Raw genomic sequence first — 115,343 nt, forward strand, 5'->3', positions numbered from 1 at the left:
AATCGTCTTTATTAAAATCTACTACGATAACGTCAACAATTACATTTCTCTCTAATCCTATAGCCCTTGTTATAAGATTTTTCTTTGGATGATTTTCTGCCTCAATTTCTGTAATTGTTCCATTTTTAACCAGTTGCTGAACAAAAGAATGATCCTCAGTAAGTTTTCTAATACCATCTTTGTTTATTAAATAAGCTCTGCTATCTCCAACATGGCCGATATAAGCTTTATCAAAAACCATCAAACAACATGTTAGTGTTGTTCCCATGCCACTTAACTGATTTGCATCTTTGGATTTCTCATAAACTCTTAAATTAGCCTCAAGCATAGCATCTCTTATCAATTCTGTTTTATCGTTATATTTATTGAAATTATTAAAGACAAAATCTCTAAGAGCTAATGAAGCTAATTTACTTGCTACCTCTCCTGCATTATGTCCTCCCATTCCATCTGCAACAGCAACAAGTGCATAGCTGTTGGATCTTAACATAATAACATAGTCTTCGTTTAGCTCCCTTGCCTTACCAATATCAGTTTTGCATTTGATATACACACAACCACCCCTTAAGTAAGAAACCTTCTTCTTAGTTGCCCACATGCAGCATCGATATCAGTTCCAAGCTCCCTTCTTATAGTTGTATTAATACGTGGGATTCTAAAATGTCCCTAAAATTTTCTATCCTTTTTCTATCAGGTCTTTCAAAATTTCTTTCGCTTACTGGATTAACTGGAATCAAATTCACATGACATAAAAGTCCTTCTAATCTTTTAGATAACTCTTTTGCATCCTCAATTGAATCGTTGATATCCTTAATCAACGCATATTCAAAGGTTATTCTTCTATTGGTTTTTTCAACATAATATCTGCAAGCTTCTAACAATTCGTTCATACTATACCTATTTGCAATCGGCATGATTTTTCTTTCTTTTGTCATCGTTTGGAGCATGTAAAGATATGGCTAATGTAAGTTGTAATCTCAAATCAGCTAAACGTTTTATTTCAGGAACTAAACCGCATGTCGATAACGTTATATGTCGCATTCCGATATTTAAACCTTCTTTGGAATTAATAAGTTCTAAAAATTTTAAAACATTATCAAAATTATCTAAAGGCTCTCCTGTTCCCATTAAGACAATATTTGAAATCCTGATATTTTGGTCCTTAGAAATTGCTAAAACTTCCCCAAGCATTTCACCAGGTGATAAATCTCTAATTTTCCCACCAATAGTAGATGCACAAAAGGAACATCCCATGTTGCAACCTGCTTGTGTTGAAATACATACCGAATTCCCATAGGAATATCTCATTAAAACAGCTTCAATAAGATTACCATCCTTCAATCTTAATAGGTATTTAACTGTGCCATCTGACGATTCTTGCTTAGCTTCTATAAAAATATTCTTAATTATAAAGTTCTCCTTTAACTTATCCCTAAGTTTTTTAGGAATATCTGTCATTTCATCAAAATCTTCTATCCCGATGTTTATCCATTTTAAAATCTGCTTAGCCCTAAATTTAGGTTCCCCTAAAGAAACAATAAATTCTTCGATTTCCTTTAATGATAAATCCCTGATATCATACATTGTAATCACCATAACCTTTTTAATTTGCAAATAAAAAATCCATCAGTATTATTTATATTGGGATATAATCTTAAATAAGTTCCATCGATTAGGCTGTTTTTAAATTCAATAGGAACTAATTCACTAATATTCACTAATTCAAAATTAGTGTTTTCATTTAGAAACTTTTCAATAATTTGCTCATTTTCATCCTTTGTAATTGTGCAAGTACTATATAGGATCTCTCCATTAATCTTAACATATTTAGATGCATTCTTTAACAATATAGATTGAATTTTAGTAAGATCCTTTATATTCTTCAAACTTACATTCCATCTAATTTCAGGCTTTTTTCTAATAAGCCCCAAGCCAGAACAAGGGGCATCTAAAAGGATCTTGTCAAAGTTATTTTCAAATTCTTTATAAAAACAGTTGCATCTTTTAACATCGGCTTTATAATGTCTATTCCTAATCTTTTTGAATTTTCATTAATTAGATTTATTTTATGCTCATGGACATCAAAGGCAATTATTTCTCCCGTGTTTTCCATAAGCTCTGCCATGTGGGTTGCTTTACCTCCAGGTGCAGCACACAAATCAATAACCTTTTCTCCTGGTTTTGGGTTTAAAATTATCGAAGCCATCATAGAGCTTTGATCTTGCACATAAAAGAGTCCATCTAAAAACTCCTGCATCTTTTCTATTTGGCCTACTTCCTCTATTATCAGTGATTCCTTTAGTTGTCCATCTTTTACTTTTATTCCTCTACTTATAAGTTTTGCCTTTAAGTTTTCTTTTGAAGATTTTAATGTGTTTACCCTAACTGTCAATTCAGGTGCTTGATTGTTTGCATCCATTAAATGGATTAAAAAATTTTCATCAAAATATTTAATGAAATAATCTATAAACCATTTAGGATGTGAATACTTAATGGACAAATATTTAGTTTTATCTTTTTCGTTTATAATGTCAAATTCCTGTTTATTTCTTATAATGTTTCTTAAAATACCATTAACAAAGCCGGATAATCTTGGTGCTTTTAATTTGCATAAAACAACAGATTGATTTACTGCTGCAAATTCAGGAACTTTATCCATTAAAAATATCTGATATACTCCAATCCTAATGCAATTTAATGCCCATACATTTAAATCCTTTAAGTCTTTTTTGGAAAATTTTTGAATTAAATAATCTATCTTAAGCTTCCATCTTAAAGTTCCATATACGATCTCTGTTGCAAAAGCTCTATCTAATGATGATAAATTGTATTTCTTAAAATATTGATTAAGCCTTATATTTGAAAAGACTTTCTTTTCATCTATTTCACTTAATATCTTTAGAGCTACATATCTAGCTTTGTCCTCCATATTTTCCTCCTAATCTCTGTCCCTTGTAATAAAAAGCAATCTGAGAAGTTGAGAAATTGCCATTAAGGTTGCAGCAACATAAGTAAGTGCAGCTGCATTTAGAACCTTTTTGCGCCTTTTAGTTCATTTTCAAAAGGAGTCCATTGCTGTCTAGTTCAATTAAAGCCCTTGAACTAGCATTGAATTCAACAGGTAAAGTAATAATTTGAAAGGCTACAACAGCTGTAAACAATAAAACACCTAACCTTGCAAGTCCCATAGCCCCCATGAATAAACCTAATAATATTAATATCCATGACAAATTAGAACCTATATTTGCTACAGGAACTAAGGAATTCCTTATCAATAATGGAACATACCCTTTATTATGCTGAATTGCATGCCCTGCCTCATGGGCTGCAACTCCAATAGATGCTATTGATGTGCTGTAGTAAACATCCTCTGACAGCCTTAAAACTCTTTGGGAAGGATCATAATGATCGGTTAACCTGCCTGGAATAACAACTATCGGAATATCATAAAGTCCATTTCTATCCAATATTATCCTGGCTGCCTCAGCTCCTGTTAATCCTCTTATTGAAGCAACTTTTAAATATTTAGAAAATGTCATTTGAATTTTACTTTGAGCATAAAAAGCTAAAAGCAAAGCCGGAACTAAAAATATAAACGTAGGATCATAAAAACCATAATACATACGTATCCCCCTTTACTCTACGATACTTCCAACTTCTATTTGATGTCCATTCAAATAAGAGTCTACAGACATGCGTTTGCCGCCCATCTCCTGCAGCTCAGTTATAATTATTGAGCCTTCTTTACAAGCGATTTCAATGCCGTCCCTTGTAACATTAAGTATCTTACCTGGAATATCGCTAATATTATTATTTCCAATTTTAGCTTTCCATATTTTTATCATATTGTTTTTATAATAGAAATAAGCCCCTGGCCAAGGTAATAATCCCCTAATAAGATTATAGATTTTATTGTTATCCCCATCCCATTTTACATGTCCCATTTCCTTAGTAAGCATTGGTGCATAACTTGATAGGGAATCCTCCTGTTTTTGAGGAACAATGCTTCCCTCTTCAATTTTTTCAAAGTTTCAATAAGCAAATCTGCACCAATGATCATCAATCTATCGTGCAATTCTCCTGCTGTTTCATCATCTTTTATCTCGATTTCCTTTTTAAAAGCATATCACCAGTATCTAAACCTACATCCATAAGCATCGTAGTAACTCCAGTTGTTTTAAATCCGTTTATTATAGCCCAATTGATAGGTGCAGCACCTCTTAACTTTGGGAGCAATGATGCATGGACATTAATACACCCATATTTAGGAATTTCAAGTATCGCTTTTGGTAAAATCTGTCCGTATGCAACTACAACGATAACATCTGGATTTAATTTTTTAATTAAATCAATTACTTCATCGTTATTTCTTAATTTTTGTGGTTGATATACTGGAATATTATTTTTAAGTGCAACCTCCTTTACAGGTGGAGGTTGCATTTTTGTCCCCTTCCTTTAGGTTTATCCGGTTGAGTAAACACTGCCAAAACTTCATGATTTTTAATCAAATTATTCAAAGTTGGCACAGCAAAGTCAGGAGTTCCCATGAAAATTGTCCTCATTAGATCACCTCATCACTCTCTATTCTATCTATATAAAGCACTCCGTTTAAATGGTCGATTTCGTGGCATATTGCTCTTGCAAAAAGATCTTCTGCATCTAAAATTACTTCCTCTCCTCTTTCGTTCAATGCTTTAACTTTAACTTTTTTAGGACGTTTTACAGTTCCACTTCTGTTTGGAATACTTAAGCATCCCTCTTCGTCCACTTGTTCTCCTTCCTCAAAAACAATTTCTGGGTTAATAAGTTTATAAAGTCCTTCACCAACATCAACAACTATTATTCGTTTTAAAATTCCAACTTGAGGTGCTGCAAGTCCCACTCCATTTGCTTCATACATGGTATCCACCATGTCATCTATTAAAGTCAAAATTTTATTGTCGATTTTTTCAACAGGTTTGCTTATCTTCCTTAGAACATCATCCCCAATTGTTCTTATCCTTCTAATTGCCATATAATTACCTCCTATCAAAGCATATTGTTTGGATTTATATCCATCGAAAAAGAAATCGGACTATTTCCTAATTCATTATACAATATTTTGTTTATTTTATAATAATATTCTACCACTTTACCTTTAAAAATCATATTCCATCTAAAAGTATTCTTTATTTTAGAAATATGACAGGGCGATGGTCCTAAGATTTTTACATCTTCGTGTTTTAGGGCTTCTTCAAAAATATATCGCAATTTATTTGAAGTCTTTATTAGCTCATTTTCATTTTGAGATGTTAGTAAAACATATATTATATCGGTAAAGGGAGGGTTATTCATAATTTGTCTCATTTTTATTTCATACTCATAAAAATTTTTAAAATCATGCTGACTTGCAAATTGAATTATAGGATTTTCTGGATCATACGTTTGAATAATAACTTTACCTAATTTATCTCCTCTACCTGCCCTTCCCGAAACCTGGGATATAAGTTGAAATGTCCTCTCTGCTGATTTATAATCTGGCAAATTAAGAATGGTATCTGCTGTGATAATGCCAACTAAAGTAACGTTTTTAAAATCCATTCCTTTAGCAATCATTTGGGTCCCAATTAATATATCCGCTTCACCATTTTTAAAGGCTTTATAAATTTTTTCATGGGCGCCTTTATTTTTGTTGTATCCATGTCCATTCTTAATACGCGTGCATCTGGAAAGTATTTTAATATTTCATTTTCTATCTTTTCTGTTCCGGCTCCAAAGTATTTAATATATTTGCTTCCGCATTTAGGACATACATTGGGAATATTATAATCCTTACCACAATAATGGCAATTTAAGGTATTATTATAATAGTGATATGTTAATGTTATATCACAATCGGAGCACTTAGCAACATATCCGCAGGATCTACAGGAAACGAAGGTCGAATAACCTCTCCTGTTTATAAATAGAATCGTTTGATTTCTTTCTTGTAAATTAATAGAGATTTCTTCTAAAAGTTTTTTACTAAAAACACTTCTATTACCATTTTTTAATTCTTTTTCATATCAACTATAGTGACTTCTGGGAGAATGTTGCTATTTGCCCTTTTAATATTTCAATTAGATGATATTTGCCATTTTTAGCATTATAGTAACTTTCTAACGATGGTGTTGCAGAACCTAATATTAATAAACCATTGGTTGCCTCAATTCTTAGTTTTGCTACATATCTTGCATCATATTTTGGAGTTATTTCAGATTTGTAAGTATGTTCGTGTTCTTCATCAATAATAATCAGTTTTAAATTTTTTACTGGAGCAAAAACTGCAGACCTTGCTCCAATAACCAAACTTACTTCTCCATTATAAATTCTTCTCCATTCATCAAAGCGTTCTCCTTCAGAAAGCCTACTATGTATAATTGCTACATTTGAACCGAACCTTCCTTTAAATCTTTCCACCGTTTGAGGAGTCAGAGAAATCTCTGGGACTAAAACTATTGCCCCATAACCATTTTTTAGAAATCTTTCTATCAAAGAAAGATAAATTTCTGTTTTTCCTGAACCAGTAACCCCATAAATTAGTGAGGTATTCTTTCCGTTATTATAAGCAGCTAAAATCTCATCTATTGCTTTTTTTGTTCTAAATTTAATTCGATTTTATTATATTTATACTCTTCATTATATGGGTTTCTAAAAACCTCAACGTATTCCTTTTTAATTAATCCTCTATTAATTAATGTATTTAATACTGAGGAAGAACAGTTATTACTACTTTTCAACACTCTTGATGATAAAGAACCATTATTATTTATTAATTGATTTAAAGTCCAGATATGTTTTTCATACCTTTTAGAATTTTTATTTACTTCTATAAAATTATAAGCATCATTTATATCAACTAAACTGTATATAAGTTCCTTTTTAGGTTTTACCATTAAATCTATAGTTTCTTTAATTTCAATTAAGCCTTTTTATAAAGATTTAAAAGCTGCGTCCTTTTAATGCTGTATCCAATTAATTTTTCTATTTTTTCTAAAGGAACAAATTCATTCTCAATATACCTTAAGAATTCATATCTTTGTTCATACTTTTCGTCAAATTTAAATCTTTTAACATAAATTTTTGTTTTAACATTATTGGGAGGCAAGAACAATTTAATAGCTTCAAACAAAGTGCAAAGATAACGTTCTTTAATTTTTATTGCTATTTCGATCGTTTTATCATCAATAATTATATTTTCATCTAATATATCGTATATTTTTTGAGTTCATTCTCAACACCTGAATATTCCTTTATATTTAATACTAAACCCTCTACTAATTTATTTCCTAATCCAAAGGGGACGATAACTCTTTTCCCTCTTTCAACTAAATCATCAAACTCTTCAGGCACTATGTAATCAAACTCTTTATCAAGTTCTTTAAGATTTGTATTTAATATAATAGAGGCTATTTTCATGCAAACCCTCCTAAAAGAAATAAAAGCGCCTTAGCGCTTAACTTTTAATTCCAAGATATAATTTAATATAATGTTTGCTAGTTCCTCCTTTAACATATTAGGAAGCTGAATAATTTGTCCATCATTCTTAATAATCTTAACAGTATTTGTATCATGATCAAAACCTGAATTTTCTTCTGTTACATCATTAGCAATTATCATATCTAAATTTTTTCCTTCTAATTTAAGCTTTGCATTTTTAATTAAATCGTTTGTCTCTGCTGCAAATCCAACAAGTATCTGCTTAGATTTTGCTTTTCCCATCTCCTGTAAAATATCTTTATTTTTTATTAACTTTAATTCAAAGGAATCTTCTGTTTTCTTTATCTTAACCTTGCTTGTCCCTTCAACTTTATAATCGGCAACTGCAGCTGCCTTTATAGCAATATCAACTTCTGGATAATATTTCATTACTTCTTTAAACATTTCCTCTGCTGTCTTTACTCTAATGACTTTTACACCCACCGGTGGTGCTATATTAGTAGGTCCTGTAATTAAGATTACCTCTGCACCTCTGTTTCTAGCTGCTCTTGCAATTGCATACCCCATTTTTCCTGATGACCTATTAGATATAAATCTTACAGGATCAATATATTCAACAGTTGGACCTGCAGTCACAAGAACCTTTTTGCCTAAATAGTCTTTTTTCTTTTCAAGAAGCATTTCAATATAATCAAATATCAAATCAATATCATTTAACTTGCCCTTTCCTACATATCCGCAGGCAAGCCTTCCTTCTATCGGTTCTATAATATGATAACCGTATTGTTTTAATATTTGGATATTCCTTTGAACTATAGGGTTTTCATACATATTAACATTCATTGCAGGTGCTATTAAAACAGGTGCCTTTGTTGCCATGGCTGTTGTAGTAAGCATATCATCGGCTATACCATTAGCAATTTTACCTATAACATTTGCAGTGGCAGGAACAATTGCTAAAACATCCGCCTTATCAGCCAATGAGATATGTTGTATTTCCCAGCTCTTTGGCTCTAAAAACATGTCAACTATAACCTGGTTTTGACTTAAAGACTGAAAACTTAACGGAGTTACAAACTTTGTAGCCGATTCTGTCATTATCACATCAACATTAATATCCTTTTTCCTAAGTTTACTTACTAAGTCAAGTGCTTTGTATGCGGCTATACCTCCCGTCACACCCAAAACAACATTTTTAGACATACTAACACCTCAACATTACTTAATTCCGGTTTTAACAGCGTGATATTTGATTTTCCCCTTATTGATTTCATGAATTGCAATTGTAACAGGTTGATTAGAATCAACCTTAACTAAAGGTTCTTCCCCTGCAACTAATTGTCTTGCTCTTTTTGCAGTAACAACAACCAAAGAGTATCTGTTATCTATTTTTTCTAAAAGCGATAATATAGGTGGATTAATCATTGAGCTTTCTTTACTAATATGCATACATTATCCCTCCTGCTCAAAATATCCTGCTCTTAACATTCTATTGCACTTGCATTTTTCTGCAACAATTATACATTCAATCTTTTTAACAGCCTCATCAACATAGTCATTAACAACGGCATAATCATATTTAGACATATATTTTATTTCTTCAAATGCCGCTGTAAATCTTGTATTTAAAGAATCTTCTGTTTCAGATCCACGTTTTATTATTCTGTTTTTTAGTTCCTCCATAGATGGTGGTAAAATAAATATAAACACTCCTTCTGGATATCTTTCTTTAACCATTAGAGCCCCTTGAATGTCAATTTCCAATATAACATCATTACCCTTTTTAAGTTCCTCTTCCACATATTTTCTGGGAGTTCCATAATAGTTACCATAGACAGTAGCATATTCTAAAAACTCATTTTTTTCTATCATATCTTGAAATTTTTCCTTTGATACAAAATAATAGTTAATACCTTCCCTTTCACCTTCTCTTGGTGATCTTGTGGTGCATGAAACAGATATCTTTAAATCCTTATTCTTTTGTAACAAAGCTTTACATATTGTTCCCTTCCCCGCACCTGATGGACCTGAAATTACTATTAATAATCCTTGCCTTTGCATCATATACTCCTTTCTTTATTATTCTTCATCATCTTCAGTATCTTCTATATCCTCCTCAACATCCTTTGATGTTAGTCTATGAGCCACCGTCTCAGGTTGAACAGCTGACAAAATAATGTGGTCACTATCTGTAATTATAACAGCCCTTGTTCTTCTACCGTAAGTTGCATCAATAAGCATACCTCTATCCCTTGCTTCTTGAATTATCCTTTTTATTGGTGCAGATTCTGGGCTTACAATGGCCACAAGCCTGTTGGCGGAAACTATATTTCCAAAGCCTATATTTATTAGTTTTATACCCATACTTTAACCTCCTAATTATTCTATATTTTGAACTTGTTCCCTAATTTTTTCTAATTCGCTTTTTATATCTATAACTAAATTTGCTATACTTAAGTCATTTGCCTTTGAGCCTATAGTATTTGTTTCTCTATTCATTTCTTGTATTAAAAATCCAGTTTTCTTCCGACAGCTTCATCGCTTTCTAAGGATAATCGTAATTGTTCAATATGGCTTTTTAATCTCGTTATTTCTTCATCAATATTAACTTTATCAGCAAAAATGCTACTTCATTTAACAACCTAGACTCATCTATTTCTACATCCTTTAAAAACTCAGAAACCCTTAATTTTATCTTTTCTCTATACTCATCAATTATACTAGGACTTCTTTTTTCTATCAAATTCACCTTTTCACTTATGATCATACATCTTTCTAAAATATCTTGTTTTAATTTTAAACCTTCTTTAGTTCTCATGTCAATAAATACAGATAAAGCTTCATCTAAAGCTTTTTCATAGTATCCCAAACTATTTCGACATCATCCTCATTTTTTCGATAATAATTACGTCAGGTGCCTTAGCAAGAAGTGAAAGAGTAATCTCCTCTTGAAGATTGAATTTCTTTTAAGCTCAGAATAAACATTATAATAATAACTTGCTACCTGTTCATCTAAAACAACTTTTATATCGTCATCACTAAATTTTTCTTGACTTACAAAGACATCTATTTTCCCTCTAGATACCCTTGAAGATATGTATTTTCTTATGTTATCCTCTAAAGATATTAAATGTTTTGGTAGCCTTATGTTAATATCTAAATATCTATTGTTTACTGATTTTAACTCAATTACAAATCGTCTATTATTTTCTTCACATTCTCCTCTTCCATAGCCAGTCATACTTTTTATCATATTTTTCACCTACCGTTAGTATATAAATATATTACATTCTTCCTAATTATACATAATAATATATCATTTTTTCAAGTTCAAATTAAAATTTAAATTGGACATGCAATGCATGCCCTAAATAATTTTTATAATTCTTTCTGCTGCTGATTTTAAAATATCTGTTTGAAAGGTCAATGAAATCCTACAAAATCCCTCTCCCATATCTCCAAAGGCATTACCAGGAGTAATCATAACTTGTGCCTTTTTTAAAATTATTTCACAAAATTCCTCTGAAGAATAACCATCAGGAACTTTAAACCATACATAAAATGTCCCTTTACTATCATAGATATCAAAATTCCCTTGTTTTAATATGCTATTAACAATTTTTCGCCTTTCCCCATAAACACTATTCATATAACTTATAAAATAATCACCATAATCAAGGGCTTTTGACGCAGCTAATTGAATAGGCAAAAACTGACCAGAATCAATATTTGATTTTATAATTGATAGTCTTTTTATTATCTCCTTATTACCTACAATATATCCAATTCTCCAACCAGGCATATTATAACTCTTTGATAAACTTCCAATTTCAACAGCTATTTTTTAGCCCCTTCAACTTGTAATATGCTTTTTTATATCTTTCATCCGTTACTAAATTTACATAAGCTGCGTCATTCACTATTGCTATATCATTTTTAATTCCAAAATTAATTAATTCAGAAAAAACTCTAAATTCCCACAAGCTCCTGTAGGATTATTAGGATAATTAACTATTAATATTTTAGCTTTTCTTACTACCTCATTATGGATCCCATATAAATTAGGCATATAGTCCCTTTCTCGTTGTAAATATATCTTATAAGGAATGCATCCTGCAATTAATGATGAATAAAAATAAACAGGATAACCCGGATCAGGGATTATACAGTAATCTCCTGGGTCTGTTAGTGCCATTATTAAATGTGCTATCCCTTCCTTTGCTCCAATTAGTATTCCAACTTCATTTTCATAGTCTAAATCAACATCAAAATGTCTTTTATAAAAGTTTGCAATTGATTTTTTAGCTCATTAGTTCCACTATAGGGCGGATATTTATAAAAATCTTTTCTATTAAGGGCATGAATTAATTCATCAACTATAAACTGAGGTGTTTTTATATCCGGATCCCCTATGCTTAAATCGATTATTTTAATATCATTTTTTCAAATTCCTTTTATATTCTTCTAATCTTGCAAAAACATAATGTGGAATTGCTGATATCCTATTTGATAATTTCAAAAAAATCCCTCCAGAAATTTACTAATATTATAATATTCCGGAGGTTTTCAGAGGTTACTCAAAAAATTCCCTTCACATATAAATTCAGCAGGACCTTCCATATAAACATCATCATTATACTCTATAAATAAGCTTCCAGCTTCAAGTTCTACCTCAACTAAATTGTTTGTTAAGCCATTTAAGTATGCTGCAACCACTGAAGCACAGGATCCTGTCCCACAAGCAAGTGTAAGTCCAGCTCCCCTTTCCCAAGTTTTTACCTTAATTTTTTTATTGCTTATCACTTTTACAAAATTAACATTTGTCTTATAAGGATAAAAATCCAATTTTTCAATTTGAGGTCCAAAAATTAAAATATCTTCATCTTTAATATCTTCAGTATATATTATCGTATGGGGAACTCCCATCAATAAAGTTGAAGCGATGAATTTTTTTCATTTAAATTTATTTCATAATTTAAATTATCTACCTTTAAATTGAAAATACTTTCGATATTATTAATTTGAGGTTTTCCCATATTAATTTTAACAAAATTAACTAAAGAATTATTAATTTTTAGTTCCGCAACCATAATTCCTGCTAAAGTTTCAATAATCATTTTTTCTTTTTTAGTATCTCTTTTTCAAACACATATTTTGCAAAACATCTTATTCCATTTCCACACATTTCAGCTTGACTACCATCGCTGTTAAATATGAGCATTTTTATATCTGCAATCTTTGACTTTTCTACTACTAAAAGGCCATCAGCACCAATACCAAAATGCCTATCGCATATTTTTCTTGCCAAATTTGAATAGTCAATATTTCTTCCGTCTAAATTATTTATTACAATAAAATCATTACCTAATCCATGCATTTTTGCAAAATACATATTAAAACCTCCTTTTACATTTATAAGTTAAATGCTATAATCAATTATGACTTTAAGAAAGGGGGAACATTCATGCCATTTGACGGCGCTTTCACTCGAGCCATAGTAAAGGAAATATCTAATTTAAAAGGTGCAAGAGTTGATAAAATTCATCAACCCACTAAAGATGATTTATTAATAAATCTTAAAAAGGATAAAATCAATTATAAATTACTTCTATCTTCTAATCCATCCTATCCGAGAATTCAAATAACTAATATTAACAAAGAAAATCCCCAGACTGCACCCAATTTTGTAATGGTATTAAGGAAATATTTACAAAACTCTCGCTTGGAGGATATAAAACAGATAAATTTTGACAGAATTGTTGAAATTAAATTTGAAGGTAAGGATGAACTAGGCTATTCTTCATATTATTATATTATTATAGAGATTATGGGAAAACATAGCAATATAATACTTCTCGATGAAAAATATAAAATTATCGATGCTATTAAACACCTTGGTAGTGATATGAATAGATATAGACTTGTTCTCCCGGGAGTGGATTATGTTTTTCCACCAAATCAAGGGAGAATAAATCCACTTGAAATAGATGCACAAACTTTCGAAAATTTAATAGTAAAAATCCTTCTAAAAAATTAATTAATTTTTTTCTGAAACATTTTTAGGCCTTAGCAAACAATTAAGTGCTGAAATATGCAAAAGTTTTGAGGATAAAAATATAAAAGATTTATCCGATAATGATAAGCTTATTATTAAAAATAATTTCTTCTACTTTTTAGCAAAGATAAAAAGCAATGATTTTCTATATATTTTATATTCTCAAGACAATAGACTAATAGACTATTACATTTTTGACCTTGAAAATTATAAAAATTATCAAAAAGAAATACTAAATTCTCCCTCAGAATTACTGGATAAATTTTATAATCAAAAGGATATCCAAGATACCCTTAAGCATAAATATAGCGATCTCATAAAATTAATAAAAACTTTATTAGAAAAAACATAAAAAAATCGAAGCTTACAATAACAAAATATCCGAATGCCAAGGATATGAAAATTTTAAAATTTATGCAGATATATTGATGGCAAATCAATATAGCATTAAGTCTAATCAAAAAGAAATTAGTTTACCAAATTTTTATGATAAAGATTTAACCCTTATTAACATACCTCTAAATGAAAACCTTAATGCAGTTGAAAATGCTCAAGAATACTATAAAAAATATGCCAAATACAAAGCAACAACCGAAATATTAGAAAAGCAATTAAAAGAAGCCCTTCAAGAAAAAGAATACTTAGAAGGCATCTTATATAGTATAGAAAACGCTAACGATATTGATACATTAGAAGAAATTAAACATGAACTAATGTCTTCTGGTTATTTAAAGCAAAGGAAAAATACAAAAAACAAATTAAATCAGCCCCACATCATTATATTTCAAGCGACGGCTTTGATATTTATGTAGGTAAAAACAATATCCAAAATGATTATTTAACTTTAAAATTTGCAAATAAAGATGACATTTGGTTACATACAAAAATATCCCAGGATCCCACGTAATAATTAAATCAAGATCGGGCTTTGTGAGCGAACAGGCTTTATTAGAAGCTGCCTACCTTGCAGCATATTATAGCAAAGGTAAAAATTCAACCAATGTTCCCGTCGACTGGACTTCTATAAAAATGTAAAAAACCCTCCGGCGCAAAGCCTGGAATGGTAATATATTATACCAATAGAACTATCTATGTTACTCCAGATGAACTAAAAATAAAAAATTTAAAAAAGATTGAATAATTAAAATGGGGCTACATGCTGTAGCCCTTTATTTATTTTTGCAATTTCAATATTTACCTTTTTACCCTTAATTGTATTATTCTTCATGATATCTAAGACTTCATTAGCATAATCTGTTGGGACTTCTACAAATGAAAATTTATCAAAAATATCTATTCTTCCAATCAAATCACCTGGTAACTTAACCTTATCAGCTATTGCCCCAACTATATCTCTTGGGCTTATTTTATGATTCTTTCCTACGTTAACAAACAACCTTACCATGCCTGGTTCTGCTCCAGTGCCTTCAAAGGCATCCTCAATTTCATCATACCTTTTATCTTCACTCATTACTATTTTAAGTAGAGCAGCAGCAACATCAAGGGATGTATATTCATCATCTATTATTCTTTCAATAATGTCGCTATATTTTTCCAGATTACCTTCGTTGATGGATTCTTTAATCCTATCAATAATTTTACTTGTTCTACTTTCCTCAACATCGTGTAAGGTAGGAATTTTTGAAGCTTTATTTTTGTTTTAGTATATCTTTGAATATCCCTAAGTTTATATATATCCTTTCCAGAAACAAATGTAAAGGCCTTTCCTTCCCTTCCTGCTCTTCCTGTTCTACCTATTCTGTGGACATAATATTCTTCATCCTGAGGAACGTCGTAATTAAAAACTATCTCTACATCTTCAACATCAATTCCTCTTGCAGCTACATCAGTTGCCACAAGAACATCAATAGTTCCTGAACGGAATTTAGCCATAACCCTATCCCTTTGATTTTGTTTCATGTCTCCATGTAGAGCATCCGCAAGATATCCCCTTGCCTGTAGGCTTGATACAACTTCATCTACTTTTTTCTTTGTATTACAAAATACTAAAGCTAATTTAGGATTATATATATCTAAAAGCCTTGATAAAATCTCAATCTTATGTGCTTCTTTAACCTCAAAATAAATCTGTTCAATGGTAGGAACCGTTAATTCCTTATGAACAACTTTAATATGTTCTGGATTTTTAAGATATTTTTTGTTAACTTTAGTATAGGATCTGGCATCGTAGCAGAAAATAACAAAGTCTGTTTATCCTTTGGTGTTTTATCTAGAATAAATTCTATGTCCTCAATAAATCCCATATTGAGCATTTCGTCCGCTTCATCTAATATAAAGAGTTTGATATCTTCAAGCTTCAATGTTCCCCTTTCGATATGGTCTATACATCTTCCTGGAGTTCCTATTATTATGTTTACCCCTTTTTCAAGGACTGTATTTGCCTTTCAATCGATTGTCCACCATATATTGGTAAAATACCTATGGCTTTTTTATATTTTGATAACTTTTTTAATTCCTCTGAAACTTGAATAGCTAATTCTCTTGTTGGACACAGTATCAAAGCTTGAATAGTTTTCTTAGATGGATCAATCTTTTCAAGCGTTGGGATCCCAAAGGCAGCTGTTTTTCCTGTCCCAGTTTGTGCCTGACCAATAATATCCTTACCTTGAAGTATTATTGGAATGGTTTTTGCTTGAATAGGCGTTGCTTCTTCATATCCTAATTCTTCAATTGCCTTTAATATTTCCTTGGATAAATTTAGTTCTTCAAATTTAATTTTTTCCATATTATCACCTCATTAATTATTATGCTAAAAATTATGCCGGATAAACCGGCATCTATCTTATAAAGTTAAATTATTTTTCTAAAATAATCACTTTATCTTCACCATCGGTTTCATATAGCTTGACTTCAACAACTTCATTTAATGATGTTGGAACATTCTTGCCAACATAATCAGGTCTTATAGGTAGTTCCCTATGTCCCCTATCTATTAAAACTGCAAGCTGAATTGCTTTAGGTCTTCCTAAATCTATTACAGCATCCAGTGCAGCTCTTACCGTTCTGCCAGTAAAAATAACATCATCTACTAGGACAACTCTTTTCCCATTAATGTCAAATTCTAATTTGTTTGTCTTTACCATAGGCTCTATATATTTTTCTGTCAAGTCATCCCTATAAAATGATATATCTATTTCTCCAACTAAAACCTTTTGCCCCTCAAAGGACTCAATGAATTTTGCAATTCTTTTAGCTAGAGGAACCCCCTCGTCTTAATGCCTAAAAGAACCACATCTTCAACACCTTTATTTTTTTCAATTATCTCATGGGATATTCTCTTTAATGCCCTAATTATACTATTTTCATCTAAGAGCATAGCCTTTTCCTTCATCTTCATACCTCCTCATGACATCCTTCGCAATTTTTCAATCAAATTCTGGAAATAATCAGGCAACGGTGATGAAAACTCCATATACTCACCGGTTCTTGGATGAATGAAGCCCAATACCATCGCATGTAAAGCCTGTCCTTTTAAATTAAATTTTTGTTTTTTAAACCCATAAACCGGATCACCTACCAATGGATACCCAATATATGCCATATGAACCCTAATTTGATGGGTTCTTCCCGTCTCTAGTCGTGCCTCGACTAATGTGTTTTCCTTATATCTTTCTAAAACCTTAAAGTGAGTTACTGCCCTTTTGCCATTTTCAATAACTGCCATCTTTTTCTATGTATAGGATGCCTTCCTATTGGTTTATCAATTGTTCCTTGATCTTGTTTTATAACCCCTTCGGTTAAAGCAATATATACTCTTTTTACCGTGTGCTCCTTTATCTGCTCAGCTAGATGTTGATGAGCATAATCGTTTTTAGCTACAACTAGCACCCCAGAGGTATCTTTATCAATTCTATGAACTATTCCAGGCCTTATCACACCATTAATGCTTGATAAAGTCTTACACTTTTTAAAAGAGCATTCACTAAAGTTCCTGTGTAGTTACCTGCCGCAGGATGAACGACCATTCCTTGAGGCTTGTTAACAACAACAATGTCATCATCTTCGTATAATATATCAATGTCAATATCCTCTGCTTGTATTTGTAACATTACAGGTTTCGGAACTTCAACAGTAATCTCATCACCATTTTTTATTTTATAATTGCTCTTAATTTCCTTTGCATTCACCTTAATTTTATTATCTTCAATTAACTTTTGTATTCTTGACCTTGACATATCTTCAATTTTTTCACTTAAAAAACATCAATTCGTTTTCCCACATCGTTACTTTCCACCAAAAATGTTCTTATTTCAGCCATAGCATCACTCCATCATTTTTTAAAAATAAAATCGAAAAAGCTAAAATTATAGCACCAATGACTACTAAAATATCGGCGATATTAAACACAGGCCAATCAAATATATCTTTTATGTAAAAATGGATAAAGTCAACTACATAACCTCTAAATATGCGGTCTATCAAATTGCCAATAGCACCAGATATTATAAAAATAAGGCTCATTCTTTCCCACTTATTCAGATTTGTGGTCCTAACTAAATAATAGATCATTCCTATAATAGCAATCGTAGTTATTCCTACAAGAAAAAATTTTTTATTTTTTAAGATTCCAAAGGCTGCCCCTCTATTTTCAACATATATAAGTTCTAAAAAGCCATCAATTAACGTGACGGACTTTCCGTAAGATAATTGAATTTTTGCTATGTATTTTGTTATATGGTCTATAATTACAAGAAGTAAAATATACAAGATCTGCATAACATCCCCCATTTCTTATTTAGCTATTAACATAATAAAATAAGACTTGCAATAATGCAAGCCCTTTAGGGTAACTGATTTTTATATTGTTGATTGCTAATATTATCAGTTTCCTCTACTGTTCCGCTTATATACTCATCTTCATAATTTCGTTTCATTTTGGGAATTTTATTAAATTCGTCAACATCCTGCCATGCATCTTCACCGTCATACTCAACCGATTCAGATATATCATTAAAGGTCCTTCCAAAGGGATAATTAAGAACCTCTTCCTCTGCTGGTCTATCATACCTAAAGGTATTATGATTAATCATTTCCTTTTCACAGTTAGAACACCTTAGGGCATAGGGTAACAAATTTAGCCTTTCCTCCTCAATCTCTCTTCCACAGACTTCACATTTTCCATATGTTCCTTTTTCTATATTTTCAAGGGCTCTATCTATTTGATATAACATATCCTTTTCATTGCTTAAAAGGGCATATCCCCTTTCTTTATCAAACATTTCTGTCCCCATATCCGCAGGATGATTGTCGTTTACAGAAAGCTCACCAACCTCCTCCCGCTGTGGACTTGCAAGACCATTTTCATACATAGAATCTATGGTTTGTAAAATTCTTTGTCTTTCTTTTTTAATTTTTCTTTATATTGTTTTAATTTGTTTGAATCCATAAAACCACTCCTTATGCTCCTGGCAATCTATATTTTACAAGGCGTATTATTTCAGAAATAATACCGCTTATTAAGGGTAAATTAAGCATAACAAGCCGCTGTAAAACATAAATTATAAAAGCGCTTAATATTGTAAATCCTATTCCTATGCCTACTCCCCTTGCTATCCCTGAAATAAAGTTTAATAAAATCAAACGAGTTGGATTTTGCATTAAATCTACATAATCACCTATTTTCGCTCTTTCAAGTTGTAGCGATAAATTCTTAATTAATTCTAAATCCTTTTTTTCCTTCATAAAAGGCCCTCCAAAATTATTTTGCCTTAAAAACTTATTAAATATGTATTTATAGTAATTTTATATTGATTAGATTTCATAAAAAATATAAAATTAAATTAAAATATGTCTGGACCTTTATGGCCGGAACATGGAGGTGTTTTTATGTTAACTAATCCAAATCAAGTCAAACCTTTTCCATTAAAAACTTTAACTCGTATTTCTATTTTAGGTGCAATTTCTATTTTTATGAGTTTTACTGCATTTGGTTACATCCAATTAGGAGCCATCAGGGTAACATTTATGCACATTCCAGTTATAATTGCATCTATTTTTGAAGGTTATTTTGGTGGAATAATTGTAGGGTTAATCTTTGGCCTCTCAAGTTTAATCAGTAATCTTTCTGGTCCTTTAGCCCCTGTTTTTATAAATCCAATGGTTTCTATATTTCCAAGAATTATGATAGGTATAGTCTCTGCTTTAGCTTACAAGAAAACAAAAATGCATCTTTAACAGCAATTTTAGGAACTTTAACAAATACCGTTTTAGTTTTATCAATGATTTACTTATTTGCTGCCCAATCCTTTGCCAACATAAGAAAAATTGCAATAGATACTTTAGGAAAATTCCTATTATTAGTAGGTCTTAAAAATGGAACTCTAGAAATTATAGTAGCAGTAATAATCGTTACTGCCGTAGTAAAGGCTCTTAAATCTTCTTTTAAAGAGTGAAAAATGGGGTTGATATCATTCAACCCCATATAAAGTTTTATACTATCTTAATTTTTCCGTTTATTCCCTCCATAACTTCTACAAAATCTGGGAAAGAGGTTTTAACATTGTCACAGCCATAAACTCTAACATTATCCAAAACAAAACCAACTAATGAAAAAGCCATAGCTATTCTATGATCTTTAAAGGAATAAAAATTATAACTGTCTTTCAAAATATATGTATTGCCTAAAATCTTTAATCCATCATCTCTGATTTCGTATTCTATTCCCATTTCCTTTAAATTATAAGCTATGCTTTCTATTCTATTGCTTTCTTTGTATTTCAATTCCTGTGCATCTTTTATTATAGTTTTACCTTCAGCAAAAGCTGCTAGAATTGATATCAAAGGAATTTCATCTATAAGCCTTGGAATTATCTCCCCTCAATAGTAATTCCCTTTAATTTACTTCTATAAACCTTTATACTGCCTACCAACTCATTGTTAACTTCTCTTAAATTCAATATTTCAAATTGACCTCCCATATTCTTAAATGCTTCTAGAAAACCTATCCGTGTTGGATTTAAAAGCACATCCTCAATTGTAACCTCCGAATTTTCAGTCAATGCAGCAGCTGCTATAATAAAGGCAGCTGATGAAAAATCAGATGGGACAAATAAATCCCTTGCTTGTAATTGTTGCCCTCCCTTTAATCTTATTTCATCCTTCTTAATTTCTAATTCTGCCCCTAAATATTTTAACATCCTTTCAGTATGGTCCCGTGATCTAACCTTTTCCTTTATTTTTGTTTCCCTATCTGCATTAAGTCCAGCCAAAATAATAGCAGATTTAACTTGAGCAGAAGGAACTTCTAAGCTGTATTCTATTCCCTTTAGTTTCCCTCCCTTTATTAATAAAGGTGCCCTATCGTTATTTAATATTGACTTAATATCAGCTCCCATCATGTTAAGGGGATCGATAATCCTTTTCATTGGTCTTCTGCAAAGGGATTCATCCCCATAAACAGCAAAATATCCATCTATGGATGACAATATGCCAGATATAAGCCTTATAGATGTCCCAGAATTTCCAAGATATATACTCTTAACTGGTGGTTTTAAACTTTGTAGTCCTCTGGCTTTAAAATGAACTTCATCATTAACTATTTTTATATCTGCACCAAGCATTCTCATTGCATTTAAAGAATTTATCGTATCCTCAGCAAACAAAAATTTTTAACCACTGCATCGCCATGACACAGTGGTAAAATTAATGCAGCCCTATGGGATATCGACTTATCCCCTTTTAATCTAACTCTTCCCTTTAGATTATTACATTTACTTGTAATAAAATTCATTTAATCACCTCGTATTTACACGTGATATGTGGCAATTACTTTGTTATATGTATCCTTAAATTCCTCAAAATTTAATGACTGGAAACCATCCGATAAAGCGTTATCCGGATCAGGATGAACTTCTATTAATAATCCGTCAGCTCCAGCTGCAATTGCTGCAAGACTTAATGGCTTTACCAATTCTCTTCTTCCAGTTCCATGGCTTGGATCTACTATTATTGCCAAATTAGTCCTTTGCTTAACCACAGGAACACAATTTAAATCAAGAGTATTTCTGGTGTAGTTTTCAAATGTTCTTATACCTCTTTCACACAGAATTATATCAGTATTTCCTTCCAAAGCTATGTATTCCGCTGCATTTAACCATTCATCAATTGTTGCCGAAATACCCCTTTTAAGAAGAATAGGTTTTTTATCCTCCCTAATTCCTTTAACAAGGGATAATTATACATATTCCTTGAACCAACTTGTATTATATCAATCGAATCTATCATTTCTTCAAGATCTCTAATGTCAAGTATCTCTGAAACTATTTTAACACCATATTTTTTCTTCATATCTTCTAGTATTTCTATTCCTTCCATTCCCAAACCTTGAAAACTATAGGGAGATGTTCTTGGTTTAAATGCGCCACCCCTAATGTATTCAATTCCTAACTCCTTTAAAAATTTAACTGTTTTATCCATAATATCATAATTTTCAACACTGCAGGGTCCAGCAATTATTAAAGGCTGATTTATATTAACCTTAGGACCTTGCTTTATTTTTTGACCATAGTATCACCTACAGCTTTTTTAACATATTTGTTAAAATTGAAATAGAATTCTCTATTGCTATATTAATATACTTTTCATAATCTGCAACATGGTTTTCATCTGCAAAATCTGAAATAGACCTTATTACTACAAAGGGAATATTATTTATATAGCTGGCATGGGCAATAGCTGCCCCTTCCATTTCAACAGCTAACGCATCAAAGGTTTCCTTGAGCCATATAAGCTTTTTAGAATCTGCAATTACTTGATCTCCTGTTGCAATCCTTCCTATATGAACATTAAAATGCTCTATGTCCTTGGTTGCTTCAAATGCCAAGCTTATCAATTTTTCATCTGCTTTAAAAATATAATCATCCATTCTTGGTATTTGTCCTGGCTTATAATCAATGCATGTTCCATCAACATCATGTTGAACTAAATCCTTTGATATCACAACATCACCTGGATTTAATTTTTCGTTAACTCTGCCTGCTACTCCAGTATTTATCACTATATCCACATTAAAATCGTCTATAAGTATTTGTGTGCAAATGGCAGCATTGACTTTTCCTATGCCGCTTCTTACCACTACAACATCTTTATTAAGTAAAATTCCTTTGTAAAACTCCATATTAGCCTTTTTTCTATTCTATCTACCTTCATCATTTTCTTTAGCTTTAATATTTCTTCTTCCATTGCTCCAATTATTCCGATCATCTATTTAACCTCCCAAACAATATTTTATAGCATTTTTTACAAAGTTTTCTTTTAAATCCCCTGTAATTATAGCATGGCCAATATTATATGGTAAAGCAAATTTTATATTTTCATTTATTTTTTCTTATCTTTTTTATGTATTCCATTAATTTTTCGATATCATCGACTTTTATTTTTACGGGTAATCCGATATTCTTTATCAACTCGATGATCCTTTGATAATCTGAAAAATTAATATATCCAAGCTGATAAGATAAATAAGATTCAACCACCATGCCAATGGATACTGCCTCTCCATGTAAAATTTCAAATTTAAAGTAGCTTTCAATTGCATGACCTATTGTATGTCCAAAATTAAGAACCTGTCTTCTATCATTATCATACACATCTTCTTCTACGATTTTAGCTTTAATTTTAGAGCATTTATGAACTATATGCATAAGTTTATCAGATTCCCTTTCAAGCAATCCCCTTTTATTTTGCATCAGGTAGTCCCAAAGGCCCTCATCGCAAACTATAGAATATTTGATAACTTCAGCAATTCCATTTAAAAATTGCCTTTTATCCAACGTTTTTAAAAAACTTACATCAGTAAAGACAAATTCCGGTTGATAAAAAGTTCCTATAATGTTTTTAATTCCGTTATAATCAAATCCTGTTTTTCCACCTATACTGCTATCACATTGTGCCATAAGAGTTGTAGGTATATGAACTACCCTAATCCCTCTCATAAAGGTTGAGGCTACAAAAGCTGCTAAATCGCCAACCACTCCTCCACCCATGGCTACTATTGCCGTCTTTTTATTAGCGTTACATTTAATTAGCGAATTGTATATCTCAAGAACTGTATTTATGTTTTTGCTTCCTTCCCTGGTTTAATTGATTTTAATCCAATTATATATGGAATTTGATTAAAATAATTTTTATATAGATTATAAACTGTATCATCGGTTACAATAAATAATGAATGACATTTATATTTCTCCAGCAATCCTTTAAACAAGTTAAAATCATGGGATATGTAAATATTATAAGGTTTTGAAACATTTACTTTAACTTCCTTCATAACTAACCCCTCTAATACACTTCTTTAAAAATATTATAACAATTAAACATTTTAATGAAAAGAAATATATAATATTAAAAAAGGAAGGTGTTTTAAAATGGTTTTAGGACGTTTTTTACAGTTATTGTTGCAGTTTCCTTGTTTTCTGCTATCCTTACATTTGTTTTGTTTAAATATTCGAAGGTTAAATTTTTAAAATACATAATAGGAATTTTATTTCTTATAGGCGGTCTCATAAACATATATCTTGGCAAAAAGCGACAGTAGGATTTGAAGACCTAGCAAGATTTATCCTAGCAACTATGTTTTTTATCGCAGCCCTTACAAATATATTATTTTCACTTTTCCTTGACATAAAATATAGTAAAAGTAAAAACCCCTTAAGGTCGTCCTTAAGGGGTTTTTATTATAGACTCTTAACTACCTCTAAACATCTTGCACATAAAGTCGGATGTTCTTTTGACCTTCCAACTGTTTCACTGTATACCCAGCATCTTTCGCATTTTTCTCCGTCAGCTTGAGAAACAAGGACAGCCAATTCTTTGATTTCCTCTCCTTTATAAGCATTTTCAGGTGCTTTATTAATTCCTTCAATCAACTCCACTTTAGAAACTATAAATACTGTTTCTAGATAGTTTCTAATTTCATTTAAGAAATTATAGGTTTCACCTTCAGCAAATATTTGAACTTTAGCATTTAATGAATGTCCAATTATTTTATTAACTCTTGCCATCTCTAATGCCTTTAAAACTTCTCCTCTTATTCTTTGAACATTATCCCATCTATTTTCTAATTCTTTATCAACATACTTTTCAACGACTTCCGGCCAATCTGCAAGATGAACGCTTTCAAAATTATTATTTTTTGATTTCGGCATATACTTCCATATTTCATCTGCTGTAAAGGATAAGACAGGAGCAATCATTTTTACTAAAGCATCTAATATCGTCCAAAGAACAGTTTGTGCAGCCCTTCTTTCCTTAGAATCAGGTCTTTCCGTATATAGCCTATCTTTAATTATGTCTAAGTAGAAATTGCTCATGTCAACGACGCAGAAATTATGGATATCGTGGTATAAAATATGGAACTCATAGTTTTCATAAGCATCTGTAACATCTTTTATTAAGTGTTGTAATTTCAAAAGAGCCCATTTATCAAGCTCATTCATTTCTTCATAATCAACCATATCGGTATCTGGATTAAAATCATACAGATTTCCAAGGAGGAATCTTGCAGTGTTTCTTATCTTTCTATATACTTCAGAAAGCTGCTTTAAAATATCCTTTGACATTCTAACATCGCTTTTATAATCTGCTGAAGAAACCCAAAGCCTTAAAACATCAGCGCCATATTCCTTTATAACATCAAGTGGATCAATTCCATTTCCTAAGGATTTTGACATCTTTCTGCCTTCACCATCAACAACCATACCATGAGTTATAACCATCTTATATGGTGCCTTTTCTCTTGTTGCAACCGATGTTAAAAGTGAAGATTGGAACCACCCTCTATATTGGTCGTTACCTTCTATATAAAGGTCAGCTGGCCAGCTTAGCTCATCCCTTGTCTCTAATACCCCTACATGGCTTGAACCTGAGTCAAACCAAACATCCATAATATCAGTTTCTTTTCTAAATTTATCCGAGCCACATCCGCACTTCGTTCCTTCTGGTAGAAGATCCTTTGCTTCTAATTCAAACCAAGCATTTGACCCTTTTTGTCTGAAAATCTCTGCTACATGGTAAATAATATTTTTATCAACCAATTCCTTACCGCACTCTTCACAATAGAAGATTGGAATTGGAACTCCCCATGTTCTTTGCCTTGAAATACACCAATCGCCACGTTCAGCAACCATGCTTTCAATTCTATCTTCTCCCCACTCTGGAATCCATTTTACTTCCTTTATGGCTTCTATTGCTGACTTTCTAAAGCCTTCTATTGAAGCAAACCACTGTTCTGTTGCTCTAAAAATAATTGGGTTTTTACATCTCCAGCAATGTGGATAGGAGTGGGTAATCTTTTCCTCTGCAAGAAGCATATTGCTTTCTCTTAAATCCTGTAGAATAGCCTTGTTCCCTTCCTTATATGTTAATCCAGCATATTTGCCTGCAAGCTCAGTAAATCTTCCTTTACCATCAACAGGATTTAATACTTCTAATCCATATTTTTGACCTATATAAAAGTCCTCTTCCCCATGTCCTGGTGCTGTATGAACACATCCTGTTCCTGATTCTAATGTAACGTGTTCGCCAACTATTATTAATGATTCTCTATCAAAGAAGGGATGATGGCATACCTGTCCTTCAAGTTCATATCCTTTAAAGGTTGCTAAAATTTCTTCTCCTTCAAGTTTTGCAGCTTTTTTAACATTTTCAAGAAGTTCCTTAGCAACTATATACACCTCTTCATTGAACTTAGCAAGCACATAATCAAAGTCAGGTCCTAGACATATAGCAAGGTTAGCAGGTAACGTCCAAGTTGTTGTCGTCCATATTACATAATAAATATTATTAAGGTTAACGCCAAGATCCTTAAATAAACCTTTATCATCCAATAATCTAAATTTAACATAAATTGAATTTGAAGTTTCATCATCATATTCTATTTCTGCTTCTGCAAGGGCAGTTTCACAGGATGGGCACCAATACACAGGTTTTAGCCCTTTATAAATATATCCCTTTTGAGCCATATCTCCAAAAATCTCTATCTGCTTAGCCTCAAATTCCGGTGATAACGTAAGATAAGGATTTTCCCAGTCTCCTATAACTCCTAAACGTTTAAACTGTTCCTTTTGTCTTTCCACCTGCTCAAGGGCGTAATCCCTACACATATTTCTAAACTCAATAGTTGACACATCATGGACCTTTATACCTAATTTCTTTAATGCCTGAAGTTCAATTGGAAGACCATGAGTATCCCATCCCGGAACATAAGGTGCATAAAAGCCTCTCATAGTCTTATATTTGTTTATCATATCTTTTAATATTTTGTTTAGAGTATGTCCTAGATGGATATCGCCATTAGCATAAGGTGGTCCATCATGAAGAATAAATGGAGTTTTCCCTTTATTCTTTTCAAGAGCTTTTTTATAAATATCAATATCTTCCCATTCCTTTAAAATATTAGGTTCCTTTTGTGGTAAATTGGCCCTCATAGCAAACTCTGTTTGTGGCAAATTGAGCGTTTTGCTATAATCCATGCTAAATCCTCCTCCTGTATATTTTTTCCAAAATAAAAAGCAGACCTCACCATGGGGCGAAGTCTGCTCGCGGTACCACCCAAATTTATATCTTAATTATAATAACGGCTATGCCGGCACAGCTTACTAAAATTCAGCCTGCTACTCAAGGGTGATTTTCAATAGCTGGTAGTTTATGGGCTTTCACCTTCCCCCACTCTCTGTAAAACCCCATGCTATCTACTCGTCCCTTTCATCGTATCATAATATTAAATTTATTCATAAATATACTACAATATGTAATTGATGTCAATATAATTAATCATTCAAACTTTTCAATGGTTTCAAGTTGTGCCTGTAATAGCCCTTTAAATCTTGATCTAAACATATTAAATTCTTGTCTAAGCATTTCATACTCTTTATTAATTTCGAGGACCCTTTGTTGTGCCTCTGAAATAATTTGATTAGCTCTATTTTGAGCATCCTTAATAAGCTCTTCAGACTTTTCCTTAGCATTGTTTAAAATCATTTCAGCTTCTTTTTTGAGTTTTCCTTTGCCTGTTCTGCAGCAGATTGAGCTAATACAAGCGTATTTTGTAATGTTGATTCTATATTTGCATAATGTTCGATTTTTTCATTCAATGTGCTTATTTTCTCCTTTAAATTCAAGTTTTCCTTGTAAATTTTTTCATACTCCTCAACTATTTGGTCAAGAAACTCATCTACTTCATCTGCATCATACCCTCTAAAAACCTTCTTAAATTCTTTATTAGCAATATCATTAGGTGTTATTGTCATATCAAACCCTCCTAAATAATTTTCTTTGCGTTAAACACAAATCTACCGTTGCGCGTTGTTCCAAGGCATTCGCCAAGTTGAAATCTCCCATAACCTTTTATAGATAACACAGAATTAGGGTCAACTTTTTTATCTACTTCTTTTATCAGTTTAAAGTTTAATTTAACCTTCTCATTGCGTATGAGCTCTGATGCTTTATTCCTTGAAACTCCAATTAATTCCGCAACAATAGCATCAAGTCTCAGTGAAGCAATATTTATATTAAATTCTTTAAATTTTACTTGTTTTTCACGAGCTTCTTGTAATGATATTTTCTTTATTTTTACACTTGTATGTTTTATTTGTGTTAAATTCAATAAAATATAATCGCTTAATTCTTTTAATACGTAAACCTCAGCTCCATCTTCATAAACGTTAATATCGCCTATTTTTTCCCTTTTTATGCCTAAAGATAAAATAGCACCTAAATAATCCCTATGCTCTAACTGTTCAAATTTAAAATTGCCTTCTATTTTAAGAACATCGATAGGATACTCTATATTATCATTCAAACCAAGCTTAGCTATTGTTCTTTCTAGCTTACCTTCATCAAAAAACAAACTTCTACACCTTCATCAGAACAGAGCTCCTTTAACGCAGCCTGCTCCTCTGGGTTTAAAAATCTGTAAAAGCTGTTTGCCATTTTTTAGATTGATCTATCTTGTTTAAAAAAGAAAGATATGTATTTTTATCAATAATAAAGCCTTTTATGTTAATCTGATTCATGCCATCACCCTGCCATTAGTCAAAGTTAATAAATGTTCCCTTATCGAAATGCTCCTTAAGTTCATTTGTTATTTCTACTGCCTCAGGGGCAACAAGGTAAACAGATTTTGCTATTTCTTCTATGTCCCCTCCTAAAGCATAAGAACCACCAACAATTATATCTAACATTCTTTGTGCAAGATCACGGTCTAAATTAACCATATTTAAAACAACTATCTTCTTCTCCTTTATAGCTTCTATGATGTCTATAGTATCTTCTAATTCTTGGGGCCTTTTTAATAACACTTTAGGGAACATAGTCTTAAAACTATTTATACTAACTACTTTGTTTATTCCTTCAATCTCTTTATCTTCTTCCTCTTTTATTTCCTCTTCCTCTTCTTCTCCTAAGCCTAATACCCCCATAACCTTATTAAAGGGCTTTAAAATCTTATTTGGCATAATATCCCTCCTTACATTCTCCTACCAAAAATACCGGTTCCTACTCGAACAATATTAGCTCCTTCTTCAATAGCAATATCAAAATCATCCGTCATGCCCATGGATAAGAACTTTATATTACTGTTAGGTAAATCAAATTGCTTTAATGTTTCAAATAAAAATCGCATTCTTTTAAAATAATCCCTTGTTTTATTTTTATCCTCAGTTACAGGTGGTATTGTCATTATTCCACTTAAAATTATATTTTCAAACTCCGAAACTTTTTGACAAATTCATCAAGTTCTTCTTCATAAATACCAGACTTACTAGGTTCTTTTCCTATATTAATTTCAATTAAAACTGGCATCTTTTTCCCTATTTTTTTAGCTCTTTTATCTATTTCTTGAGCAAGTTCTATACTGTCTAAAGACTGGATAAGATCTACTTTATCTATTATATATTTTACTTTATTTCGTTGTAGATGACCTATAAAATGCCATTTAACATCAGGAACCATTTCATACTTTTGAAGTAATTCCTGTGCTTTACTTTCTCCAAAAATAGACAATCCATATTTTTTAGCTTCCAAAATTTTTTCTACAGGATGCATTTTGCTTACAGCTACTAATGTGATATCATCTCTTTTCTTACCAATTTTGCATGCTGCTTCATCTATTTTTTTAATACTGCTTCAATATTTTCTGCGATTGCCATAAAATCACCCCTTATTACTGGTGAATATTGTCCAATGATATAATTCTACATATAAATAAAAAATCCTTCATTTTTCATTTATATTTAATTTTAATATTAATTTTTGAAAACTCAAGCATTTTACAATAAAGTATATAGGAAAACGGAGGAGATTGTAGAAGAATTGAGGAAAGCAGAACCTATTGTATTTAAAAGCTCATAGAAGCTATTAAATATTTTTATACAATTTAACAAGATTTGTATTATACAACAGCTAATGTTATTATATAAGTAGATAAATAAACATATATGATTGGGAGGTTTTATAATGTTTCTTATAAATGTGGAGACCTTTTAAAAAGGTTTACCACAAAGAGGATGAATCTTTTACCTAGAGCCGAACCAAGAACCAATAAAAAAGTAAAGGAGTTGATATAATGGAAATCGGCAATATAACAAAGGTAAAAGAGGACGTAATAATAAAAACTACAAATAAAAAGGAAAAAAGAATCCTACAAAAATCAAGGATGTATAAAAATGAACGATTATTTTGCATTTTAAATAAGTCCCCAAATGGGGACTTTAAATTTATATCTCTAGTTTTAAACTATTATTGGGACATTCTTTTATACATTCAAGGCACTTAGAACATTTAAAATCCAAAAAGGTTCTTTTTATTGTCTCTATATAAGCTATAATCGTTATTTAATGAAGCAATATAACAAACATTATCGCATTTTCCACATTTATTGCAACTATTTATATCTCGTTTTATCTTAAATAAACTATATCTATTTAAAATTCCATTAATCCAAGCAATAGGACATCCTCCCTTATAATACATATACAATTGTTTACTTTTATCATCTTTTTTACTAAATAAAATTTCCATAAAAAACCTATTGGGCAAATCCACCTGCAAAAGGCTTTTCCCATAAATATTCCAGTTATAATACCTGCAAGAACAATCCACTTAAGGCTAATATTAAAAACAAATAAATAAACATATATTGTTAAACCAATTATCCCTTGAATAATAATCCTATTTTTGATTATATTTTTGATTATATTTTTCATTATACCCCTCCTTTATACCACCTATGGGTATTATACCAATTCAGCCAAAAATAAAAGCCCTTTTTTAGGGCTTTTATAATATAATGCAAATTAAACCTCCATTACCTTCATTAATTATTTTTGTAGTGTTCTTTGAAGCTTTTCTTGAACATCTTCAGGCATCTTGTATAGTTTATTTTGTAATCCTTCTTTTACAAGTTCTTCTAAGGTTTTTCCAAACATGTTAGCCTGCCAAATCTTTTGAGGATTATTTTCAAATTCTTCTAGTAATGATCTTAATAGTTCTTCGCTTTGCTTTTCAGTCCCAACAATTGGAGAAACTTCAGTTTCAACATCTACTTTTATTATGTGTAATGAAGGTGCACTTGCGCGCAATTTAACTCCAAACTTATTGCCTTGTCTTACAATTTCTGGTTCCTCAAGTTTCAGTTCATCTATTTGTGGTGGCACCATACCATATCCAGTTTCCTTTACTTCCTTTAATGCCGATTCAATTCTGTCGTATTCTCTCTTTGCTATTGTAAGGTCCTTCATCAAATTAAGTAGATCAAATTCACCAGAGATATTAAACCCTGATATCTCACCAAGAATTCTATAGAAAAGTCCGTCCTTAACCTTCATAGTAATACTTGCACTGCCTTCACCAAGGTTCATTTCATCTAAATTAACGTCTCCAACAAATTCGTATTCCTTATATGAATTTATGATAGGTTTAATATCTCTTATCTTCGAGAGATCTTTTATGGAATTTTTACAGCAAGAATAAAATTCTTCTTTAACCAATGATCATTATCTAAATGCTCTACCCAATCAGGAAGTTTGATTCCAATTTCTTTTATTGGGAATTCATGTAGAACCTTTTCAAATATATTATTTACATCTTCAATCCTCAAATTAGCAGCATCAGCAATATATACAGGAACTTTATACTTTTCCTCAAGACTTTTCCTTAAGTTTATTGTTTCTGGATTATACGGATGTGTAGTATTTAATACAATTATAAATGGTTTATTAAGGCCTTGCAATTCCCTAATTACCCTTTCCTCTGCCTCAATATAATTTTCTCTTGGTATTTCTGTTATACTGCCATCGGTTGTAACAACTACTCCTATGGTGGAGTGTTCATTTATGACTTTCCTTGTTCCAATCTCAGCAGCTTCTGTAAAGGGTATTTCTTCTTCAAACCATGGAGTTTTAACCATCCTTATCTGATCATTTTCTAAGTGCCCTGTAGCTCCATGGACCATATAACCTACACAGTCTATCATCTTTACCCTCATCTTGGCATTATCATTTAATTCAATTTCAACTGCTTCATCGCTTGGAACAAATTTGGGTTCAACTGTAGTAATTATTTTACCTGAACCACTTTGTGGTAGTGCATCTTTAGCCCTTTCCTTTTTATGCATGTTACTTATGTTCGGTAAAACAAGCAGCTCCATAAACCTTCTAATAAAAGTGGATTTACCTGTTCTTACAGGCCCTACTACCCCAACATAGATATCGCCTTGTGTTCTTTCAGCAATATCTTTATATATATTGAATTCCTCCACAGTTCAACCTCCTAATACATTTTATCTAATTCATATATATTTAGCATCATTATTTTTTAGAACTAATTGTGGAGGAATTATTAAAAAATAATATATCCTAAAACCCCACCTAAAATAGTTAAAATTATTGGATCAACCTTGTATTTTAGAGATACAACGAAGGATAAAAGAAATACAATAAAAGTTTTAATATCAAAGACGGATTCATTAAATACCAATATGGCAGCTGCCAATATCAGTCCTATTACTGTAGGCCTTAAATTTGAAAAAATAGCTTCAAAAATTTTGCATTATTGAGTTTTAATACTAATTTAGTTAGAAATATCATAATAATAACCGACGGCATTGAAACTCCTAATGTGCTAGATATAGCTCCAAAAATTCCTGCTAACTTGTAGCCAACATAGGTTGCACAATTAATTGCTATAGGTCCTGGAGTAACTTGAGAAATAGCAACAATATCAATAAATTCTTTATGGGATAGCCAATTATTTTGATTTACTACATTTAATTGTATCAAAGGTAGCATTGCATAGCCCCCACCAAAGCTAAACATCCCTATTTTAAAAAACGTAAGAAATAACTTTAAAATCATATTTTATTTCCCCTTGTTAAATATCTTAATGAACCAACAATAATTGATAATAAAATAATATAAATTGGTGTGATTTTAAAAATCCATATTGATATTGCAACTAATAAAACAAATATAATGCTTATTCTATTTATTTTAGCACTCTTTCCCAATCTGAATACTGATGCAAAAACCATCCCTGCTACCACAGGCCTTATTCCTAAAAAAATTTTTTCTATTGTAGGGCTATTTTTTATTTCAGTAAAAACAGCTGCAATTAAAACTATTATTATAAAAGAAGGAAGAACCGAACCTAAGCAGCTAAAAATAACCCCTTTGTTCCCATTAATTTATAGCCTACAAATACAGCTGTATTTACAGCTATGGGTCCTGGTGAAGCTTGAGCAACAGCCACTAAATCAAGGAATTCTTCACGCCCTATCCATTCTCTTTTATCTACTACCTCCCTTTCAATAAGGGGGATCATAGCATATCCCCTCCAAGGGTAAAGGCACCAATTTTAAAAAAGTTATAAACAAATCTAATGCATTCATTATATCACCTTACAAAATATGAAGAATATTGTATTTCATCCTTTTTATCTCTTTGCATAAGCTCAGTAACAGCTTCTTTGGCATCTTTGCCATTAAAAAGAACGTTATAGAGCTTTTCTGTTATTGGCATTTCTATACCTATTTTCTTGGATAGTTCATATGTAGATTTAGTCGTATTTACCCCCTCAACAACCATCTTTATTTCGCTTAAAGCTTCCTCAACCTTTTTACCCTTACCTATCAAAATACCTGCCCTTCTATTCCTTGAATGCATACTTGTGCAGGTTACGATTAAATCACCTATACCGCTCAATCCTGCAAAAGTCATTGGATTAGCTCCAAGAGCTGTGCCAAGTCTTGCAATCTCAGCTATACCTCTTGTCATAAGCGCCGCCTTTGTATTATCCCCAAATCCTAAACCATCTGAAATGCCAGCAGCAAGTGCTATAATATTTTTAACTGCACCTCCTATTTCAACACCAACAACATCAGTATTGGTATACACTCTGAAATTAGGAGTCATAAAAATGTCTTGAACTTTTAATGCAGTATCTTCGTCCTTTGATGCAGCAACTATTGCTGTTGGGATATCCTTTGAAACTTCCTCGGCATGTGAAGGACCTGAAAGAACTGCAATCTTATTATTAGGGAAAAACTCCCCCAATATTTCTGACATTCTTTTAAATGTTTTATCTTCTATGCCCTTTGTCAGGCTTACAAAAATCTGATTTTCATTAACAAATTCTTTAATCTTTAAACAAAGCTCACGAACTGCATGGGATGGAACTGCAACTACTATAATATCAGAACTTTTAATCGTTTCTTCTAAATTAAACCTTACATCGACATTCTTTGGAATAATAACATCCGGTAAATACTTAGAGTTTTGTCTTTTATATTTTATTTCTTCTAATATTGAAGCGTTGCGATCCCAGATGTAAACGTCATTAGACTTTTTGATAATAAAACTGCAATAGCTGTTCCCCAGCTTCCCCACCTAATACTGCTATCTTCATTTTAATCCTCCTTTTTGGATTTATAAACAAGCCTTATCGGCGTCCCTTCAAATCCAAAATGTTGCCTAATTTGATTTTCAAGATATCTGTCGTAAGAAAAATGAACTATTTCTTCATCATTAACAAATATAGCAAATGTAGGTGGTTTCGTCGAAACTTGTGTAGCATAATAAATCTTTAGTGCTTTGCCTTTTTCAACTGGTGGTTGCCTTAACATAACTGCCTCACTTATCACTTCATTTAGAACACCGGTCTTAACCCTCATTGCATTTTGAACAGCAACATATTTTATAAGGTCTATTAATTTAGTTACTCTTTGACCAGTTTTGGCCGAAATATAAATAATCGGGGCATATGTCATAAAGGATAATGCTGTTCTGATTTTATTATTATATTCATTCATCGTTTTATCATCTTTTTCTATTAAATCCCATTTATTAACAACTATAACTATACCTTTCCCTGCTTCATGGGCTATGCCTGCAATTTTCTCATCCTGCTCCGTCACTCCTTCAGTAGCATCAATCATAATAAGGCAAACATCTGCTCTATCTATTGCAGCAAGTGAACGGATGACACTATATTTTTCTATCTCTTCTTTAATTCTGCTCTTTCTCCTTATACCCGCTGTATCAATAAACAAAAATTTCTCACCGTTAATTTCCACTAAACTATCTATTGCATCCCTTGTAGTTCCAGGAATATCACTAACTATAGCCCTTTCTTCTCCTGTTAATCTATTTAACAAAGAAGATTTACCAACATTTGGTTTCCCAACTATTGCAACCTTGATTAATGGTTCTTCTTCATCATCAGCTTCTTTATCTTTAAAATATTTAACGATTTCATCAAGCATATCCCCAAGACCTAAACTTAAAGCTGCAGAAATTGTAATTGGTTCTCCTAAACCTAATGAATAAAACTCAAACTTGTTATCCTCTAACTTTAAATTATCAATTTTATTTACAACAAGAACGACTGGCTTATTAACCCTTCTTAACATTTCTGCAACTTCAATATCTGTAGCAGTTAACCCTTCCTTGCCATCCACCATAAACAATATTACATCTGCAGTTTCAATTGCTATTTGAGCCTGTCTTTTCATTTGTTTAAGTATAATATCTTCACTTTCAGGTTCAATGCCGCCTGTATCTACGAGGGTAAACCTGTAATTTAACCATTCAACCTCAGCATAAATTCTATCCCTCGTTACTCCAGGAGTATCCTCAACTATAGATATTCTTTTTCCAACCAGCTTATTAAAAGAGTAGATTTCCCTACATTTGGTCTTCCAACTATTGCAACAATTGGTTTCGCCATTATATCACCTCACCTTTAATTTTTTCTATCAAATCTTCTCCAGTATATTTTACTTTAATCACCTTTGCCTTTAATTCATTTTCCAATTCCAGTAAACTGACATCATCCAAAAATATATCTTCGTCAGCTTTTAACATATTGTTTGGAACAAAAATATATTTTTCTGTAATTGAATTTTTTAACTGATTAATTATATCCCTACCTGTCAATAAACCTGCTACAGTTATCTTTTCTCCAAAGAATTCATTATAAACTTTATAAACTTCAATATTTAAATTAAGTTTTTTAGAGATAATTTTCGATATATCATTTAAATAACTAAAAAACGACTCTCCAGTTATAAAAGCAATTTTTTTACCCTTTCCGTCAAAATCATTTGTTTTTAAATCCTCAAGAATGTTTCTTTCAAAAATCTAATCATACCAATGCCATCCTCAAGTTGTTCAAAATCCCCGTAATGTTCATAATCAGGTAGCTCCACACCTGCCATAACATAAAATTCATCAGCAAGACGTGCAAATGGAGTTCCTAGTTCTTTCTTATACTTTTCTTGAAGAGGCTTTAAATATTCTATAAGTTCTAATGATTTTTGGGCATCATAACCTTCTATTTTATATAATTTATCTCTATATTTTGTAATTCCAACGGGAACTATTGCAACATTTTGAACATTAGGATAAAGTCCCTTTAAATCTTTAAGAGTCTTTACTAATTCTTCTTTATCATTAATTCCATAACATAAAACAATTTGGCAGTTAATAGTAATACCACCTTCAGCTAACTTTTTAAGCTGATTATTAATTTCAGCTGCCCTTTTATTATTAAGCATTTTTACCCTTAATTCAGGATTAGTAGTATGAACAGATACATTAATTGGACTTATTCTATATTTTATAATCCTATCTATTTCCTCATCCTTTAAATTTGTTAGTGTTATAAAATTTCCTTGAAGAAAGGATAACATGGAATCATCATCCTTAAAATACAGTGTCCCCCTTAAGTTAGGAGGTAATTGATCTATAAAGCAAAAATGCATTTATTATGACATCTTTTAGGATGCTCGATAGCTGGATCTATAAGCTCTAATCCTAAATCTTCATCATAATCCTTTTCTATCTCAATCTCCCACTCTTCTCCATAATTTTTTCTAACTACCAAGTTTAAATATTCATCCGTAGTTAAATACTTATACTCTAGAATATCCCTTACCTTAACTCCATTTATTTCAAGCAAAACATCTCCAGCTTCTATTCCTACTTCCTGTGCAATAGAATTAAAAGCTACACTTTTTATAACAAGTCCATCTCTTTTCAAATTCGACACCTCAACTTTAATTATCATAAATTTAATATTAACATTTAAAAAAATAATATCAAGAAAAATACTAACTTCGAATAACCGAAGTTAGTAAACTTACATAGGCAATGTTATCTTAAAAGTAGTTCCTTCTCCTACTTTACTTTCGACATCTATTTTCCCTTGCATGAGATTTACAACATGCTTAACTATCGCAAGTCCAAGTCCCGTTCCTCCTAAACTTCTTGATCTTGCTTTGTCAACCCTATAAAAACGCTCAAAAAGCCTTGGCAAGTGTTCTTTTGGAATACCAATTCCATTGTCAATGACAGAAATGATTACTTGATTCTTGCTTTTTCTAATATAATTTTTACTTTTCCTCCCTCATTGGTATATTTAATCGCATTATCTAATAAATTAATTAGCATTTGCTTAAATTTATCTCTATCTCCGTGAACATAAATATCTTCACATTTTTTTCTAAATATATTTCGATATTTTTACTTTCTGCCAATGGTTTCATAATATATTTAATTTCTTCTAATATTTCTATAACATTTAATTTTTCAAAATTAAGAGCATATTCTTTATTCTCTAGTTCTGATAAAGTTAAAATATCATTAATCAACCTCGTTAATCTTTCCGCCTCAATATTAATTATATCTAAAAATTTCTTACGAATATTTTCATCTTCTACATCCTTTAGTGTTTCAGCAAATCCCTTTATCGATGTTAAAGGTGTCTTTAATTCATGGGAAACATTAGCAACAAATTCTGAACGCATATTTTCAAGCATTTTCATTTTTGTTATATCCTGAATAACCATTAAAGTTCCAACATTTTCAGTATTTTTTCACTATTTATCTTAATTATCTTTATTTTAAAATACTTTACATCAGGATACGAAACTTTTATCTCGATTTCATCCTCTAAATTTTGTTTAATTAATTCTTCCAATTCAAGATTTCTTATAACTTCAATGAAATGTTTGCCAGTAACATCCTCCTTGATATCAAACATTTTCTTTGCAGCAGGATTAATTAAAATTATTTTTTCATTGTTGTCAAAAGCGATAACACCATCTTCCATACTTTTTAATATTGATATTAATTTATTTCTTTTATCCTCTAAATCCAGTATTGTTTCCTGTAATCTTGCAGCCATTATATTAAAAGCATGTCCAAGCTTTCCTATTTCATCCTTGGTTTTTATCTTTATTCTTTTATCATAGTCCCCCATTGATATTATAGTTGCTATTCTTGTAAGGTCTCTTATTGGTTCAATAAATTTACCTAAGAAAATCCAAGCAAGTAAACTAGACAAAATTAAAGCAATTAATATTGTTACTAACAGAAAGTATATAATATTATGCTGCATGTATTTAATCAAATCAAACCGCATTGCTAATCTCATAATACATATTTTGCCATTATAATCAAAACGCTTTGCATAATAAAAAGATTTTGATTTATAGTTGAGCTTTTTCTTAAACTTATTCCTTTACCATAATAAATAGCATCTAAAAATTCCTTCCTGTTCTTATGATTTTCCATTTTAAAACTTTCTACATCTGAATCCCCTAATACCACACCATCATTTCTTATTATAGTAACCCTTTTATTGGTAGCTCCTTTAATTTTTTTAGCTAATTCATCAAAATTATTAAACTTTGAATATTGCACAAAATCTATAGCTAAATTAGCTTGATAATCCAATTCATTTTCAACAGTATTTATTAACAAATTTTTTGTATAGTAATAAAACAAAAACTAATAAAAGATATAGTTGTTATTAAAATAGTAGTAATAAAAACTAATAACTTCTTTCTCATTCAATCACCTATTCTTTAAATTTATATCCTATTCCCCTCACAGTTTCAATATATCTAGGATTTTTATCATCGTCTTCAATCTTTTGCCTTAAATGTCTTACATGAACGTCAACGGTTCTTGTCTCACCATAGTATTCATATCCCCACACTTTATCCAGCAAAAAGTCCCTTGTTAAAACCTTACCTTTATTTAAAATCAAAAGTTTCAAAAGTTCAAATTCTTTTAAGGTCAGTTCTATTTTTTGCCATCTTTTAAAACCTCATGTTTATCAAAATCCAATTTTAAGTCATGAATTTGAACGACATTCTTTTTTCTTCTTTGCTATTTCTTCTTAATACTACCTTTACACGGGCCAATAATTCCCTCACCGAAAATGGTTTTGTTATATAATCATCAGCACCAAGCTCTAAACCTAAAATTTTATCAAACTCTTCGCTTTTTGCTGTAAGCATAATAATGGGTATATTGGATATACTTTCATTCTTCTTTAATTCCTTACAAACATCAAATCCATCCATCTCAGGAAGCATTATATCAAGCAAAATCAAGTCTGGCTTTTTCTCAATAGCTAACTTAAGTCCTTCCTTCCCATTTAATGCATAAAAACCTTGTAACCATTTGTTTCCAAGTTATACTTTAATAATTCAATTATATGCAGTTCATCATCAATTAAAAGTATTTTTTCTCCCGCCATAATATCACTCCTTTATTTGTATAATATTTAGCTGTCTACCAGTCATAGTTCCATCCCTTCTATAGGAATAGAAATCATTTCTGCACATAGTGCAAATTAAACTTTCATAAATATTTTCTTCTAAAATTCCTGATTCAATAAGTTGTTTTTTATTTTCCTCACTCAAGCTTATATAAAATTTTTCGCCTTTATTTATTAAATTGAAAAATACGCCTAAATCTTCCTTAACTTCATAGCAGCATAGTCCTATTGATGGTCCTATAGCAGCAATTATATCATTAGGGATACTACCAAAATACTCTGTCATCCCTTTAACAACCTTTGTTACGATTTTAAGGGCAGTCCCCTTCCATCCAGCATGCACAGCAGCTACAATCTTCTTTTTTTATCCACTAAAAAATTGGGACACAATCTGCTGTAAATATCACAATTGGAAGGTTTAATTCCTTTGTAATTATTGCATCTGCTTCTGTCCCAAGTATATTTTCTCTATTTTCATGAGTCACAATAATTACTTTATCTCCATGAACCTGTTTAGTAAAGACTAAATTATCTGCATTAAAATTTAACTTAAATATTTTTTCAATAACAGCATCAGGTATTCTTAAATCATTACGCATTAAACTATACTCGTTAAAATCAATACCAAAATATTTATTTGTAAAAATATGATTTATAAATCCTAATTCTATAAAGGCTTTGACTTCAACTCCTTTATCTGAATAAATAAACATAATAACACCACCATCAATTTCTTTATAAATATTTTATCATAAAAAATAAAAGGATTCAGCATAAAGCTAATCCTTATTTTCACTTAATAGTTTTTGTAATTCTTCTAAAAAGTATTAATATCTTTAAATTGCCTATATACCGAAGCAAATCTTACATAAGCTACATCATCCAACTCTTTTAATTTTTTCATAACAAGCTCACCGATCAAACTGCTTTCTACTTCTTGTCTCATTGTATTATAAACTTGTTTTTCGATTTCATTTGCAAGTTCCTCAATCTTTGAAATCGATATAGGTCTTTTTCGCACGATTTTAAAACACCAATTAATATTTTTCTTTTATCAAAGGGTTCCCTTCTACCATCCTTTTTACAACATAAACAGGTATATCCTCCACCTTTTCATAGGTAGTAAATCTTCTATTGCAATTTAAGCATTCCCTTCTTCTTCTAATTGATGTATTATCTTCAGTTGGTCGTGAATCTAAAACCTTAGTCTCAACATGATTACAAAATGGACATTTCATTTCCTTCATCTCCATCGTATAACTTTTTATTGATAAATTATAGCATCATTTTTGTTTATTGTCTATTATTCTTCACTGTTATCCTGTAAGAGATCTATTAAAATCACATCTACCCCTATAGTCTTTACCTTGTTCCAACTTATCAAGATTTCATCCCTTTTTTAAAAAGGACAAAAAGCATTTTCTGGGGAATAACAATATACTCAATTCTTTCTAAATTATCGTCAAAAATAAGATCACTTATAAAGCCTAATCTCTTACCCTTATTGATATCTATAACCTCCATCTGTCTTAATTCCGATAAAGTAACATGGACATTTTCTAAATTATCCCTCATAACTTCACCTCCTAAAAAATTATATGATATAAATAAAAAAATATGGGTGTAATTTATAAACACCCATACTTTAAACAAATTTTCTCAAATGGTTCAAAGCTGACTTTTCTAATCTTGAAACCTGTGCTTGGGAAATTCCAATCTCTTCAGCTACTTCCATTTGTGTCTTTCCTTCAAAAATCTCATCATTAAAATCGTCTTTTCTCTTTTATTTAATTTTTTAAGGGCTTGCCTAATTGCAATATTTTCTATCCAAGAATCATCATCATTTTTTGTGTCACTAATTTGATCCATTACATATATTGCATCTCCTGCATCATGATATATAGGTTCAAATAAAGAAACAGGATCCTGAATAGCATCTAGCGCAAAAACAACTTCTTCACGGGGAACATTTAGCTCTTTTGCTATTTCAGAAATTGTTGGTTCTTTATTGTTTTCCAAAACCAATTTATCCCTAACCTGTAAAGCTCTATAGGCAATATCCCTTAATGATCTGCTAACTCTAATAGAGTTGTTATCTCTTAAATATCTTCTTATCTCACCAACAACCATAGGAACAGCATAAGTTGAAAATTTTACATTCTGATCTATATCGAAATTATCAATTGCCTTAATAAGCCCAATGCATCCAACTTGGAACAAATCATCTACATTTTCTCCTCTATTATTAAATCTTTGAATAACACTTAGAACTAGCCTTAAATTTCCCTTTATAAACTTTTCCCTAGCTTCTTTATCTCCTTGTTTCATTCTCGTCAACAATTCTTTCATTTCTTCATTTGTAAGAACAGGCAGCTTTGAAGTGTTTACTCCACATATTTCAACTTTGGTGTTTGCCATAGCGATGCTTCAACTCCTTCGGTTAATTTTGTATTATAATTATTCCCGAAGGATATTTTTTTATTCTTTTCATAAATTTACAATAAATTTATAATTTAAACCATTTTAGTTATTTCCTTTTTTAATCTTTTAATTATTCTTTTTTCAAGCCTTGAAATATAGGATTGTGAAATTCCTAATATATCTGCGACCTCCTTTTGTGTTTTTTCTCCTTCACCTTTTAAGCCAAATCTTAGTTCCATTATTTGTCTTTCACGCTTACTTAGTCTATTTATTGCATTCATCAATAGTTGTTTTTCTACTTCGTCCTCTATATAATGATAGATTAAATCATTATCAGTTCCTAATATATCTGAAAGCAATAATTCATTACCATCCCAATCTACGTTTAATGGTTCGTCAAAGGAAATTTCACTTCTAACCTTACTGTTTCTTCTTAAATACATTAATATCTCATTCTCTATACATCTTGATGCGTATGTTGCAAGTTTTATTCTTTTTGTAGGCTCAAAGGTATTAACAGCCTTAATTAATCCTATTGTTCCTATGGATATCAAATCTTCTATACTTACTCCAGTATTTTCAAATTTTTTAGCTATATATACAACTAATCTAAGGTTTCTTTCAATCAAAACATCTTTAACTTTGTAGTTGCCATTTTTTAATTCTTCAACCAACTTATTTTCCTCTTCATTCGATAAAGGTGGCGGTAAAACATCGGCTCCCCCGATATAATACACAAAACTTCTTCTAAAAAATTTATTCATTATGAAATTAACAAATTTTATCAATAAATTAATTATAAAATTTATAATGCCCATAACATTTCCCCTATCTTATAATTTCTGGAAAAGCTAATGCATCAAAAATTCCCTCTTGAGATAATGGAAGATGATAAAATGTCATTATTACATCCTCTAAAACCTTTAAGTGTCCTTCCTTTTTAACTATTAACTTATCTATTTTTATTCCTGTTATTAAACCGTTACTGATTCCTATTGCATTATATGGTATAACTCTTATTCTATTTTTGTATTTTGAATTTAAAATGCATTTAACAAAGTCTTCATAACTTTTAGATAGATTTAAATTATGATATAAATCATTAGGCAATAAATCCTTTAAAGCCTTATAATATACTACAATTACAGGATCCCCTGAGAGTGGATCCTTTAAATTATTTCCGGTATCAATAAGTGCCTTAATATTCTGGTGTTTTTTGTCTAAAAATATCTCTAAATCAACAATAAAATTGTTATCAAAAAATATGAATCGATGTAATCAAAGGCTATTTTAGAAAATACTATTCCTAATAGACTTCCAATAATCAAATAAATTTGTGACATTCTATTCAACAAAATGACTCCATTAATATTATTAAGATCCCCATGTGTCAAATAAAAGATAGCCATTATACTTCCACCTATGAGAAAAGTTTCTAAATAGAATAAGAGGACCAGTTTTATTACTTCCCGGAATGTATAAGGAAGAAATGCAATTACAATCATCAACAATGAGACTAGAATTTTCATTGACAAATTAAGATAAATTTCCATACTTGGCATTAAAATAACTAAAACATACAAAGCCCCAATAAGTGCACTTAATAACAATCTCCAGATAGGTGCCTTTGACCTTACGAGACGTTTAAGGAGATAAAGCAGAAAATAATTCATAAAAAGATTTTCTATAAATACTATATCGATATATAGAATATCCCCCATATTCACCCTCCAAACCTATTTATTATAATTATAAAACCTTTAGTCCTTTCTTTTTGTCATTTCATAATACTATAAATACACAATTTCTCGTCAAATTATTACTTTTTTACTTTATTTTGTTTTTTACAAAATAAATAACGTATTAACCATAAGTTAATACCGTTATTGTTAGCACTGTTTACCTTCTTTTCTGATTTCTAATAAAGGGTGGCAAATCGAGATCTTCATCATTTATATCAATATCCATTTTAATTTTTAAAGGTGAATTTTCTTGTTTATCTGCTGCCACTTCTTTGTTGCTTAATCTTGTGTGTTCTTCGAATCCAGTTGCAATAACCGTTATTCTTATTTCATCTCCTAAAGTATCATCTATTACAGCCCCAAATATTATATTCGCATCAGGATCCGCAGCTTGTCTTACTTGATCAGCAGCTTCTGCTACTTCAAACATAGTTAAGTTAGAGCCCCCAGTAATATTTAATAATACTCCAGTTGCTCCATTTATTGTTGTCTCCAACAATGGACTTGATATAGCTTGTTTTGCAGCTTCAATTGCCCTTCCTTCTCCAGAAGCTCTACCGATTCCCATATGAGCTAATCCTTTGTTAAGCATTATAGTTTTGACATCAGCAAAGTCTAAGTTTATTAAACCAGGAACAGTTATTAAATCCGATATACCCTGAACCCCTTGTCTTAAAATATCATCTGCTATCTTGAAGGCTTCAGTCATTGGTGTCTTTTTATCAACAACCTGTAGTAATCTATCATTTGGAATCGTAACTAATGTGTCAACCTTTTCCTTTAACTTCATAATTCCTTTTTCAGCGTTAAGCATTCTTTGTCTTCCTTCGAATATAAATGGCTTTGTAACAACTCCAACTGTTAATATCCCCAATTCCTTTGCAATCTCAGCAACTACAGGTGCTGCACCTGTTCCTGTTCCACCACCCATACCAGCAGTAATGAAAATTAGATCAGCACCCTTTAGAGCTTGAGTTATTTGCTCTATGCTTTCCTCAGCTGCTTTTTGGCCAATTTCAGGATTTGCCCCTGCACCTAATCCCTTTGTTAATTTATCGCCAATCTGAATTTTTGTTGTTGCTTTAGAATAATTAAGAGCTTGTCTATCAGTATTAATTGAAATAAACTCTACACCCTTTAATCCAAATTCAATCATCCTATTTACTGCGTTGTTTCCACCACCACCTACTCCTACAACTTTTATTTGAGCACCGGCATCTACGTTGAATTCAAAATCTAGCACAATAATACCCCCTTTGTTAATTAAAAGAAATCTGCAAAAATTCCTTTACCTTTTCAATCCAATTTGTTTTGTTTTCTTCTGTTTCATCAATTGAAGAACTTTCTTCATTCTCTTCTAATACTCTATTTATTTTTTAGAATCAACATGAATTGTGCTGTTTTTCTTTTGTTTTAATACATACATCGCTATTCCTGCAGAAGCTGAATATGTAGGATTTGCTACCCCTATATAATTAGGATATCCAAATCTAACAGGGATATCAAAAAGTCTTGAGCATAATCTTGAATACCCTTAATATTAAATAATCCTCCACCCGTAATTACAATACCAGCACCAAGATGATTTAGCAAATTATTTTTCTCTAATTCACTTTTTATCAAATATAACATCTCTTGAATGCGGGCTTCCATAATCTCTACTACATTTATTACTTGGATTTCCTTTTCACCTTTACCTGCCACGTTACTTATCTTAATAATATCATCACTTTTCACTAATTTTGTTGAAGCAGCTCCGTATTGTCTTTTTATTTTTTCAGCATCGCTAAAGGTAATTTTGCATATCAAAGAAATATCGCTAGTTATATGATTTCCTCCAACTGGAATAAGTTTGGAAAATACTAAGGTTTTATTTCTAAAAACTGAAATATCCATTGTTTCTGCACCAACATCTACTAAAGCTACTCCAAGTTCTCTTTCATCATCATTTAGGACTATCGTCGAAGTTGCTAATGGTTCCAATACAATGCCATCAACATTTAAACCTGCTTTTTGAACTGTTCTAATTATGTTTTGAACATTAGTCATAGATGCAGCAACTAATTTTGCATCAACTTCAAGTCTTACTCCAACCATACCAACTGGATCCCTTATTTCATCATATCCATCTACTATATATTGTTGAGGTATTATGTCTATAATTTCCTTATCAGGTGGAAGAGCAACAACTTTAGCTGCTTGTATTACCCTTGCAACATCTTCATTTGTTATTTCCTTATCCTCCCTTGAAACAGCTATAACTCCTCTATTATCTATTAATGTCGTGTAACCTCCTTTAATATTAACAAAAGCCGATTTTATTTTAATATTCGACATCTGTTCTGCCATCTCAACAGCAGTTTTAATGGCTTCTACTGTTGCATCTATATCAACTATTACTCCTTTCTTGACACCCTTGCATTCGGAGGTTCCAACACCTATTACATTAAATTGTTTTTTATTTATTTCTGCAATAACTACGCTTACCTTCGAAGAACCAATGTCAAGTGAGACTACTACATTGTTCATTCATTAATGACCTCCTTAAATCTCGTTTTATGTCTATTTATATAAATTCAACACAAATCATTAATTTCCTTTTTATTCAGCATAAAAATTATTTAGAAATTTTAATGTATTTTGGAACAGTCTTCCTATTGTAACCTGATATTTTTATCCTTTTTTCTTTTACTATTCTAACATACAACTGGCGAAATTGTAATTCCTTTATTTTGCTATCTGGCATAGTCATCGCAAAATAAAGAGCATCCGGATCGCCGATAGCTAAAATTTCAAAGGGTGGAACAATATATTGATTATTTATTTTAATAATTGGGCCCTCACAAGTAACTTCAGAGGTTGAAATTATTCTCTGGCCATTAACTGAAATAGCTTCAGCACCAGCATTCTTCAAATCATATATAACATATAAAATATCACTATTGTGTGTAATATAATCCAATATATTGTCATCAGATATATCGTAGTTTCTATTATCATCAATAATAATCCTAACTCCTGGCCCCTCAACATCGCAAAAACCTGAAAACAATCTAACATCATCTAATTCATTTTTCATTGTCATCAATACATTTTGAGTGATTCTACTGCTATTTTGATATTCTATTAACTTTTGTTGCATATTTTCAATATCTTTATTTAAGATGCTTATTTGATTCTTTAACTGGTTTAGTTCTAAGTTTTTTCTTTGAAACTCCTTATAAGTTAAAATTAGTGTAGGTTTAAATGGATTCGTTAAAATAAAAGAAGTTAAAATAATTCCGCACAACACTCCTAATGTAAGAAGGAAAATATTTTTAACATTAAGCCTCATCATTTTTCCTCCTTACATGTTTCCCTTCCTTAGCCATGTCAATTATTTGCCTTCTTATAATTGCGAAGTTATTAAATAACCTGCTTCCAAATACAAATACTGCAGCAAGATAAATTGGGACATTTAATCTATCTCCTAAATATGCAAGAAGAGCTGCTATAATTACATTACCAAAAATCCTGAAATAAATATATCTGATTGAAATTTACCTTCTAAAGATGCCCTAAATCCTCCAAATACAGAGTCTAAAGCAGCAAGAATAGCTACAGGAACATAAGTTGAATATGCAGCTGGAATATCTACCTTTAGAAACATCCCTAAAATAATACCAATTATCAATCCAATTAATGGGATCAATTTATCACCTACTTCCTTTGAATATATTTATATTCAAGATTTTTATTATACTTTAAAATTTTTATTTTATCCGATCTTACAATTTTAATTTCAAATCCACCAATTTTTTTAAGAATCTCAATTATACTATCTGGCATTTTAAAAGCTCCTTCTAATATTGCAGGATCCCCTATTGCTTTAATAACAAAGGGTTGAGTTGGATCAAATTTGCTGTCATTTATCTTTATCGATAGCCCTGCCTGTCTTATCTGAGTTCTTCCTACAAACCTTTCATCATTTATTGATATAGCTTCCGCACCAGCTGAATTAAGTTCATTCACAATGTCAATTAAATCCTTATAATAAACCTGCGACGCCTGTTTGTTTGAAAGATCGTTTACTGGAGTTATTGTTATTTCAATTCCTGGTCCTTCAACATCTGTTAATCCCGATAGTAACCTTAATTGATCAAGCTCCTCCTTCATTTGGCTAGCAACTTTATTTGAGCTTGCTACGGATTTTTCAATTTCATCAATTTTCATTTGTAGCTCTTGTGTTTTTATTAATAATTCATCTCTTTGTTTTTTAGTGTCCTCTGTTTTTTAACAAGGTTTTCAAACTGCCTTGTCGTATACTGATATCTCGGAGTTTTTATATATCTTAACTGATACGAAACCATAAACCCTAAAATAACACAAATAAATCCTATCCATAGCTGAGAAGATCGGTTGTTCATCTTTGATCTCCTTTCATTGTTTTTTAAAAACAGCTATTCCATTTGAGGTTATCTCTATTACACCACTTTTATTATTAACAAGCTTGCTTTTAATTATAGTTCTGGCATACCCTAATTTATAGTCTAAATTACTGCAATCACCAACATCAATAACCAAATTATTTTTGGTTTTAAACTTTATGTTTTCAAGGTCCCTTAAATCAGCAGAAATAATTCCTAGCTCTTTAGTATATTCGCAAACCTTTAATACTTCCTTTAATGATTCTAAAACATTTTTATCCTTTGAAACGTATTCGTTTGGAATATATTCCTTAACATTGATCCCTTCAATAATAAACACCTTATCATGTGGAAATGTATCGAGTGCTTGGACCATTCTACCTTCATTATCTATATTAACAAAGGAATTATTTAACTTAAGCACCCCTTTAATTTTCTTTTCTTCTATAGTAATTTCCAATGTGGCAGGCAACTTACGTTTTATTCTTACTTCTTCAATATAAGGGTTATTTTTAATATTTTCTGTTATTCTATTTTGGGATATTAAAAATATATTTTTTCCAGAACGTCTGATAGTGCAATTATTTCTTCTTTTGAAACTAAGTAATTCCCTACAACATTTATCGACTTAATATTAAAAAACTTGACTTTATTAATAAAAAATAAATACAGCTATAAAGAAAATTAAAAAAGATAATCTTATAAGCTTTTTCTTGTTTTTTCCCATAGTTAATCATCCTTTTTAACAAGTTCTGAAATTATTTCACAAATTTTATCAGCAGCATCTATTTTTGCAAATTTTTTAGCATTTGAAGACATTTTAGTTAATAAGTCTTTATTTTTGGCAAGGCTAATAACTTGCTGTGAAAAAACATCATCTGAAATCTGCGACTCCTTAATAACAATCGCAGCTCCATTCTGCTCAAGGGATAATGCATTATATTCCTGATGATTGTTGGCAACATTTGGCGATGGAATAAGTATAGAAGGTATTCCAAGGGCAGTTATCTCAGAAATAATTGTAGCTCCTGCCCTACTAATGATTAAATCGCAGGCTGTCAAAGCATCGTCCATATTATAGGCATATGGAATAATAATGATTCCCTCTAAATTGTTTATTCCCTTTTCTTTTAAGGTTCTTATAACCCTTTCATATTCTCTTTCTCCAGTTATAAATATTAATTGTATTTTTTCTTCTATTAATTTTGGAATTATATTTATAACAAAATCATTTAAACGACTCGCACCTCTACTGCCTCCAACAGCTAATACTGTAGGTTTATCCTTATTTATTCCCCATTTTTCTTTATTGCTTTCACCTATTTTCCTTAATATATTTTCTCTAATCGGATTTCCTGTTAAAACAACTTTACTTTTAGGGAAAAATCTTTCTGATTCAGAAAAAGTAATAGCGATCTTTGATACAAAATAAGACAATATTTTATTTGTAAGTCCGGGGATAGCATTTTGCTCATGGATAATTGTAGGGATTCCTTTTAAGCTGGCAGCTAAAACAACAGGACCGCAAACATATCCCCCAGTTCCTATAACGATATCAGGCTTAAATATATTTAGTATCTTATTAGCATCAAAAATCCTTTAAATACCTTTTTATCGAAGATAAAGTTTTTTTAGATAGCCTTTTATTCAATCCCTCAACCGTTATAAATTGAATTTCAAATCCCTCATGTGGAATTAATTTTTTCTAGCCCGTTTTCTGTTCCAACAAATAAGACCTTTGCATCTGGATATTTTTGTAATATCTTTTTTGCTATTGCAACACCAGGGTAAATATGGCCACCCGTTCCGCCACCTGAAATTAGAACTCGCACCTTAATCACTCCATTCTACAAATCCCTCGAAATATTTAGAAGAATACCTAGAGATATTAACGTAAACAATAAAGAAGAGCCTCCATAACTAATAAGTGGCAATGTTACGCCGGTTACAGGCATTGAAGATGATACAACTAGTAAATTTATACTTGATTGAATTGCTATTAAACTCGTTATTCCTGCTGCCAAAAGCATTCCAAATCTATCTTTACAATTTATTGCAATCCTAATCCCTCTCCATATTAAAATTGTAAATAACAAAATAATAAAAAATACTCCAATGAATCCAAACTCTTCACCAATAATTGCAAAAATAAAATCGTTTTGAGCTTCAGGTATATAATAATTTTTTGTCTTGACTGTCCAAAACCCACGCCAAAAAATCCACCTGCTCCTAATGCATATAAAGATTGTATAGCTTGATAACCATCGCCAAGGGGATCAGCCCAAGGATTAAGGAAAGCTGTGAATCTTCTCCATCTATAATCTGCACTTTTCATTGCAAAAAGGCCACCACTGCCCCTAAAATTAAGATTACACTTAATTGACTAACTTTTGCACCAGCAACAAACAGCATAGAAAATGCAGTTGCCATAACAATTACAGATGTGCTCATATTGGGCTCAGCAATTATAAGTCCAGCAAAAATTCCAGACACTATAAGAACTGGCAATACACCTTGTAAAAATGTCTTAACCTTCTCTCCCTTTCTTGAAAGATTATCCGACAAATAAATAACTAAAATTATTTTAGCAAGTTCTGATGGCTGAATTCCAAGGTTTCCAAACCCAATCCATCTCCTTGCACCTTTTATAGGAGGTAAAAGCAAAACCACAACTAACAAAAATATTGTTATAAGCATGCCTAATGCTATTAATTTACGGTTTTTGTATATTTTATAATCAATTTTAGATGTAAAATACATAGCACCAATTCCTAAGGATGCCCATATAGCCTGTTTCCTCAAATGATAAAATCCATCATTATATAGTTCCTTATCGATATACATGCTGGCACTAAATACCATATTTATACCTATAGCAAGCAAAATCAGTATAACACCAAACAAAACATAGTCAAAGGGCTGTTTTTTATTCATATAAACCTCCTAAATACTAATTGCTAAAAAACCTATTAAACATAAAATAGCAGTAAAAATCACAAACCATGCCACTATCTTTGTTTCATGCTCGCCTTTTTGTTCAAAGTGATGATGTAAAGGAGCCATTTTAAATATTCTTTTGCCAGTCAATTTAAATGAAATAACTTGAAGAATTACAGATAACGTTTCAATAACATAGATTCCACCAACTATTACTATTATAAAGGGCATTCTGAGCAAAACAGCAAGGGCAGATATTGCACCACCCAATGCTAAGGATCCTGTATCTCCCATAAATACTTCTGCAGGGTATGCATTAAACTTTAGAAAACCAAGTAGGCTCCCTGCCAATGCACCACAAAATACAGATAAATCCTTTTGGCCTAATCCATATGTTATTACTGAAAAAATACGCTTACAATCAAGGTTACCGATGCGGCTAGTCCATCCAAACCATCAGTTAAATTAACTGCATTTGTTGTCCCAACTATAACAAAAACCATAAAAGGAATATACCAATATCCCAAATCAATAAAGAGATTTGTAAATGGAATATGAACTTTACTTCCTATCTGTGGATTTGTAAAAGCATAATAAGATAAAATCAAAGCTAATAAAATTTGTCCTAATAATTTTTGATATGCCCTAAGTCCCAAATTTCTTTTTCTTATAATCTTAATGCTGTCATCAAGTAATCCAATAAATCCATACCCGACGGTCGTTAAAAGAGCAATAAACAAAGCGCCGGAAAATTTATTTGTTATAGCTAAAACAGTTAGAATTAGGCTTAGAATAAAAATTATTCCCCCATTGTAGGAGTTCCCGCTTTTTTAAGATGGCTTTTGGGGCCCTCCTCCCTAATACTTTGTCCAAATTTGAATTTTCTTAGGGCAGGTATTATAACAGGACCTAATAGAAGCGAAATTATAAAGGAAATTATCGTAGCCAATATTGTTATCTGCATTCTTTTCCCCTCTTCCTTTAAGATCTTTCGTTAAATTTCCTGTAATAATTCATTAACTATCTCCTTTTCATCAAAGTGAACCGTTTTATCCTTTAATATTTGATATGTTTCATGACCTTTTCCAGCTATAACAATGACATCATCCTTCTTTGCATTCATCAAAGCATACTTAATTGCTTCTTTTCTATCAACTATGATCTTATAAGGACACCCTGTATTTTCAACACCTGGAATTATATCTTGTATTATTTGCTCTGGCTCTTCATTTCGCGGATTATCTGAAGTAATAATACAATAATCAGCAAAAGTTCCGCAGCTTTTCCCATCAAAGGTCTTTTAGTTTTATCTCTATCTCCACCAGCTCCAAATAAAATAATTAGCCTTCCTTTTGTATATTCCCTTGTTGCCTTTAAAATATTTTCAATGCCATCCGGAGTATGTGCATAGTCAATTATAACAGTAAATCCCTGTTTTGCCTTAATTCTTTCACTTCTACCTGGAACTGATTTTAAAGCTTCGAGACCTTTTTGATAGTATTTATATCTATTCCTAAAGACAATGCTGCAGCTGCACAACCTAATGCATTATAAACATTATATTTCCCTGGCAAATGCAGATTAACTTCAATTTCATTTGATTGATAGCATAACTTAAATTTTGTCCCTTCATCTGACATTGTTATATCTTTAGCATAAACATCAGCAACACTATCAATACCATATTTTAATATGTTCCCTTTTACATATCTTAAAGCTTCTTTTCCATAATCATCATCTATATTTATTATAGCATTTTTTGCCCTTTCAAAAGTTTTAGTTTGGCTTTAAAATAATTTTCCATTGTTTTATGAAAATCTAAATGATCTTGAGTTAGATTTGTAAAGATTCCTGCTTCAAAGTCCACTCCATATACCCTTTCTAGTTCCAAAGAATGTGATGAAACCTCCATAACACAATAAGTGCAATTATTATCAACCATTTCTTTAAATAAACATTGCAAATCTAATGATTCTGGAGTCGTTCTCTTAGCTTCTATTATTTTATCTCCAATTATATTATAAATAGTTCCTATTAATCCTATTTTTGGCCGTAAGACTCTAGTATACTTTTCATCATAAAAGTTGATGTGGTTTTTCCATTTGTTCCAGTAATACCTACAATTTTTATTTTTTCAGCAGGTTTTTATAAAAATTTGATGCTATAGTGGCCATGGCTTTTCTCGTATCTTTAACCTTTACTAAGGTTATATCGCCATCGATATTTATATCTTTACTTATAATAAGGGCTTTAGCTCCCCTATCCACAGCCTCCTGTGCAAAATGATGTCCATCAACTTTAAAACCTTCTATGCAAATGAACAAAGATCCCTCAGTGACATCCTTACTATTATAAGTAATATGTTTTATGTCAACATCATTTCCAACAAAAATACAACTATCTATTCCCGATATTAATTCACTTAATCTCATATTCTTACCTCCCTTTATCAAATTAAAAACGAAGTCATGCCATAAGGCATTGACTTCCTATTAATCTTCTGGAACCTCTAATATTATTTTAACTATAGTTCCTTTATTAACTTCAGTATTTGGTGAAATATCTTGTGAGGCAGCAATTCCATCTCCTAAAAATTCAACCTTTAATCCAATCTTTTCTGCAATCTCTATTATTTCCTTTTAGTTTTTCCAGTAAAATCTGGAACAGCTACTCTTAAGTTTTTATTTTCTGATGTTCCAAGATATAAAGCTATTTTTGTATTTTCCTTTACTATTATACCAGGTTTAGGACTTATATCATATATAATTGTCCCATTTCCTTGAGTTTCATAATCTAATTTTAATTCCTTCAAAGTTTTAATAGCTAGTTCTATGGATTTTCCTCTAACTTCAGGTATCATCACTTCCTTGGGAATATTCGTTGAAGAAATTTTAGGCTGAACATTCATGTATCTTAAAACATCTTCAAGTATCTCCCTTGCAAGTGGTGCAGCTGTGCTTCCTGCATAATAATTTGAAGGATCAGGCTCATCGATAGACAAAAATATGACAACCTTTGGATCATCTATCGGAGCAATTGCAGCAAAGGATGAAATATATTTTCCAGGTGCATATCTACCATCTATTACCTTCTGAGCTGTTCCGGTTTTTCCTCCTATTCTATATCCTTCAATGTAAGCCTTATTTGCTGCCCCATTTTTTACAACGCTCTCAAGCATGAGAAGAAGTTTATTGGCCGTTTCCTTTGAAATTGTTTGCTTTAAAACCTTAGGCTCAAATTCCTTAACGGCAGTTGTATTACCTTCGTCATCTGTCTTAACAATCCTTTTTACAAGATGTGGCTGCATCATCTTACCGTCATTTGCTATTGATCCTAATATTGTTATAAATTGTATTGGAGTGACTGAAATTCCTTGTCCAAATGATTCTGTCGCTAATTCCACAGGTCCAACTTTACTTACATCTCTTACCTGGCCTAAAGCTTCCCTGGATAATCTATACCTGTTTTTTCCCTAAGTTAAAAGAGAATAATATTTGTGTAGTTTCTCTTTTCCAAGTTTTTGGCCTAAAATAACAAATCCAACATTACAAGAGTTTTCAAGTATATTTGTAAAATTTTGTATGCCGTGTCCCCTTGTCCTCCAACAACGAATAATTCTATTAGCTACTTTTATAGAACCGTTGCAGACAAATCTATCCTTCTCACTAACAATTCCTTCTTCAATCGCAGCAGCTGCAGTTAATATCTTTAAAACCGAACCTGGCTCAAAGCTATCATTAACTGTTCTATTTTTCCAAAGCTTCAATGCCTCTTCAACCGAACCCTTAACTGGATTATTAGGATCGTAATCGGGTTTATTTGCCATGGCAAGAATTTCTCCAGTTTTGGGATCCATTACAATTGCTGATATTTGCTTTGCTTTATATTCCTGCAACCCCTTTTCAAGGGCCTTTTCAGTATAATATTGAATATATTCATCTATTGTAAGGACTATATCTGAACCGTTTTGAGGTGGAACATAAGTAGCTAATCTATATGGAAGTTCCCTAAAGAATTTATCCGTCTCACCCATAAATCTGCCCGGAACTCCCTTTAATATATCATTATAATAATACTCTAGCCCTGCTCTTCCATTTCCATCAATATCAGTATTGCCAAGCACATGAGCTAAAAAATTGCCATTAGGGTAGTATCTCTTAGTATCTTCAGAAACTACTATCCCAGGCAATTTCAGTTCCCTTATTTTATTTCCCTGTTCCTTTTCTATTCTTCTTGCAATCGTTACACTTCCAATTGGCTGTCCATTTGACAATTTCTTATTAAATTTTGCTAATATAGTCTCCTTACTTATTCCTAATATTGGAGAAAGCTTTTCAGCAATCTCTTCACGGGTTATTTTTTCTCCTTTTCAGCATCAAATATATCCTTCATAAAAGCGTCGACCCTTTCAACATTGCCGCTCACAGCCAAAGGGTTTCCATTTCTATCAAGTATCTTGCCTCTTTTTGCGTCAATCTTTATATCATGTGTCCATTGCTCAACTGCCCACTTCTGAAGCTTAGGAGACCAGATTATCTGAATGTAGGCATATCTTGTTACAATACCCAGCTGTAATAAGAATATAATTAATAATAACCATGCTGCTCTTTTTTATTGATAATTGTAGTCTTTGGCCCTGTCAAACAGATACCCCTAATTAATTAATCCCAATAATCTATAAATAAACGCCATTTTATTATTTGTTTTTTCATCTTCTTTATCTGCTATATTTAAAGGTGTAACCTCTAAATAGTGAACATCGCTTGGATGAGGAACTATCATGCCATATTTTTGAACAGCAATTCTATCTATATCTTTTATATTATTAAGTTTTGCAATTTCTACTCTCAAATTGTCATTTTCATCTTGCATTAATTTAATTTCCTTTTTATGCTTCTAATCTCAGCATTTAATTTTAAAATATAAAAAATCTTACTAATAATGCAAAGGAAATAAAAGAAATGAAAACAACAGTTATTACGAATTTGGCAAAGTTCTTTTTAGAATTCTTTTCAACTTTCTTAGATCTTTCTTGCTGTGCTTCTATAGTCTTTTTTCTTCTAATTTATATGCAACAGAACCCCTCATATAAGCTTTATTGCTTGCCATTATCAATTTATTCACCCCTCAATTCATTTAGAACTTATAATTTTTCTGCTATTCTAAGCTTTGCACTTTTAGAACGGGAATTTTCCAAAAGCTCTTTCTCCGATGGAAGAACCGGTTTTTTAGTTATAACTTTTAATTCTGGTTTTTTTCCACAAACACAAAAGGGTAAATCTTTAGAACAACTACAAGGGTTTTCACGCTCTTTAAAGACATTTTTAACAATTCTATCTTCAAGTGAATGAAATGTTATTATGCATATCCTCCCTCCTGATTTTAAGACATCTATACAATCATATATTGCCTTTTCTAGTATTTGTAATTCTTGATTCACCTCTATTCTTATAGCTTGAAAAGTCCTTTTTGCTGGATGTCCACCTTCTCTTCTTGCCCTTGCTGGGATTGCATCTTTAATTATATCGACCAACTCAAAGGTCGTATCTATTGGCTTTACTTTTCTTCGTTTAACTATAAGATCTGCTATTTTTGATGCAAAGTTTTCCTCTCCATATTCTTTAATAATCCTTGTCAATTCTTCCTTAGAATATTTATTAACAACATCCCAAGCCGTTATTGAATTATCTTTATTCATCCTCATATCCAATCTAGCATTATGCATGTAGCTAAATCCTCTTTCTGGATTATCAAGTTGATAGGAAGAAACTCCAAGATCTAACAAAACACCATCTACTTTATCTATTTCTAATTCATTTAATATTGACTTTATATTTGAAAAGTTATCATGAACAAAAATCACATTGTTATAATTAGACAGTTTTCTTTTGAGTATTCTAAAGCCTCGATATCTTGGTCGATACCGATTAGCTTTCCATTTGATAATCTTTTTAATATTTCACTAGAATGTCCTGCTCCTCCTAGGGTTCCATCTACGTAAATCCCATCGCTTTTTATATTTAAACCTTCTATACATTCATTTAACATAACAGAATAATGCTTAAACTCCATACACTTCACCTTTTCTTTTAAATTCCAAGCTCCGACATTTTTTCAGCAATTTCATTATAATCGATATTTTGGTCATTGTATTCATTCCACTTTTCCTTGCTCCAAATTTCAATTCTACTTAATACTCCTATTGTTACTATCTCCTTTATAATGCCTGCATATTCAATTAAATTTTGCGGAATTAAAGCTCTACCCTGCTTATCGATTTCAATTTCTGCCGCACCAGAAAATATAAATCTTACAAAAGCCCTAGCATCCTTATTGGTTAACGGAAGGGCTTTTAATTTTTCTTCTAATTTAGCCCATTCATCCATAGGATATGCGTATAAACATCCATCTAGTCCCTTTGTCATAACGAATTTTGAACCTAGCTTTTCTCTAAACTTTGCTGGAATAATTATTCTGTTTTTGAATCTAGGGCATGTTGATACTCTCCGATAAACATAACTATCCCCCGTTAACCACTTTACTCCACTTTCCACCACTACATTTATAATTCTATACCATTTTTCGTTTTCCTGCTATATTTTAAAAAAATTTAAAATATATATTTTACAAAAATTAAGAGGTGCCTTTGGCACCTCTTAATGCTCGATAATATTTCTATTTTCCTTACCTTTCATAATGTAAAAATCTATATAATAGCTATTAATTAGCCTGTCTAATTCTTGACTTAATTTAACTATAGTTTCATAATCACAATTTGAATTAATCTTTTCATACAATTTATCTCTTAACTCTTCAATTTTATTTCCAATCATTTTAATCACCACCGATTTTTTGTGGTGGAAAGTGGTGATGATTATATATTATTATAAATACTATTTTTGTCAACATATCCATTATTATTATTTATTTGTTAAAAATAATACATCAAGTGATACTAAATGACAAATAAATAATTATATAGAATTTATTAATTTCTACATAATCATACTTACTTGAATAATGATTTTGTATATTATATAATTACAATGTCGTTAACAAAACATAAAGAAAGGAAGAAAAATCATGAAACTTGGTATTGTTGGATTGCCAAACGTGGGTAAAAGCACATTATTTAATGCTATAACTCAAGCTGGTGCTGAGTGTGCCAATTACCCTTTCTGCACAATAGAGCCCAATGTTGGCGTAGTAGCTGTTCCAGATGAAAGACTTGAAAAGTTGGCTGAGATGTATAACCCTGAAAAGGTTACTCCTGCAGTAATAGAATTTTATGATATAGCAGGCCTTGTAAAGGGAGCAAGTAAAGGAGAAGGGCTTGGAAATAAGTTTCTATCTCACATTCGCGAAGTAGCTGCAATAGTCCACGTTGTAAGATGCTTTGAAGACTCAAACATAGTCCATGTGGAGGGATCTATTGATCCAATAAGGGATATTGAAACCATTAATCTCGAACTTGTATTTTCTGATATGGAAGTTCTAGAAAGACGAATGGATAAAACAAAAAGTCAGCAAGATCAGGAGATAAAAAGCTCAAGATGAACTCCAATTTATGGAAAAATTATATACTCATCTAGAATCAGGAAAACCAGCAAGAACATTAGAAATGTCTGATGATGAGCAGGAAATGTTAAAGCAATACTTCTTATTGACTTCAAAACCTGTATTGTATGCCTGCAATATTTCTGAAGATGATCTTATCTCGGGTAATGTAGAAAATCAATACGTTCAAAAAGTTAAAGAGTATGCTAAGAATGAAGGCTCTGAAGTTGTAGTTATTTGTGCAAAATTAGAAGAAGAAATATCTACGCTTGAAGGCGAAGAAAAGATGGAATTTTTAGCAAGCTACGGTCTTGAGGAGCCAGGATTAAATAAGCTAATAAAAGCTAGTTATAAATTGTTAGGCCTTATAAGCTTTTTAACAGCTGGTCCCAAGGAAGTTAGAGCTTGGACTATTAAAGAAGGAACTAAGGCCCCTCAGGCAGCAGGAAAAATACATTCCGATATGGAAAAGGGATTTATACGTGCGGAAGTTGTTGCTTATGATGATCTTATAAAATGTGGCTCTGAAATTGCAGCAAGAGAAAAAGGACTTATCCGTCTAGAGGGAAAAGAATACGTTATGCAGGATGGAGATATAGTAGTATTTAGATTTAACGTTTAATCATAAGGCTGCCTAATTAGGGCAGCCTTCATTGTAACTTTTCAATTTATTTTCTACCCTCTCTCTTATAACATCCATAATTTTTTGTCCTTTACCATTTTTTCGTCGCAAAGTATTTCAAAACATTCCTCTATATTACTAACTGAATATATATTAAATGTTCCCTTTCTAACAGCTTCTATTATCTCCTCCTTTAATACTAAATCTCCAACATTGCTTGCAGGAATAATAACCCCATGAGTTCCATCAAGTCCATATAATTTACATATATCATAAAAACCTTCTATTTTTTCATTTATTCCTCCAACTGGTTGTATCTCTCCCTTTGATTGACAGATCCTGTTATTGCTATGCTTTGTTTTATCGGTATATCTCCTAAACTTGAAATTAGCGCAATAAGTTCTGCTGCCGAAGCACTATCCCCTTCTATTCCCCCATACAATTGTTCAAAGCAAATGCTGGCATTAAAGGAAAGAGGATATTTTTGTCCAAACATTTGGCCTAAATAACCCGTTAAAATTAAGACTCCTTTATCATGTATAAAACCAGACATTTTTACTTCTCTTTCTATATTTATTACTCCTCCCTTACCTCTATAAGTAGTAACAGTTATTCTATTTTGTTTTCCGAAGGCAAAGTCTTCAAGTTCAATCACCGATAGAGCATTTATTTCTCCTATCTTATATCCGTTTAATTGTATAATATATTTGCCTTCTTTATACATTTCCAAAATTCTTTCTTTATAAAGACTATGCCTTTTATATAATTTTTCTATAGCCTCTTTAATATCTTTATCAGTAATGTGTTTTCCTTTCCTTTCTTTACATATTAACGCCGATTGGTCAATAATATTTGCAATTTCTCTTAGTCTTGCAGTAAAATATTTCTTGCTTTCTGCTAATCTTAAAGCATATTTATATAATTCTAAAAATCCTTTATAAGTAACATGTGGAATATTGTTCTGGGAACAATAGTAACTTATAAAACCTAAGAATTCGTTTACGTTATCTGGAGTATTTTTTATTACACTATCAAATTCTGCTTTAATACTAAATAGTTCCCTAAACTCTTCATCATACTCATAAAGCAAACTATATAAAAATTCACTTCCGATTAAAACAATTTTTATTTTTAATGGTATTTTTTCTGGTTTTAAAGATACAATAGGGATTATTTCTAATTGATTTCTTAGATTCTCTATTGAAATGCAACCATTTTTCAATGCATTCTTTAACGCCTTCCATCCTTGATATGTGCTTAATAGTTGAAGTGCATCTATTACAAGGTAGCCTCCATTTGCTCTGTGTAAACTTCCAGGCTTAATCATCGTAAAATCTGAAACTAAAGCACCCTTGTAATTTTCATATTCGATTGTTCCAATAAGATTATTAAATTCAGGATCCTCTTCATAGATAACCGGTGCTCCTTCTTCCTTATTACAAGTTATTATATTAACATAATATTTTTTAAAGTAATCATCCTCAAGAGTGTTTTCATCATCCTGCATAAATGCATCTATATTATTTATTAAATCATTCTGTAAATCCTTTAAATATTGAACTATTTTATCGTTATAACTATACTTATTAATAAACTTATTTATTTTCCCATTTATAAGCTCAAAGGATTTCTCTTCATCAAGTTTGCGTAGCCTTTCAGCCATTTCCTTTCTTAATATTTTGGTCTTTCTTAAAACTTCTAATGCTAAAAGTTTTAAAGTTTTAACATCTTCTGCTATTTTATTCTTTTCAGACTGCTCAAGTTCATTATACTGGATCTCGCTCATCTCTTCATTATCAATTAGAGGAATAAAAACAAATCCTTCTTTTGTAGACTTCACTTGTAAAATTCTTACTTTTAGCCTCATCATATAGTCTATCTAATATATTAATTGTTTCTTTTTGATAATAATCAATTATATCTTCTCTTTGTTTTTCATACTCTTCATCTGAGAACATCTTCGGAACTTCTTCAAATAAAGATTCTATCATCGTTTCAATATCGCTTTTAAATTCTTCTGCTGTTCCACCCTTTAAATTAATTGCTAAAGGGCTTAGTGCATCATTAAAATTATAAACATAACACCAATCGTCCGGTGTTTTTGCATCTTTGCAATTTGTTTTAACTTATCCAAAACAAATTTTTTCTCCCACTCCCATTTGTTCCACATACATAAATATTGTAATAAGGTTTGTCAAGTTTTAATCCCATCTCAAACGCTTGAACAGCCCTCTCCTGCCCTATTAAATCATAATAATTTGCAATTTCCTCTGTTGTTTTAAAATCTGGCACAAAATCCAACTTTACAACTAAGTCTTCATATTTTAACTTTTTATACTTAGCCATTAAATCCCCCTTATAGCCTTATTATATAAATATTCACCAATAAAGCAAAAATATCCTAAAGGATTAAAATATAATCCTTTAGGATATTAAAATTAATAGGATTGCTCATCTTTTGACTTGCCAATTATTTTCAAAGATGAACTTGCTCCTATTCTATTTGCCCCCGCTTCAATCATTTTAACAGCATCTTCAAAACTATGAACTCCACCGGATGCTTTAACTCCCATTTCTGGTCCTACTGTATCCCTCATTAGCTTAACATCCTCTGCTTTTGCTCCCCATTTGCTAAAACCTGTTGAAGTTTTAACAAAATCCGCACCAGCTTCCTTTGCTAATTTGCACGCCATAATCTTTTCGTCATCAGTTAAAAGACATGTTTCTATAATGACCTTAACTAACGCCTTACCTTTAGCTGCATCTACAACTGCTTTTATATCTTCCTTTACATAATCATAATTTCCTGCCTTTAGCATACCTATGTTTATAACCATGTCAACCTCATTAGCACCATCTTCGATTGCCTTCTCTGTTTCATAGGCTTTCACTTCTTTAGTTGTTGCCCCCAATGGGAAGCCTATGACAGTGCAAACTTTAACATTTGATCCCTTTAATTCATCTGCAACTAATTTAACATAACAAGGATTAACACAAACAGATGCAAATGAATTCTCCTTTGCCTCATTGCATATCTTTTTATATCGTCTGGTGTAGTCTCTGCCTTTAGAATTGTATGGTCGATGATTGAGGCTACATATTCCTTTGTAATCATATTTACCCTCCTTAAATATGTAATGCATCTATAAATAGCCGATTAGTATTTTATTTGCCTTATCATAATAACATACTTCTTTTGGTTTTACAATAGTAATACTTATTTAAGCAAACTTTGTCACTATAAAACTTTCTTTTTACATACTTAGATGTCATAGCTGAAAGAAGACCACCATATAAAACACGAAACTCAATTACATCACCTATCCTAAGTTCTTTATCAGAGTCAGTTATATCAATTATCAGATGATCGCTACTACTTCCTAATACCTTAATTTTTTCATCAATAGGTTGCAAAAACTCAGGATAAACATCCTGCCTTCCTAACGCACAAATTGCTCTTTTTCTAAATCCTCTATCCTCAAATTGCGGCTTAGCTCCAAAAGCATCTATCCCAATTGTTCCAATAGGAACTGATGGCTTTACCTTTATTTCTACTATTTCTGCATAAAGCTTTATTGTATCTGTATTTAGTCCCTCTATCGGCTTGTCATATAAGCCTATCCCCATTGCCAATGCTACACCAATTCTTAATTGGTTTATTTCCATTGGCATTTCATTCATCCTCATAATTTGAATATTCTCTGAGTTGCCTCCCGAAATTATAGGGATTCTAATATTAAAGTAATTTTCTAAATCTTTTTTGACACCTACAAGCTCAGTTAGATTATCTTTGGTAGGAATCACCCCACCATAGCAGCATAAATTAGTCCCAATTCCATGGAGTTCAATGTTGCTAAGTTCTAAAATTTTTTTTACTGTTTCATATATCTCCTGTTTTTCCTTATAAAATATTCCTTCCCGTAAATCGCCGACATCTACCATTAATATTATCTTGTATTTTTTGTTTTCTTTTTAGCATATTTTTGTAATTCTTTAATAGTATCAAATTCCGAAACCAATGCTATATCTGAATAGTTTATTATTTCTCTTGCCTGACTTTTCATAGGAATTCTTATTAACATTTTAGGGAGATCGTATTTTTTAAATTTCTTTAAATTTTCAATTCTTGAGTCTGCTATTATGTCTATTCCCCCATCTACTATTGCCCTAACTATCCTTTCGTATCCCGCAAAAACCTTTGTTACCCCAGCAACTTGTATCCCTCTTTTGTGGCATTCATCAACAATAAGTTTGGTGTTTTCTTTTATTTTACTACTGTTTATTTCAAGCATTGGGTAACCCATAACCCACCCCCAAAATTGCTATAATTTATATAGTAAATATCCATATTGCAAACTCTTTCTTTAAAGGTTTTTCAACGTTTAACACTACTTTTTTAATAAATTCTTTTATAAATATATTCTTCACCAAAGTTTAAATTCCTTCCTATAAGTAAAAAAGCCCTAAGGCTAAACCTTAAGGCTTTTTTAAACTTATTCAGTTTTAGCTGCCCCTTGATTTTGTTGATTTTGAACTTGTTGTTGTGGTTGAACAGGAGGCTTTGGTGGAAGCTTTTTATAAATGTTCCTGAAACCAACAAATCCTTTTCATCCGTAACAGCAAGATGATAATTTTTAGTAAGTTCTATTGCTCCTCTTGGGCAAAAGTCAGCACAAAGAGAACAGAAGGTGCATTGACCTTGATAAAAATTAAAGGTGATTTTATCTCCCTCTTCGGTCTTTTCAATAGTTCTAGTAATACAACCAGGAGCACAAACCCTTATACACATTCCACAATTTACACACTTTTCAGGATAATAATTTATTTTACCTCTATATCCTTCCGGTGCCTCTTTATTTACTATTGGATATATTTCTGTGCTTGGTTTTTTAAAGACAGATTTTATCGCTTCTTTTAAATAAGGGAACTTCATTTCATTGCCCTCCTTTTTTCTCTGAGTATCTCTATAGCTTTAGCAAGCCCATCGATTATGGCTTCTGGTTTTGGAGGACAACCTGCTATAGAAACATCAATTGGAACATATTTATCTAGTGGGCCTTCTACAGAGTAACTACCATTAAATACATTTGTAGACCTCGGGCAAGACCCAATTGATACAACAACTTTTGGATCTGGAACCTGGGCTAAAGTTCTTATTAACCTATCTCTTGACTGCGAAGTTATAGGTCCTGTAACTAAAATTATATCTGCATGTCTTGGTGAACCAGTTAACTTAAAGCCCATTCTTTCAGCATCATACCTTGGAGTTATAACCGAAACTATTTCTATATCACAGCCGTTACATGATCCTGTATTTAAGTGAAATAACCAAGGCGATTTTTCAAAGCTTTTTTCGATTAACTTTTAAACAAAAGTAACACCTCCTATTAACGACCAATCCAAACAAGTATCAAACTAATTAAAGCTAATGCCGTTGGATAAGTCCAGAAGAATTTCAAAACCTGTTCTACCTTAAGCCTTGCTGTAATCGCTTTTAATGTGGATATAGAAATAACAACTATTACTGCACTTAATAGAACTTGCAATACTATATCTAATATTAGTATTCCTGTTCCTTTACCGCTTAAAAACAATGTTACAAATAATGAAGTCATTATGAACATTTTTATTGCATGATTTAACTTAAATATTGCAAGCGGTGCACCACTATATTCTACAAGTGGTCCTTCACAAATTTCAATTTCCGCCTCTGCAATATCAAAAGGAAGGCTACCAACCTTAATTGGAATTATTAAAAGTAACGCCAATGCAGCTGGAATTAACCTCCAATTAGTAATCATCGGTCCAAATTCTGCTTGATAACTTACTATTTGAGAAAGCGAAAATGTTATTACTCCCTTATTTAAAGCCATTCCTACATGTTTACCAATAGTTAGAAGAACTATCACTAAAGGGAGTTCATAAGATATAATAGCTACCATTTCCCTGGAAATTCCAACGCCGGCATATGGTGAACCCGATGCTGCTCCACCCATAATTAAGGCAACTGCAGGGATTGTTAAAAGATATAAAATAACTATTATATCTGCAACTGTTGAAATTGCAGTATATTTATAAATAGGGATAAAGAGTGTCACAGTTACTAACGCCAAAAGTCCAATAACTGGTGCGTATAAAAATGTTCTTCTTGATGCTGCTCTTGGGACAATTGTTTCTTTACCTAAAAGCTTAAAAAATCATAAATTGGCTGAATTATTGGTGGTCCAATTCTCTTTTGCATTCTAGCAACAACTTTTCTATCTAAACCTGATAAAAGTAAACCAACCAATGCTGAGAACAATAAACCTGGAAAAACTAAAACATTAAACAAATACTTTAAAACTACCAAATCCAGTCCCTCCTTATGGAACAAGTAAGAAAACATATACTATAAATATTGTTGTTGTAAAGATAGCCCACAATGCATAGTCATTAATTATCCCACTATGTGCATCATGCATAAACCCAAAATAGTGTCTTAAATCATGTTTTAATCCCCAGAAAAGGTCATTTCCCTTAACGTGAGAATGCTCACTTGCTTCCCCACTAAAGAATACATCATATTTTGGATCATCAACTTCTGTAGGAAGAGAAACTGCATTAAATCCTCCTGCTACTGCAACTATGGTTACTGCTATCAATAGCAAGGCAAACAGAACAAGCCATGCAATAGGATCCCAATAACCTGCAAGAGTAAAATCAACAGCAGGAATTTCAATTGGTTTACCTAATATTTTTTCTGAATATCCATTCCCCATCATAAGATCAATATATTTGCCTATATTTAGAGCCGCAGTAACTGCCGGCGATACTAAATATTTTGTCACTATATTTGGTAAAACCCCTGTTATTACACAAAGGATAGCCATAATCCACATTGGAATTCTCATTGATAATGGAACCTCTTTAACGTTTTCAAATTCCTTTGGCATTTGTCCAAAGAATATTGACTGTGCAACCTTTATAAATGAAGCTAAAGTCATTACACTTACTAAAAGTGCTATTATAGTAACTGGTGCAAGATTAGCCTGGAATGTAGCTTGGTAAACAAGCCATTTGGAAACAAATCCGTTGAATGGTGGTAAACCACTGATTGAGAAGGCACCAATTAAAAATATTGCTGCTGTCTGTGGCATTTTTCTTGCTAAGCCGCCAAGTTTATTTAAATCAGTTGTTCCAGTTGCATAAAATATTGCACCAGCAGTTAAGAACAACAAACCTTTAAATAAAGTATGGTTAAGAGCATGATATAAACCTGCTGTTAATCCCAATGCTGTTGAAACCCCAACAGCTGTTATAACATAACCTATCTGAGAAATACTATGAAAAGCAAGTAAACGTTTGAAATCATTTTGTGCAAGCGCCATTGTAACACCAATAAACATTGTAATCGTCCCAATGATTATTAATAAAATTTGAACTGACTTAAAGTCCATTGCATGAAAAAGAACATAAACTAATCTAATAATAGCATATACCCCCGCCTTATTAACCATACCCGAAAAGGCCATTGACACTGACGAAGGTGCTGACATATACGCATCTGGTGCAGCAGGATGGAAAGGAACCACAAATGCCTTTAATGAAAATCCTGCTAAAAGTAATGCAAAGGCGAAAAGTGCCGATGGAGTAAGATTGTTAAACAATAAAGCAGAAATTTGAGCCATATTCAGCGTATGAACTTGTGAGTAAATAGTAATTGTCCCTGCCAAAACCATTGATGATCCGATAGAACCCAAAACAAGATATTTAAAAGCTGCTTCTAATGCTCCTTCTTGATAATTTCTAAAGGCAGTTAAGCCAACTGCTGCAAAGGTCATAATTTCTATCATTACAAACATATTGAAAAGGTCACCAGTAAATACAAGACCTAATACAGCACCAGAAAGCATTAAGAATAAAACATAATACTTGTCTGTTTCAGAATCCTTTTTGTGTATTTGAATGAAAATATAATTGATAAAAAGATTGTTAAAACAGCTATAATCCCGAAGAATAATCCTAGTGCATCAACCTCAAGGCCTATACCTATAGCCCAATCATGAATGGGTCTCCAATTACCTAACCAATATTGAATAACATTGTTCTCTATCATAACTGGCTTTATAAGCATTAAAACCAAAATTAACGATATAGATGAAGCAACTAAAGCTATAAACTTTCTTACAGTTTCATTTTTGCTTCCAAAAATTACCGTAAGGAAGGCTCCCAAAAATAACGTAACAATTGATAAAATAGGAAAATGTTGCATTAGCCATTCAACCTCCTTACCTTATCTGCATCAAGGGTTCCATACTTTTCCTTTATTTTTATAACTAAGGATAAAGCCATCGCCGTAACACAGGCACCTATAACTATTGAAGTAAGAGTAAGTGCTTGTGGAACAGGGTCAACAAAGAAGGATTCGGGTTTAAGTTCAGTAAAAGTAAATATTGGTGCTGTTCCCCAGGATTGAATCCTATGCTTATTATTAATAAATTTATTCCATAATCAATAAGCCCCATACCGATGATAATCTTTAAAATATTCTTTTTGTTAGAATTACATAAAAACCTAATACTATTAATATAATGCAGGCGATATAGTTCACTAATATCAAATCTATCCACCCCTTTTAGTTATCATTATCTGGAGCTAAAAGCCCTATCATTAGTAGGATCAAGAATCCAACCCCAGTTAAAACCTTGTATCCTACTGAATTGTTCATAAACATAATTGTTCCTGCACTAATTAAGTCTCCAACATCACCTATATTTGTAAATACATTTGCAAAGAAAACCGAGCCATATATAATACCGGCAAGACCAAATACTGTAAATAATATAGCACCAAGAGCTTCATTTTTCTTTATGATTTCCATATTAAATTTCTTCGAAACCTCATTATATCCATAGCCTAAATAGATTAACACCACCGCAGAAGCAACTAAAACTCCACCTTGGAAACCTCCCCTGGGCTTAGATGTCCATGTAATATTATATAAAATCCAAGGACCAAGGCTATCGGTGTAAAAAGTCAGCAGCAGTTTTTACTATAACATCCTTTACTTGTCTATTCTTGCCCTTCATCATGGTCACTTCCCTTCTTATGGCTCTTTAAAATAACTACTGAACCGGCAATTGCTGTAAGAAGAATAAAGGATTCTCCAAGTGTGTCATATCCTCTATAGTCAAATACAACAGCAGTAACCGCATTTACAGCCTTTGTTCTTTTTAAGTTTTCTCTCACGATAATATTAGCAACTCCATCTGGTTTATTCATATCGTAATTTTGTTCATTCTTTAAAACCTCAGAAAGTTTTGTTCCACTATAAGTTCTATCTAATGTAGATGAATAATACATTGCATAACATCCCATTAACAAGAAAACCACCAACGAAAAAGCTATAGCAAATCTTTTCATCTTTCCTTGCCCTCCTTTACTTTTTTGAGGGTTATAATTAAATATCACAGGTGATAAGACCGCTCCAACAGCAGCTTCTGCTATTGCAACGTCGGGTGCATGTAGCAATATAAACTCTAATGCTACAAAGGATCCTGTAACTGCTAAAGCTATTATTGATGATAAAAGGTTATCAAATTTTACAGTCAAAATTGCAGAAACTATAATTGCAATTATAACCAGTGTATTTAATATAACTATACTATTCATTAGGATTATCCCTCCTATACTCATCAACCACTAAATTCTCCGGTCTTATGCCATGTTTATATCCTCCCTTTAGAATGGCATGTCCCGCAACTGCACTCGTAAGAACTATAAAAATTCCTATCATGACCGTTTTGATTCCAAAAACAAAATTTTGATTTGAAAAGGCATATACAGCTACACCTAAAACCGTCCAAAGAACTCCAAAGGTTGCAATGTTAATACTTGATTGCATCCTAGTAAAGGAATCTGGCATTCTAAGAAGACCAACTGCTCCTGCAAAAGCAAAAAGCAACCTAATATTAAAAACAAATCAATTATTATCCTAACTATCATAGTCTTCCCTCCAAATATCTTGCTATAAGGACAGTCCCCAAGAAACCTAAAATTGCTAAAACAAGCGCAATATCAAGATAAATGCTTCTATTGCTATAAATCGAAAAAACAATTAAAGCAATGGCAGTTAAAATATCAATGCTATCAGCTGCAACAGCTCGATCTACAACACTAGGTCCTTTTAAAACCCTATATAAAAGCATTAATGCTAGTATAACATAAAATATCCCAACATAAACAAACTCTATCACTTCCAAATCCTCCTTATCCAGTTTTCTAATTTTCCTTTAATCATATCACCAGCTTCTTTGCTATTCTTACTTGCAACATCAATCCAATGGATATAGTAATAATTCTGTCCATTTTCTTCTACTATTTCCATTGTTATTGTTCCCGGTGTTAAGGTAATCGAATTTGCAAGCATAGCAAGTCCATATTCGGATTTTAAGTCAACTGGAACTTTAACAATACCAGGATTAATTGGAAGTTTTGGACTTAATGCTCTTTTTGCAACATCTACATTCGCCTTCCAAAGTTCTACTGGAAATATAAATAATACATAAATTATGAAATTGATAAACACATTTGGTTTTAATAAATGGAATGCATCTTCATGGATAAAGTAACTTGATGTAAATAATGCAACTAGTAATGAGACTATAGCACCTGCTATTAATTCCTGTGCTGTAAAGGTTAATGTAAATAATATCCATACTAGAAAGCATAATATAAACGTTGCAATAACAGCAGCTGGTTTATTTTTCATCATTATCCCCCTTATTTATTTAATTTATCTTTTATTTTTCTTCTTAATGATGCAAATAGGTCTTTGTTATCAAATTCTTTTTTGAAGAAAATCTATATATTTCAAGATTAGGATTTAAACCTTTTGCATACATGGATACCTTTTCATAGTCAAATTCGAAAAATTCCTTCATGTCGTATTTGTTTAACAAAAGAATATTTGCAACTGAAAACATCAATGGATACTTTTGAACTTTGTCATCTCCCTCTGGAATACTTAAAATTGCTACTTTTAGGTCCTCTCCCAAATTAAATTCAGCAGGACATACCAAATTACCTATATTCTCAATTAATAATACATCGATATCATTTAAATTAAAATAATTTAATATATTTTTTATGGACATAGCCTCAATATGGCAAGCTCCATCTGTATTAAGCTGAACCACTGGAATCCCCATCTGACTAATTCTCTCAGCATCAATTTGTCCAGTTATATCTCCTTCAATAACAGCGAGCTTATAATCTTTAGAAAGCTCTTTTATTAATTCAACAATTACACTTGTTTTTCCTGCACCAGGAGATCCCATTATATTTATCATAAAAACCTTTTTTCGTCTAATTCCTTTTTTACTTCATTGCTGCAATCCTCATTCCATTCCATTATCTGTTTTACTACTTTAATTTCCACTATTCCACCTCCAATGCTTCTACGTAAAATTCTTTACCACTAATAATCCTATATCTATACCCACCGCATTTTGGACATCGTATATCGCTTCTTTTTATCTCACTTTCATTATTGCATTCTGAGCATATAATTTTAATAGGAACTCTATCTATAATAAGTTTAGCACCTTCAACTAAAGTTCCTTTAGAAACAATATCAAAATACTCTTGAATTAAAGAAGGAATAACCCCTGAGAAGTCCCCGCATTTTACCTTTATATTTAATACCCTTTTGGCATTATTTTTTCTGCTACTTCCTTTGCAATTTTGATTATTCCTTCAGTTATAGCTAACTCGTGCATAATATCACTACCTATCTAAGCATGAGAAACAAGGATCTATACTTGCAATAATAAGTCCTGCATCTGCAACGGTATTATTCCTTAGCATATAAGGAACTGTAGGTGCTGTTTTAAAGGTCGGAACATGTATACTTACTCTATAATTTGTTTGTCCTCCATCTGTAACAACATAATATATTACTTGACCTCTTGGAGCTTCAACCCTTTGTGTAAACTCCCCAGCAGGAACTTTAGGGATCTTCATTCCTAAATTAATTGGTCCTTCAGGTAGGTTTTCTAATGCTTGCTTTATAATCTTTATACTTTCATCAACTTCTAATGCCCTTATTAATATCCTTGCAAAAACGTCTCCATCTTCAACTACAGGAACATCGAATTCAAAATCTTCATAAGATGAATATGGAGCATCCTTTCTAACGTCTACCTTAACTCCAGAAGCCCTTGCATGGGGACCAATTGTTCCCATTTTTATAGCTATATCCTTTGGTAAAACACCTACTCCCTTTGTTCTCATGGCTAAAGTTTTATCGTTAAGAACAATTTCCTTTATTTTTTCGTGTTCCGCTTTAAATTCATCTAAAATCTGCAATATATTTCTTCTTAAATCATCACTAATATCCCTTCTTGAACCTCCTATAATTATCATACCATAGTTAACTCTATTGCCAGATATAGCCTCTAAAATATCCATTATCTTTTCCCTTACATTCCAAATATGCATGAATAAACTATCATATCCAACTAAATGGGCAGCTATACCCAGCCAAAGATAATGGGAGTGAAGTCTTTCAAGTTCAGCCATTATAACTCTTATATATTGTCCCCTTTTAGGAACCTCCATATTGGCAATCTTTTCTATAGCTTGAGCATATGCAAAGGGATGAGAGTGAGAACAAATACCACAAACCCTTTCTACTAAAACTAATGTTTGGATAAAATTCTTTTCTTGAGCTAATTTTTCTATACCTCTATGATTATAGCCTATAAAAACTTCAGCATCCTTTATTATTTCACCTTCAGTATAAAGTTTAGCATGTATGGGTTCTTCTAAAGAAGGATGATATGGTCCAATTGGAATTACGTAACTCATCTAATCACTCCTTTATTCCTTGAGTTTTTTCACTAGTTCATTTAATGGAGTAACAAGTATCTGACCCTTTCCTTCAAACATCGTATCTGGAAGGAAAAGCCTGCCCTTCATATTTAAACCTTCAAAGTTAACTCCAATAAGTTCATGAAGTTCTTCTTCTGGCCATGAGGCTGAAACATCATAAATATGCGATATTGTAGGTAAAACATCTTCTCCTTTAACCGTATAGGCTTCAATAGTATCACCAACTTCATAATGGTAACTCACTATTTTTGCCCCTCCTTATCCACATATCCGTGGATCATAACAAGTCTTCTTCCTTCACCACTCATCTTTTCTGCAATAGGAACTATTTCTTCCTTCTTAATTTCAATTGACTTAAAATTTTGCATTAAATCACCTCCATTTAACATATCCTGGGAAGCTGTGCCCCAGTTAACTTATTTAATATTCTTGAACCTCCGATTGGAGTTTTTAACACAACTAAACCTTTATGGTTTGAGGTTACTTTTCCTATAATAGCTGCATTTTTACCCTCAGGTAGATTTTTAATATCCTTTACTAAATCTTCTGCTATATCTTTTGACGCTATCAAAACTATCTTTCCTTCATTTGCACTGTATAATGGATCAATTCCAAGTATTTCACAAGCAGTAAATACATTTTGTGCAATTGGAACATCTTTTTCTATAAGTTCAATAGAAAATTCAGTCCCCTCAACAAACTCATTTAATGTAGTAGCTAATCCCCTCGTGTAGGATCCCTCATTATTTTAACTTCTCTACCATACTTAAAAATAGTTTTTGCTAAATTAGTTAGGGGCATACAATCCGATTTAAGATCCGTATCCAAAAAGAAGCCATTTCTTGCTGACATAACTGCAACTCCATGATCCCCAACATTTCCCGTAACTATAACTACATCTCCATCATTAATCCTTGCCTTAGCATACCCTTCTATTTCCATAAAACCTATACCTGAAGTATTTATATATATGCCATCTCCCTTTCCCTTTTCCACAACCTTTGTATCTCCTGTTACTATCTCAATACCACATTCTTTTGCGGTTTCGCTAATCGAATTTACTATTTTTTTAGGTGCTCAATTTTGAATCCTTCCTCTATAATGAAGCTCAAACTTAGATACCTAGGGATTGCACCACACATTAAAGGTCATTAACAGTCCCACAAACTGCTAATTTGCCTATATCTCCTCCAGGAAAAAAATAAGGTGAAACAACAAAGCTATCAGTTGAGAATGCAATTCTTCCTTTACTTTTTAGAACTGCTCCATCCATTAATTCATTTAACTTGCTGTTATCAAATTTAGGTAAAAGAATTTCTTCTATTAAACTTGAAGTTTTCTTTCCACCGCTTCCATAGTCTAAAGTAATTATTTCTTCCATAATTTCACCTCAGAATCTTAAATACTTATAATATGCCGCACAGGCCCCCTCACTTGAAACCATACATGGACCTATTGGATTTTCAGGTGAACATAATTTAGCAAACAATGAACACTCCTTAGGTTCTATCTTCCCTTTTATTATATCACCACATTTACAAATTGTTAATTTATCTTTAAAATCTAATTTTATATCAAACCTTTTAACCGTATCAAAATCACAATAAGTATCCTTAATTCCCATACCACTCTTAGGAATGATTCCTATACCTCTCCAAATATCATCAACAGGTTCAAAAACATCCTCCATTATTCTTTGAGCAAATTCATTTCCCTCTAAGGTTACAATTCGCATATATTCATTTTCAATGATAGCAATATTTTTTTCAAACTGCATAATTATTTTATATATTGCTGTTAAAATATCTTCCGGTTCGAAACCTGATATTACAGAGGGCTTTTTGTAGTCATCAGCTAAAAATCTAAATCCCTTTATTCCAAGAATAGTTGATACATGTCCTGGACAAATAAATGCGTCGATTTCGATCTCCTTTGAATCTAATAAGGCCCTCAATGCTGGTTCTACAAATTTATGCATAGAAAAAACCGAAAAATTTTTAATATTCCTTTCCTTTGCTTCTTTTATTGCAACAGCCGTTCCTGGAGCCGTTGTTTCAAAGCCGATTCCCAAAAAACAACCTCAAAATCAGGATTATTTTCTGCTATTGAAATTGCATCCATTGCAGAATAAACAAGTTCTACTTTAGCCCCCATAGACTTTAATGTAGCCAAATTAAATCCCTGACGACTTCCTGGAACTTTAAGCATATCACCAAAAGTAGCTATCAAAACTTTAGGATTTTGGGATAGAGTTAAAATTTCATCAATTCTATTAATTGCTGTGACACAAACCGGACACCCTGGCCCAGAAATTAATTTTATATTTTCTGGAAGTATCGTTTTTATGCCACTTTTAGCAATAGACATGGTATGTGTTCCACATACTTCCATTATTTTTATTTTCCTTTTATTATAGTTTTTTATAAACTCTACAATGTCCTTTACCTCACTTGGATTTATTTTTAGCTGCATTGGCAACCTCCCTAAATAATTCTAAATTTTCCTTTGCAAGCTTTTCATCAAGTTTGTTTATTGCAAAACCAGCATGAACATATACATAATCACCAATTTTTATATCTTTGATAAAATCTACTCTGATCTTCATCTTAATACCATCTAGCTCTGCTACAGCATCGTTGCCATCAATTTCTATTACCTTTAAAGGAACTGCTAAACACATAATATTCCTCCCCCTTTTTCTGCAACAGCTAATTGTCCTAATGCCATTCCTTCATCATTAGTGGAAACCCTATTATGATAATATACTTTAAAATTATTGTTTCTAAGAATCTGAACTAATTTACTTAGTAGATAAATATTTTGAAAAACTCCACCAGAAATAACAACTCTGTCTATCTTATAAATATCCTTTAGCCTTAAAACTATTTCAACAGCTGAATTTACTAAAGTATTCATAAATGCAGCTGTAATAATATCTACATTCTTACCTAAAGTAACATCATTTACTATATCTCTTATAATAGGCCTCCAATCTATTTTTAATATTTCATCATTGTAAATTTCATATTTATAAAACAAATCATTTTCCAAAGCCTTTGACTCTAATAAAACCGCTGCTTGACCTTCATAGGATACCCTATCTTTAATACCAAGAATGCTTGCAACGCCGTCAAACAACCTGCCTATGCTGCTGGCTTTAACTGTGTTGAAATTTTTATTCAACATCATATTTATTACTTGCAGGTCATCTGTTGTAGCAAATTCATTTGGAATTTCTCCTAATGCATCCATTAATATAGAATACTTTATCCTATAAATATCCTTTATAGCCATATCTCCTCCAGGTAAAGCTATGTCTCTTATAGTAGCTACCCTTTTAAATTCTTTATAATCACCAACCAAAAACTCTCCACCCCATATTTTCCCATCTAACCCATAACCTGTTCCATCCCAAATGATACCTATTACTTCCCCTCCAACTTATTATCCGCCATACATGATGCCATGTGGGCATGGTGATGCTGCACCATATAAAGGGGAATATTTTGCTTTTTGCTTATCTCCTTCGCATATTGTGTTGACAAGTAATCAGGATGCATATCACAGGCAATTCTATCAATATCTATATCAAATAATTTTTTATAATGTTCAATTTGATCTATATAATGCTTGTAGGTTTCAATATTTCTTAATTCTCCAATATGCTGACTCAAAAGACAAAACCATTTTTGCTCAAAGCAAAGGATCCCTTCTGTTCTGCTCCACAGGCTAAAATCTTATTTCTTGAATTATATCTTATCGGGAAAGGAACATAGCCCCTTGATCTTCTAATAAAATATTCCTTGCCCTCAAATACCTTTACGATTGAATCATCACACCTTACATGTATATCTCTTTCATGAATCAAAAACCCATCTACGATATCCCAAAGTTCATTTATAGCATCTTCATTTTTATAAACTATTGGAACATCATGAATATTTCCACTTGTCATTACAAGCACGTCTAATTCCTGCATAAGTATATAATGTAAAGGAGAATATGGTAGCATAACTCCTAACCATTTATTTTCTGACACATGATCCAAAAGATTATTTCTTTTTTTAAGCAATACAATAGGCCTCTTATAACTCTCCAAGATATTTTTTTCTTCTTTACCTAAATAGCAATAATTTTCTACAGTATTTATATCCTTCATCATAAGGGCAAAGGGCTTTTCATCCCTACCTTTACGTTGTCTTAATTTTACTAATGATTCTTTATTTTTTGCATCACAGGCTACATGAAATCCTCCTATGCCTTTAATTGCAATTATTTTACCATCCTTTAAATATTCTATTGCCTTTTCTATTCCTTTATCGAATTTTTCCATATTTTTGTCTATAAAATACACCTTAGGTCCACAATCGCTGCAGCAATTAGGCTGAGCATGGTATCTTCTATCCTCAATATCTAAATATTCACTTAGACATTTATGACACATCTTGAACTCTTTCATTGTGGTTTTATCTCTGTCATAGGGAACATCCTTTATTATTGTAAAACGTGGTCCACAATTGGTGCAATTAATAAAAGGATATAAATATCTTCTATTCTCCTTATCGAATAATTCACTAAGGCATTCATCACAAATGCTAACATCAGGAGATATAAAGGTAAACTTGTCTTCTTTATCTTGGCTTTTTATAATTTCAAACCCTTTATAATATTTTAAATCTTGAAAAAATTCATATTGTAAATCTTCTATATAGGCTAACTTTGGAGGGTTATTTATTATTTCCTCTAAAAAACTTCTAATATAAATTTCTTCACCTTCAACCTCTAATTCAACCCCCAAAGAAGTATTTTTAACCCAACCTTTTAAATTAAAATTTTGAATTAACTTATTTATAAAAGGTCTAAAACCAACACCCTGAACAATACCGTTAACTCTTATTACAGCTCGTATCATAATTTTATCACCTGTATTTTATTTGATATAACAGTATCTATTTTTATATATAACAGATAGAAAAATTAGTTAAATTTTGGGCTTTATATAAGTATAACACAATTTATTTATTTTTTAAATAGATTTAACAGATTAAATTATTAACAATCTATTCCCCCTCGACTACACTCTAAATTATTGTTATAATATAATAATGTTAAGATTTTTTTAAGCAATTTTTTACAATAAATTTAGTATAAAGGAGAATGAAATATGGGATTTAAAGAAAAATTAAATCAAAAACTTCAAGATGCTTACTGGGAAAAATATAAAGATCGCCTAACCCAGGTTCACGGACATGTTCTAAGTGTAAAAGTTGCTGAAAAAGTAATATTGGGATTTATTCACTTGCTAAAGGTTGATATTGTTGTAAAACCTGAAAGAAGCAAACTTGTAGTTAAGTGCCAATACAAAAAAGAAGGTTCTTTAAAAAGCCAGAATTTATTCAAGTAAATCAGGGGCATTTAGTTTTAATTCAAGGTTTAAAACCTAAAAAGAACAAAAAGAAAGATTCTGATGTTATAGAAATAATGAATGTCATAAATATGACAACTAAAAAGAATTAATTCCTATCGGACTTGACCTTAAAAAGCTTCAACAAAAACAAATAATAAGGAAGTAAAGCTGTCTTTACTTCCTTTAATTTCTTTTATACCAATAAAGGCTAGAAATCAAAGAAATTATACCTGAAAATAATAGCACTATAAGCCATTGAATAGTATTCAAAGGTTGCGTATAAAAAACCTTCTGCATGAAGGGATTGTAAATTATAAAAATCAACATAAATAGCGAAGATAAAACTGCATATATTAAATATTTATTAGTCAAAATACCTATATTAAATATAGATTGTCTCTCTGAACGACACTCAAAAACATGGAATAACTGCGACATTATTAATGTGCCAAGGGCTATTGTTCTAGATATTACAATGTTGCCAAAATAATTTAAACTTATTGCATAGGATGCCACTGTGCACAAACCTATAAGTATTCCTCTTAAGATAATTTTGTGTAACAATCCCTCCGAAAATATGCTTTCATCCCTTTTCCTTGGCATCCTTTGCATGATATCCTTTTCTCCCTTTTCCATGCTAAGAGCCATTGCAGGTAGGCCATCCGTAGCTAAATTTACAAATAATATCTGTATCGGTAATAGCGGAATAGGTAAACTCAACAATGAACTTAAAAACATAGTCAATACTTCGCCAATATTGCATGAAAGAAGATATCTTAAAAATTTTCTTATGTTATCATAAATAATTCTACCCTCTTTAACTGCAGCAACAATAGTTGCAAAATTATCATCAAGCAATATTAAAGATGCCGATTCTTTAGTTACATCTGTTCCACTTTTACCCATAGCAATACCTATATCGGCTTCCTTTACCGCTGGAGCATCATTAACTCCATCGCCAGTCATTGCAACTACTAGTCCTTTTCTCTTATATGCCTTTACAATTCTGAATTTATGTGTTGGAGTCACTCTAGCAAAAACTTTTACTTTCATTATTATATCATCAAGTTCTTTTTCTGAGATTTTATTTAGTTCTTCTCCTGTTAATACAAGTTCCTTTTCGTTTAATATGCCTAATTCCTTTGCTATAGCCTCAGCTGTTAATTTATGATCACCTGTTATCATCACTGGAACTATTCCCGCCATTTTTGCCTCTACTACAGCATCATAAACTTCCTTTCTTGGGGATCAATCATTCCTGCTAAACCTAAAAATATTAGTTCCTTTTCGTCCTCCGTGTTTTCAATTTCTTTATAAGCAAAAGCCAATACTCTCAATGCTTCCTTTGCCAATTTATCATTAGCAGATAAAATTGCCTTTCTATCGTTTTCTGTTATAACTCTTGTCTTCATATCTTCCAAAAGAGCTTTACAATTTTCCATAACCTTCTCAGGTGCTCCTTTTACGAAAAGAAATTTTCTATTGCCCTTTTGCACAAGAACCGACATCATCTTTCTATCAGAATCAAAGGGGTTCTCCTTTAATATTTTGAATTCCTTTAGTTCTTCCTTTTTGTATCCAAATTTTGCCGCTAATACAAGTAATGCAATTTCAGTAGGATCTCCTAAATAATTATTCCCTTCAATCGAAGAGTTATTACATAAAACACAACATTCAAGCAATTTTTTAAAGGCTTCCTTATTGTTTAAGTTTACCCTTATTCCTTCATATAATAATTCTCCCTTTATGTCATAACCTTCACCAGCTATTTTATATTCCTTATTCAAAATATATAATTTCCTCACCGTCATCCTATTTTGAGTTAATGTTCCAGTTTTATCGGAGCAGATTACCTGGGTGCAGCCTAATGTCTCCACTGCCGGAAGTCTTCTCACAAGAGCATTTTTTCTCATCATCCTTTGAACTCCCAATGCTAATGAAACAGTTACTACTGCAGGAAGACCTTCTGGAATAGCAGCAACTGCTAAACTTACACCAACTAAAAACATTTTATATATGTTTTCGCCCCTTAATATCCCTGTAATAGTAACCAATGCGCATATTGCCAATATTAGATATACAAGATATTCTCCTAATTTATCAAGTTTTTCCTGAAGAGGGGTCTTGTTATCATTTATATTTTCTAGCATATCTGCTATTTTACCCATTTCTGTATTCATCCCAGTTGCTATAACTTTACCTAAGGCCTTCCCTTTAGTTACTAAACAGCCCATATAGACCATATTTTCTTGTTTTATTTTATCTCCATTATAAGCTTTTTATCAATCGGCATTGATTCGCCAGTCAAAATTGACTCATCGCTCTGTAGGGCATCGCATTTTAATATCAATATGTCTGCAGGAACCCTATCACCGCTTTCTAATTCTACTATGTCTCCTATAACTAATTCTTTAGCCTTTATTACCATTTTCTTTCCTTCGCGAATAACCTTTGCCGTTGGGGCAGCAAACTCCTTTAAAGCTTCTAAAGCCTTCTCGGTCCTATATTCCTGAAGGAAGCCTAAAATTCCGTCCATCAATATTATTATAAATATAGTTATTGCATCGGCGATTTCCCCAAAAATATAGAAATTATAGTTGCAGCTAATAGAACCCATACAATAAAATCATTGAACTGTGACAAAAAGATAATTAATGATGATTTCTTTTTCTTTTTAGCTATTTCATTATACCCATATTTTTGTTGCCTCTTTTTTACTTCGTATTTTGTTAAACCTAAAAATTCATTTTCTTTTTTATGTCGACTCCATAAAATGCCAAAATACCATCCCCCTTAGTTAAAATTAAAGAAGATAAATCTAATTAAAATATATTTTTAAATATATAGTTATATCACAAAAAGAAGTCATTATTTAAAAAATAGTATTTATTGGTTATAATATTTAAGTATATAGGAGGTGTTTTAATGACAGATATTATTTACATATTTGGCCACAAAAATCCTGATACTGACTCAATTTCAGCTGCAATAGCCTATGCTGAGCTAAAAAACGTTTAGGTTTTAACGCAATCGCTAAAAGACTTGGGGATATCAATCAAGAAACAGACTTTGTATTAAATTACTTTAATATTCCAAAGCCAGACATCCTTCCAACTGTAAAAACTCAAGTTTCAGATTTAAACTTGGATAAAGTAATCCCAATATCCCCAGATTCTTCTATAAAAACCGCTTGGATGCTTATGAAAAAAACAATGTCAAGACGCTGGCAGTTATCGATGAAAACGAAAAATTTTTGGGGCTTGTGACATTATCCAATATTACAAGTAAATACATGGATACACTTGAAAACAATATAATTAAAACGCCATTGAGAAATATATTGGAAACCTTAAACGCTAAAATTATTTTGGGAGACGAAGCGAAATTTAATTCCAACGGTAAAATAGTAGTTGCAGCTTTGTCCCCTGAAAGCATGAAGCCGTTTATTGAAAAGGGAGATATCGTAATAATAGGCAACAGAAAGGATTCCCAAAAAAGGCTATAGAACTTGGAGCTAATTGTTTAATTATAACTGGAGGGTTTAGTGCTGAGGATGAAATTTTAGAACTTGCAAAACAAAACAACTGTATTATTATAAATACACCTAATGATACCTATACTACTGCCAGATTAATAAATCAAAGCATACCTGTAAAATATGTAATGACTACTGAAAATATAATAAGCTTCCATATCGATGATTTTGTAGATGAAATAAGAGATAAGATGCTGCAAACAAGATATAGAAGTTATCCTGTTCTAGATGAAAATAATAAAATCTATGGTTTTATATCAAGATATCATTTAATATCACAAAAGAAAAAGCAGGTTATTTTAGTAGACCATAACGAAAGATCCCAAACTGTCCATGGAATTGATGATGCTGAAATCCTTGAAATTATAGATCACCATAGAGTTGCTGACATTCAGACGGGTAAACCTATTTTCTTTAGGAATGAACCTGTCGGAAGCACATCGACTATAATTGCAGGGATGTATTTTGAAAATGGGATTAGACCCCCAAAGAATATTGCTGGTTTACTTTGTGCAGCTATTATATCAGATACAGTTAAATTTAAATCACCTACCTGCACATACATAGATAAAATAACAGCTGAAAGGCTGGCAGAAATAGCTGGTATAGATATCGAAGGCTTTGCCCTTGAAATGTTTAGAGCTGGAACATCTCTTCAAAACAGAACGCCAGAAGAAATTTTCTTCCAAGATTTTAAAGAATTTAAACTTGGAAAATATAAAATTGGTATAAGTCAAGTTAATACTATGAACGTTGAAAGCCTTGGTGAAACCAAAAATGATTTATTAAATTTCATGAACAAATTGTGTAACGAAAAAGGATATGATTTATTAATAATAATGTTAACTGATATTATTAGAGAAGGTTCAGAGATAATATTTACAGGAAAGGAAAAAGATCTTATAGCAAAGGCCTTTAACGTGGATGTGCATAATAATTTTGTATTTTTGCCTGGAGTAATTTCAAGGAAAAAGCAAATAATTCCTCCACTTTCACAAATAATTGAATAACACAAATAAAAAATGCGTCCTTGTGATTTAGGGCGCATTTTTGAATTTATAACGATGAAACTTTTACTTGAACAGGTTGATCAAACAAACCTCTTTTAACTTCAGTAGCAGTAATATGGGTTGCTCCAAATTTTTCAGTCATATAATTACAAGCATCCCAAGGATTTATATGATCGCCGCATGTAAAGACATCTACTGCAGCGTATCCTAACTCTGGCCAAGTATGAATTGTAAGGTGAGATTCAGAAATAACTACAACGCCACTAACGCCAAGTGGACTAAATTTATGAAAAGCTACTTCCCTAACTTCAGCACCAGCCATAAGTGCAGCATCAACCATTATCTTTTCAATCTTTTCTCTGTCGTTTAAAATTTCTGCATCACAACCATAAATCTCTGCAATTATGTGACGACCCAAAGCGTTCATTCTAACTCTCAACCTCCTTTTTCATTTTTTACAATAATTAAATTTTATCAAAATAACACAAAAGTCAAGCATTTTAAACAAAATCCATAATTATTTAAAATTACAATTAAAACATATCAATTTTTCTCAATAAATCTCTTATTTTTAAGCAAAGTTACTATTTCTACTACTTATATTATATGACTATTTTCAAAAATGCAATATAATAGCAAAAAAATAGCAGGATTCTCACCTGCTATTTTTGCATCCTTTATAGATAGTGATATTCTTTTGTTTTCATAATCAATATCTATTATTTTTACTTTTACTTTTTGGCCAATCTTAGCAATATCCTGAGGCTTATTTATTCTTATATGAGACATATTCGATATATGAACTAAGCCTTGAACACCTTCTTCTAATTCTACGAAGGCTCCAAATTCTGCAAATGCCACTATTTTACCTTCTACTATATCTTCTACAGAGTATTTTTTAATAAACTTTTCCCAAGGTGTTTCCATAGTTCGTTTTATGCTTCCAGTAACCTTTCCTAATGCTTTATCCAATTTTATTATTATAAATTCTACTATATCTCCTATTTTAATTACATCGCTTGGTTTTTGAATTCTCTTCCAGGATAATTCTGAAACTGGGATAAAGGCATCATAATCTCCAGTATCTACAAATACACCAGAATCTATTATAGTCTTAACTTTACCTCTTTGTGTCATACCTTCCTGAAGATTTAATATTATATTCCTAGACCTTTGTTGCCTTTCATGTCTTGCAACTTCCCTTCTTGATACTATTATTTCAATTTTACCATCTTCTTTTACTTCTAAAACATTTGCCTTAAGTTTTTTCCCAACTAAATCCTCAGGATTATCCTTTACTAAATCAATGCCTGAGTGTGAAAGGGGCATAAAGCATCTTAATTCTCCTATTTTACATTCAAATCCTCCCTTAATCACTCTAATAACTTCTATATCAACTAATGTCCCATCATGTTTATAATTCTTTAGGTTTTCTATGAATTCTTCCTTTTCTAGACTCCTTCTGCTTAATAGAACATTTCCTTCTCCATCATTTAGCTTTATAATCTCAACCTCGTATTCTTCTCCTATTTTGAATTTTTCCTTAAGATTAATCTGCAAGTTAGATGCTTCTTCCTTTGGTAAAATTCCATCGGATTTATAGCCTATATCAAAATACACCTCTTCATCTGTAACATGGAGAACCTTACCCCTTACAACATCTCCTACTTCAATTTTTATAAAATCACTAAAATAATCTAAATCCATATCATTAGAATCTTCAATTTTAGTTTCTAATTTATTTTTCTCAAAAACATCATTAGTAATCTTATCTTCATTTGATATACTAACCAAATTATTCATTACTTCCTCTATAACAAATTGTGGAGTAGATGCGCCAGCAGTTATTCCTATTTTATTAAATTGTTTTATTTTTTCTATGTTAAGTTCATCAGCATTTTCAATAAGCATAACGTTACTACAATTTTCCTTTGAAATTTCGTAAAGTTTTCTTGTATTTGAGCTATTTTTCCCACCAATAACTATCATTAGGTCAACTTTTTTTGATATATCCTCAGTTTCTTTTTGCCTTATTTCAGTGGCACTACAAATTGTATTAATTATTAAAGCCTCTTTGGTTAAAGCAATAATTTTACAAGCTATTTCATGCCATTTTTTGCGTTAAACGTGGTCTGTGAAACTACGCAAACTCTTTGATTTTTAAAATTATCCTCCACAACTCCATCAATATCCTTAATAATAATTGCTTCGTTATCACACCAACCATTAATCCCTTTTACTTCAGGATGTTCAGAATCACCTATGATAACTATCTTATATCCGTTTTTGAAGTTTTTCTCTACAATGTTGTGTATATTTTTTACATATGGGCAAGTGGCATCTATCACCTTCATAGCCCTGCTTTTTAAGATTTCGTATTCACCCTTTCCTATTCCATGAGATCTTATTATTATCGTGTCATCTTCTCCAACATCCTCTACGCTATTTAGTGAGCAAACACCCTTTTCTTCTAAAAGTCTTACTGCATCCGGATTATGAATAATAGGCCCTAATGTTTTTACATTTTTTCTTCCTCAGAAGCCTTTAATGCTTTTTCCATAGCATTTTTAACTCCAAAACAAAATCCGGCATTTTTAGCAAGAAGAATTTCCATCATTTATTCCCCCTCTTTTAATTCTTTAATCTTTTCTATAACTATTTGGCTTAATCTTAAATAATCCTCACCAGTTAGCTTGTCCTTAGTATATGCTGAAAAATCAATTGGCTCTCCAAAAAACCCTCATTTTTGTAAACGGAACATAGTTTCCTCCTATATATACAGGAATAACTTTTTTATTTGATTTAATTGAAAGTAAAGCTACACCAGAGTGGGCCTTCCCTAAGTCTTCTCCCTTTACTCTAGTTCCCTGTGGAAAAAGCCCTAATAAATGTTCATCCTTTAATAACTTCAATGCTGTTTTTATAGCATTTAAATCAGGCTCCCCCTCCTTACAGGAAAAGCTCCTAAATTTTTTAATAAAAATCTCAAAAAGGGTTCTGAAAAGCCTCAAACTTTGCCATAAATCTTATAGGTCTTGGTGTTGTAATAGCTACCATAACAGGATCAGCCCATGTATAATGGTTCGGACAAATTAACGCCCCTTCATCCTTTGGGATATTCTCAATTCCTTTAACTTCGATCCTATAAATTAATTTAAATACCCCCTTAGCAATAAACCTTAAAATCCTGTATAAGCTCATACTTTACACCTCAACTTTTTACAAACTATATTTAGAATTTCCTCAACAACTTCTTCTAATGTCTTATTTGTATTATTAACTACTATTGCGTCATCAGCTTTTCTTAATGGGTTAACTTCTCTGGTTGAATCTATATAATCTCTTTTTTCAATTTCTTTAACTATATCATCATAGGATACCTCTATTCCCTTTTCTAGAAGCTCTTTATATCTTCTTTTAGCCCTCTCCTCAACAGATGCAACTAAAAATATTTTTATCTCTGCATCCTTTAAAACGTTTGTTCCAATATCCCTCCCATCCATAATAACGCTTTTATTTTTAGCAATATCCCTCTGAATTGCAACTAATTTTTCTCTTACTTCTTTTATTGCAGCTACTTGTGAAACAAGCTTACCTATTTCAGGCAATCTTATTTCTTCCGATACATCTTCGCCGTCCAGATAAACTCTACCATTAATAAAATTTATATCAGTTTTCTCCAATAACTCAATAATTTCATCTATGTTATTAATATCAGTCCCATTTCTGATAATCTTTAAAGTTATTGCCCTATACATTGCTCCTGTGTCAATATATTCTATTTTTAACCTTTGGGCAATAATTTTTGCTATAGTGCTTTTGCCTGCACCTGCAGGCCCATCAATTGCTATAGAGAATTTTTTCATTCACAACTCCCCTTTATTAATAATTCTATAAAAAAGCTAAATTCCTTCATTTAGTTCTGGTCTTAAATTAATTGCTTCTCTTAAATACACATTTTTAACTTCACTTTGTCTTTTATCTCCATTTACTAATACTAAAATTCTAATGCATTTATTTAGACTATTTTCTACGTCCATCTCCTGCATGCACATATATGAAATATGCTTTAACCCTATATTTCTTAATGCTTCAGCAGGATATGCACTTTTATATCCTTTGTTGCTGTGAAAATGATAGTAAATACATCTTTAATATTTAAATCATTTTCCTCAACTATTTTTTCAAATAATTCTGTTGTAGCAGTAAAAACTTCCTCTTTAGTATCACGTTCAACAGTTATAGCACCTCTAATTGAATACATCGATATCACCCCTAACAGTAATATCCAGCACAATATCCTGTTGAAAAGGCTATTTGCAAATTAAATCCACCAGTATAAGCATCAACATCCAAAAGTTCTCCCGTTATATACAAATCTTTTATTATTTTTGATTCCATTGTTTGCGGATCTACTTCTTTTATTGATATACCACCCCTTGTAACGATAGCTTCTTCTATGGGGCGTGTTCCAACAATCGTTAGTTTAAACTCCTTCAAAAGACTAGCAAGCTTTAATCTTTCTTCCTTTGTAATCGAATTAACCTTTTTATTTGGATCAATACCAGATAATTTTACTACAATAGGAATAAGTTTTTGAGGTAATAAGTCATCTAAAGAATTTTTAAAGTCTTTATTTTTATATTTTTCAAAATCCCTTAAAATTCTTTTATTTAATTCTTCAAATGATAATGCAGGTTTTAAATCAATTATAAATTCAACTTCCTTTGGTAAAATATCAACGATATTTCTGCTTGCAGAAAGAACTATAGGTCCTGAAACTCCGAAATGTGTAAAGAGCATTTCACCAAAATCCTGATATATAACTTTGTTGTTATTTTTAACTTTAATTTCTACATTTTTAAGAGTAAGTCCCATTAATTCTCTAACCCAGTCCTCCTTAACAACGAGTGGAACTAATGAAGGTTTTAAATCAATCACAGTGTGTCCCAATTTTTTAGCAAATCTATAACCATCTCCGCTTGAGCCTGTCCCTGGATACGAAGCACCGCCGGTTGATAAAATTACTACATCAGAAAAGATTTTCTCCTTTCCATTTATTTCAACCCCAATAGCTTTATTGTCTTTTACTAAAATGTCTGTTACTTTTGTATTTAACATAATTCTCACTTTATATTCTTGCATATATTTTTCAAAGCATTTTATTATGTCGCTAGATTTATCGCTGTCAGGAAACACTCTGTCACCTCGTTCAATCTTAAGTTTTACCCCCTTATCCTCAATCATCTTTATTAAATCATAATTTGAAAAGGTATGTAGTGCTTTATACATGAATTTCCCGTTTCCAGGAATATTTTTTATTATTTCATCGATGCTTTTGCTAGTTGTAACATTGCATCTTCCTTTCCCTGAAATAAATATCTTTTTCCCAAGCCGATCGTTTTTTTCAATGAGCAAAACGTCTTTTCCATATTTTGCTGCTATTATGGCAGCCATCATCCCTGAAGCACCACCACCAACTACTATAACCCTTTTCATATAGGCCTCCTTATTTAATAATTTACACTAAAAACTCTATGTAAAATTAAACATTGTTTATTATAACATATTTTATCCAAAAAATATTATAATAAATCACCTTGATTAAATATAACTTTTATCACAAGTATGAAAAATATATTCAAAGCCAAAAATAAATAAGGTAGGCACATTCTGAGATATGCCTACCTTAAATATTGGAAAAAAGATTACAAATTAATAATTACCTTGTGAGTGCATTGCATCTGCAACCTTAATAAAGCCTGCTATATTTGCACCAGCAACGAGGTTGTATCCAAATCCATATTCTTCTGCAGCTTTCATTGCCATATTATGAATATTTACCATTATTTGGTGTAGCTTTTGATCCACTTCTTCAGCAGTCCAAGCCATTCTCATGCTGTTTTGTGACATTTCAAGGGCTGAAGTTGCAACTCCACCTGCGTTTGCTGCCTTTGCTGGTCCAACATGAACCCCATTAGCTAAGAAATATTCTAAAGCTTCATTGGTGCATGGCATATTAGCACCTTCAACAACATACTTAACTCCATTTGCTACTATTTGTTTTGCATGTTCTAAATGAATATCATTCTGAGTAGCACATGGCATAACTATATCTACTTTTACACCCCATGGTTTTTGTCCTGGGAAGAATTGAACACCAAATTTATCTGCATAATCCTGAACTCTATCTCTTCCTGAATTTCTCATTTCAAGTAGATAATCTATCTTTTCACCCACAACTCCATCTGGATCATAAATATATCCATCTGGTCCTGAAAGTGTTACAACCTTACCGCCTAATTCTGCAACCTTTTTGCATACACCCCATGCAACATTACCAAATCCTGATACTGCAACAGCCTTTCCTTCAATAGTTTCTCCTTCATGCTTTAACATTTCCTGTGCAAAATAAGTAACACCATAGCCAGTTGCTTCTGGTCTTATCAAACTACCACCGTATGATAATCCTTTACCTGTTAACACTCCGTTTTCAAAGGCCCCTCTAATTCTTCTATATTGTCCATATAGATATCCTATTTCCTTTATTCCAACACCAATATCTCCTGCTGGAACATCAACGTCAGGACCTATATGTCTATATAGTTCAGTCATAAAACTTTGGCAAAATCTCATTATTTCAGCATCAGATTTACCCCTTGGGTCAAAATCAGAACCTCCCTTTCCACCACCAATTGGAAGCCCTGTTAATGAATTTTTAAGAATTTGTTCAAAACCAAGGAACTTAATGATGCTTAAATTAACCGATGGATGGAATCTAAGTCCTCCCTTGTAAGGTCCAATTGCTCCATTAAATTGAACTCTATATCCTCTATTGACATGTAGATTTCCCTCATCGTCAACCCATGGAACTCTAAACATTACAACTCTTTCTGGTTCACAAAATCTTTCAAGCAAATTAGCCTCTATGTATTCTGGGTGCTTTTCTAAAACTGGTTGTAAAGTTGGTAATACTTCTTCTACTGCCTGGAGGAATTCGGGCTCATTTGGATTTCTCTTTTTACGTTTTCGATTACCTGTTTAATGTAATCAGAGGGAGAGATGTTTTTCTTTGCCATTTTAATGACCTCCTTCAAAATAACGAATCCTTACAACTCTATTATGAATGATTTCTTGCATTATTTCAAGTCAAAAAATAATTAATTTCATTTTAATCATTTGTTTTTTAGATTTATCATCCGTTTTTTATTATTTTTGAATTTTTATAAATTTTGCACTAATCGTTATTTTTTATCTTACTATCATAAACATTATATTCTTCCCAAATATTTTCAAGTGTCTTAAATGTTTCCGAAATCGTTTCTTTTTCCTTAACTCCTACTGCTACAATTAAAGCATTAATCAAACTCAAAGGCGCCACAAGTGAATCAACAAAGGATACCATATTGCTTTGTGCAATTAATGTGTAATCAGCATGGGAGGCTAGAGGCGAAAGCAAGCTATCTGTTATAGCTACCACTTTTGCACCTCGATCCTTTGAAAATTTTAAAGCTTCAATAGTTCTTGTTGAATATCTTGGAAATGAAATGCCTATAACTAAATCCCCATCACCAACTCTAAGAAGCTGCTCAAAAATATCACTAACTCCTCTTGATACAACCCTTACATTATCTAATATTAAATTCAAATAAAATCCCATAAACTCAACAAGGGCCTGTGAACTTCTGAATCCAACTATGTAGATTCTTTTTGCCTTTAATATTTCATGCACTACTTCATCAAAAGTATTTTGATTTATTTTTTCTAAAGTGACCCTTATATTCTCCATATCTGCCTTTAGGACACTTCTTAAAGGATTTTCCTCATCTATAAGATCATTTGTTATCTCAATTCTTTGAACCGAAGTCAATTTGTTTTTTATAAGTTCTTGCAATTCTTTTTGAAGACTTGGATACCCGCTGAATCCTAACTCATTAGCAAATCTTACAACTGTAGACTCACTTACCCCTACAGCCTGACCAAGTTTTGCTGCTGTCATAAATGCGGCCTTGTCATAATGTTTTAGAATATATTCTGCAATGATTTTTGCCCTTTGCTTAGCCTTGGAAATTTCGTTTGAATTATTTTCATTAAGTCTTGCCTATTTCCATCCATAAAAATACCCCTTTTCTATTAAATATTCCCCATCTAAATTAATAAATTAACCTAATTGCAATTTTCTAAAAATACAATTATATTTTATCATTTTATTTTGTTTCTTGCAACATATCCTTCATTTGAATGTAAATTAATTTTAAATCTTTATTCTGTTGGACTATCTGGTTCAGCATCATAAATAGAAATCGTATCCTTACCATTTTTGCTTGTTAGACCAAAAATTAAGCCATATTTTTTAAATTTTTATTCAAAAGTCAACTACCTTATACATTTCATCATAACTTTTAAATTCCATAATTGCTATTAGATTTAAATCTTCATGAATTTTTTCATTTAGATCCCTCCTCTGTTAGCCATGAATTTACTTGTGCAATAATGTTAAAGTTAGTAAGATCATAATGTAAAGGTGTAACTGTTATATAACCCTTCTTTATATAAAAAACGTCAGAATTTTCATCATCATTATCCATGACTGTTCCGGCAAGTTGGAATCTTCTTTCATATTCATTGTCAGTATCTTCCTCAATATAGGCATTTTTATATACTCTATTTCCCAAAATGCATACCCTAATACCCTTATTAGTTTCATCTTTAGGAATGTTAACATTAAGAACCACATCATCCTTAAGGTTATTAAAGGATCTTTCTGCAATTTCTTTTGATATTTTTGCTGCCCTTTTAGATATTCTTCATCAGCATCAAAATCTACCGAAACAGCTATTGAAGGTATTTTATATATTGCACCCTCAACAGCAGCTGATACTGTCCCTGAATATAACACATCAGTTCCTAAATTATATCCATTATTTATTCCAGATATTATTAAATCAACCTTTTCATTCAACAGTTTTTCAATTGCAACCTTTACACAGCCTGCAGGTTTTCCATCAACGCTATAAACCATACTTTTTATTCCTTCTAATTTTACTATTTTAACCGTTATAGGTCTGTGTAGTGTAATTGAATGTCCTGCTGCACTTCTTTGTTTATCAGGTGCAACAACAATGCATTCATGATGGGCTTCAAGTTCCTTTGTAAGAAAATATATACCTTTAGCATTGACTCCATCATCATTGGTTATTAAAATTCTCATAATAAAGGCCCTCCTTTTTGGAAAATTAAATATATAAGCATGAAAGGAGTAAAGCTATGATACAAATCGACGATGCTGGAAGCGGCAGCCTCGTTGGAGGCACAGCCATTGGACTTTTAAGAACATCAACTCTTGAGTATTATTATGAAGTTATCCCAATTAAATATTTTAAATCACCATACTTTAAAGAAAAAAATTCGAAGATCATTGTATAAAAATAATCGAAAATGGAATAAAAGCATTAAACATAAGTAAATATGAAGAAATCAATATATGTAGAGGATATATGTTCAATAAGGCAAGGAAATATTTATCTGAAAAGGGATACACAGTAATCAGCTCAAAAATAACTGATCCTCTTCAAACTTTAATCGAAGATACATTCAAAGAATATATCATTAATTTAGGTGTGCCTCAAGATTATATAAATTATACAAAGTATCCATTTCATTTTCATAAATTATTACGCTGGGTATTAGCTGATCCATCTAACAGAATTAAGCTTTGTAAAACCGGATGGGATAGTTGGCAAAAATATATTAACAATTTAAACATCGAAAGGCATACGGATTATATTTTAAATGGCAATTATATTTGCTTAAAATGTGGCTATAAAATAACCCCACCTGCTAAAATAAAGGTTATTAAATTTTTTACTAACAGAGAATATTATGTTTATCTTCATTATAACTGCCATTTTTCTCAATAACAATTAAATATGGAGCCCTTTCATCCCTATTTACAAATTTAATCTGCATAACAGAATAAATCTTAGGATCTAACTTTTTATAAATTCGTCTATTAAAAGTCCTTCTTCAGCTCCTCCTAAATGTCCTGTATATACAACTAAAGTTATTACCCCTCCAGGTTTTAAAATTTTTAATGAATCTGATAAGGCCTTTAATGTTGTATCTGGTCTTGTAATAATTTTTTCGTCTCCACCTGGCAAATATCCTAAATTAAACATAATAGCTTTTGGTGCTTCCATAACATAATTTAGGATATTTTCATGCCCGTCATTAATCAATATAACATTTTTTATGTTTCTTTCATGGATTGTTTTTTTAAATTTTTCAATTGCAATAGTTTGAATATCAAAAGCATAAACTTTCCCTCTATGAAGAAGATTACTCAAAAATAATGTATCATTTCCATTTCCTAATGTTGCATCTACAGCAATATCAGTTTCATCTATAACCTTCTTAACTATATCTTGTGCCATTCTGGTAGCCTTTAAAACAATCCTATACATCCTTTTCCTCCTTTTTATAATCTTTTAACCCACTCTATCTCTTCCTTCTTTAAATATCTCCATTTTCCAACTTCCAAGCTTCCTAATTTTATTTTGCCTATTTGAACCCTTTTTAGTTTTAACACCTTATGCCCTATTTTTTCACACATTTTTCTAACTTGCCTATTTTTCCCTTCATGTATCACTATTCTTACAAGTGCATTTTTATCGATTATTTTAAGAATTTCTATTTTTGCCTTTGATGTAATATAATCTTCTATTTTTAATCCGTTCCTAAACATTTCTAATTCCTTCTCAGTTGGGATTCCCTCAACCTCTGCTATGTAAACCTTGTCTACCTCCTTCGAAGGGTGCATAAGTTTATAGGCAAAGTCCCCATCGTTGGTTAAAATAAGAAGCCCTGAAGTATCATAATCTAATCTTCCTACAGGATATATTCTTTCCTTTACATCAATCAAGTCTAACACTGTCCTTCGTCCTTTTTCATCCTTAACCGTTGTAACATATCCAATAGGTTTATTTAACATTATGTAAACTTTTTTCTCTTCAGGTTTTATAATTTTTCCATTTACCTCAACTATATCCCTTTCAGGATCAACAAGAATGATATCCTTTATTAATTCACCATTAACTTTAACTTTTCCTTGTTTAATTAGCTCCTCAGCCTTTCGCCTCGATGTTACACCACACCTTGCTATATACTTTTGAATTCTCTCCATCCTTTCACCTCAATTTTATATTTTTGCTTAAAGAATTATATCATCAAAATTTATTATAAACAACTTTCATCATATCCCTTTGCTATTCGTATAATAATATTTTTATCCTTCCCAAAAATATTTTATTGACTCTGATATTATTATTGTATATAATTTATATATACAGTATATACATTATACACACTGTAAAGCGAGGTGATTAAGTGTTCATTTCTATTTCAAATACCTCTAATGTTCCAATTTACGAACAAATCATTAAACAAATAAAAGAACAGATTATAAGCGGCACATTAGCACCAGGAGATCCTCTACCTTCTATCAGAAATCTTGCTAAAGAGCTACAGATTAGTGTTATTACTACAAAACGAGCCTATGAAGAACTAGAAAAGGAGGGATTTATAGTAACTCTTCCTGGAAAAGGAAGTTTTGTTTCCGAAACAAATACTGAATTTATAATAGAACAACAAATAAAAAAATAGAAGAATTAATTGAACAGGCAGTTTGCCTAGCAAAGTCTATAGGACTTAAAAAGGATGAAATGTTTGAATTATTAAATATTTATTTTGAAGGGGTGGAATAATGGAAAAAATACTTGAAGTTGAGGGGTTAACAAAAAATTCAATAAATTTACTCTTGATGATGTTACCTTCCATTTAGAAAGAGGCTATATACTCGGATTAATTGGCCCAAACGGTGCAGGTAAAAGCACTACAATTAAGTTAATTATGAATCTAATCAATCCTGATAAAGGCAAAATAAGAATATTTGGTAAAAACAATAATATTTCTGAAATAAAAGATAAAATAGGTTTTGTATATGACGAGCTTTACATCTATGAAGATATAAAATTAAAAGAAGCAAAATATATCATAAGTAAATTTTATAAAAATTGGAATGACAAAGAATTTAACAACTTAATAAAAAATTTGATCTAGATTTAAACAAGAAAATTAAAGCATTATCAAGGGGAATGAAAATAAAATTTTCAATTGCAATAGCTTTATCACATAATGCCGAATTGCTTATTATGGATGAGCCTACTTCAGGTCTTGATCCTCTAGTTCGAAGGGAAATTCTCGAAATTTTACAAAATTATATTGAAAATGACAAACATTCAGTTATATTTTCTACCCACATAACATCTGATTTAGATAAAATTGCAGATTATATAGTTTTTTTAAATAATGGGAAAATTATTTTAAATGACGAAAAAGATAAAATCTTAGAAAATTATGTTTTAGTAAAGGGGCCAAAGGAGATTTTTAATGATTTAAGAGATAAAGTGATTGGATTTAAAAACAATTCCTTATCAATGGAAGCTCTTATGCATAAGGAAAATACAAAAAATTACAGGGAACAAAATGCATGCTCGAAAGACCAACGCTTGAAGATATTATGTTTTTTATGACAAGGGGGAATGCAAAATGTTTAATTTGATTTTAAAAGATATAATTCTATTTAAAAAAACTTTAGCATTCAGTTTTGCATACGTTATTTTTTTATAATTATTATATTTAAACAAGAAAACTTTCCAACTTCCCTTGCTACACTTTCTATTTTGCTTGTATCAACATTTACTCCCATTTTATTTATGATAGGAACATCTATCGTATATGAAGATAAATTTAAAACTGATCGATTTTTTAACAGCTTACCTGTAAACAAGGAAAATATTGTTTTATCAAAATATTTATCAGCTTTTCTTTATTTCATTATAGGGATTGTATTTTACATAGCATCATTATTTATATTTAAACTTTTCAATTTCAATATAGCAATAAGAATAAACTTACTCTCGCTTTCCTTCTCTCTACTTTTGTCTTCAATTTATATTGGAATAAATTTGCCTTTATATTATTTATTAGGATATAATGGCACTAGAATATTTAATTTTGTTTATTTTATATTCATATATTTTTTATCTAAAGAACTAAGCAAATTTTTTAAAAGGCTCAATTTATCTTCTACAATCTTTAGCTATATTCAAAAATTAAATCATGTTCAATTAAGCTTAATTTTATTTTCATTCTCATTATTTATTATAACAATCTCATTATTTATTTCTGTAAAATTATATATGAATAAAGACATTTAGGGCTGTATTACACAGCCCCTTTAATTTATATGTATACATTTTAGTTAAACATTTTAGTTGAGTAAGCCTGTAAGCCGAGTTCTGTTTTAGATGGTCATCTATCTAGGCCTACTGTTGCCAGCAGGCTCAAGCGACACTACCCGGGAGCACGCCGGGCCAGCGCATTTGCTCCCTATTCGGTCTTGCTCCAGGTGGGGTTTACAGAGCCACACTGTCGCCAGTGTGCTGGTGAGCTCTTACCTCACCTTTCCACCCTTACCAGGCAGCATAAGCTGCTCTCACCAATCCAAGGGATTGGTTCTGGCGGTATATCTCTGTTGCACTTTCCTTGAGTCGCCTCCACTGGGTATTACCCAGCACCCTGCCCTATGGAGCTCGGACTTTCCTCTCCCGCTGAATGCGGCAGCGACCATCCGGCTTACTCAACAATTATTCATTTGACTTTCAAGCACAAGTTATATAATATCATCTTTTTGTTATATTGTCCATAATAATTTTTTTCAAAGACAAGTAAAATTTTCTTTTATAACACCGCAAATGGATTTTTATTAGTTTCCGTTAAAATACATTCAACATCAAAGCTTTTTTAATTATATCCAATAAATATGGAACTGCTAAATATTCACTTGCAAAATGTCCTACATCTATAATATTTAAACCTAATTCAGAAGCTATAATAGCATCATGGTGCTTTATATCGCCTGTTACTAATACATCACATCCTTTATTTAAAGCGTCTCTAATAAAGGATGAGCCGCTTCCCCTACTATTCCTATCCTTTTAATCTTTTTATCTAAATTACCTACTATTCGCACATTATCAACATTAAATTTTTGCTTTATTAAATTGATAAACTCTTTTAACCTAATTTCTCCTTTTAAATTTCCCACTCTTCCTGTTCCCTGCTTTAAAGAATTTTGTAAAGGATAAACATCATAGGCTACCTCTTCATAAGGATGAGCTTTTATCATAGATGATATAACCCTATTTAAGTCCTTTTCTTTAACAATAGTTTCTATCCTTACTTCTTCAACATATTCTATTTTATTTTTTCTCCTATAAAGGGATTTGAACCCTCCAAAGGCATAAACGTTCCTTGCCCCTCTACATTAAAAGAACAATAGCTATAATTTCCAATGTGACCTGCTCCTTCAGTCAATATTGCATTTCTAACCACATCAGCATGGAACTTAGGAACAAAAACAACAATTTTAAAAAGTTTTATTTCCTTATGGGGCGACAATATCTCGATATCTTCTAACTCTAAAAGCTTGGCTAAAAATCATTCAATCCTTTCTCTGCATTATCAAAATTAGTATGAACTGCATATATGTTAATATCGTTTTTTATTGCCTTTATAATTATACTGCCAATATATTCATCTGTCTTAATTTTTTTAAAGGTGTAAAAATTAAAGGATGATGGGAAATTATCATATCACATCCTAGTTTTATGGCTTCATCTAAGGTATCCCTTGTAACATCTAACGTAAATAATATTTTGTTTATGTTTTTATCTTTATCTCCTATTAACAAACCAACATTATCATAATCCTCCGCAAGAGAAGGGGGAAACATTTTTTCTAAGTAGTCTATAATATTTTTAGCACTTACATCCATTCTCCCACTTCCTTAAACTCTAATAATAATTGATTTAATTCATTATATCTTTTATTATCCTTTGGAACTGATCTTAAAATTTCTTCTAAATTTTTTATTTTATAATTAATAAATTCTCTTAAAACTGGATGTTTCTTTTGAATTAAAATTTTCCCAGTATAATAAAACACTTCTTTTTCATAAGGAGGTTCACTACCATTTGATACCTTTAATATATGATAAAACTTTTCATCTTCTTTTACTATATCCTCATCAATTATTCTAAAATCATTTTCATTCAAATATTTCCTTAATATTTCTGGATATTGCATGGGCTGTAGGACTAATATGTTCGTTGATCTAACAATTTCTTTGCCTTCCTCTAATATTTTTACGATTAAGTTTCCGCCCATTCCAGCTATTAAGATTGTGTCCGCCTCTCCTTTTTGAAGTGGCTCTAGCCCATCCCCTATCCTGGTCTGTATCTTATCTAAAACCCTATATTTTTTAAAATTCTTAATAGCAATTTCTAAGGGACCTTTATTAATATCTGTTGCAATACCTCTTTACAAAGCCCTTTGTTAATACAATGCACAAGAATATAGCCATGGTCTGTTCCTATATCGGCTATGCAATCGGAATTGGGAAGCATATCCACTATATGTCTTAATCTTTCAGATAAAATCATGTTTCACCTCCAATTATGCACCCTTTTCTTTATCCTTCACTACATACGGCAAATCCATAACGAAATTATAAAAGTCCATATAATTACCTTCAAAGTCAGCAAAATATTTTATGTTCTTTTTATTTAATATGTTATCTTTTATTAAAAAGTCTTTACTCCAATTTTTGAGGCAATCAAATCCTCCTCAACATCATTACCTACCATTAAGCATTCCTGGGGTTTTTGTTTATTATGCCTAAAATTTCTTCATAATACTTTATATTTGGTTTACAATAGTGCATAACTTCAAAGGATGTTATAAATATAAAATCCCTTTCATCAAGTCCTGCCCACCTTAATCTTTCGATTATGGCTTCCTTGGGGAAAATGGCATTTGTTGCAACTACCAAATCATATCCTTTTTCTTTTAAAATATCAATGGATTTAACAATGTGTTCTTGGGGCTTAAAATGTTCACCGATAGTTTTATACTCATTTTTATAAAAATCATCAATAATGCTTTCTACTACTTCATATTTTATTTTGGAGTATTCTGTAAATTTTTCCATAAATACCTGTTTATTAGTCCTATTAAAGTCTGAGTTCCTAATCATATCAAAGGTTGCATCTAAAACAAATTTAACTGTATGCTCAGGAGACAAAAATTTTTCAATTTAAAGCAAAGTCTTTTAAAATATTCCTTTTCAAAAATATCCATATCCATGGGCAATAAAGTTCCATCTAAGTCAAACAATATTGTATTCATAATACCCCTCCGTTTACCACTAAAAATTACGGCTTACAATATGTAAGCCTAATCTAAATAATCCTTTAGTTTTTGCTTCTGCTTGGATGTCGTAATTTTCTAAGAGCTTTTGCCTCGATTTGTCTTATTCTTTCGCGTGTAACTTTGAATTCTTTTCCTACCTCTTCTAATGTTCTTGCACGGCCATCATCTAAACCAAATCTTAATCTCAATACCTTTTCTTCCCTTGGAGTTAAAGTATCTAAAACATCCATAAGTTGTTCCCTAAGCATCGTATACGCTGCAGCTTCAGCAGGCGCAGGTGCATCCTCATCAGGGATAAAATCGCCAAGATGGCTATCTTCTTCCTCCCCAATTGGTGTTTCAAGAGATACAGGTTCTTGAGCTATTTTCATTATTTCTCTAACCTTATCAACTTCCATATTTAATTCCTTTGCAACCTCCTCTGGAGAAGGTGCTCTACCTAATTCCTGCAATAGCTGTCTTTCTACTCTTATCAATTTATTTATAGTTTCTACCATATGAACAGGAATTCTTATTGTCCTTGCCTGGTCAGCAATTGCCCTTGTTATAGCCTGCCTAATCCACCAGGTAGCATAAGTAGAAAACTTATAGCCTTTCCTATAGTCAAATTTTTCCACAGCCTTTAAAAGTCCAAGATTTCCCTCCTGTATTAAGTCAAGGAATAACATTCCTCTTCCAACATACCTTTTGCAATGCTTACTACTAGCCTTAAATTAGCTTCTGCTAGTTTTTTCTTTGCCTCTTGATCTCCCTGTTCGATTCTTTTTGCAAGCTCAATCTCTTCTTCTGCAGAAAGAAGAGGAACCTTTCCAATTTCTTTTAAATACATCCTTACAGGGTCATCGATACTAATCCCTTCAGGTAAAGTTAAATCAAGATCTTCCTCTAATAATTGTTCTGGGTTAAAGTCATCCATATCATCGATAACTTCAATACCCATAGATTCAAGTATTTCATATACCTTCTCTATTTGTTCTGGAGATAATTCAACATTTTCCAATGAATCCATTATTTCTTTATATGTCAAAACCCCATTCTTTTTACCCTTTTCAATCAATTGCTTTACTATAGACATTCTTTTATTGTTAGCTTCGTTCTTTTGATTATCCTTTTTCATAATTTCAACCTCCCTTCAAAACCTAAAGCAACGATAATTGCCTCTTCAGTTCTTCCAATTGCCTAGTCAAGTTAAGAAGATCATTAAAATCATTGGATCTTTCTTTTTCTTTTATTTTTAATTTAATATTTTCAATTTGTCGTTCTATCTTAGTCCTTTTTAAAGTTCTTATAAGTCCTTCTACTGTCTCAAAATCCATTTCAGTCAAATCTTCTTCAGCAAAGATTAAAGCCACATCCTGAATTTCATTTTGTTCTTCAAAATGTTTTATTATGTCATTAACTTCCTTTAATCCATTTTCCAAAATTAACGTGGCAACCTTTTTATATGAAGGAGTTATAAAATCCTCCCTATTAACCTTTTGTAGAATATATTCCTTTATATCATCATCCTTTAAAATTAACATCAATAGTTTTCTCTCTGCCTTCTTATATCCAGGTTCCATGAAAGTATTTCCACCAATATTATTATTTCTATTCCCATAATTGTTATTCCAATTATTAGTTTTCATATTTTTGACTTTATTTAATTGGTCTAAAATAACCTGAATACTTATTCCCGTTAGTTCATAAATTTTTGCTGCATAGGAATGAACCTCAACTTCATTATTTAATATTTTTAATATGTCAATAACTTCTTTTATAAAATTGCTTCTATCTCTGGGGTCATCAAGATTTTTATTTTCTTTAGAAGCATAAATCAAATGTTCTATTGCAGTAAGAGATTTTTCAATTAGCTTTTTAAATTCTCCAACCCCAAAGGTATTTATAAATTCGTCTGGGTCCTTCCCCTTGGAATATTTATTATTTTAACATTTAATCCTTCTGAATGAAGAACTTCAATTCCTCGCAATGTCGCAGTCCTACCAGCTGCATCTGAATCATAACAAAGATAAACTGTATTGCAATATCTTTTTATAAGCCTTGCCTGTTCCTTAGTTAGAGCAGTTCCTAAGGTGGCTACTGTATTTTCTATTCCATGTTGGTGAAGTTTAATACAATCCATATAGCCTTCAACTAAGATAAGTGCATCTGGAGTCCCCTTTTTCAGAACAAAATTTAATGCATATAAATTAGTCCCTTTTTAAAGACCGGTGTTTCAGGTGAGTTCAAATACTTTGGCTTTGAATCATCAAGAACTCTCCCTCCAAAACCTATTACTCTCCCCTTATGGTCAAAAACCGGGAACATTATCCTATTTCTAAATCTATCATATATTCTATTTTCTTTTTGAGAAACCAGTCCTGCCTTAATTAATAATTTTTCATCGTATCCTTTTTCTTAAAAAATTAATTAGCCCATCATATGAATCTATGCTATATCCAAGACCAAATTTCTGAATTGTCTTTATATCCAGTCCTCTATTTAACAGATATTTAATCTTTTCGCTATTTTGTTTTAAATTATTATAAAAGAACCTCGCAGCCTGAATATTTATTTCATAAATTTTTTCAATTTCAGTATCCTTATTTGAGCTAGTATCAAGAGTTATATTTACTCTATCAGCTAAAAATCTTATGGCATCAATATAATCGAGGTTTCTAATTTTCATTATAAATCCAACAACATTACCTGCGGCTCCACAGCCAAAACAATGAAATAGCTGTTTGTCAGGTGAAACACTTAAAGAGGGTCCTTTATCATTATGAAAGGGGCATACCCCCATAAAATTTCTTCCAACCCTTTTTAAGCTTACATATTCAGAAATAACATCGACTATATCATTCTTTTGCATTATATTATCAATTACTTGTTCTGGAATACGCATAGAAGCATCACCTGACATATTAATATTATTTTTCTACATCGAACATCAAAATTCCTTCTTATGAATATCTAATTTTATAGTTTTCTTTGACACAAATAAATAATATTCGACATAAAAAATAAAATTCCTGCTAGTTAAAAAAATTTTTTAAAATTTTATTTGCCAAGGCATAGGGATAAAAATCTTCGTAAATTCATGAATAGCATATCTATCAGTCATACCTGCTACATAGTCCAAAACAGTTCTTTCTAAACCATAGATATCGATTTTGTCATAATATTCTTTTGGCATTGAATTTGGATTATCCATATAATGAATAAACAATTCTTTAATTAGGTTTTTGCCTTATCTTCTTCCTTTTTGCCTCTGATGCAATATAGACGTTATCAAACATGAATTGTCTAAGTTCCCACGTTGCTTCGCCGACTTCACCTGTTAATTTTATTTCACCGTATTTTAAAGCATGTTCAATCACAGCTGTAATCATTTTATTTATTCTTTCTGAATGTCCCTTCCCTAAAACTTTAATGCATTCTTTTGGCAGATCCTCCACTGTTAATATTCCTGCCCTAACTGCATCATCTATATCATGATTTATATATGCTATCTTGTCAGCCAATTTAACAACCTTTCCTTCATTTGTTTGAGGAATAAGTTCTCCTGAATGACACAATATTCCATCCCTAACTTCGTGCGTAAGATTAAGACCGCTTTTCCTTCTCAAGATAGTCCACTACTCTTAAACTATGTTCATTATGTTTAAAGCCTGTTGATGAAATTTTATTGAGTGCATCCTCCCCGTATGACCAAAGGGCGTATGTCCAAGATCATGCCCTAAGGCAATGGCCTCCGTCAGGTCTTCGTTTAATCTGATTGCCCTTGCTATGGTTCTGGCAATCTGGGCAACCTCTAATGTATGAGTTAATCTAGTCCTATAGTGGTCACCCTCCGGTGCAATAAAAACCTGTGTTTTATGCTTAAGGCGTCTGAAGGCTTTAGAATGTATAATTCTATCTCTATCTCTTTGAAAATCAGTTCTAACTTTACACTTTTCTTCTTTTTTATTCTTCCTTTAGTATTTTTACTTAAAGTAGCTAATGGTGATAATATTTTCTCTTCCAGCTGCTCATATTGTTCCCTCAAATTCATAGTATCACCTACACAAATATTTTTTATTATATATATTCTACATATTTGTCAAGAAACCTTCTTTTAAATATATAAAAATTAAATCATTTTTTTTAGATATTTCTTTAAATTACTATAAAATTCTCAGTATTATTCATTATGTCAATTTTATCCTGTTTTTATTCAAAAAGCACTTCTAATTAACATAATCCCTCTTGTCATTTCATATAATTCAATTGAAATATTAAAATGGTGATAGTATGGAAAATATTAGCTCTGTTGAAAGAGCGATTTATGAAAAGGATATAATAATAAATAAAATATTATCTAATTACAACATTGAAGTTTATTCAATAGAAAACATAAAAATAAAAGAAACTGACAAAGAACGAGCTGTATATAAAATAGCTACAAATAAAGGTGACAAATGCTTGAAAAAGGTTTATTATGATGAGAAAACACTCCTTTTCATATATTCAGTTATTGAATGGTTAAACATAAAGGGCATCTTAGCCCCAAGATTTATATCAACCAAAAAGGGATTAAAATATGTTAATTACCAAGGTAACCTATTTATTTTAACCGATTGGATAGATGGCCGAAAATGTGATTATGATAATATTGATGACATAAAAAAATATCTGAAAATCTTGCTAAACTCCATAAGTCCTCTAAGGGTTTTTTCCCTATAGAGGGAAGCAAGCTTTTAATCAACGATAAAGACTATTTTAAAAGCTACAATAAGCATTTTAAACAGTTAATAGAATGTGCAAATCTTGCATATAAGATTAAGGACAAATTTTCCAAAATTTTTTGGATAGTTTTGATTACTATTTAAATTGCGCAAGGGAAAGTCTTTATATTTTGTCTAGCCTTGATTTCAATAATTTAGGTGATGAAATCAGCAATGGAGCTATATGTCATCTTGACTATGTAAACAAAAACTTAATTTTTACTCCCGATGATAAAGTTTATGTAATTGATTTTGATAAAACTCGCATTGATTGTCCTGTTCATGATATAAGCAGCTTTTGCACAGAATATTAAAGCGAAAAAAACTGCCTGGGATTTTAGTATTTTTGAAACTGCAATAAATAATTATCAAAATGTAAGAAAATTAAATAAAAATGAAATGATAGCTATTTATGCATTCCTTTTATTCCCCAAAAACTTTGGAAGGTTTCAAAGGATTATTATAAAAATATTAAATATTGCAATAAAGGACAATACATTGATGAATTAAAATCAGTTGTCAAATACAGACAAAACCATCAGGAGTTTTCTTTAAAAGTAGAAGAATTTATAGAAAAATTTTAGGGGTAAGTAAAACCCCTAAAATTTTTATCTTCTTGGATTTTTAACTTGTGCTTGTGCTGCAGCGAGTCTTGCAATCGGAACTCTAAATGGTGAGCATGATACGTAGTCAAGTCCTATATTATGGCAGAATTCAATTGATGATAGATCACCACCGTGCTCACCGCATATACCGAGCTTTAGATCCTTTCTTGTTCCTCTTCCAAGTTCAGCAGCCATCTTTACAAGCTTACCAACGCCAGTTGTATCAAGTTTAGCAAATGGATCGAATTCAAATATCTTCTTATCATAGTAGTCATTCAAGAACTTACCAGCGTCATCTCTTGAGAATCCGAATGTCATCTGAGTTAAGTCATTAGTTCCGAAGGAGAAGAATTCAGCTTCTTTTGCAATTTCATCTGCAGTTAATGCTGCTCTTGGAATTTCAATCATTGTTCCAACCTTGTATTCAAGCTTTACTCCTTCTCTTTCGATTATTTCATTAGCAGTCTTTACTATAACATCCTTTACATATTTTAATTCCTTAAGTTCACCTACAAGTGGTATCATTATTTCTGGAACTATATCCCAGCCTTTTCTTCTCTTTACATCAATAGCTGCTTCGATTATAGCTCTTGTTTGCATTTCTGCAATTTCTGGATAAGTTACAGCAAGTCTACATCCTCTGTGGCCTAGCATTGGGTTGAATTCCTTTAAGCTTTCAACTGTTGCCTTTAACTCTTCAAAAGTTATTCCCATATTTTCTGCAAGGGCTTTAATGTCTTCATCTTCATGTGGTAAGAATTCATGTAATGGTGGATCAAGAAGTCTTATTGTAACAGGTCTTCCTTCCATCGCTTCATAAATTCCAATGAAGTCTTCTCTTTGCATTGGTAAGAGCTTATCAAGGGCCTTTCTTCTTTGTTCTTCACTCTTTGCAACAATCATTTCTCTAACTGCTGGGATTCTATCTTCTTCAAAGAACATGTGTTCAGTTCTGCAAAGACCTATACCCTCAGCTCCAAACTTAACTGCTTGAGCTGCATCCCTTGGAGTATCAGCATTTGTTCTAACCTTTAGTGTTCTTATTTCATCAGCCCACTTCATGAATGTTTCAAAGTATCCTGTAATTTGTGGCTCAACAGTCTTAATCTTTTGTCCATATACATTTCCTGTGCTACCATCTATTGAAATGTAGTCGCCTTCGTTTATTCTTAAATCTCCAACTGTGAAATACTTGCCTTCTTCGTTAATCTTGATGTCTCCGCAACCAGCTACGCAGCATTTACCCATTCCTCTAGCAACAACCGCAGCATGGGATGTCATACCACCTCTTGCAGTTAAGATACCTTCAGCAGCTACCATTCCTTCGATATCTTCTGGTGAAGTTTCAATTCTTACAAGAACAACCTTTTCACCCTTTGCTGCAGCTTCCTTTGCTTCTTCAGCTGTGAAATATACCTTACTGCAAGCAGCTCCAGGTGAAGCTGGAAGTCCCTTTGCAATTGGCTTTGCTGCTTTAAGTTCAGCTTGATCAAACATTGGGTGAAGTAATTGATCTAATTGCTTTGCGTCAACCTTAAGCATTGCTTCTTCTTTTGTTATTAAACCTTCTTCAACAAGGTCAACAGCAATCTTCAATGCAGCTTGAGCTGTTCTCTTTCCATTTCTTGTTTGTAGGAAGTAAAGTTTTCCTTGTTCAATTGTAAATTCCATATCTTGCATGTCTTTATAATGTTTTTCAAGAAGATGTGCAATTCTTTCGAATTCTGCATATACTTCTGGCATTAATTCCTTTAATTGATCTATGCTTTGTGGTGTTCTAATACCTGCAACAACGTCTTCACCTTGAGCATTTAATAAGAATTCACCAAATATCTTGTTTTCACCTGTTGCTGGGTTTCTTGTAAATGCAACACCAGTTCCTGAAGTTTCACCCATATTACCAAATACCATTGTTTGAACGTTAACTGCTGTTCCCCAATCGCTTGGAATGTCGTTAAGTCTTCTATAAACAATAGCTCTTGGATTATTCCATGATCTGAAAACTGCCTTTACAGCTTCTAAAAGTTGCATTTTAGGATCCTGTGGGAAATCTTCGCCCTTTTCATTTCTATATAATTCTTTAAATCTTCTTACAACTTCCTTTAAATTTTCAGCAGTTAAATCTGTATCAAACTTTGCACCGTTTTCTTCTTTTACTTGGTCTAATATATGTTCGAATTTATTCTTATCGATTTGCATAACAACATCGCTGAACATTGTTATAAATCTTCTGTAGCTGTCGTATGCAAATCTTTCGTTGTTTGTTAACTTTGCAATACCTTCTACAGTTTCATCGTTTAATCCAAGATTAAGTATTGTGTCCATCATACCTGGCATTGAAGCTCTAGCACCTGATCTTACTGAAACAAGTAATGGATTTGATGGATCGCCAAATTTCTTTCCTGTAATATTTTCAAGCTTATGTAGTGTTTCAAAAATTTCTTCTACTATTTCATCTGCTATTTTTGACCATCTTCATAGTATCTCGTGCAGGCTTCTGTTGTCACAGTAAAACCTGGTGGAACAGGAAGTCCTATGTTTGTCATTTCTGCAAGATTAGCACCTTTTCCACCTAAAAGATTTTTCATACTAGCGTTACCTTCATTAAATAGGTAAACGTATTTTTTCTTTTCCATACCTCCTACCTCCTAAAACAAATTTTGTCACCATAGGGACAAGTTTTGTCCCAGATATGTATAAAATAACAATCCAAACCTTTAATTATTCCCTACCAAGTTCTACAAAAAGTCTTGTAATGGTAGTTTTAGAGACCTTACCAGTTATTTTATACATTTCTTTACCATCTTCAGTTTTTACCTTTTCAACAACTGGTAGGCTGTCGACTTCATGTTCAATAATTCTCCTTGCAGCTTCATAAGCGCTTTCATCATCTGTAATTGTTATGATATTAGGCATCCTTGTCATTATAATGCCTACTGGAACTTTGTGTATATCTGTATTACCAAGGGTAATTTTTAAAAATCCTTTCTTGAAACAGCACCAGTTAAATATCCATTATTTTCCACAAACAAGGTCCCAGTATCATTAATAAAAAGCTGGATTATTGAATCATAAATCGACATATCCTCTGAAACTACCGTAGGTTTGGATTTTATTTCGCCTACAGTAATTTCCTTAATCGACTTATACTTTAATGTGTTTTGACCTTTCTTTGAATAAACATACCCAACTTTAGGGCGCGCCTCTAAAATTCCTGTCATAGTTAATATAGCTAAATCAGGCCTTAAGGCTGCTCTTGTTAGATTAAGCTTTTCTGCTATTTGCTCGCTTGTTATAGGTTGATTTTTTTACTATTTCTATAATCTCTTCTTGACGTTTTGTAAGTTTAATAAAAATCACCTCTGTGCACAGTTTTATTTATTATATTATATATTGACAGAGGAATCATGACAATAGTAATATTCTAAAATTTTTACAATTATCCAAATAATACTAATGGTAAGTATTATTAATTCATAAATATTTTATTACATTAGACAAATATTTTCAATATTTTTAATCAAAATTTAATGAATAAGCCGATAGGCTTATTCATTTTCATCTTTACTTTCTTCATCATTTTTGAATTTTTCATTAAATGTGTTTTTAAAATCATCAACAGTATCCTTTATATTTTCCTTTACCTCCTCAACTTTTTCTTTAACTATATCTTCAACGACTTCTACCCTTCCATCTGGTCTTTCTATTTCTATTTTTATTTTGGATACTACAGCTGTTATTGCTCCAACTGCTATCAATAATGGATTAAATAAACTTACTGCACCTGCAGCTATCCCAGCAGTAACAGGGATATCGATTAACACTCTATCGTCTTTTTCACTTTTATCCTGTTAACATTTCCTTTTCTTATAATTTCCCTTATAGTCTCCACTAAATCGTTGCTAAATTCTGAAATTTGTGCCCCTAATTTTTTCTGATTCTGCTCAATATAAATCAAAGAATCGATCACATTACCATTGTGTTTTTCAAGAATTTCCTTTGCCTCAGCATATCCTATACCTGTCCTTTGCCTTAAAATGTCTATTTTTTCAAGAGTTATCTCTTCCATTTAGCTCATCTCCCTTTCAAATCTTTTATTAAATTTAAAGATTTAATTTCCCTATCAATATGATGTTTAAAATAGTCCTCCATAATCTCAATAAATTTTTCTAATATAATACTATCATATTTAATATTCCTCAATTCCTCTATTTTTATGTTTCTAATTTGTTTTAAAAATTTAACCTCATTATCACTTAATAAAATATTTTCTACTGATTTAACTGCACAATTACTGCACAATAAGCCTCCCTCTGTAATATTAAAGTATCTTAAATTTGTTTTTGATCTACATTTAATGCATTGGCTTACTATTGGCTGATATCCCGCAAAACTTAAAACTTTATATTCAAACGTAAGTTTTAGCAAATCTAAATTTATATCTTCATTATAAAGCATGTAAAGAGATTTTAATAACAATCCTAACATAAAAACATTTTTTACTTCCCTTTCATTTAAAACATCAATTAGTTCCAACATATAACTTCCATAGGCTAACCTATCCAAATCCATTATAATTCTTTGAAAAGACTCGATTATACTACTTTGATTTAAAGTATATAAATTCTTACCTTTATAAACTAAATATCTACTATAGCAAAAAGGCAATGTGGAGGATGCAATTGGACTTTTAGGTCTCCTTGCTCCATGGGCAACTACATCGATTTTCCCTAATTTGTCTGTAAATATGGTGATGATCTTGTCGGTTTCAGCAAGAGGCATTTCCTTCAAGACAACTCCTTGTAGGTTTATTAACGACAAAATCATCACCCCTAATAAATCTATTGATATCCTAAAGTTTTTAAAACCGATGGACTGTCTCTCCAATCCTTCTTAACCTTTACCCATAGCTCAAGGAAAACTTTACTTCCCAAAAGTCTTTCTATTTCTACGCGGGCACTTGTTCCTACTTTTTTAGCATTTGTCCATTTCTCCCGATTATTATAGCCTTGTGAGTCTCTTTTTCGCAATAGATAGTTGCATTAATATTAACGATACCCTTTTCATCATCAGCCTTCATTGATACAACTTCAACCGCAGTGCCGTGAGGTATTTCTTCCTTTAAATTATGCAATAATTTTTCCCTTATTATTTCAGATACAATAAATTTTTCTGGCTGATCCGTTATCATATCAGCTGGGAAATACTGAGGTCCTTCAGGTAATAATGAAACTATTATATTTAATAGTCTATCGGTGTTATCACCCTTTAATGCAGATATTGGAACTATTTCCTTAAAATCATATAATTTTGAATAAGTATCTATAGTTTTTGCCAATATTTCCTTTGATACTGTATCAACTTTATTAATCACTAAAATTATTGGAGTTTTAACTGTGCTTAATTGGTTTATTATATGTAAATCTCCTTCATTAGGCTTTTCGGATGGGTTGATCAAAAAAGAACAATATCAACCTCATTCAATGTTTCCTTTGCTACCTTAACCATATATTCCCCAAGCCTTGTTCTAGGTTTGTGTATTCCTGGCGTATCCAAAAATATAATTTGATAATTATCCCTTGTCATTATCGCCTGAATCTTATTTCTTGTTGTTTGAGGTTTGTTAGAAATTATTGAAATTTTTTCGCCTAAATAATGATTTAACAAAGTAGACTTGCCAACGTTAGGTCTTCCTATAATAGTAACAAAGCCAGATCTAAATTGGCTCATTTACATACCTCCTTCCATATCATCCGAGGAAAAGGCATAGGGCAATAACTCATTTAACTTAAACACCTTATACTCTCCTTTATTATTTGATACTATAACATCAATATCTAGTCCAAATTCCGACATAACCTGCCTACAGATTCCACATGGAAATGTTAAATTAGGACTATCGCTTGTTATAGCAATGGCTCTAAACTTGTTATAGCCTTCTGAAATCGCCTTAAATAAAGCAGTTCTTTCTGCACAAACTGTGCCACCATATGAAGCATTTTCTATATTGCATCCAGTAAAAATCTTTCCTTCTTCAGTCAAGAGCGCTGCTCCAACACGAAAATTTGAATATGGAACATAAGCATTTTCCTTAGACTTATTTGCTATTTCTACTAGTTCTTTATATTCCATTTATATTCCTCCTACAAATTATTTCTAATGATATTTTATGCAATTTCGGTAATACAAATTATATCACTAATTTTGTTATTGTAAAGAAATAATTTTAGGCACCAATTCGGTGCCCATTAAAGGAGTTTAAAAATAATTATAGCAACCAAAGTTCCTATGATAGCTCCAACTGTTACCTCATAAATGGAGTGTATTTTTCCTTCAACTCTACTTTGTGCTACAACAAAGGCAAGAAAAAAGCTAATGTTATTATTAAAGTATCCTGCGTTAACAATGAAATTGCAGTAGCAACTCCAAAGGCAACAGCTGAATGCCCGCTTGGCATACCGCCCTTAAGTGGAGTTCCTCTCCCATAAAATGCCTTTATCACTACTGTTATTATAGTTATCAATATTAAACAAATAAAGACTACAGTAGGGTCAGATTGTTTAATTTTAAAGATAACGGTGTTAGTAACTAACTTCAGCTTATCAAAAACAATAAATAACCAACCAAAACAGAGGTTAAGGCTGAAATCAAAACCGCTCCAGCAGCTACATTTTTGCAATCTTAGCTAATGGATGATAATAGTTTGCATTCAAATCAATTGTTACTTCTATTGCTGTATTAATCATCTCCAGCACAATAACTAGAGTAATCGTAAAAAACAATAGAAGAATTTCAAACTTGCTTAAATCAAAAAAAGACTTGCTAATAAAACTAATGTCGCTATAGCAAAGTGGATTCTCATATTTCTTTGTGTCTTTATAGCAAAAATTACACCTTCTATAGCATGATTAAAGCTTTCGGTAATCTTCTTCATCTTCATAAAATTCACCCTTATCTAGTAATACCAAGGGAATGTAAAATTTCTTCTTCCTTTTGCCTCATAGCTTTTCTTTCATCTTCAACTTCATGATCATATCCCAAAAGATGTAAAACACTATGCACAATTAAAAGGCAACTTCTCTAATAAAAGGATGTTCGTATTCCTTAGACTGTTCGAAGGCTTTTTCAAGGGACAAGACTATTTCGCCAAGGAGCACATTATTTGTTTCTGGATCAAAATCCTCCTCAAAAACTTCATAACTCCCTCTTTCTCTAAAATCAATCATTGGGAAAGATAGAACATCTGTTTCTTTATCAATTTTTCTATATTCTTTATTTATTTCTTTTATTGCCTCATTATCCACCAAATAAACATTTACATCATAATTAAATTGAATCCCTTCATATTTCAAAGCTTTGTCAATAACAACCTCAATCAATTCCCTTAATTCATTTGTAACCTCTATCTTACTTTGATTGTTCTCTATAAACACCATTTTCTTCACCTTCTTCTGTAATTTCCGGATATTCTATTCTGTTATGAAATATCCCTTGTAGAACATTTATAAAGCTAATTTTTATATTCATAATATCCTTAAGAGTTAAACTGCTCTCATCTAATTGTCCATCATTAATTTTTTCTTCTATTATTTTTTCCACCGTTTCCTGTATATCCTTTAATGTCACGTTCCCCAATGATCTTACTGCAGCTTCTACACAATCTGCCAGCATAACTATAGCTGATTCCTTTAATCTCGGTTTTGGACCTGAATATCTAAAGGATTCTGCATCTATATCTTCCCCATTTTTTTAGCGACAGCGTAAAAATATTTTATTAAAGTAGTTCCATGATGTTCTTCAATTATTTGTTTTATTATATTTGGTAATTTATATTGTTCTGCAAGTTCTATCCCGTCCTTAACATGGGAGGATATTATCATTGCACTTAATTTCGGAGTTAAGTTATCATGAGGATTGTCATTAGTAATTTGATTTTCTTTAAAAAATATGGTCTTTTTATTTTACCAATATCATGATAATATGCTCCTACTCTTGCAAGAAGGGAATTTGCCCCAATCTTTTCTGCCGCTGCTTCTGCAAGATTTCCAACCAAAATACTATGATGGTATGTACTCGGTGCCTCAAACAAAACTTTTTAAGGAGAGGCTGATTAGGGTTAGAAAGTTCCATAAGCTTTATTGGAGTTACTACATCAAAAATTTGTTCAAATATAGGCATAATACCAATAGCTAATACCGATGAGAAAATTCCACCAGCAATTGTATAAGACATATTAATAAAAACTTGTGTAAATTCTTTTCCTAAAATCAATCCTAACGACAAAATGATAAGTGAATTTAAAAAACCAATAAGCACTCCACCGAACATCACATTACTTCTATCATGTAGATTATGAACAAAAATTACCCCAAGCAAACCACCTATTAAATATATAAACAATTCTTCTATAACAAATTTAGTTAATATTGCCAACATTAAAATAGAAATAGAAAATATAAAAAGGCTAATTCATGATCAAATATCATAGTTAATATTATTGGCATAAAAGCCACAGGGATCACATATAAAGATATGTTTTTAGTTGCAGCTATAAGAACAGTATTCAAACATAAAATTAAAAATACTAATGTAAATTTATTTATATCAAAATAAACTCTATTTTTAAATTTATAAAGATAAAATAAAACTAAAAATTCTGTAAGAGTAATTATTAAAATTAAGCTTATATAATTTGCAACATCAGATTTAGAATTATTCTTCAAAACACCTGCTTTATTTAATAGAATAATATGCTGGGCAGTGACTGTTTGGCCCTTTGAAACAATAACTTGATTTTTTCTAATATAAACAGGTTCAACCTGTTTTTTCACAAGTTCCTGTAATTCATTTGTCTTTTTTACATCAATAAACATATTAGGTCTGATAAAATTTTTGATAATGTCAAAAGACTATTTTTGTTGTAAAGTCCAGGTTAGACTCTAAAATCCTTTTTTTAAGTAATCATAAGCATCATTAAAGGATTCATCATCATTTTGTAATATTTCTAAATTTAACAAATCACTTAATCCTTTAGTTAATAAAGTAGAAGCTTCATCAAGTTTAGAACTATCAAGATTCAAAAATATAATATTATTTCATCATCAACCTTTAAATTTAAATTTGCCTTAATATAGTCAACTTTATTTTCCTCAGATTCATCTCTAACTTTCATGTCTTTTATTAAATTAAAAAATTGCTTAGCTTTATTGATTGCATCCCTTTGAAGATCATTATTTTTAGAATATTGTAATGGAATATTTGCAATTGCCGTTTGAATTTTTTCTTTAGTGGCAATTTCATCGATAAAATCTCGTGGTGACTTTATATCGGCAGGCGATACCTGTCCTTCTTTTAAATCATATTTTTGAGGTATTACACTGTTTACGCTTAAGGCAAACAGAATAATAAAAGTTCCTAAAAGCACACTAAATCTTAAGAAACGTTCATCCTTAAGTATCTTTTGTATATTAAAAGGATTCATGTAATCACCTTTTTCCACTATCGTATTTATCATAGGCTTTAATTATTTCTGTTACCAATCTATGTCTTACCACATCTTTATGTGTAAAATATACAAACTCTATCCCATCGATATCCTTTAGAATATGTGTTACCTGTTTTAATCCGGACATCTTTTCGGGCGGTAAGTCTATTTGAGTTAAATCTCCGGTTACCACTATTCTTGAGCCATAACCAAATCTTGTTAAGAACATCTTCATCTGTTCTGGAGTTGTATTTTGTGCTTCATCTAATATTATAAAGCAGTCATCTAAAGTTCTCCCTCTCATATAAGCTAAGGGTGCAACTTCAATAATTCCATTTTCCATATATTTTTGAAAGGTATCTACTCCTAAAATATCATATAAAGCATCATATAAAGGTCTTAAATATGGATTAATCTTTTCCTGTAGATCCCCTGGTAAAAATCCCAGCCTTTCGCCGGCCTCAACAGCGGGACGAGTTAATATAATTCTTCCTATCTTTTTTCTTTTAAAAATTTTACAGCCATAGCTATTGCTAAATAAGTCTTCCCTGTTCCTGCCGGCCCGATACCAAAAACAATTTCATTCTTTTTAATCGCTTCTATATATTCCTTTTGGCCAAATGTTTTACATTTTACGTATTTTCCACGGGCCGTAACGATGATGACATCTTCAAGTATTTTTTCAAGATCCTGTGGCGAATCTTCTAAAACAAGGCTTATTATATAGTTAACAGTCTGTAAATTAATAATTTCTCCTCTTTTTGCAATTTCTAAAAGTTTTAAAACGGTTTTTGTAGCAAGTTCTATGTTACCTAATCCTGCAACCTTTACCTCGGTTCCTCTATTTATGATGTTCACATTAAAGGTTTGTTCAATAACCTTAATGTTTTCATCAAATTTTCCAAACAAATTCATTACATGCTCCATATTGTCAATTACAATTCTATTTTCTTGTTGCAATTTCTATCCCCCAATCTATTTTATCTCTTCTTCTTTTGAAATCTTTTCTTCCGTTAAAATCAACTTTCTTATCCTAACTTTGTCCTTCATTAATATTTTATCATATTTTCTTTCCAAAATCTTTATATCCTTTGGCATTATTTTTATAAGTTCTTCATCCGCAAGGTTTGTTGCAACATCTATGGCCTCATTATAGGATAAATTTTTGATTTTTTCAATTTTTTCATAGTAGTATTCAGTAACTTTAGTAACCGGTGAATTGAATCCTAACAATTTCACTTGCTCTTTTTCTATTATTTTATCATAAAATTGAAATTTGTTAATATTTGACCATAACTTAATAATTTTATTATTAGGTAAAACAAAATATATGAATTTTTCACATTTGCCAGTTCTCTCAAAGTATCTGTATTTTAAAGGAACTTCCTTTATTGACTCATACCAAGTCTTTGCATAAACTTCCCCTAAGGCTCTTGTAACATCAATTGGTAAATTTTGATGATCCTTTATAACTCCTGAAATCAATATTTGGCCTTTCTTAACAAAATCACCTTCTTTTACTAATTTTTGTCCCTTCAAAGCTATAACTTTTGTTAATATCCCATCCTTAGCAGCCACTATGTTCATTGGTTTTTCTAAATCTAATATAGTTGGAGGCATAGTCCTCTCTACAATCTCTACTTTAGCTTTTGTTCCATCTAAACTAATCGTCACCATAGATAATTCCTTTATGTCCTTTAAAAGTCTATTCTCTATATCCCTAAGATTAATATTCTTCTTATAGGTCCCTACCTTTAATCCAGCTTTATTTAAGGATTTTAAAATTAGCTGATCATTTACTACTTTATTTCCGACTATTTCAATATTCCAAATGATGTTTGAAAAATATATATCAGTAGAACAAAGATTACTAATCCGATTATAAAAAATATTCTCTTAAATAAACGCCTAAATAAAAAAATAAACCCATTTTTTCTCGCAATTTTAACTCTGCAATGTGTCTTTTTTGCTATATGCCTTATTTGTTTAAAATCCTTTTCTTTCATATTAAATCTCATATTAGTTATGCTAAGCCTTTCTATATCCCACAAGGTTAATCCATTTATTACCGC

109 protein-coding genes, 1 other RNA gene, 62 pseudogenes and 1 other annotated feature (2 of these 173 only partly in view) are annotated in these 115,343 nt (G+C 31.5%); of the genes and pseudogenes, 14 read left to right on the plus strand and 158 right to left on the minus strand.

Translation table 11 applies throughout. The features are described 5' to 3' along the window. The 23 genes and pseudogenes from PWK10_RS06620 to dapF (PWK10_RS06740) all read right to left on the minus strand — a co-directional run. A protein-coding gene (locus tag PWK10_RS06620; protein WP_274767755.1) for a Stp1/IreP family PP2C-type Ser/Thr phosphatase crosses the window boundary here: on the minus strand, positions 1–553 show its 5' portion. Its footprint begins 89 nt before the window's first position; 553 of the gene's 642 nt are visible here — the first part of the coding sequence; its start codon is at positions 551–553; the stop codon falls past the left edge of the window. An 11-nt stretch (positions 554–564) separates the two neighbouring features. Continuing rightward, a pseudogene (gene rlmN / locus PWK10_RS06625) lies at positions 565–1,584 on the minus strand (23S rRNA (adenine(2503)-C(2))-methyltransferase RlmN). Between the two features lie 5 nt (positions 1,585–1,589). Then, entirely contained in the window at positions 1,590–1,931 is a 342-nt protein-coding gene (locus PWK10_RS06630) for a hypothetical protein (RefSeq protein WP_446715301.1), read from the minus strand. A 17-nt stretch (positions 1,932–1,948) separates the two neighbouring features. After that, on the minus strand, positions 1,949–2,929 hold the full coding sequence (gene rsmB / locus PWK10_RS06635; protein ID WP_274767756.1) for a 16S rRNA (cytosine(967)-C(5))-methyltransferase RsmB: 981 nt from the start codon (positions 2,927–2,929) through the stop codon (positions 1,949–1,951). A 9-nt stretch (positions 2,930–2,938) separates the two neighbouring features. Next, a pseudogene (locus PWK10_RS06640) lies at positions 2,939–3,623 on the minus strand (zinc metallopeptidase). A 12-nt stretch (positions 3,624–3,635) separates the two neighbouring features. Further along, positions 3,636–4,562 (minus strand): annotated as a pseudogene (gene fmt / locus PWK10_RS06645) (methionyl-tRNA formyltransferase). Beyond that, positions 4,562–5,014 carry a peptide deformylase gene (def, locus tag PWK10_RS06650; RefSeq protein WP_008909438.1) on the minus strand — a complete coding sequence of 151 codons (453 nt, stop codon included), beginning with the start codon at positions 5,012–5,014 and terminating at the stop codon, positions 4,562–4,564. Before def ends, fmt begins: the two are co-directional and overlap by 1 nt. A gap of 14 nt (positions 5,015–5,028) precedes the next feature. Further along, the gene (locus PWK10_RS06655; protein WP_342455705.1) at positions 5,029–5,721 is read right to left on the minus strand and encodes a helicase-related protein; all 693 of its coding nucleotides are present in this window, start codon (positions 5,719–5,721) and stop codon (positions 5,029–5,031) included. Then, entirely contained in the window at positions 5,607–5,984 is a 378-nt protein-coding gene (locus PWK10_RS06660) for a hypothetical protein (RefSeq protein ID WP_342455706.1), read from the minus strand. Before PWK10_RS06660 ends, PWK10_RS06655 begins: the two co-directional genes overlap by 115 nt. Positions 5,985–6,048: 64 nt before the next feature. Beyond that, positions 6,049–6,630: a DEAD/DEAH box helicase gene (locus tag PWK10_RS06665; RefSeq protein ID WP_342455707.1), complete on the minus strand. Its 582-nt coding sequence runs from the start codon at positions 6,628–6,630 to the stop codon at positions 6,049–6,051. Beyond that, positions 6,603–6,914 (minus strand): hypothetical protein, encoded by a 312-nt coding sequence (locus tag PWK10_RS06670; RefSeq protein WP_274767757.1) that lies wholly within the window; start codon positions 6,912–6,914, stop codon positions 6,603–6,605. Before PWK10_RS06670 ends, PWK10_RS06665 begins: the two co-directional genes overlap by 28 nt. A 26-nt stretch (positions 6,915–6,940) precedes the next feature. Beyond that, positions 6,941–7,150 carry a hypothetical protein gene (locus PWK10_RS06675; RefSeq protein WP_274768391.1) on the minus strand — a complete coding sequence of 70 codons (210 nt, stop codon included), beginning with the start codon at positions 7,148–7,150 and terminating at the stop codon, positions 6,941–6,943. A gap of 30 nt (positions 7,151–7,180) precedes the next feature. Next, positions 7,181–7,437: pseudogene (locus PWK10_RS06680) on the minus strand (primosomal protein N' family DNA-binding protein); the annotation flags it as partial. A gap of 30 nt (positions 7,438–7,467) precedes the next feature. Further along, positions 7,468–8,661: a bifunctional phosphopantothenoylcysteine decarboxylase/phosphopantothenate--cysteine ligase CoaBC gene (gene coaBC, locus PWK10_RS06685; protein ID WP_274767758.1), complete on the minus strand. Its 1,194-nt coding sequence runs from the start codon at positions 8,659–8,661 to the stop codon at positions 7,468–7,470. 15 nt (positions 8,662–8,676) lie between these two features. After that, a complete protein-coding gene (rpoZ, locus tag PWK10_RS06690; protein ID WP_008909435.1) occupies positions 8,677–8,907 on the minus strand; it encodes a DNA-directed RNA polymerase subunit omega in 231 nt (76 codons plus the stop codon). A gap of 3 nt (positions 8,908–8,910) precedes the next feature. Then, entirely contained in the window at positions 8,911–9,519 is a 609-nt protein-coding gene (gene gmk / locus PWK10_RS06695) for a guanylate kinase (RefSeq protein WP_274767759.1), read from the minus strand. 18 nt (positions 9,520–9,537) lie between these two features. Next, a complete protein-coding gene (gene remA / locus PWK10_RS06700) occupies positions 9,538–9,822 on the minus strand; it encodes an extracellular matrix/biofilm regulator RemA (protein WP_008909433.1) in 285 nt (94 codons plus the stop codon). A gap of 15 nt (positions 9,823–9,837) precedes the next feature. After that, a pseudogene (locus PWK10_RS19560) lies at positions 9,838–10,711 on the minus strand (YicC/YloC family endoribonuclease). 114 nt (positions 10,712–10,825) lie between these two features. Beyond that, on the minus strand, positions 10,826–11,299 hold the full coding sequence (locus PWK10_RS18475) for an aminotransferase class I/II-fold pyridoxal phosphate-dependent enzyme (protein ID WP_342455709.1): 474 nt from the start codon (positions 11,297–11,299) through the stop codon (positions 10,826–10,828). Positions 11,300–11,410: 111 nt separating this feature from the next. Next, positions 11,411–11,752 (minus strand): aminotransferase class I/II-fold pyridoxal phosphate-dependent enzyme, encoded by a 342-nt coding sequence (locus PWK10_RS18480; RefSeq protein WP_342455710.1) that lies wholly within the window; start codon positions 11,750–11,752, stop codon positions 11,411–11,413. Between the two features lie 272 nt (positions 11,753–12,024). Then, positions 12,025–12,384: a diaminopimelate epimerase gene (gene dapF, locus PWK10_RS06730; RefSeq protein WP_274767763.1), complete on the minus strand. Its 360-nt coding sequence runs from the start codon at positions 12,382–12,384 to the stop codon at positions 12,025–12,027. Further along, a complete protein-coding gene (locus tag PWK10_RS06735; protein WP_274767764.1) occupies positions 12,384–12,575 on the minus strand; it encodes a hypothetical protein in 192 nt (63 codons plus the stop codon). The genes dapF (PWK10_RS06730) and PWK10_RS06735 overlap by 1 nt, the downstream gene beginning before the upstream one ends. Beyond that, on the minus strand, positions 12,572–12,850 hold the full coding sequence (gene dapF, locus PWK10_RS06740; protein WP_274767765.1) for a diaminopimelate epimerase: 279 nt from the start codon (positions 12,848–12,850) through the stop codon (positions 12,572–12,574). The genes PWK10_RS06735 and dapF (PWK10_RS06740) overlap by 4 nt, the downstream gene beginning before the upstream one ends. A 72-nt stretch (positions 12,851–12,922) precedes the next feature. On the opposite strand from dapF (PWK10_RS06740), the gene PWK10_RS06745 reads away from it, so the two are divergent. Both PWK10_RS06745 and PWK10_RS18485 read left to right on the plus strand, forming a co-directional pair. Continuing rightward, positions 12,923–13,495, plus strand: a complete 573-nt coding sequence (locus PWK10_RS06745) for an Rqc2 family fibronectin-binding protein (RefSeq protein ID WP_274767766.1) — start codon at positions 12,923–12,925, stop codon at positions 13,493–13,495. A gap of 52 nt (positions 13,496–13,547) precedes the next feature. Continuing rightward, positions 13,548–14,325, plus strand: a pseudogene (locus PWK10_RS18485) (NFACT family protein). 329 nt (positions 14,326–14,654) lie between these two features. Here the strand turns inward: PWK10_RS18485 and PWK10_RS06755 are convergent. The 6 genes and pseudogenes from PWK10_RS06755 to PWK10_RS06780 form a co-directional block, all read right to left on the minus strand. Continuing rightward, positions 14,655–16,259: pseudogene (locus tag PWK10_RS06755) on the minus strand (DEAD/DEAH box helicase). A 70-nt stretch (positions 16,260–16,329) separates the two neighbouring features. Beyond that, positions 16,330–16,865: pseudogene (gene pyrR / locus PWK10_RS06760) on the minus strand (bifunctional pyr operon transcriptional regulator/uracil phosphoribosyltransferase PyrR). A gap of 12 nt (positions 16,866–16,877) precedes the next feature. After that, positions 16,878–17,792, minus strand: a pseudogene (locus PWK10_RS06765) (RluA family pseudouridine synthase). Continuing rightward, positions 17,780–18,250, minus strand: coding sequence for a signal peptidase II (gene lspA / locus PWK10_RS06770; RefSeq protein ID WP_274767767.1), 471 nt, complete (start codon positions 18,248–18,250; stop codon positions 17,780–17,782). Before lspA ends, PWK10_RS06765 begins: the two are co-directional and overlap by 13 nt. 65 nt (positions 18,251–18,315) lie before the next feature. Beyond that, positions 18,316–18,885: a TraR/DksA C4-type zinc finger protein gene (locus PWK10_RS06775; RefSeq protein ID WP_274768153.1), complete on the minus strand. Its 570-nt coding sequence runs from the start codon at positions 18,883–18,885 to the stop codon at positions 18,316–18,318. Positions 18,886–18,931: 46 nt separating this feature from the next. Then, the gene (locus PWK10_RS06780) at positions 18,932–19,216 is read right to left on the minus strand and encodes a DUF5665 domain-containing protein (RefSeq protein ID WP_008908666.1); all 285 of its coding nucleotides are present in this window, start codon (positions 19,214–19,216) and stop codon (positions 18,932–18,934) included. Between the two features lie 144 nt (positions 19,217–19,360). On the opposite strand from PWK10_RS06780, the gene PWK10_RS06785 reads away from it, so the two are divergent. Further along, positions 19,361–19,708, plus strand: a complete 348-nt coding sequence (locus PWK10_RS06785; RefSeq protein WP_274767768.1) for an ECF transporter S component — start codon at positions 19,361–19,363, stop codon at positions 19,706–19,708. Positions 19,709–19,752: 44 nt separating this feature from the next. Then, complete coding sequence (locus tag PWK10_RS06790; RefSeq protein WP_274767769.1) at positions 19,753–19,926, plus strand: hypothetical protein; 174 nt, start codon at positions 19,753–19,755, stop codon at positions 19,924–19,926. A 37-nt stretch (positions 19,927–19,963) separates the two neighbouring features. Here PWK10_RS06790 and PWK10_RS06795 read toward each other — a convergent pair whose 3' ends face one another. The 55 genes and pseudogenes from PWK10_RS06795 to PWK10_RS07075 all read right to left on the minus strand — a co-directional run bounded on the left by PWK10_RS06795 (position 19,964) and on the right by PWK10_RS07075 (position 57,934). Continuing rightward, positions 19,964–20,314, minus strand: a complete 351-nt coding sequence (locus tag PWK10_RS06795; protein WP_342455640.1) for a hypothetical protein — start codon at positions 20,312–20,314, stop codon at positions 19,964–19,966. 26 nt (positions 20,315–20,340) lie between these two features. Then, complete coding sequence (locus tag PWK10_RS06800; RefSeq protein WP_274767770.1) at positions 20,341–21,135, minus strand: hypothetical protein; 795 nt, start codon at positions 21,133–21,135, stop codon at positions 20,341–20,343. Next, positions 21,114–21,263 (minus strand): hypothetical protein, encoded by a 150-nt coding sequence (locus PWK10_RS06805; RefSeq protein WP_274767771.1) that lies wholly within the window; start codon positions 21,261–21,263, stop codon positions 21,114–21,116. The genes PWK10_RS06800 and PWK10_RS06805 overlap by 22 nt, the downstream gene beginning before the upstream one ends. Before the next feature lie 15 nt (positions 21,264–21,278). Further along, positions 21,279–21,949, minus strand: a pseudogene (aroF, locus tag PWK10_RS06810) (3-deoxy-7-phosphoheptulonate synthase). Between the two features lie 97 nt (positions 21,950–22,046). Beyond that, positions 22,047–22,735: pseudogene (locus PWK10_RS06815) on the minus strand (5'-methylthioadenosine/adenosylhomocysteine nucleosidase). Between the two features lie 110 nt (positions 22,736–22,845). Further along, positions 22,846–23,589 carry a 3-dehydroquinate synthase gene (aroB, locus tag PWK10_RS06820; RefSeq protein ID WP_342455711.1) on the minus strand — a complete coding sequence of 248 codons (744 nt, stop codon included), beginning with the start codon at positions 23,587–23,589 and terminating at the stop codon, positions 22,846–22,848. Next, positions 23,586–23,801, minus strand: a complete 216-nt coding sequence (locus tag PWK10_RS06825; protein ID WP_274767772.1) for a hypothetical protein — start codon at positions 23,799–23,801, stop codon at positions 23,586–23,588. The genes aroB and PWK10_RS06825 overlap by 4 nt, the downstream gene beginning before the upstream one ends. Positions 23,802–23,893: 92 nt before the next feature. After that, on the minus strand, positions 23,894–24,037 hold the full coding sequence (locus PWK10_RS06830) for a hypothetical protein (protein ID WP_274767773.1): 144 nt from the start codon (positions 24,035–24,037) through the stop codon (positions 23,894–23,896). Positions 24,038–24,207: 170 nt separating this feature from the next. After that, the gene (ileS, locus tag PWK10_RS06835) at positions 24,208–27,003 is read right to left on the minus strand and encodes an isoleucine--tRNA ligase (RefSeq protein WP_008908659.1); all 2,796 of its coding nucleotides are present in this window, start codon (positions 27,001–27,003) and stop codon (positions 24,208–24,210) included. A gap of 49 nt (positions 27,004–27,052) precedes the next feature. Next, positions 27,053–27,248, minus strand: a binding site (T-box leader). A 56-nt stretch (positions 27,249–27,304) separates the two neighbouring features. Continuing rightward, a complete protein-coding gene (locus PWK10_RS06840; protein ID WP_274767774.1) occupies positions 27,305–27,511 on the minus strand; it encodes a DivIVA domain-containing protein in 207 nt (68 codons plus the stop codon). Next, positions 27,508–27,780: a DivIVA domain-containing protein gene (locus PWK10_RS06845; RefSeq protein WP_274767775.1), complete on the minus strand. Its 273-nt coding sequence runs from the start codon at positions 27,778–27,780 to the stop codon at positions 27,508–27,510. Before PWK10_RS06845 ends, PWK10_RS06840 begins: the two co-directional genes overlap by 4 nt. Positions 27,781–27,791: 11 nt before the next feature. Next, positions 27,792–28,379 carry a YlmH family RNA-binding protein gene (locus tag PWK10_RS06850; protein WP_274767776.1) on the minus strand — a complete coding sequence of 196 codons (588 nt, stop codon included), beginning with the start codon at positions 28,377–28,379 and terminating at the stop codon, positions 27,792–27,794. Between the two features lie 181 nt (positions 28,380–28,560). Next, a complete protein-coding gene (locus PWK10_RS06855) occupies positions 28,561–28,986 on the minus strand; it encodes a cell division protein SepF (RefSeq protein WP_274767777.1) in 426 nt (141 codons plus the stop codon). A gap of 11 nt (positions 28,987–28,997) precedes the next feature. Beyond that, positions 28,998–29,650, minus strand: a pseudogene (locus PWK10_RS06865) (YggS family pyridoxal phosphate-dependent enzyme). A gap of 596 nt (positions 29,651–30,246) precedes the next feature. Then, positions 30,247–30,321, minus strand: coding sequence for a 4Fe-4S binding protein (locus PWK10_RS19565; protein ID WP_446715347.1), 75 nt, complete (start codon positions 30,319–30,321; stop codon positions 30,247–30,249). 132 nt (positions 30,322–30,453) lie between these two features. Then, positions 30,454–30,735, minus strand: a complete 282-nt coding sequence (locus PWK10_RS06875; RefSeq protein WP_274767780.1) for a 4Fe-4S binding protein — start codon at positions 30,733–30,735, stop codon at positions 30,454–30,456. Positions 30,736–30,808: 73 nt separating this feature from the next. Next, positions 30,809–32,288, minus strand: a pseudogene (spoIVA, locus tag PWK10_RS06880) (stage IV sporulation protein A). A gap of 80 nt (positions 32,289–32,368) precedes the next feature. Continuing rightward, positions 32,369–32,883, minus strand: a pseudogene (locus tag PWK10_RS06890) (chromate transporter). Next, a pseudogene (locus PWK10_RS06895) lies at positions 32,880–33,349 on the minus strand (chromate transporter). Before PWK10_RS06895 ends, PWK10_RS06890 begins: the two co-directional pseudogenes overlap by 4 nt. Positions 33,350–33,420: 71 nt before the next feature. Continuing rightward, positions 33,421–34,418 (minus strand): annotated as a pseudogene (locus PWK10_RS06905) (NAD(P)H-dependent glycerol-3-phosphate dehydrogenase). Between the two features lie 15 nt (positions 34,419–34,433). Further along, positions 34,434–35,752: pseudogene (gene der / locus PWK10_RS06910) on the minus strand (ribosome biogenesis GTPase Der). Beyond that, positions 35,752–37,093: pseudogene (locus tag PWK10_RS06915) on the minus strand (DUF512 domain-containing protein). The pseudogenes der and PWK10_RS06915 overlap by 1 nt, the downstream one beginning before the upstream one ends. A gap of 72 nt (positions 37,094–37,165) precedes the next feature. Continuing rightward, entirely contained in the window at positions 37,166–37,342 is a 177-nt protein-coding gene (locus tag PWK10_RS06920) for a sensor histidine kinase (protein WP_446715302.1), read from the minus strand. A gap of 44 nt (positions 37,343–37,386) precedes the next feature. Then, a complete protein-coding gene (locus PWK10_RS19570) occupies positions 37,387–37,476 on the minus strand; it encodes a hypothetical protein (protein WP_446715303.1) in 90 nt (29 codons plus the stop codon). Continuing rightward, positions 37,470–37,874 carry a sensor histidine kinase gene (locus PWK10_RS06925; protein WP_274767785.1) on the minus strand — a complete coding sequence of 135 codons (405 nt, stop codon included), beginning with the start codon at positions 37,872–37,874 and terminating at the stop codon, positions 37,470–37,472. Before PWK10_RS06925 ends, PWK10_RS19570 begins: the two co-directional genes overlap by 7 nt. After that, a complete protein-coding gene (locus PWK10_RS06930) occupies positions 37,874–38,461 on the minus strand; it encodes a HAMP domain-containing protein (RefSeq protein WP_274767787.1) in 588 nt (195 codons plus the stop codon). The genes PWK10_RS06925 and PWK10_RS06930 overlap by 1 nt, the downstream gene beginning before the upstream one ends. Next, the gene (locus PWK10_RS06935; protein ID WP_274767789.1) at positions 38,458–38,790 is read right to left on the minus strand and encodes a hypothetical protein; all 333 of its coding nucleotides are present in this window, start codon (positions 38,788–38,790) and stop codon (positions 38,458–38,460) included. The genes PWK10_RS06930 and PWK10_RS06935 overlap by 4 nt, the downstream gene beginning before the upstream one ends. Before the next feature lie 97 nt (positions 38,791–38,887). Further along, positions 38,888–39,574, minus strand: a pseudogene (locus PWK10_RS06940) (winged helix-turn-helix domain-containing protein). Positions 39,575–39,578: 4 nt separating this feature from the next. After that, positions 39,579–39,950: a polyphenol oxidase family protein gene (locus PWK10_RS06945; RefSeq protein ID WP_274768159.1), complete on the minus strand. Its 372-nt coding sequence runs from the start codon at positions 39,948–39,950 to the stop codon at positions 39,579–39,581. A 16-nt stretch (positions 39,951–39,966) separates the two neighbouring features. Continuing rightward, positions 39,967–40,308 carry a laccase domain-containing protein gene (locus PWK10_RS06950; RefSeq protein ID WP_274767790.1) on the minus strand — a complete coding sequence of 114 codons (342 nt, stop codon included), beginning with the start codon at positions 40,306–40,308 and terminating at the stop codon, positions 39,967–39,969. 66 nt (positions 40,309–40,374) lie between these two features. Further along, a pseudogene (gene nrdR, locus PWK10_RS06955) lies at positions 40,375–40,833 on the minus strand (transcriptional regulator NrdR). Between the two features lie 142 nt (positions 40,834–40,975). Beyond that, positions 40,976–41,170 (minus strand): YlmC/YmxH family sporulation protein, encoded by a 195-nt coding sequence (locus PWK10_RS06960; protein ID WP_274767791.1) that lies wholly within the window; start codon positions 41,168–41,170, stop codon positions 40,976–40,978. Positions 41,171–41,240: 70 nt separating this feature from the next. Next, positions 41,241–42,013, minus strand: a pseudogene (gene sigG, locus PWK10_RS06965) (RNA polymerase sporulation sigma factor SigG). A gap of 95 nt (positions 42,014–42,108) precedes the next feature. After that, positions 42,109–42,825: an RNA polymerase sporulation sigma factor SigE gene (sigE, locus tag PWK10_RS06970; RefSeq protein WP_423219150.1), complete on the minus strand. Its 717-nt coding sequence runs from the start codon at positions 42,823–42,825 to the stop codon at positions 42,109–42,111. 19 nt (positions 42,826–42,844) lie between these two features. Beyond that, positions 42,845–43,282 carry a sigma-E processing peptidase SpoIIGA gene (locus PWK10_RS06975; protein WP_342455714.1) on the minus strand — a complete coding sequence of 146 codons (438 nt, stop codon included), beginning with the start codon at positions 43,280–43,282 and terminating at the stop codon, positions 42,845–42,847. Then, entirely contained in the window at positions 43,249–43,737 is a 489-nt protein-coding gene (locus PWK10_RS06980; protein ID WP_274767792.1) for a sigma-E processing peptidase SpoIIGA, read from the minus strand. Before PWK10_RS06980 ends, PWK10_RS06975 begins: the two co-directional genes overlap by 34 nt. A gap of 178 nt (positions 43,738–43,915) precedes the next feature. Next, positions 43,916–45,001, minus strand: a complete 1,086-nt coding sequence (ftsZ, locus tag PWK10_RS06985) for a cell division protein FtsZ (protein WP_008908638.1) — start codon at positions 44,999–45,001, stop codon at positions 43,916–43,918. 224 nt (positions 45,002–45,225) lie between these two features. Further along, positions 45,226–46,287: a cell division protein FtsA gene (ftsA, locus tag PWK10_RS06990; protein ID WP_274767793.1), complete on the minus strand. Its 1,062-nt coding sequence runs from the start codon at positions 46,285–46,287 to the stop codon at positions 45,226–45,228. A gap of 88 nt (positions 46,288–46,375) precedes the next feature. Beyond that, positions 46,376–47,092: a DUF881 domain-containing protein gene (locus tag PWK10_RS06995; protein WP_274767794.1), complete on the minus strand. Its 717-nt coding sequence runs from the start codon at positions 47,090–47,092 to the stop codon at positions 46,376–46,378. Continuing rightward, a pseudogene (locus PWK10_RS07000) lies at positions 47,082–47,449 on the minus strand (small basic family protein). The gene PWK10_RS06995 and the pseudogene PWK10_RS07000 overlap by 11 nt, the downstream one beginning before the upstream one ends. Positions 47,450–47,457: 8 nt before the next feature. Further along, positions 47,458–47,970: a DUF881 domain-containing protein gene (locus PWK10_RS07005; protein ID WP_274767795.1), complete on the minus strand. Its 513-nt coding sequence runs from the start codon at positions 47,968–47,970 to the stop codon at positions 47,458–47,460. 20 nt (positions 47,971–47,990) lie between these two features. Next, positions 47,991–48,164, minus strand: a complete 174-nt coding sequence (locus PWK10_RS07010; protein WP_274767796.1) for a hypothetical protein — start codon at positions 48,162–48,164, stop codon at positions 47,991–47,993. A 13-nt stretch (positions 48,165–48,177) separates the two neighbouring features. Further along, positions 48,178–48,738, minus strand: a complete 561-nt coding sequence (locus PWK10_RS07015; protein ID WP_342455715.1) for a cell division protein FtsQ/DivIB — start codon at positions 48,736–48,738, stop codon at positions 48,178–48,180. A gap of 155 nt (positions 48,739–48,893) precedes the next feature. After that, positions 48,894–49,760, minus strand: a complete 867-nt coding sequence (gene murG / locus PWK10_RS07020; protein ID WP_342455716.1) for an undecaprenyldiphospho-muramoylpentapeptide beta-N-acetylglucosaminyltransferase — start codon at positions 49,758–49,760, stop codon at positions 48,894–48,896. An 89-nt stretch (positions 49,761–49,849) separates the two neighbouring features. After that, positions 49,850–49,996 (minus strand): glycosyltransferase, encoded by a 147-nt coding sequence (locus PWK10_RS07025; RefSeq protein ID WP_274767798.1) that lies wholly within the window; start codon positions 49,994–49,996, stop codon positions 49,850–49,852. A 15-nt stretch (positions 49,997–50,011) separates the two neighbouring features. After that, a pseudogene (gene ftsW, locus PWK10_RS07030) lies at positions 50,012–51,098 on the minus strand (putative lipid II flippase FtsW). Positions 51,099–51,107: 9 nt separating this feature from the next. Next, a pseudogene (gene mraY, locus PWK10_RS07035) lies at positions 51,108–52,065 on the minus strand (phospho-N-acetylmuramoyl-pentapeptide-transferase). Between the two features lie 30 nt (positions 52,066–52,095). Next, positions 52,096–53,533: pseudogene (locus tag PWK10_RS07040) on the minus strand (UDP-N-acetylmuramoyl-L-alanyl-D-glutamate--2,6-diaminopimelate ligase). 60 nt (positions 53,534–53,593) lie between these two features. Further along, positions 53,594–53,734, minus strand: a complete 141-nt coding sequence (locus tag PWK10_RS18495; RefSeq protein ID WP_342455717.1) for a PASTA domain-containing protein — start codon at positions 53,732–53,734, stop codon at positions 53,594–53,596. Continuing rightward, complete coding sequence (locus PWK10_RS07050; RefSeq protein ID WP_342455718.1) at positions 53,731–54,009, minus strand: PASTA domain-containing protein; 279 nt, start codon at positions 54,007–54,009, stop codon at positions 53,731–53,733. The genes PWK10_RS18495 and PWK10_RS07050 overlap by 4 nt, the downstream gene beginning before the upstream one ends. Before the next feature lie 75 nt (positions 54,010–54,084). Continuing rightward, a pseudogene (locus tag PWK10_RS07055) lies at positions 54,085–55,458 on the minus strand (peptidoglycan D,D-transpeptidase FtsI family protein); the annotation flags it as partial. A gap of 296 nt (positions 55,459–55,754) precedes the next feature. Continuing rightward, on the minus strand, positions 55,755–55,973 hold the full coding sequence (locus tag PWK10_RS07060) for a hypothetical protein (protein WP_274767799.1): 219 nt from the start codon (positions 55,971–55,973) through the stop codon (positions 55,755–55,757). A 271-nt stretch (positions 55,974–56,244) separates the two neighbouring features. Next, positions 56,245–57,173, minus strand: a pseudogene (gene rsmH / locus PWK10_RS07065) (16S rRNA (cytosine(1402)-N(4))-methyltransferase RsmH). Between the two features lie 17 nt (positions 57,174–57,190). After that, a pseudogene (gene mraZ, locus PWK10_RS07070) lies at positions 57,191–57,618 on the minus strand (division/cell wall cluster transcriptional repressor MraZ). A gap of 139 nt (positions 57,619–57,757) precedes the next feature. Beyond that, complete coding sequence (locus PWK10_RS07075) at positions 57,758–57,934, minus strand: aspartyl-phosphate phosphatase Spo0E family protein (RefSeq protein ID WP_274768165.1); 177 nt, start codon at positions 57,932–57,934, stop codon at positions 57,758–57,760. Positions 57,935–58,184: 250 nt separating this feature from the next. Between PWK10_RS07075 and ychF the strand changes: the two are divergent. Then, positions 58,185–59,280, plus strand: a pseudogene (gene ychF / locus PWK10_RS07080) (redox-regulated ATPase YchF). A 295-nt stretch (positions 59,281–59,575) separates the two neighbouring features. Here ychF and PWK10_RS07085 read toward each other — a convergent pair. From PWK10_RS07085 to hypF, 28 genes and pseudogenes are all read right to left on the minus strand, one after another. Continuing rightward, positions 59,576–61,120, minus strand: coding sequence for a Lon protease family protein (locus PWK10_RS07085; protein WP_274767800.1), 1,545 nt, complete (start codon positions 61,118–61,120; stop codon positions 59,576–59,578). Further along, entirely contained in the window at positions 61,077–61,271 is a 195-nt protein-coding gene (locus PWK10_RS18500; RefSeq protein ID WP_342455644.1) for a hypothetical protein, read from the minus strand. Before PWK10_RS18500 ends, PWK10_RS07085 begins: the two co-directional genes overlap by 44 nt. A 12-nt stretch (positions 61,272–61,283) precedes the next feature. Further along, a pseudogene (locus tag PWK10_RS19575) lies at positions 61,284–61,358 on the minus strand (Lon-like protease helical domain-containing protein); the annotation flags it as partial. A gap of 43 nt (positions 61,359–61,401) precedes the next feature. After that, complete coding sequence (locus PWK10_RS07095; protein WP_274767801.1) at positions 61,402–61,626, minus strand: AAA family ATPase; 225 nt, start codon at positions 61,624–61,626, stop codon at positions 61,402–61,404. A 92-nt stretch (positions 61,627–61,718) separates the two neighbouring features. Continuing rightward, positions 61,719–62,395 (minus strand): annotated as a pseudogene (deoC, locus tag PWK10_RS07100) (deoxyribose-phosphate aldolase). A gap of 62 nt (positions 62,396–62,457) precedes the next feature. After that, a pseudogene (orr, locus tag PWK10_RS07105) lies at positions 62,458–63,584 on the minus strand (ornithine racemase Orr). 92 nt (positions 63,585–63,676) lie between these two features. Beyond that, positions 63,677–64,213, minus strand: a complete 537-nt coding sequence (locus PWK10_RS07115) for a 4Fe-4S binding protein (protein ID WP_274767807.1) — start codon at positions 64,211–64,213, stop codon at positions 63,677–63,679. Beyond that, entirely contained in the window at positions 64,210–64,638 is a 429-nt protein-coding gene (locus PWK10_RS07120) for an NADH-quinone oxidoreductase subunit B family protein (RefSeq protein ID WP_274768166.1), read from the minus strand. Before PWK10_RS07120 ends, PWK10_RS07115 begins: the two co-directional genes overlap by 4 nt. Positions 64,639–64,667: 29 nt before the next feature. Beyond that, positions 64,668–65,665: pseudogene (locus tag PWK10_RS07125) on the minus strand (respiratory chain complex I subunit 1 family protein). Beyond that, positions 65,643–67,172 carry a proton-conducting transporter transmembrane domain-containing protein gene (locus PWK10_RS07135; RefSeq protein WP_274767809.1) on the minus strand — a complete coding sequence of 510 codons (1,530 nt, stop codon included), beginning with the start codon at positions 67,170–67,172 and terminating at the stop codon, positions 65,643–65,645. Before PWK10_RS07135 ends, PWK10_RS07125 begins: the two are co-directional and overlap by 23 nt. Next, on the minus strand, positions 67,172–67,531 hold the full coding sequence (locus tag PWK10_RS07140; protein ID WP_274767811.1) for a hypothetical protein: 360 nt from the start codon (positions 67,529–67,531) through the stop codon (positions 67,172–67,174). Before PWK10_RS07140 ends, PWK10_RS07135 begins: the two co-directional genes overlap by 1 nt. Then, positions 67,531–67,755 carry a sodium:proton antiporter gene (locus PWK10_RS07145; protein WP_342455719.1) on the minus strand — a complete coding sequence of 75 codons (225 nt, stop codon included), beginning with the start codon at positions 67,753–67,755 and terminating at the stop codon, positions 67,531–67,533. The genes PWK10_RS07140 and PWK10_RS07145 overlap by 1 nt, the downstream gene beginning before the upstream one ends. A gap of 139 nt (positions 67,756–67,894) precedes the next feature. Beyond that, positions 67,895–68,277 (minus strand): annotated as a pseudogene (locus PWK10_RS07150) (MnhB domain-containing protein). A gap of 54 nt (positions 68,278–68,331) precedes the next feature. Beyond that, positions 68,332–68,931, minus strand: coding sequence for a hydrogenase subunit MbhD domain-containing protein (locus tag PWK10_RS07155; protein ID WP_274767813.1), 600 nt, complete (start codon positions 68,929–68,931; stop codon positions 68,332–68,334). After that, positions 68,924–69,223, minus strand: a complete 300-nt coding sequence (mnhG, locus tag PWK10_RS07160; RefSeq protein ID WP_274767814.1) for a monovalent cation/H(+) antiporter subunit G — start codon at positions 69,221–69,223, stop codon at positions 68,924–68,926. Before mnhG ends, PWK10_RS07155 begins: the two co-directional genes overlap by 8 nt. A 37-nt stretch (positions 69,224–69,260) precedes the next feature. Further along, a complete protein-coding gene (locus PWK10_RS07165) occupies positions 69,261–69,515 on the minus strand; it encodes a monovalent cation/H+ antiporter complex subunit F (protein ID WP_008908609.1) in 255 nt (84 codons plus the stop codon). After that, positions 69,512–70,030, minus strand: a complete 519-nt coding sequence (locus PWK10_RS07170) for a Na+/H+ antiporter subunit E (RefSeq protein ID WP_156792048.1) — start codon at positions 70,028–70,030, stop codon at positions 69,512–69,514. Before PWK10_RS07170 ends, PWK10_RS07165 begins: the two co-directional genes overlap by 4 nt. Positions 70,031–70,073: 43 nt before the next feature. Then, positions 70,074–70,610: a hydrogenase nickel incorporation protein HypB gene (gene hypB, locus PWK10_RS07175; RefSeq protein ID WP_274767816.1), complete on the minus strand. Its 537-nt coding sequence runs from the start codon at positions 70,608–70,610 to the stop codon at positions 70,074–70,076. Between the two features lie 88 nt (positions 70,611–70,698). Beyond that, positions 70,699–70,986 (minus strand): annotated as a pseudogene (locus PWK10_RS19580) (hydrogenase maturation nickel metallochaperone HypA/HybF); the annotation flags it as partial. Positions 70,987–71,046: 60 nt separating this feature from the next. Then, positions 71,047–72,129 (minus strand): hydrogenase large subunit, encoded by a 1,083-nt coding sequence (locus tag PWK10_RS07180; protein ID WP_008908605.1) that lies wholly within the window; start codon positions 72,127–72,129, stop codon positions 71,047–71,049. 12 nt (positions 72,130–72,141) lie between these two features. After that, entirely contained in the window at positions 72,142–72,396 is a 255-nt protein-coding gene (locus PWK10_RS07185) for an NADH-quinone oxidoreductase subunit C (protein ID WP_274767817.1), read from the minus strand. Further along, a complete protein-coding gene (locus PWK10_RS07190; protein WP_274767818.1) occupies positions 72,396–72,521 on the minus strand; it encodes a hypothetical protein in 126 nt (41 codons plus the stop codon). The genes PWK10_RS07185 and PWK10_RS07190 overlap by 1 nt, the downstream gene beginning before the upstream one ends. Before the next feature lie 14 nt (positions 72,522–72,535). Further along, a pseudogene (gene hypE, locus PWK10_RS07195) lies at positions 72,536–73,534 on the minus strand (hydrogenase expression/formation protein HypE). Between the two features lie 9 nt (positions 73,535–73,543). After that, positions 73,544–74,625 (minus strand): annotated as a pseudogene (gene hypD / locus PWK10_RS19585) (hydrogenase formation protein HypD). Then, positions 74,600–74,833 carry a HypC/HybG/HupF family hydrogenase formation chaperone gene (locus PWK10_RS07205; RefSeq protein ID WP_274767819.1) on the minus strand — a complete coding sequence of 78 codons (234 nt, stop codon included), beginning with the start codon at positions 74,831–74,833 and terminating at the stop codon, positions 74,600–74,602. Before PWK10_RS07205 ends, hypD begins: the two are co-directional and overlap by 26 nt. Next, the gene (locus PWK10_RS07210) at positions 74,824–75,579 is read right to left on the minus strand and encodes a Kae1-like domain-containing protein (RefSeq protein WP_446715348.1); all 756 of its coding nucleotides are present in this window, start codon (positions 75,577–75,579) and stop codon (positions 74,824–74,826) included. The genes PWK10_RS07205 and PWK10_RS07210 overlap by 10 nt, the downstream gene beginning before the upstream one ends. Then, complete coding sequence (locus tag PWK10_RS07215; RefSeq protein WP_274767821.1) at positions 75,579–75,827, minus strand: hypothetical protein; 249 nt, start codon at positions 75,825–75,827, stop codon at positions 75,579–75,581. The genes PWK10_RS07210 and PWK10_RS07215 overlap by 1 nt, the downstream gene beginning before the upstream one ends. Then, positions 75,824–77,065 (minus strand): carbamoyltransferase HypF, encoded by a 1,242-nt coding sequence (gene hypF, locus PWK10_RS07220; protein ID WP_274767823.1) that lies wholly within the window; start codon positions 77,063–77,065, stop codon positions 75,824–75,826. Before hypF ends, PWK10_RS07215 begins: the two co-directional genes overlap by 4 nt. A gap of 252 nt (positions 77,066–77,317) precedes the next feature. On the opposite strand from hypF, the pseudogene PWK10_RS07225 reads away from it, so the two are divergent. Beyond that, positions 77,318–77,726, plus strand: a pseudogene (locus PWK10_RS07225) (hypothetical protein). A 17-nt stretch (positions 77,727–77,743) separates the two neighbouring features. On the opposite strand, the pseudogene PWK10_RS07230 reads toward PWK10_RS07225, so the two are convergent. After that, positions 77,744–80,335, minus strand: a pseudogene (locus tag PWK10_RS07230) (calcium-translocating P-type ATPase, SERCA-type). A gap of 150 nt (positions 80,336–80,485) precedes the next feature. Between PWK10_RS07230 and PWK10_RS07240 the strand changes: the two are divergent. After that, positions 80,486–82,105, plus strand: a pseudogene (locus PWK10_RS07240) (putative manganese-dependent inorganic diphosphatase). A 46-nt stretch (positions 82,106–82,151) separates the two neighbouring features. Here the strand turns inward: PWK10_RS07240 and speD are convergent. The 12 genes and pseudogenes from speD to surE form a co-directional block, all read right to left on the minus strand. Next, positions 82,152–82,532, minus strand: a complete 381-nt coding sequence (gene speD, locus PWK10_RS07245; protein WP_008908596.1) for an adenosylmethionine decarboxylase — start codon at positions 82,530–82,532, stop codon at positions 82,152–82,154. Positions 82,533–82,702: 170 nt separating this feature from the next. Beyond that, positions 82,703–83,908 (minus strand): 30S ribosomal protein S1, encoded by a 1,206-nt coding sequence (locus PWK10_RS07250; protein WP_446715349.1) that lies wholly within the window; start codon positions 83,906–83,908, stop codon positions 82,703–82,705. Positions 83,909–83,956: 48 nt separating this feature from the next. Further along, positions 83,957–84,609 (minus strand): annotated as a pseudogene (gene ispH / locus PWK10_RS19590) (4-hydroxy-3-methylbut-2-enyl diphosphate reductase); the annotation flags it as partial. Positions 84,610–84,623: 14 nt separating this feature from the next. Beyond that, a complete protein-coding gene (locus tag PWK10_RS19595) occupies positions 84,624–84,722 on the minus strand; it encodes a hypothetical protein (RefSeq protein ID WP_446715304.1) in 99 nt (32 codons plus the stop codon). A gap of 100 nt (positions 84,723–84,822) precedes the next feature. Then, positions 84,823–85,306: pseudogene (locus PWK10_RS19600) on the minus strand (lysophospholipid acyltransferase family protein). Continuing rightward, complete coding sequence (gene cmk / locus PWK10_RS07270; protein WP_274767826.1) at positions 85,303–85,971, minus strand: (d)CMP kinase; 669 nt, start codon at positions 85,969–85,971, stop codon at positions 85,303–85,305. Before cmk ends, PWK10_RS19600 begins: the two are co-directional and overlap by 4 nt. Positions 85,972–86,007: 36 nt before the next feature. Continuing rightward, positions 86,008–86,369 (minus strand): annotated as a pseudogene (aroH, locus tag PWK10_RS07275) (chorismate mutase). Between the two features lie 11 nt (positions 86,370–86,380). After that, positions 86,381–87,610 (minus strand): annotated as a pseudogene (locus PWK10_RS07285) (NAD(P)/FAD-dependent oxidoreductase); the annotation flags it as partial. Between the two features lie 210 nt (positions 87,611–87,820). Further along, positions 87,821–89,184 (minus strand): annotated as a pseudogene (gene gdhA, locus PWK10_RS07290) (NADP-specific glutamate dehydrogenase). 158 nt (positions 89,185–89,342) lie between these two features. Beyond that, positions 89,343–90,220 (minus strand): annotated as a pseudogene (locus PWK10_RS07295) (MurR/RpiR family transcriptional regulator). 250 nt (positions 90,221–90,470) lie between these two features. Continuing rightward, on the minus strand, positions 90,471–90,518 hold the full coding sequence (locus tag PWK10_RS19605) for a hypothetical protein (RefSeq protein WP_446715350.1): 48 nt from the start codon (positions 90,516–90,518) through the stop codon (positions 90,471–90,473). Between the two features lie 34 nt (positions 90,519–90,552). Further along, positions 90,553–91,316, minus strand: a pseudogene (surE, locus tag PWK10_RS07300) (5'/3'-nucleotidase SurE). 56 nt (positions 91,317–91,372) lie between these two features. Here surE and PWK10_RS07305 point away from each other — a divergent pair. Both PWK10_RS07305 and PWK10_RS07310 read left to right on the plus strand, forming a co-directional pair. Continuing rightward, complete coding sequence (locus tag PWK10_RS07305; RefSeq protein WP_274767831.1) at positions 91,373–91,531, plus strand: hypothetical protein; 159 nt, start codon at positions 91,373–91,375, stop codon at positions 91,529–91,531. A gap of 71 nt (positions 91,532–91,602) precedes the next feature. Further along, positions 91,603–92,025: a hypothetical protein gene (locus PWK10_RS07310; protein WP_274767832.1), complete on the plus strand. Its 423-nt coding sequence runs from the start codon at positions 91,603–91,605 to the stop codon at positions 92,023–92,025. Between the two features lie 69 nt (positions 92,026–92,094). Here the strand turns inward: PWK10_RS07310 and PWK10_RS07315 are convergent, their stop codons facing one another. After that, entirely contained in the window at positions 92,095–92,568 is a 474-nt protein-coding gene (locus tag PWK10_RS07315) for a tRNA (mnm(5)s(2)U34)-methyltransferase (RefSeq protein ID WP_274767833.1), read from the minus strand. 14 nt (positions 92,569–92,582) lie between these two features. Continuing rightward, complete coding sequence (locus PWK10_RS07320; RefSeq protein ID WP_274767834.1) at positions 92,583–93,287, minus strand: pseudouridine synthase; 705 nt, start codon at positions 93,285–93,287, stop codon at positions 92,583–92,585. Between the two features lie 203 nt (positions 93,288–93,490). Here PWK10_RS07320 and PWK10_RS07325 point away from each other — a divergent pair. The 3 genes and pseudogenes from PWK10_RS07325 (at position 93,491) to PWK10_RS19610 (ending at position 95,382) form a co-directional block, all read left to right on the plus strand. Further along, a pseudogene (locus PWK10_RS07325) lies at positions 93,491–93,867 on the plus strand (GntR family transcriptional regulator). Continuing rightward, a pseudogene (locus PWK10_RS07330) lies at positions 93,867–94,724 on the plus strand (ABC transporter ATP-binding protein). The pseudogenes PWK10_RS07325 and PWK10_RS07330 overlap by 1 nt, the downstream one beginning before the upstream one ends. A 49-nt stretch (positions 94,725–94,773) precedes the next feature. Beyond that, complete coding sequence (locus PWK10_RS19610) at positions 94,774–95,382, plus strand: ABC-2 transporter permease (protein WP_446715352.1); 609 nt, start codon at positions 94,774–94,776, stop codon at positions 95,380–95,382. 54 nt (positions 95,383–95,436) lie between these two features. On the opposite strand, the gene rnpB is transcribed toward PWK10_RS19610, so the two are convergent. The 12 genes and pseudogenes from rnpB to PWK10_RS07390 all read right to left on the minus strand — a co-directional run bounded on the left by rnpB (position 95,437) and on the right by PWK10_RS07390 (position 102,470). Further along, positions 95,437–95,807, minus strand: an RNA gene (gene rnpB, locus PWK10_RS07335) — RNase P RNA component class A. Between the two features lie 133 nt (positions 95,808–95,940). Beyond that, positions 95,941–96,353: pseudogene (locus PWK10_RS19615) on the minus strand (Nif3-like dinuclear metal center hexameric protein). Between the two features lie 68 nt (positions 96,354–96,421). After that, positions 96,422–96,625 carry a hypothetical protein gene (locus tag PWK10_RS07345; RefSeq protein ID WP_274767836.1) on the minus strand — a complete coding sequence of 68 codons (204 nt, stop codon included), beginning with the start codon at positions 96,623–96,625 and terminating at the stop codon, positions 96,422–96,424. Between the two features lie 32 nt (positions 96,626–96,657). Beyond that, positions 96,658–96,774 (minus strand): Nif3-like dinuclear metal center hexameric protein, encoded by a 117-nt coding sequence (locus tag PWK10_RS19620; RefSeq protein ID WP_446715353.1) that lies wholly within the window; start codon positions 96,772–96,774, stop codon positions 96,658–96,660. Beyond that, on the minus strand, positions 96,744–97,001 hold the full coding sequence (locus PWK10_RS07350; RefSeq protein ID WP_274767837.1) for a Nif3-like dinuclear metal center hexameric protein: 258 nt from the start codon (positions 96,999–97,001) through the stop codon (positions 96,744–96,746). Before PWK10_RS07350 ends, PWK10_RS19620 begins: the two co-directional genes overlap by 31 nt. Next, a pseudogene (locus PWK10_RS07355) lies at positions 96,992–97,668 on the minus strand (tRNA (adenine(22)-N(1))-methyltransferase). Before PWK10_RS07355 ends, PWK10_RS07350 begins: the two are co-directional and overlap by 10 nt. 203 nt (positions 97,669–97,871) lie before the next feature. After that, positions 97,872–98,216, minus strand: coding sequence for an HAD family hydrolase (locus PWK10_RS07365; protein ID WP_274767840.1), 345 nt, complete (start codon positions 98,214–98,216; stop codon positions 97,872–97,874). A 245-nt stretch (positions 98,217–98,461) separates the two neighbouring features. Further along, a pseudogene (gene rpoD, locus PWK10_RS07370) lies at positions 98,462–99,554 on the minus strand (RNA polymerase sigma factor RpoD). 22 nt (positions 99,555–99,576) lie between these two features. Further along, the gene (locus PWK10_RS07375; protein WP_274767841.1) at positions 99,577–100,257 is read right to left on the minus strand and encodes a hypothetical protein; all 681 of its coding nucleotides are present in this window, start codon (positions 100,255–100,257) and stop codon (positions 99,577–99,579) included. Between the two features lie 62 nt (positions 100,258–100,319). After that, positions 100,320–100,604, minus strand: coding sequence for a toprim domain-containing protein (locus tag PWK10_RS07380; protein ID WP_342455725.1), 285 nt, complete (start codon positions 100,602–100,604; stop codon positions 100,320–100,322). Between the two features lie 8 nt (positions 100,605–100,612). Then, a pseudogene (dnaG, locus tag PWK10_RS07385) lies at positions 100,613–101,339 on the minus strand (DNA primase). A 129-nt stretch (positions 101,340–101,468) separates the two neighbouring features. Then, a pseudogene (locus PWK10_RS07390) lies at positions 101,469–102,470 on the minus strand (deoxyguanosinetriphosphate triphosphohydrolase). Positions 102,471–102,709: 239 nt separating this feature from the next. Here PWK10_RS07390 and PWK10_RS07395 point away from each other — a divergent pair. Beyond that, entirely contained in the window at positions 102,710–103,141 is a 432-nt protein-coding gene (locus PWK10_RS07395) for a hypothetical protein (RefSeq protein WP_274767843.1), read from the plus strand. Between the two features lie 172 nt (positions 103,142–103,313). Further along, positions 103,314–103,496, plus strand: a complete 183-nt coding sequence (locus PWK10_RS07400) for a phosphotransferase (protein ID WP_274767845.1) — start codon at positions 103,314–103,316, stop codon at positions 103,494–103,496. Positions 103,497–103,790: 294 nt separating this feature from the next. Here PWK10_RS07400 and ppdK read toward each other — a convergent pair. The 19 genes and pseudogenes from ppdK to yqfD form a co-directional block, all read right to left on the minus strand. Next, positions 103,791–106,423, minus strand: a pseudogene (gene ppdK / locus PWK10_RS07405) (pyruvate, phosphate dikinase). 85 nt (positions 106,424–106,508) lie between these two features. After that, positions 106,509–107,147: pseudogene (locus tag PWK10_RS07410) on the minus strand (helix-turn-helix transcriptional regulator). 188 nt (positions 107,148–107,335) lie between these two features. Next, the gene (locus PWK10_RS07415) at positions 107,336–107,611 is read right to left on the minus strand and encodes a DUF4342 domain-containing protein (protein ID WP_274767846.1); all 276 of its coding nucleotides are present in this window, start codon (positions 107,609–107,611) and stop codon (positions 107,336–107,338) included. Then, positions 107,605–107,856: a hypothetical protein gene (locus tag PWK10_RS07420; protein WP_274767847.1), complete on the minus strand. Its 252-nt coding sequence runs from the start codon at positions 107,854–107,856 to the stop codon at positions 107,605–107,607. Before PWK10_RS07420 ends, PWK10_RS07415 begins: the two co-directional genes overlap by 7 nt. A gap of 5 nt (positions 107,857–107,861) precedes the next feature. Further along, positions 107,862–108,608, minus strand: coding sequence for a DNA repair protein RecO (recO, locus tag PWK10_RS07425; RefSeq protein WP_274767849.1), 747 nt, complete (start codon positions 108,606–108,608; stop codon positions 107,862–107,864). Positions 108,609–108,628: 20 nt separating this feature from the next. Beyond that, positions 108,629–109,517, minus strand: a pseudogene (gene era, locus PWK10_RS07430) (GTPase Era). Continuing rightward, on the minus strand, positions 109,518–109,919 hold the full coding sequence (gene cdd / locus PWK10_RS07435) for a cytidine deaminase (RefSeq protein ID WP_008907873.1): 402 nt from the start codon (positions 109,917–109,919) through the stop codon (positions 109,518–109,520). 116 nt (positions 109,920–110,035) lie between these two features. Then, complete coding sequence (locus PWK10_RS19625) at positions 110,036–110,194, minus strand: phosphatase PAP2 family protein (protein WP_446715354.1); 159 nt, start codon at positions 110,192–110,194, stop codon at positions 110,036–110,038. Further along, entirely contained in the window at positions 110,137–110,289 is a 153-nt protein-coding gene (locus tag PWK10_RS19630) for a hypothetical protein (RefSeq protein ID WP_446715305.1), read from the minus strand. Before PWK10_RS19630 ends, PWK10_RS19625 begins: the two co-directional genes overlap by 58 nt. Positions 110,290–110,452: 163 nt before the next feature. Beyond that, positions 110,453–110,727 (minus strand): annotated as a pseudogene (locus PWK10_RS19635) (diacylglycerol kinase). Positions 110,728–110,738: 11 nt separating this feature from the next. Continuing rightward, positions 110,739–111,223: pseudogene (gene ybeY, locus PWK10_RS07445) on the minus strand (rRNA maturation RNase YbeY). Next, positions 111,195–111,458: a hypothetical protein gene (locus PWK10_RS07450; protein ID WP_274767851.1), complete on the minus strand. Its 264-nt coding sequence runs from the start codon at positions 111,456–111,458 to the stop codon at positions 111,195–111,197. Before PWK10_RS07450 ends, ybeY begins: the two are co-directional and overlap by 29 nt. Before the next feature lie 59 nt (positions 111,459–111,517). Then, entirely contained in the window at positions 111,518–111,667 is a 150-nt protein-coding gene (locus PWK10_RS07455; protein WP_446715306.1) for an HDIG domain-containing metalloprotein, read from the minus strand. A 17-nt stretch (positions 111,668–111,684) separates the two neighbouring features. Next, entirely contained in the window at positions 111,685–111,840 is a 156-nt protein-coding gene (locus PWK10_RS19640; RefSeq protein WP_446715307.1) for an HDIG domain-containing metalloprotein, read from the minus strand. Further along, positions 111,774–112,687 (minus strand): annotated as a pseudogene (locus tag PWK10_RS19645) (hypothetical protein). Before PWK10_RS19645 ends, PWK10_RS19640 begins: the two are co-directional and overlap by 67 nt. A 39-nt stretch (positions 112,688–112,726) precedes the next feature. Beyond that, a complete protein-coding gene (locus PWK10_RS07470) occupies positions 112,727–112,867 on the minus strand; it encodes a hypothetical protein (protein WP_274767854.1) in 141 nt (46 codons plus the stop codon). Then, entirely contained in the window at positions 112,864–113,268 is a 405-nt protein-coding gene (locus PWK10_RS07475; protein ID WP_274767856.1) for a hypothetical protein, read from the minus strand. Before PWK10_RS07475 ends, PWK10_RS07470 begins: the two co-directional genes overlap by 4 nt. A 4-nt stretch (positions 113,269–113,272) precedes the next feature. Beyond that, a pseudogene (locus PWK10_RS07480) lies at positions 113,273–114,198 on the minus strand (PhoH family protein). Between the two features lie 48 nt (positions 114,199–114,246). Beyond that, positions 114,247–115,343: pseudogene (yqfD, locus tag PWK10_RS07485) on the minus strand (sporulation protein YqfD) (it continues 78 nt past the right edge of the window).

The organism is Caloramator sp. Dgby_cultured_2 (assembly GCF_028872215.1).
GTDB classification, from domain to species: domain Bacteria; phylum Bacillota; class Clostridia; order Clostridiales; family Caloramatoraceae; genus Caloramator; species Caloramator australicus.

What these genes read in the sequence shown, in the direction of transcription:
- PWK10_RS07060 (WP_274767799.1), bottom strand. Translation starts at nt 55,973, where the DNA reads ATGCAAGATGAAAATGACAATTTGAGAGTAGAAATTGCAAAACTTAAT.
- PWK10_RS19595 (WP_446715304.1), bottom strand. Translation starts at nt 84,722, where the DNA reads ATGATGGAAATTCTTCTTGCTAAAAATGCCGGATTTTGTTTTGGAGTT.
- PWK10_RS18500 (WP_342455644.1), bottom strand. Translation starts at nt 61,271, where the DNA reads ATGATAGAATCTTTATTTGAAGAAGTTCCGAAGATGTTCTCAGATGAA.
- speD (WP_008908596.1), bottom strand. Translation starts at nt 82,532, where the DNA reads ATGAACGCTTTGGGTCGTCACATAATTGCAGAGATTTATGGTTGTGAT.
- PWK10_RS06855 (WP_274767777.1), bottom strand. Translation starts at nt 28,986, where the DNA reads ATGCCAAATAAGATTTTAAAGCCCTTTAATAAGGTTATGGGGGTATTA.
- PWK10_RS07310 (WP_274767832.1), top strand. Translation starts at nt 91,603, where the DNA reads ATGTTCAATAAGGCAAGGAAATATTTATCTGAAAAGGGATACACAGTA.
- PWK10_RS07005 (WP_274767795.1), bottom strand. Translation starts at nt 47,970, where the DNA reads ATGAAAATTGATGAAATTGAAAAATCCGTAGCAAGCTCAAATAAAGTT.
- rsmB (WP_274767756.1), bottom strand. Translation starts at nt 2,929, where the DNA reads ATGGAGGACAAAGCTAGATATGTAGCTCTAAAGATATTAAGTGAAATA.
- PWK10_RS07350 (WP_274767837.1), bottom strand. Translation starts at nt 97,001, where the DNA reads ATGGATGTAAGTGCTAAAAATATTATAGACTACTTAGAAAAAATGTTT.
- lspA (WP_274767767.1), bottom strand. Translation starts at nt 18,250, where the DNA reads ATGCAGATCTTGTATATTTTACTTCTTGTAATTATAGACCATATAACA.
- PWK10_RS07095 (WP_274767801.1), bottom strand. Translation starts at nt 61,626, where the DNA reads ATGGCTAAGTATAAAAAGTTAAAATATGAAGACTTAGTTGTAAAGTTG.
- PWK10_RS07075 (WP_274768165.1), bottom strand. Translation starts at nt 57,934, where the DNA reads ATGATTGGAAATAAAATTGAAGAGTTAAGAGATAAATTGTATGAAAAG.
- PWK10_RS07135 (WP_274767809.1), bottom strand. Translation starts at nt 67,172, where the DNA reads ATGCTTTCTGGTGCTGTATTAGGTCTTGTATTTACTGGTGACCTTTTC.
- PWK10_RS06785 (WP_274767768.1), top strand. Translation starts at nt 19,361, where the DNA reads ATGTTAACTAATCCAAATCAAGTCAAACCTTTTCCATTAAAAACTTTA.
- PWK10_RS06995 (WP_274767794.1), bottom strand. Translation starts at nt 47,092, where the DNA reads ATGAGGCTTAATGTTAAAAATATTTTCCTTCTTACATTAGGAGTGTTG.
- PWK10_RS07115 (WP_274767807.1), bottom strand. Translation starts at nt 64,213, where the DNA reads ATGAAGTTCCCTTATTTAAAAGAAGCGATAAAATCTGTCTTTAAAAAA.
- remA (WP_008909433.1), bottom strand. Translation starts at nt 9,822, where the DNA reads ATGGGTATAAAACTAATAAATATAGGCTTTGGAAATATAGTTTCCGCC.
- PWK10_RS07205 (WP_274767819.1), bottom strand. Translation starts at nt 74,833, where the DNA reads ATGTGTTTAGCAGTTCCTTTAAAGGTAATAGAAATTGATGGCAACGAT.
- PWK10_RS06830 (WP_274767773.1), bottom strand. Translation starts at nt 24,037, where the DNA reads ATGAGACCGCCTATAAGAAATAAAATTCCTATTATGTATTTTAAAAAT.
- gmk (WP_274767759.1), bottom strand. Translation starts at nt 9,519, where the DNA reads ATGCAAAGGCAAGGATTATTAATAGTAATTTCAGGTCCATCAGGTGCG.
- PWK10_RS07455 (WP_446715306.1), bottom strand. Translation starts at nt 111,667, where the DNA reads ATGATAATATCCTCCCATGTTAAGGACGGGATAGAACTTGCAGAACAA.
- dapF (WP_274767763.1), bottom strand. Translation starts at nt 12,384, where the DNA reads ATGGGAGTTCCCCATACGATAATATATACTGAAGATATTAAAGATGAA.
- def (WP_008909438.1), bottom strand. Translation starts at nt 5,014, where the DNA reads ATGGCAATTAGAAGGATAAGAACAATTGGGGATGATGTTCTAAGGAAG.
- PWK10_RS07155 (WP_274767813.1), bottom strand. Translation starts at nt 68,931, where the DNA reads ATGAATAGTATAGTTATATTAAATACACTGGTTATAATTGCAATTATA.
- PWK10_RS06980 (WP_274767792.1), bottom strand. Translation starts at nt 43,737, where the DNA reads ATGGGGGATATTCTATATATCGATATAGTATTTATAGAAAATCTTTTT.
- cdd (WP_008907873.1), bottom strand. Translation starts at nt 109,919, where the DNA reads ATGGAATATAAAGAACTAGTAGAAATAGCAAATAAGTCTAAGGAAAAT.
- PWK10_RS06670 (WP_274767757.1), bottom strand. Translation starts at nt 6,914, where the DNA reads ATGGTAAAACCTAAAAAGGAACTTATATACAGTTTAGTTGATATAAAT.
- PWK10_RS06930 (WP_274767787.1), bottom strand. Translation starts at nt 38,461, where the DNA reads ATGAGATTAGCAATGCGGTTTGATTTGATTAAATACATGCAGCATAAT.
- ileS (WP_008908659.1), bottom strand. Translation starts at nt 27,003, where the DNA reads ATGGATTATAGCAAAACGCTCAATTTGCCACAAACAGAGTTTGCTATG.
- PWK10_RS07320 (WP_274767834.1), bottom strand. Translation starts at nt 93,287, where the DNA reads ATGGAGAGAATTCAAAAGTATATAGCAAGGTGTGGTGTAACATCGAGG.
- PWK10_RS19570 (WP_446715303.1), bottom strand. Translation starts at nt 37,476, where the DNA reads ATGCTAATTAATTTATTAGATAATGCGATTAAATATACCAATGAGGGA.
- PWK10_RS07170 (WP_156792048.1), bottom strand. Translation starts at nt 70,030, where the DNA reads ATGAAAAATAAACCAGCTGCTGTTATTGCAACGTTTATATTATGCTTT.
- PWK10_RS07305 (WP_274767831.1), top strand. Translation starts at nt 91,373, where the DNA reads ATGATACAAATCGACGATGCTGGAAGCGGCAGCCTCGTTGGAGGCACA.
- PWK10_RS06825 (WP_274767772.1), bottom strand. Translation starts at nt 23,801, where the DNA reads ATGAAGGAAGTTAAAGTAAATGTTTCAAAACCTTATAATATTTACATA.
- PWK10_RS07190 (WP_274767818.1), bottom strand. Translation starts at nt 72,521, where the DNA reads ATGCAAAATTTTAAGTCAATTGAAATTAAGAAGGAAGAAATAGTTCCT.
- PWK10_RS07475 (WP_274767856.1), bottom strand. Translation starts at nt 113,268, where the DNA reads ATGAATCCTTTTAATATACAAAAGATACTTAAGGATGAACGTTTCTTA.
- PWK10_RS06805 (WP_274767771.1), bottom strand. Translation starts at nt 21,263, where the DNA reads ATGAATTTTATTACAAGTAAATGTAATAATCTAAAGGGAAGAGTTAGA.
- PWK10_RS07450 (WP_274767851.1), bottom strand. Translation starts at nt 111,458, where the DNA reads ATGCTGGCAGATTGTGTAGAAGCTGCAGTAAGATCATTGGGGAACGTG.
- PWK10_RS07420 (WP_274767847.1), bottom strand. Translation starts at nt 107,856, where the DNA reads ATGGAAGAGATAACTCTTGAAAAAATAGACATTTTAAGGCAAAGGACA.
- PWK10_RS07315 (WP_274767833.1), bottom strand. Translation starts at nt 92,568, where the DNA reads ATGTATAGGATTGTTTTAAAGGCTACCAGAATGGCACAAGATATAGTT.
- PWK10_RS07365 (WP_274767840.1), bottom strand. Translation starts at nt 98,216, where the DNA reads ATGGAAAAATTTACAGAATACTCCAAAATAAAATATGAAGTAGTAGAA.
- PWK10_RS07140 (WP_274767811.1), bottom strand. Translation starts at nt 67,531, where the DNA reads ATGCAACATTTTCCTATTTTATCAATTGTTACGTTATTTTTGGGAGCC.
- PWK10_RS06950 (WP_274767790.1), bottom strand. Translation starts at nt 40,308, where the DNA reads ATGTTTATTTATTCAGATAAAGGAGTTGAAGTCAAAGCCTTTATAGAA.
- hypF (WP_274767823.1), bottom strand. Translation starts at nt 77,065, where the DNA reads ATGATACGAGCTGTAATAAGAGTTAACGGTATTGTTCAGGGTGTTGGT.
- PWK10_RS06790 (WP_274767769.1), top strand. Translation starts at nt 19,753, where the DNA reads ATGATTTACTTATTTGCTGCCCAATCCTTTGCCAACATAAGAAAAATT.
- dapF (WP_274767765.1), bottom strand. Translation starts at nt 12,850, where the DNA reads ATGTATTTTGCAAAAATGCATGGATTAGGTAATGATTTTATTGTAATA.
- PWK10_RS06845 (WP_274767775.1), bottom strand. Translation starts at nt 27,780, where the DNA reads ATGACAATAACACCTAATGATATTGCTAATAAAGAATTTAAGAAGGTT.
- PWK10_RS06735 (WP_274767764.1), bottom strand. Translation starts at nt 12,575, where the DNA reads ATGATTATTGAAACTTTAGCAGGAATTATGGTTGCGGAACTAAAAATT.
- hypB (WP_274767816.1), bottom strand. Translation starts at nt 70,610, where the DNA reads ATGATAAATATAATGGGATCTCCTGGTGCAGGAAAAACAAGTGTAATT.
- cmk (WP_274767826.1), bottom strand. Translation starts at nt 85,971, where the DNA reads ATGAAAAAATTCTCTATAGCAATTGATGGGCCTGCAGGTGCAGGCAAA.
- PWK10_RS07180 (WP_008908605.1), bottom strand. Translation starts at nt 72,129, where the DNA reads ATGAGTTACGTAATTCCAATTGGACCATATCATCCTTCTTTAGAAGAA.
- PWK10_RS06960 (WP_274767791.1), bottom strand. Translation starts at nt 41,170, where the DNA reads ATGAGGGATAATTTAGAAAATGTCCATGTTACTTTATCGGAATTAAGA.
- PWK10_RS07010 (WP_274767796.1), bottom strand. Translation starts at nt 48,164, where the DNA reads ATGAACAACCGATCTTCTCAGCTATGGATAGGATTTATTTGTGTTATT.
- PWK10_RS06840 (WP_274767774.1), bottom strand. Translation starts at nt 27,511, where the DNA reads ATGATTTTAAACAATGCTAAGGAAAAGTCTGAAGAGCTTATTAAGGAT.
- rpoZ (WP_008909435.1), bottom strand. Translation starts at nt 8,907, where the DNA reads ATGCATATTAGTAAAGAAAGCTCAATGATTAATCCACCTATATTATCG.
- PWK10_RS07250 (WP_446715349.1), bottom strand. Translation starts at nt 83,908, where the DNA reads ATGAATAATTTGGTTAGTATATCAAATGAAGATAAGATTACTAATGAT.
- PWK10_RS06925 (WP_274767785.1), bottom strand. Translation starts at nt 37,874, where the DNA reads ATGGTTATTCAGGATATAACAAAAATGAAAATGCTTGAAAATATGCGT.
- PWK10_RS06745 (WP_274767766.1), top strand. Translation starts at nt 12,923, where the DNA reads ATGCCATTTGACGGCGCTTTCACTCGAGCCATAGTAAAGGAAATATCT.
- ftsA (WP_274767793.1), bottom strand. Translation starts at nt 46,287, where the DNA reads ATGAACAATGTAGTAGTCTCACTTGACATTGGTTCTTCGAAGGTAAGC.
- PWK10_RS06780 (WP_008908666.1), bottom strand. Translation starts at nt 19,216, where the DNA reads ATGAAGGAAAAAAAGGATTTAGAATTAATTAAGAATTTATCGCTACAA.
- coaBC (WP_274767758.1), bottom strand. Translation starts at nt 8,661, where the DNA reads ATGTCTAAAAATGTTGTTTTGGGTGTGACGGGAGGTATAGCCGCATAC.
- PWK10_RS06875 (WP_274767780.1), bottom strand. Translation starts at nt 30,735, where the DNA reads ATGAAAAATATAATCAAAAATATAATCAAAAATAGGATTATTATTCAA.
- PWK10_RS07050 (WP_342455718.1), bottom strand. Translation starts at nt 54,009, where the DNA reads ATGAATGTTCAGCCTAAAATTTCTTCAACGAATATTCCCAAGGAAGTG.
- PWK10_RS07395 (WP_274767843.1), top strand. Translation starts at nt 102,710, where the DNA reads ATGGAAAATATTAGCTCTGTTGAAAGAGCGATTTATGAAAAGGATATA.